General features: G+C 66.9%; 92 protein-coding genes. 57 read left to right on the forward strand and 35 right to left on the reverse strand.

Annotated elements, in window-relative coordinates; genetic code table 11:
- Both ACWETB_RS09140 and ACWETB_RS09145 read left to right on the forward strand, forming a co-directional pair.
- Positions 1–621, forward strand: a 621-nt coding sequence (locus tag ACWETB_RS09140) for a variant leucine-rich repeat-containing protein (protein WP_452210697.1), incomplete at its 5' end; no start/stop codon positions are given.
- Between the two features lie 37 nt (positions 622–658).
- Positions 659–1,663 carry an esterase/lipase family protein gene (locus ACWETB_RS09145; protein WP_452210699.1) on the forward strand — a complete coding sequence of 335 codons (1,005 nt, stop codon included), beginning with the start codon at positions 659–661 and terminating at the stop codon, positions 1,661–1,663.
- A gap of 20 nt (positions 1,664–1,683) precedes the next feature.
- On the opposite strand, the gene ACWETB_RS09150 is transcribed toward ACWETB_RS09145, so the two are convergent.
- The 5 genes from ACWETB_RS09150 to ACWETB_RS09170 form a co-directional block, all read right to left on the reverse strand.
- On the reverse strand, positions 1,684–2,301 hold the full coding sequence (locus ACWETB_RS09150; protein ID WP_452210701.1) for a TetR/AcrR family transcriptional regulator: 618 nt from the start codon (positions 2,299–2,301) through the stop codon (positions 1,684–1,686).
- A 51-nt stretch (positions 2,302–2,352) separates the two neighbouring features.
- On the reverse strand, positions 2,353–4,023 hold the full coding sequence (locus tag ACWETB_RS09155; protein ID WP_449741382.1) for a SulP family inorganic anion transporter: 1,671 nt from the start codon (positions 4,021–4,023) through the stop codon (positions 2,353–2,355).
- On the reverse strand, positions 4,020–4,394 hold the full coding sequence (locus tag ACWETB_RS09160) for an ArsR/SmtB family transcription factor (RefSeq protein ID WP_449741381.1): 375 nt from the start codon (positions 4,392–4,394) through the stop codon (positions 4,020–4,022). The genes ACWETB_RS09155 and ACWETB_RS09160 overlap by 4 nt, the downstream gene beginning before the upstream one ends.
- A 155-nt stretch (positions 4,395–4,549) precedes the next feature.
- Positions 4,550–5,014, reverse strand: coding sequence for a SixA phosphatase family protein (locus ACWETB_RS09165; RefSeq protein ID WP_449741869.1), 465 nt, complete (start codon positions 5,012–5,014; stop codon positions 4,550–4,552).
- A gap of 26 nt (positions 5,015–5,040) precedes the next feature.
- Positions 5,041–5,325, reverse strand: a complete 285-nt coding sequence (locus ACWETB_RS09170) for a hypothetical protein (protein ID WP_449741380.1) — start codon at positions 5,323–5,325, stop codon at positions 5,041–5,043.
- A gap of 83 nt (positions 5,326–5,408) precedes the next feature.
- Here ACWETB_RS09170 and ACWETB_RS09175 point away from each other — a divergent pair, with 83 nt between their 5' ends.
- The gene (locus ACWETB_RS09175; protein ID WP_452210704.1) at positions 5,409–6,323 is read left to right on the forward strand and encodes a DMT family transporter; all 915 of its coding nucleotides are present in this window, start codon (positions 5,409–5,411) and stop codon (positions 6,321–6,323) included.
- Here the strand turns inward: ACWETB_RS09175 and ACWETB_RS09180 are convergent.
- Positions 6,253–6,711 (reverse strand): flavodoxin family protein, encoded by a 459-nt coding sequence (locus ACWETB_RS09180; RefSeq protein WP_348806753.1) that lies wholly within the window; start codon positions 6,709–6,711, stop codon positions 6,253–6,255. The genes ACWETB_RS09175 and ACWETB_RS09180 overlap by 71 nt on opposite strands.
- A gap of 166 nt (positions 6,712–6,877) precedes the next feature.
- Here ACWETB_RS09180 and ACWETB_RS09185 point away from each other — a divergent pair, with 166 nt between their 5' ends.
- Genes ACWETB_RS09185 through mmsB form a run of 3 tightly spaced genes read left to right on the forward strand, consistent with a single transcriptional unit; the run spans position 6,878 to position 10,488 of the window.
- Positions 6,878–8,410: a CoA-acylating methylmalonate-semialdehyde dehydrogenase gene (locus ACWETB_RS09185; protein ID WP_452210706.1), complete on the forward strand. Its 1,533-nt coding sequence runs from the start codon at positions 6,878–6,880 to the stop codon at positions 8,408–8,410.
- 9 nt (positions 8,411–8,419) lie between these two features.
- Positions 8,420–9,583, forward strand: a complete 1,164-nt coding sequence (locus ACWETB_RS09190) for an acyl-CoA dehydrogenase family protein (protein ID WP_449741376.1) — start codon at positions 8,420–8,422, stop codon at positions 9,581–9,583.
- 35 nt (positions 9,584–9,618) lie between these two features.
- Positions 9,619–10,488: a 3-hydroxyisobutyrate dehydrogenase gene (gene mmsB / locus ACWETB_RS09195; protein ID WP_452210708.1), complete on the forward strand. Its 870-nt coding sequence runs from the start codon at positions 9,619–9,621 to the stop codon at positions 10,486–10,488.
- Positions 10,489–10,696: 208 nt separating this feature from the next.
- Here the strand turns inward: mmsB and ACWETB_RS09200 are convergent, their stop codons facing one another.
- Positions 10,697–11,200, reverse strand: coding sequence for a MarR family transcriptional regulator (locus ACWETB_RS09200; protein WP_449741375.1), 504 nt, complete (start codon positions 11,198–11,200; stop codon positions 10,697–10,699).
- Between the two features lie 5 nt (positions 11,201–11,205).
- Positions 11,206–11,790, reverse strand: a complete 585-nt coding sequence (locus tag ACWETB_RS09205; RefSeq protein WP_452210827.1) for a TetR/AcrR family transcriptional regulator — start codon at positions 11,788–11,790, stop codon at positions 11,206–11,208.
- Between the two features lie 76 nt (positions 11,791–11,866).
- Between ACWETB_RS09205 and ACWETB_RS09210 the strand changes: the two genes are divergently transcribed.
- Positions 11,867–12,331 (forward strand): DUF4188 domain-containing protein, encoded by a 465-nt coding sequence (locus tag ACWETB_RS09210; protein ID WP_452210711.1) that lies wholly within the window; start codon positions 11,867–11,869, stop codon positions 12,329–12,331.
- On the opposite strand, the gene ACWETB_RS09215 is transcribed toward ACWETB_RS09210, so the two are convergent.
- Positions 12,316–12,948: a TetR/AcrR family transcriptional regulator gene (locus ACWETB_RS09215; protein WP_452210713.1), complete on the reverse strand. Its 633-nt coding sequence runs from the start codon at positions 12,946–12,948 to the stop codon at positions 12,316–12,318. The two genes, ACWETB_RS09210 and ACWETB_RS09215, sit on opposite strands and share 16 nt — an antisense overlap.
- A 197-nt stretch (positions 12,949–13,145) precedes the next feature.
- Here ACWETB_RS09215 and ACWETB_RS09220 point away from each other — a divergent pair, with 197 nt between their 5' ends.
- From ACWETB_RS09220 to atzF, 5 genes are read left to right on the forward strand one after another with little or no spacing between them, the layout of a single operon-like run.
- Positions 13,146–14,687 (forward strand): amino acid permease, encoded by a 1,542-nt coding sequence (locus ACWETB_RS09220; protein ID WP_452210715.1) that lies wholly within the window; start codon positions 13,146–13,148, stop codon positions 14,685–14,687.
- A gap of 36 nt (positions 14,688–14,723) precedes the next feature.
- Positions 14,724–15,617, forward strand: a complete 894-nt coding sequence (locus tag ACWETB_RS09225) for an urea amidolyase associated protein UAAP1 (protein WP_452210717.1) — start codon at positions 14,724–14,726, stop codon at positions 15,615–15,617.
- Positions 15,618–15,644: 27 nt separating this feature from the next.
- Complete coding sequence (locus ACWETB_RS09230) at positions 15,645–16,319, forward strand: urea amidolyase associated protein UAAP2 (protein ID WP_348806762.1); 675 nt, start codon at positions 15,645–15,647, stop codon at positions 16,317–16,319.
- Complete coding sequence (locus ACWETB_RS09235) at positions 16,316–18,319, forward strand: 5-oxoprolinase/urea amidolyase family protein (protein WP_452210719.1); 2,004 nt, start codon at positions 16,316–16,318, stop codon at positions 18,317–18,319. Before ACWETB_RS09230 ends, ACWETB_RS09235 begins: the two co-directional genes overlap by 4 nt.
- Positions 18,316–19,977, forward strand: coding sequence for an allophanate hydrolase (gene atzF / locus ACWETB_RS09240; RefSeq protein ID WP_452210721.1), 1,662 nt, complete (start codon positions 18,316–18,318; stop codon positions 19,975–19,977). The genes ACWETB_RS09235 and atzF overlap by 4 nt, the downstream gene beginning before the upstream one ends.
- 7 nt (positions 19,978–19,984) lie before the next feature.
- On the opposite strand, the gene ACWETB_RS09245 is transcribed toward atzF, so the two are convergent.
- Positions 19,985–22,072 carry a DUF222 domain-containing protein gene (locus ACWETB_RS09245; protein WP_452210723.1) on the reverse strand — a complete coding sequence of 696 codons (2,088 nt, stop codon included), beginning with the start codon at positions 22,070–22,072 and terminating at the stop codon, positions 19,985–19,987.
- Positions 22,073–22,617: 545 nt separating this feature from the next.
- Between ACWETB_RS09245 and ACWETB_RS09250 the strand changes: the two genes are divergently transcribed.
- The 5 genes from ACWETB_RS09250 (at position 22,618) to ACWETB_RS09270 (ending at position 26,735) form a co-directional block, all read left to right on the forward strand.
- Complete coding sequence (locus ACWETB_RS09250; protein WP_452210725.1) at positions 22,618–23,868, forward strand: hypothetical protein; 1,251 nt, start codon at positions 22,618–22,620, stop codon at positions 23,866–23,868.
- Positions 23,869–24,027: 159 nt separating this feature from the next.
- Entirely contained in the window at positions 24,028–24,222 is a 195-nt protein-coding gene (locus ACWETB_RS09255; protein ID WP_348807897.1) for a hypothetical protein, read from the forward strand.
- 3 nt (positions 24,223–24,225) lie between these two features.
- Positions 24,226–25,137, forward strand: a complete 912-nt coding sequence (locus tag ACWETB_RS09260; protein ID WP_452210728.1) for a DUF3558 family protein — start codon at positions 24,226–24,228, stop codon at positions 25,135–25,137.
- On the forward strand, positions 25,134–25,724 hold the full coding sequence (locus ACWETB_RS09265) for a DUF3558 domain-containing protein (RefSeq protein ID WP_452210730.1): 591 nt from the start codon (positions 25,134–25,136) through the stop codon (positions 25,722–25,724). Before ACWETB_RS09260 ends, ACWETB_RS09265 begins: the two co-directional genes overlap by 4 nt.
- 39 nt (positions 25,725–25,763) lie before the next feature.
- On the forward strand, positions 25,764–26,735 hold the full coding sequence (locus tag ACWETB_RS09270; RefSeq protein ID WP_452210732.1) for an SMP-30/gluconolactonase/LRE family protein: 972 nt from the start codon (positions 25,764–25,766) through the stop codon (positions 26,733–26,735).
- Here the strand turns inward: ACWETB_RS09270 and ACWETB_RS09275 are convergent.
- Complete coding sequence (locus ACWETB_RS09275) at positions 26,710–27,552, reverse strand: acyl-[acyl-carrier-protein] thioesterase (protein ID WP_348807867.1); 843 nt, start codon at positions 27,550–27,552, stop codon at positions 26,710–26,712. The genes ACWETB_RS09270 and ACWETB_RS09275 overlap by 26 nt on opposite strands.
- Before the next feature lie 120 nt (positions 27,553–27,672).
- Between ACWETB_RS09275 and ACWETB_RS09280 the strand changes: the two genes are divergently transcribed.
- From ACWETB_RS09280 to ACWETB_RS09305, 6 genes are all read left to right on the forward strand, one after another.
- On the forward strand, positions 27,673–29,352 hold the full coding sequence (locus ACWETB_RS09280) for an FAD-dependent oxidoreductase (RefSeq protein WP_452210734.1): 1,680 nt from the start codon (positions 27,673–27,675) through the stop codon (positions 29,350–29,352).
- Positions 29,353–29,380: 28 nt separating this feature from the next.
- Positions 29,381–30,688: a glycosyltransferase family 4 protein gene (locus tag ACWETB_RS09285; protein WP_452210736.1), complete on the forward strand. Its 1,308-nt coding sequence runs from the start codon at positions 29,381–29,383 to the stop codon at positions 30,686–30,688.
- A complete protein-coding gene (locus ACWETB_RS09290; protein WP_452210738.1) occupies positions 30,682–31,395 on the forward strand; it encodes a class I SAM-dependent methyltransferase in 714 nt (237 codons plus the stop codon). Before ACWETB_RS09285 ends, ACWETB_RS09290 begins: the two co-directional genes overlap by 7 nt.
- On the forward strand, positions 31,392–32,429 hold the full coding sequence (locus ACWETB_RS09295) for a prenyltransferase (protein WP_452210740.1): 1,038 nt from the start codon (positions 31,392–31,394) through the stop codon (positions 32,427–32,429). The genes ACWETB_RS09290 and ACWETB_RS09295 overlap by 4 nt, the downstream gene beginning before the upstream one ends.
- A 328-nt stretch (positions 32,430–32,757) precedes the next feature.
- Positions 32,758–36,672, forward strand: a complete 3,915-nt coding sequence (locus ACWETB_RS09300) for an nSTAND1 domain-containing NTPase (protein WP_452210742.1) — start codon at positions 32,758–32,760, stop codon at positions 36,670–36,672.
- A gap of 69 nt (positions 36,673–36,741) precedes the next feature.
- Positions 36,742–37,599 (forward strand): LLM class F420-dependent oxidoreductase, encoded by an 858-nt coding sequence (locus ACWETB_RS09305; protein ID WP_452210744.1) that lies wholly within the window; start codon positions 36,742–36,744, stop codon positions 37,597–37,599.
- A gap of 39 nt (positions 37,600–37,638) precedes the next feature.
- On the opposite strand, the gene ACWETB_RS09310 is transcribed toward ACWETB_RS09305, so the two are convergent.
- Positions 37,639–38,241 (reverse strand): TetR/AcrR family transcriptional regulator, encoded by a 603-nt coding sequence (locus ACWETB_RS09310; RefSeq protein WP_449741360.1) that lies wholly within the window; start codon positions 38,239–38,241, stop codon positions 37,639–37,641.
- Positions 38,242–38,341: 100 nt separating this feature from the next.
- Between ACWETB_RS09310 and ACWETB_RS09315 the strand changes: the two genes are divergently transcribed.
- Genes ACWETB_RS09315 through ACWETB_RS09325 form a run of 3 tightly spaced genes read left to right on the forward strand, consistent with a single transcriptional unit; the run spans position 38,342 to position 41,420 of the window.
- Positions 38,342–39,733: a flavin-containing monooxygenase gene (locus ACWETB_RS09315; RefSeq protein WP_449741359.1), complete on the forward strand. Its 1,392-nt coding sequence runs from the start codon at positions 38,342–38,344 to the stop codon at positions 39,731–39,733.
- Complete coding sequence (locus ACWETB_RS09320; RefSeq protein ID WP_348806779.1) at positions 39,730–40,668, forward strand: alpha/beta hydrolase; 939 nt, start codon at positions 39,730–39,732, stop codon at positions 40,666–40,668. The genes ACWETB_RS09315 and ACWETB_RS09320 overlap by 4 nt, the downstream gene beginning before the upstream one ends.
- Complete coding sequence (locus tag ACWETB_RS09325) at positions 40,665–41,420, forward strand: SDR family NAD(P)-dependent oxidoreductase (RefSeq protein WP_449741358.1); 756 nt, start codon at positions 40,665–40,667, stop codon at positions 41,418–41,420. The genes ACWETB_RS09320 and ACWETB_RS09325 overlap by 4 nt, the downstream gene beginning before the upstream one ends.
- 138 nt (positions 41,421–41,558) lie before the next feature.
- Here ACWETB_RS09325 and ACWETB_RS09330 read toward each other — a convergent pair whose 3' ends face one another.
- The gene (locus tag ACWETB_RS09330; protein WP_449741357.1) at positions 41,559–42,257 is read right to left on the reverse strand and encodes a class I SAM-dependent methyltransferase; all 699 of its coding nucleotides are present in this window, start codon (positions 42,255–42,257) and stop codon (positions 41,559–41,561) included.
- 59 nt (positions 42,258–42,316) lie between these two features.
- Between ACWETB_RS09330 and ACWETB_RS09335 the strand changes: the two genes are divergently transcribed.
- Positions 42,317–43,285, forward strand: coding sequence for an NADPH:quinone oxidoreductase family protein (locus ACWETB_RS09335; protein ID WP_452210747.1), 969 nt, complete (start codon positions 42,317–42,319; stop codon positions 43,283–43,285).
- Between the two features lie 74 nt (positions 43,286–43,359).
- Positions 43,360–43,629 carry a DUF2277 domain-containing protein gene (locus ACWETB_RS09340; RefSeq protein WP_449741355.1) on the forward strand — a complete coding sequence of 90 codons (270 nt, stop codon included), beginning with the start codon at positions 43,360–43,362 and terminating at the stop codon, positions 43,627–43,629.
- Positions 43,630–44,147: 518 nt separating this feature from the next.
- On the opposite strand, the gene ACWETB_RS09345 is transcribed toward ACWETB_RS09340, so the two are convergent.
- The 3 genes from ACWETB_RS09345 to ACWETB_RS09355 are packed head-to-tail and all read right to left on the reverse strand — an operon-like array spanning position 44,148 to position 46,814.
- A complete protein-coding gene (locus tag ACWETB_RS09345; protein ID WP_452210750.1) occupies positions 44,148–45,083 on the reverse strand; it encodes an amidohydrolase family protein in 936 nt (311 codons plus the stop codon).
- A gap of 24 nt (positions 45,084–45,107) precedes the next feature.
- Positions 45,108–46,112, reverse strand: a complete 1,005-nt coding sequence (locus tag ACWETB_RS09350; RefSeq protein ID WP_449741353.1) for an alcohol dehydrogenase catalytic domain-containing protein — start codon at positions 46,110–46,112, stop codon at positions 45,108–45,110.
- A gap of 42 nt (positions 46,113–46,154) precedes the next feature.
- A complete protein-coding gene (locus ACWETB_RS09355) occupies positions 46,155–46,814 on the reverse strand; it encodes a PaaI family thioesterase (protein WP_449741352.1) in 660 nt (219 codons plus the stop codon).
- Between the two features lie 111 nt (positions 46,815–46,925).
- On the opposite strand from ACWETB_RS09355, the gene ACWETB_RS09360 reads away from it, so the two are divergent.
- The 4 genes from ACWETB_RS09360 to ACWETB_RS09375 are packed head-to-tail and all read left to right on the forward strand — an operon-like array spanning position 46,926 to position 51,947.
- Positions 46,926–47,699 (forward strand): lysophospholipid acyltransferase family protein, encoded by a 774-nt coding sequence (locus tag ACWETB_RS09360; protein WP_449741351.1) that lies wholly within the window; start codon positions 46,926–46,928, stop codon positions 47,697–47,699.
- A gap of 18 nt (positions 47,700–47,717) precedes the next feature.
- Positions 47,718–49,421, forward strand: a complete 1,704-nt coding sequence (locus ACWETB_RS09365; protein WP_452210753.1) for an AMP-binding protein — start codon at positions 47,718–47,720, stop codon at positions 49,419–49,421.
- Between the two features lie 4 nt (positions 49,422–49,425).
- On the forward strand, positions 49,426–50,829 hold the full coding sequence (locus ACWETB_RS09370; protein ID WP_452210755.1) for a wax ester/triacylglycerol synthase domain-containing protein: 1,404 nt from the start codon (positions 49,426–49,428) through the stop codon (positions 50,827–50,829).
- On the forward strand, positions 50,826–51,947 hold the full coding sequence (locus ACWETB_RS09375) for an alpha/beta hydrolase family protein (RefSeq protein ID WP_452210757.1): 1,122 nt from the start codon (positions 50,826–50,828) through the stop codon (positions 51,945–51,947). The genes ACWETB_RS09370 and ACWETB_RS09375 overlap by 4 nt, the downstream gene beginning before the upstream one ends.
- A 172-nt stretch (positions 51,948–52,119) precedes the next feature.
- Here the strand turns inward: ACWETB_RS09375 and ACWETB_RS09380 are convergent, their stop codons facing one another.
- From ACWETB_RS09380 to ACWETB_RS09405, 6 genes are all read right to left on the reverse strand, one after another.
- Positions 52,120–53,754 carry an HNH endonuclease gene (locus ACWETB_RS09380; RefSeq protein WP_452210759.1) on the reverse strand — a complete coding sequence of 545 codons (1,635 nt, stop codon included), beginning with the start codon at positions 53,752–53,754 and terminating at the stop codon, positions 52,120–52,122.
- A gap of 321 nt (positions 53,755–54,075) precedes the next feature.
- Entirely contained in the window at positions 54,076–55,458 is a 1,383-nt protein-coding gene (locus tag ACWETB_RS09385) for an alpha/beta hydrolase domain-containing protein (protein WP_452210761.1), read from the reverse strand.
- A gap of 23 nt (positions 55,459–55,481) precedes the next feature.
- Complete coding sequence (locus ACWETB_RS09390) at positions 55,482–55,898, reverse strand: carboxymuconolactone decarboxylase family protein (protein ID WP_449741345.1); 417 nt, start codon at positions 55,896–55,898, stop codon at positions 55,482–55,484.
- Positions 55,899–55,901: 3 nt separating this feature from the next.
- A complete protein-coding gene (locus tag ACWETB_RS09395; RefSeq protein WP_452210763.1) occupies positions 55,902–56,786 on the reverse strand; it encodes an NAD(P)-dependent oxidoreductase in 885 nt (294 codons plus the stop codon).
- Entirely contained in the window at positions 56,783–57,520 is a 738-nt protein-coding gene (locus ACWETB_RS09400; RefSeq protein ID WP_449741343.1) for an SDR family oxidoreductase, read from the reverse strand. The genes ACWETB_RS09395 and ACWETB_RS09400 overlap by 4 nt, the downstream gene beginning before the upstream one ends.
- A gap of 108 nt (positions 57,521–57,628) precedes the next feature.
- Positions 57,629–59,095 (reverse strand): aldehyde dehydrogenase, encoded by a 1,467-nt coding sequence (locus ACWETB_RS09405; protein ID WP_449741342.1) that lies wholly within the window; start codon positions 59,093–59,095, stop codon positions 57,629–57,631.
- A gap of 78 nt (positions 59,096–59,173) precedes the next feature.
- Between ACWETB_RS09405 and ACWETB_RS09410 the strand changes: the two genes are divergently transcribed.
- From ACWETB_RS09410 to ACWETB_RS09455, 10 genes are all read left to right on the forward strand, one after another.
- Positions 59,174–59,764, forward strand: a complete 591-nt coding sequence (locus ACWETB_RS09410) for a TetR/AcrR family transcriptional regulator (RefSeq protein WP_449741341.1) — start codon at positions 59,174–59,176, stop codon at positions 59,762–59,764.
- Positions 59,765–59,777: 13 nt separating this feature from the next.
- Positions 59,778–61,013, forward strand: coding sequence for a cytochrome P450 (locus tag ACWETB_RS09415; RefSeq protein ID WP_452210766.1), 1,236 nt, complete (start codon positions 59,778–59,780; stop codon positions 61,011–61,013).
- Positions 61,013–61,825 (forward strand): SDR family oxidoreductase, encoded by an 813-nt coding sequence (locus ACWETB_RS09420; protein WP_348806800.1) that lies wholly within the window; start codon positions 61,013–61,015, stop codon positions 61,823–61,825. The genes ACWETB_RS09415 and ACWETB_RS09420 overlap by 1 nt, the downstream gene beginning before the upstream one ends.
- Complete coding sequence (locus ACWETB_RS09425; RefSeq protein ID WP_449741339.1) at positions 61,822–63,180, forward strand: cytochrome P450; 1,359 nt, start codon at positions 61,822–61,824, stop codon at positions 63,178–63,180. The genes ACWETB_RS09420 and ACWETB_RS09425 overlap by 4 nt, the downstream gene beginning before the upstream one ends.
- Before the next feature lie 2 nt (positions 63,181–63,182).
- Complete coding sequence (locus tag ACWETB_RS09430; RefSeq protein ID WP_348806829.1) at positions 63,183–63,377, forward strand: ferredoxin; 195 nt, start codon at positions 63,183–63,185, stop codon at positions 63,375–63,377.
- A gap of 24 nt (positions 63,378–63,401) precedes the next feature.
- A complete protein-coding gene (locus ACWETB_RS09435; protein ID WP_449741338.1) occupies positions 63,402–63,944 on the forward strand; it encodes a nuclear transport factor 2 family protein in 543 nt (180 codons plus the stop codon).
- Between the two features lie 16 nt (positions 63,945–63,960).
- Positions 63,961–65,226, forward strand: coding sequence for a hypothetical protein (locus ACWETB_RS09440; protein WP_452210770.1), 1,266 nt, complete (start codon positions 63,961–63,963; stop codon positions 65,224–65,226).
- 14 nt (positions 65,227–65,240) lie between these two features.
- The gene (locus ACWETB_RS09445) at positions 65,241–66,119 is read left to right on the forward strand and encodes an SDR family NAD(P)-dependent oxidoreductase (RefSeq protein ID WP_449741336.1); all 879 of its coding nucleotides are present in this window, start codon (positions 65,241–65,243) and stop codon (positions 66,117–66,119) included.
- Between the two features lie 45 nt (positions 66,120–66,164).
- The gene (locus tag ACWETB_RS09450; protein ID WP_452210772.1) at positions 66,165–67,841 is read left to right on the forward strand and encodes a phospho-sugar mutase; all 1,677 of its coding nucleotides are present in this window, start codon (positions 66,165–66,167) and stop codon (positions 67,839–67,841) included.
- 252 nt (positions 67,842–68,093) lie between these two features.
- Entirely contained in the window at positions 68,094–69,698 is a 1,605-nt protein-coding gene (locus ACWETB_RS09455) for an HNH endonuclease (RefSeq protein ID WP_452210774.1), read from the forward strand.
- 90 nt (positions 69,699–69,788) lie between these two features.
- Here the strand turns inward: ACWETB_RS09455 and ACWETB_RS09460 are convergent, their stop codons facing one another.
- The 6 genes from ACWETB_RS09460 to ACWETB_RS09485 form a co-directional block, all read right to left on the reverse strand.
- Entirely contained in the window at positions 69,789–70,490 is a 702-nt protein-coding gene (locus ACWETB_RS09460) for a DUF6319 family protein (RefSeq protein WP_449741333.1), read from the reverse strand.
- A gap of 37 nt (positions 70,491–70,527) precedes the next feature.
- Positions 70,528–71,523, reverse strand: a complete 996-nt coding sequence (locus ACWETB_RS09465; protein ID WP_452210776.1) for an NAD-dependent epimerase/dehydratase family protein — start codon at positions 71,521–71,523, stop codon at positions 70,528–70,530.
- Positions 71,520–72,563, reverse strand: a complete 1,044-nt coding sequence (locus ACWETB_RS09470; RefSeq protein WP_449741331.1) for a phosphotransferase — start codon at positions 72,561–72,563, stop codon at positions 71,520–71,522. The genes ACWETB_RS09465 and ACWETB_RS09470 overlap by 4 nt, the downstream gene beginning before the upstream one ends.
- Entirely contained in the window at positions 72,560–73,696 is a 1,137-nt protein-coding gene (locus ACWETB_RS09475) for a TIGR03857 family LLM class F420-dependent oxidoreductase (RefSeq protein ID WP_452210778.1), read from the reverse strand. Before ACWETB_RS09475 ends, ACWETB_RS09470 begins: the two co-directional genes overlap by 4 nt.
- Positions 73,693–75,282, reverse strand: a complete 1,590-nt coding sequence (fadD1, locus tag ACWETB_RS09480; protein ID WP_452210780.1) for a fatty-acid--CoA ligase FadD1 — start codon at positions 75,280–75,282, stop codon at positions 73,693–73,695. The genes ACWETB_RS09475 and fadD1 overlap by 4 nt, the downstream gene beginning before the upstream one ends.
- Before the next feature lie 141 nt (positions 75,283–75,423).
- Positions 75,424–75,942, reverse strand: a complete 519-nt coding sequence (locus ACWETB_RS09485; RefSeq protein ID WP_452210782.1) for a hypothetical protein — start codon at positions 75,940–75,942, stop codon at positions 75,424–75,426.
- A gap of 310 nt (positions 75,943–76,252) precedes the next feature.
- Between ACWETB_RS09485 and ACWETB_RS09490 the strand changes: the two genes are divergently transcribed.
- From ACWETB_RS09490 to ACWETB_RS09535, 10 genes are all read left to right on the forward strand, one after another.
- On the forward strand, positions 76,253–77,164 hold the full coding sequence (locus ACWETB_RS09490) for a PaaI family thioesterase (RefSeq protein WP_452210784.1): 912 nt from the start codon (positions 76,253–76,255) through the stop codon (positions 77,162–77,164).
- Positions 77,165–77,257: 93 nt separating this feature from the next.
- Positions 77,258–78,067, forward strand: a complete 810-nt coding sequence (locus tag ACWETB_RS09495; protein ID WP_449741326.1) for a TIGR03084 family metal-binding protein — start codon at positions 77,258–77,260, stop codon at positions 78,065–78,067.
- Positions 78,068–79,819, forward strand: coding sequence for an acyclic terpene utilization AtuA family protein (locus ACWETB_RS09500; protein ID WP_452210786.1), 1,752 nt, complete (start codon positions 78,068–78,070; stop codon positions 79,817–79,819).
- A gap of 4 nt (positions 79,820–79,823) precedes the next feature.
- A complete protein-coding gene (locus tag ACWETB_RS09505; protein WP_452210788.1) occupies positions 79,824–80,984 on the forward strand; it encodes an acyl-CoA dehydrogenase family protein in 1,161 nt (386 codons plus the stop codon).
- Entirely contained in the window at positions 80,981–82,579 is a 1,599-nt protein-coding gene (locus ACWETB_RS09510) for an acyl-CoA carboxylase subunit beta (protein WP_452210790.1), read from the forward strand. The genes ACWETB_RS09505 and ACWETB_RS09510 overlap by 4 nt, the downstream gene beginning before the upstream one ends.
- Before the next feature lie 10 nt (positions 82,580–82,589).
- Positions 82,590–84,599, forward strand: a complete 2,010-nt coding sequence (locus tag ACWETB_RS09515) for an acetyl/propionyl/methylcrotonyl-CoA carboxylase subunit alpha (RefSeq protein WP_452210792.1) — start codon at positions 82,590–82,592, stop codon at positions 84,597–84,599.
- A 13-nt stretch (positions 84,600–84,612) separates the two neighbouring features.
- Entirely contained in the window at positions 84,613–85,779 is a 1,167-nt protein-coding gene (locus ACWETB_RS09520) for an acyl-CoA dehydrogenase family protein (protein ID WP_452210794.1), read from the forward strand.
- 20 nt (positions 85,780–85,799) lie between these two features.
- Positions 85,800–86,597 carry an enoyl-CoA hydratase family protein gene (locus tag ACWETB_RS09525; RefSeq protein WP_449741320.1) on the forward strand — a complete coding sequence of 266 codons (798 nt, stop codon included), beginning with the start codon at positions 85,800–85,802 and terminating at the stop codon, positions 86,595–86,597.
- Positions 86,594–87,214, forward strand: coding sequence for a TetR/AcrR family transcriptional regulator (locus ACWETB_RS09530; RefSeq protein WP_452210797.1), 621 nt, complete (start codon positions 86,594–86,596; stop codon positions 87,212–87,214). Before ACWETB_RS09525 ends, ACWETB_RS09530 begins: the two co-directional genes overlap by 4 nt.
- A gap of 343 nt (positions 87,215–87,557) precedes the next feature.
- Positions 87,558–88,604: a YdcF family protein gene (locus ACWETB_RS09535; RefSeq protein WP_449741318.1), complete on the forward strand. Its 1,047-nt coding sequence runs from the start codon at positions 87,558–87,560 to the stop codon at positions 88,602–88,604.
- 147 nt (positions 88,605–88,751) lie between these two features.
- On the opposite strand, the gene ACWETB_RS09540 is transcribed toward ACWETB_RS09535, so the two are convergent.
- The gene (locus tag ACWETB_RS09540) at positions 88,752–89,870 is read right to left on the reverse strand and encodes an NDMA-dependent alcohol dehydrogenase (protein WP_449741317.1); all 1,119 of its coding nucleotides are present in this window, start codon (positions 89,868–89,870) and stop codon (positions 88,752–88,754) included.
- Between the two features lie 40 nt (positions 89,871–89,910).
- Complete coding sequence (locus tag ACWETB_RS09545) at positions 89,911–91,404, reverse strand: aldehyde dehydrogenase family protein (protein WP_452210800.1); 1,494 nt, start codon at positions 91,402–91,404, stop codon at positions 89,911–89,913.
- 252 nt (positions 91,405–91,656) lie between these two features.
- Between ACWETB_RS09545 and ACWETB_RS09550 the strand changes: the two genes are divergently transcribed.
- Complete coding sequence (locus ACWETB_RS09550) at positions 91,657–92,763, forward strand: HPP family protein (RefSeq protein ID WP_452210802.1); 1,107 nt, start codon at positions 91,657–91,659, stop codon at positions 92,761–92,763.
- Between the two features lie 19 nt (positions 92,764–92,782).
- Here ACWETB_RS09550 and ACWETB_RS09555 read toward each other — a convergent pair whose 3' ends face one another.
- The gene (locus tag ACWETB_RS09555; protein WP_452210804.1) at positions 92,783–94,345 is read right to left on the reverse strand and encodes a helix-turn-helix domain-containing protein; all 1,563 of its coding nucleotides are present in this window, start codon (positions 94,343–94,345) and stop codon (positions 92,783–92,785) included.
- A gap of 310 nt (positions 94,346–94,655) precedes the next feature.
- Here ACWETB_RS09555 and ACWETB_RS09560 point away from each other — a divergent pair, with 310 nt between their 5' ends.
- The gene (locus ACWETB_RS09560; protein WP_452210806.1) at positions 94,656–95,690 is read left to right on the forward strand and encodes a linear amide C-N hydrolase; all 1,035 of its coding nucleotides are present in this window, start codon (positions 94,656–94,658) and stop codon (positions 95,688–95,690) included.
- 78 nt (positions 95,691–95,768) lie between these two features.
- Here ACWETB_RS09560 and ACWETB_RS09565 read toward each other — a convergent pair whose 3' ends face one another.
- Genes ACWETB_RS09565 through ACWETB_RS09575 form a run of 3 tightly spaced genes read right to left on the reverse strand, consistent with a single transcriptional unit; the run spans position 95,769 to position 98,797 of the window.
- Positions 95,769–96,290: an Rv2253 family sensor-like surface protein gene (locus ACWETB_RS09565; RefSeq protein ID WP_452210808.1), complete on the reverse strand. Its 522-nt coding sequence runs from the start codon at positions 96,288–96,290 to the stop codon at positions 95,769–95,771.
- Between the two features lie 55 nt (positions 96,291–96,345).
- Entirely contained in the window at positions 96,346–96,957 is a 612-nt protein-coding gene (locus tag ACWETB_RS09570; RefSeq protein WP_452210810.1) for a Pr6Pr family membrane protein, read from the reverse strand.
- A 43-nt stretch (positions 96,958–97,000) separates the two neighbouring features.
- A complete protein-coding gene (locus ACWETB_RS09575) occupies positions 97,001–98,797 on the reverse strand; it encodes a protein kinase domain-containing protein (RefSeq protein ID WP_449741310.1) in 1,797 nt (598 codons plus the stop codon).
- A 168-nt stretch (positions 98,798–98,965) separates the two neighbouring features.
- Between ACWETB_RS09575 and ACWETB_RS09580 the strand changes: the two genes are divergently transcribed.
- On the forward strand, positions 98,966–99,847 hold the full coding sequence (locus ACWETB_RS09580) for an exodeoxyribonuclease III (protein ID WP_449741309.1): 882 nt from the start codon (positions 98,966–98,968) through the stop codon (positions 99,845–99,847).
- A gap of 94 nt (positions 99,848–99,941) precedes the next feature.
- Positions 99,942–101,816, forward strand: a complete 1,875-nt coding sequence (locus ACWETB_RS09585) for a pyruvate kinase (RefSeq protein ID WP_452210813.1) — start codon at positions 99,942–99,944, stop codon at positions 101,814–101,816.
- Between the two features lie 122 nt (positions 101,817–101,938).
- Here the strand turns inward: ACWETB_RS09585 and ACWETB_RS09590 are convergent, their stop codons facing one another.
- Entirely contained in the window at positions 101,939–102,931 is a 993-nt protein-coding gene (locus tag ACWETB_RS09590) for an aldo/keto reductase (RefSeq protein ID WP_452210815.1), read from the reverse strand.
- Positions 102,932–103,137: 206 nt separating this feature from the next.
- On the opposite strand from ACWETB_RS09590, the gene ACWETB_RS09595 reads away from it, so the two are divergent.
- Positions 103,138–103,896 (forward strand): MFS transporter, encoded by a 759-nt coding sequence (locus ACWETB_RS09595; RefSeq protein WP_452210817.1) that lies wholly within the window; start codon positions 103,138–103,140, stop codon positions 103,894–103,896.
- Positions 103,897–103,920: the final 24 nt, after the last annotated feature.

A 103,920-nucleotide genomic window follows, 5' to 3' on the forward strand; every position in this document is an offset into this window, starting at 1 on the left:
GCACAACAGCCCGCACCATTCGGTCCCGCCCGGCCGGGACCGGGTTTCGGTGCCCAGGGCCCGAACATCGCCGGCGCGCCGGTCCGTGCCGCAGTGGGCGGTGGGATCATCGCGGTGCTCGCGGTGATCCTCATCTTCGTGTTCTGGCCGGTGGCGATCTTGCTGTTCATCGTGGCCGGCGTGTACGCCTTCTTCCTGGCCACCGGAATGCCGATGGCCGCGGGCCCGCAGACGACGATCGCCCACGCGGCATATGCGTGGCGCTCGGTGATCGCCCCGGCATTCGGCGGACGATCGACGCCGAACCCGGCGCATCCCGGACCGAACCCGGTATATCCCGGCCCGAACCCGATGACGCCCAACTCGATGGCATCCGACCCGATGTCCCCGAACCCGGTCGCGCCTGCGCCTGCGACGCCGGCGCATCCGTATACGGCCGCGCAGGCATCCAATCCGGGCACCGACCCGCAGGTCCTCTCGCAGATCGCGGCCGCCGCACCGGAGTTGCGGGTGCTGGTGGCCAACAATCCGGCGACCTACCCGGGGTTGCTGGACTGGCTCGACACCTACGGCGACGCGCAGGTCAAGGCGGCCGTCGCACAGCGTCGCGGCAGCTTCTGACTGCACACACCCCGCGACCAGGGAGTACCGTGCCGAGATGAGCATCCGACACCGGCGCCCGCGTGGCCTGCCGAGCGTGCTAACGGTGTGCGTGCTGACGGTGTGCGCGCTGACGGTGTGCGCGCTGCTCGCGCTCGGCACCGCCACCGCGTCGGCGCAACCGTCGCCATCGCAGCCCCTGCCGGTGACCTACGACTTCCTCTCCGGGATCTCCGCAGAGCTCGAGAACCCCGGTGGCTCGCTCCCCGGCACCAACGACTTCTCCTGCCGCCCGGCCGCGGCGCACCCGCGTCCGGTGATCCTGGTGCACGGCAGTGGTGGTGGGCGACAGACCAATTGGGCGACGATGGCGCCGGTGCTGGCCAACGCCGGCTACTGCGTGTTCGTCCCGACCTACGGCACGCTGGGCACCGTATGGCCGGCGTCGGCACTCGGTGGGCTCGGGCCGAAACCCGACAGTGCCTGGCAGCTCAAGGAATTCGTCGATCGGGTGCGTGCGGCCACCGGCAGCGATCAGGTCGACATCGTCGGTCACTCCCTCGGCACCGAGATCCCCACCTACTGGATGAAATACCTCGGCGGGCGCGGGCAGGTGGCGCACTATGTGTCGCTGGCCCCGTATTGGCGTCAGGGCCCCGACGACGATGACGCCCGCGGTGAGGCGATCGCGGAATTCCGTGCGCGCCTGGGCATTCCCGAACCGGTCCGGCCGTCGTGTCCGGAATGCTCACCGGCCCCGGCCGATCGGGATTTCAATCGTGCCGTGCGCGAGCCGACGCCATATCTGCCGGGCGTGCAGTACACCAACATCGTCACTCGCCACGACGAGATCGTCACACCCTATGACGTCGGGATACTCGACGGTCCCGCCGGTACGTCGGTCACCAACATCGTCGTACAGGACGGGTGCCCCGCCGATCATTCCGATCATCTGTCGATCGTGGCCAATCGGCGTTCGGCCGCACTCGTGCTGCGGGCGCTCGATCCGTCATCGGCCGTGCCGGTGCCCTGCGTGCCGGTGTCCCCGGTCACCGGCGGCTGATCGCCCCCGGCCAGGGCCGGCTAGGGCGCGGCGATATAGGTGGTCAGCACCCGAACGGCCGCGTCGACGGTGTGTTTCATCGCGGGTTCGTCGGCGGTCATGACGTATCCGAGCGTCATGCCGTCAGTGAGTGCGATGACCACCGGCGCGATCTCCTCCTCGGCGACCGCCCACCGGAATCTGCCCAGCCGTGCCCCCTCCCGCAGCATGCGCACCACCAATTGGGCGTAGCTGGTGTAGAGATATTGGGCGAGTGTTTCGAGTCCCGGGGTGCGACGGGCGTAGAGCCCCAACGAGATCAGCGCGTGTTCGCGGGTGGCGTTGCCGGCGACGTCCCCGGCGAACGCCTCGAACCCGGCACGCAACACCGCCTCCGCGGGCAACCCGGCCGGCGCGGACTCCGCCTCGAGCATCGTCACCCGCTCGGTGAGGGCCTCCAACTCCTGATTGATACCGAATTCCGCGACCGCGGCCAACAATTCATCGCGATTGTCGAAGGCATAGAACAGGCCCGACTGCGGGACACCCGCTTCGTCGGCAATGCGCCGCGTGGTGGCGCTCTCGACTCCTTCGCTTGCGATCACTCGCAACGTGGCCTCGATGGCGAGTCGGCGTCGCTCTGCGACACTCAACCGCATCTTTCTCCTCAGTTCTTCTCGGTGACGCGTGGACGCACGTCCAAAGCAATCCTAACTTTCACTGAGTGCTTCGTTTGGCGAGGTCGGCGTCGTTACATGCGTGCGGGCATGGGCCACCGCTTCGTCGAGGGTGGCCATGAGGTGGTTTTCGTGCCGCAATGAATCGATGACGCCCACGCCATTGAGCAGTCCCAGGTGTTCGGACTGGACGCCCTTGAGGATGACGGTGATTCCTCGCGATTCCAGATCGGTGACGATCTCGGCCAGTGTGTGGGCGCCGGTCGCATCGATCATCCCCAGATGCGACATGCGGATGATCACCACCGAGACCTTCGATCGGCCGGCTCCCTCGCTGATCGTCGAGGAGATCCGCTCGGCCGCACCGAAGAACATGGCACCGTCGAGGCGGAGCAGGGCGATGTGTTCATCGCCGGGCTGCGCCGGGCCGGGGAGTTCCTCGCGAGTGACGCTGGACCGGCGCGCGATTTGTCGCAGCGCGAAGAACGCGGCGACCACGATGCCGATCTGGACCGCCTCGATGAGGTCGAAACACACCGTGATCAGTGCGGTCACCACGAAGATGATGGCGTCGGACCGGGTGGAGCGCATGATCTTCCGGATCGTCGACGTCGAGATCATCCGGAAACAGGTGACCATCAACACGCCCGAGAGTGCGGCCAGCGGAATGGTCGCCACCGGGCCGGTGGCCAGGTACACCACGCCGAGCAGGAACAACGAGTGCACGATCGCCGACACCCGGGTGCGGGCACCGGAGCGCACGTTGACCGCGGTGCGGGCGATGGCGCCGGTGGCGGGCATGCCGCCGAAGAGACCCGACGCCACCGATGCCAGACCCTGCCCGGTCAGTTCGCGGTCGGGATCGTAGGGGCCCGTCGGCGACATCGTCGCGGCGACACGCGCCGATAGCAGCGATTCGATCGCGGCGAGCGCGGCGATGGCCAACGCCGCGCCGAAAAGTGATTGCAGCGCACCGGCATCGACGTGCGGCAGGGTCGGGGCCGGCAGATGGGAGGGCAGTTCGCCGATGGTGGCGACGTCGATGTGGGTGAACCGCACGACGAGGGTGACGACGATGATGGCGGTGAGCGATTCCGGGATCGCCCGGTGAACGCGGGGCAGTGCGACCATCAGCAGGGCGACGGCGGCCACCACCCCCAGGGTGCGGCCGGCGGCCGCCCAGTCGGCGTGCGCGGTGACCGTCCACGCCGCCGGCAGCGTTCGCTCACCCTTCGGTGGTGACGTCGCGAAGGCCGCCGGGATCTGCTGCAGGAAGATGATCACCGCGATACCGAGGGTGAAGCCCTCGATGACCGGCCACGGGATGAAGGTGACCGCCCGGCCGAGTCCGACGGCACCGGCGATCAGCACGATCAGCCCGGCGAGCACCGTCACCATCGCGATGCTCGCGAGACCGTGTTGGGCCACGATCGGCGCGAGGATCACCGCCATCGCTCCGGTGGGGCCGGACACCTGCACATGCGAACCGCCGAAGATCGCGGCCACCAGGCCGGCGACGACCGCGGTGATCAGCCCGGCCGCGGCGCCGACACCCGAGGAGATACCGAAGGCGAGTGCGAGGGGGAGTGCGACCACACCGACGGTGACACCGGAGACGATGTCGAGCTTCCACGACGAGCGCAGACCTGCGTAATCGCCGCGTCCCGGCAGCAGTCGCCGGACGCGGGAGATGAGCGGTGTCATGGCCGGCCGACGGGCGGCAGAGCGGAGATGGCGTCGAACTGATCGCGCTGGGCGCCGAGGGTGTCGTAGAGGAAGGTGCGGGCGATGAGCAGCAACTCGGAGATCTTGGGGTGGGCCAGCCGATAGAAGACGGCGTTGCCGGTGCGCGTCGAGGTCACCACGTGATGCCGTTTGAGCACGGCCAGATGCTGCGACATCGCGGTCGGCCCGATGTTGACGATCTTGAGCAGGTCACTGACCGCGGTGGGGTCGTCGCTGGCGCTGAGCACCTCGAGGACACGAATCCGGGCCGGGTGGGCGAGCGCCTTGAAGAGGTTGGCCTTGATCTCGTAAAGCGGCTGATCGGTTCCGGAGAAGCCGTTGGTGGTCATGAGGTCTCCTCGTGGCGGCGGATTCCGAAGCGAATACCGCGGACTTATGGATTACGCAAGTGCGAAATCCATCGTACGGCGGTTGGTGACAATCGCCAAACATGAGTGACGCGGATCGCGGCCGAACTCGCGGTGGAGTCCGAGTCGCGTGGGAGTCAGGAACGGGGCACGCGAACACCCACCAGGTGGGCGTCGGGATCGGGTGCCAGGCCGATCCCGGACCACGGCGAGCCCAGGGTCACGACCGCGTACGCCGACGTGGGGAATCGATCGATCTCGCCGTCGGGATCCAGGCTCAACGCCGTCGACGGCATACCCGGTTCGTGCCCGACGACGAGTACGGTCGCCGCGTCGGCCGGGACATGAATGCGGATCGCCTCGAAGATGTCGTCGGGAGTTCCGCCGTAGATCTCGTCGAGGAACTCCGTCGGGGCGTCGATACCGGTCCGTTGCAGGGTCTGGCGGGTGCGGGTGGCGCTCGAACACAGCACCGCATCGATGTGCAGGCCCTCGGTACGCATCCAGTCGCCGGCCAAGGCCGCCTCCAGGCGCCCACGGTCGGCCAGCGGCCGCTCATGATCACCGACGCCGGGCGGATATCCGGACTTGCCGTGCCGCATCAGGACCAGCGTGCGGGTGACCGAACTCACGCCACACCCCGCTCGGTGCGGCGCTCGCCGGAGCGGATTTCGGTCGACGCCGAACGCAACACCCGCGCGGTCGCACGCCACGCGGCCGCCTCCTGGCGATGGAAATCCGCGAGATCGTCGTCGCCGGCCGCCTGCGCCGCGTCCGCGAGGTCGTCGTACTCCCACGACTCGTCGAGGCAGTCGGTGATCACCGCGGGAATCAGCGTGTGATCGGCGCACACCGCGCCGATCGTGACGGCGTCGAGCGTCGCGAGGAGTTCCAATTCAGACCGCAACCGCATGACTCCAACCTACGAGCGACGCGCGCACGGATGCGGTAGCGACACCGCCCACCTCTCGGGAGACATGCCCTAGCCTGGTGGGCGTGCACTCCTGGCTCCCCGCGCTTCTCGCGGTTCTCGCGGCGCTGATGATCGCCGCCGGAACCGTGCTGCGTCAGCGCGCCTCCCGGGCGTCGGGGGCCATAACCAAGGGCTGGTGGCTGGGTGCGGGGATCGCGATCACCGGCTTCGCGCTGCAGGCCGGTGCGCTGGGCCTGGGGTCGATCCTGTTGGTGCAACCGCTGGTGGTGCTGGCGGTGCTCTTCGCGCTGCCGTTGGAGGCGTGGGCCGACCGACGGCATCCGGCACATCGCGAATGGGCGTGGGGTGGGGTGCTGGTGGCGTGCGTGGCCACGTTCCTGGTGATCGCGCGCCCGGAGCCGTCGATGCGCAGACCCCCAGATCTGGTGATCTGGGTGACCGTCGCCGCGGTGATCGGGGTGATCGTGGCCTGCGTGCTGTGTGCGGAACGCTCGACCCCGCACTACCGGGCCCTGTTCTACGGACTGGCCGCGGGCACCCTGTTCGGGGTGTCGGCGCTACTCATCAAGACGATCGTCTACCAGCTGTTTCATCACCCGGTGCACATGTTCACCCATCCGGAGATCTACCTGTTCGTGGTGGTCGCCGCGGGTGCGGTGATCGCTCAGCAGAAGGGCTTCGGGGCCGGCGATCTGCAGACCTCGTTCCCGGCGATGAACGTCATGGAGCCGGCGGTGGCGATGGTGCTCGGCGTGGTCCTGCTGGGGGAGAACCTCAAGGTGTCGACGACCACCGCACTGTTCCTCGGCGTCGTGCTCGCCGTGATGATCCGTGCGGTGGTCGAGTTGGCGAAGGAATCGGCGGTGCGTTGCGGGACCCTGCCGGACTCCGTCGGGGCGCCGTCGGTCAGGCGTTTACCGGAGCGATCACCGGAATCAGATCCTGGGCCCACTGGGCGGCCATCGCGCTCGGCTTGATCGCCGAGGAATTGTCGTGGCGGGCGTGCTCGCCGACCTGGGTGGCGCCGCGCGCGGTGAGTTTCTCGGCCATGATCTCGCCACCGCGGTTGAAGGTCTCGCCGTAGACGGTGTCGCCGAGTCCGAAGACGGCGAAACGTACACCGGTCAGGTCCGGGGCCACCTCGTCGAGTTCGGCCGCGAAGGGCTCGGCGCCGGTCGGCAGTTCGCCCTCGCCGTAGGTCGAGCAGATCACCACCAGAAAGTTCTCGGGATCGAGATCCTCGACCGCGAATTCGCTCATGTCGTAGATCGACGGGTCGTGGTCGGCGGCCAGGACGTCGGCGATGGCGTCGGCCACCAGTTCGCAGTTGCCGGTCTCGGTGCCGTAGAGGATGACGACGGACATGGTGACTCCTTCCGATGGATCGCGCGCAGGTCGCACAAACAGGGGCAAGGGTAGCCTCTTTTCCTGCCGAAATGCCATTGGACTTTGGTCACCCCTTGGCGCAATTACTTGGATGTCCTAGTATTGGTCGTGTCACGACCCCGATCAGAATTCAGGTGATCTCGCGGTGAGCGCATCCTCCACCACATCCATCCCGCACTACCTCAACGGCGCCAAGGTGGCCGCCGACGGCGGTCGCTTCGCCGACGTGTTCAATCCCAGCACCGGCCAGGTCGCCGCGCAGGTGCCCCTCGCCAGTACCGACGAGGTGGCCGCCGCCGTCGAGACCGCCAAGAAGGCGCAGAAGGAATGGGCGGCGTGGAACCCGCAGCGCCGCGCCCGGGTGCTGATGCGCTTCGTCGATCTGGTGAACAAGAACGCCGACGAGATCGCCACCACACTGTCCCTCGAGCACGGCAAGACCCACGCCGACGCCCTCGGCGACATCCAGCGGGGCATCGAGGTCATCGAGTTCGCCATTGGCATCCCGCACCTGATCAAGGGCGAGTTCACCGAGGGTGCCGGCACCGGCATCGACGTGCACTCGATTCGTCAGCCGCTCGGCGTCGTCGCCGGCATCACCCCGTTCAACTTCCCCGCCATGATCCCGCTGTGGAAGGCCGGACCGGCGCTGGCGTGTGGCAACGCCTTCATTCTCAAGCCCAGTGAGCGCGATCCGTCGGTGCCGGTGCGTCTGGCCGAATTGTTCACCGAGGCAGGACTTCCCGACGGCGTCTTTCAGGTCGTGCACGGCGACAAGGAGGCCGTCGACGCGCTGCTCACCCACCCCGACGTCAAGGCGCTGGGCTTCGTCGGCAGCTCCGACATCGCGCAGTACATCTACGAGACCTCGGCGGCTCACGGCAAGCGGTCGCAATGCTTCGGTGGCGCCAAGAACCACATGATCATCCTGCCCGACGCCAACCTTGATCAGGTCGTCGACGCGCTGATCGGCGCCGGTTACGGCAGTGCCGGCGAGCGCTGCATGGCCATCAGCGTTGCCGTTCCGGTGGGGGAGCAGACCGCAGAACGCCTGCGCACCAAGCTGATCGACAAGGTCAACGCGCTGCGCGTCGGGCATTCGCTCGATCCGAAGGCCGACTACGGCCCGCTGGTGACCGCCGCGGCGCTCGAGCGCGTGACCGGCTACATCGGCAAGGGCGTCGAGGAGGGCGCCGACCTCGTCATCGATGGTCGTGAGCGCACCAGCGATGAGCAGACCTACGGCGACGAGGACATCTCCAACGGCTTCTTCATCGGCCCGACCCTGTTCGACCATGTCACCAAGGACATGTCGATCTACACCGACGAGATCTTCGGCCCGGTGCTCGCGATCGTGCGTGCCGGTGACTACGAAGAGGCCCTCGCGCTGGCGTCGGATCACCAGTACGGCAATGGTGTTGCCATCTTCACCCAGGACGGCGACGCCGCCCGCGACTTCACCGCCCGCGTCGAGGTCGGCATGGTCGGCGTCAACGTGCCGATCCCGGTTCCGGTGGCCTACTACACCTTTGGTGGCTGGAAGCGCTCCGGCTTCGGTGACCTCAACCAGCACGGACCGGCGTCGATCCAGTTCTACACCAAGACCAAGACGGTCACCTCGCGCTGGCCGTCGGGCATCAAGGATGGCGCAGAGTTCGTCATCCCGACGATGGACTGAGGCCGTCACGTGACGACCTTCGCCGACGCGGGTCTCGACTCCGATGAACGGGTCATCGTCGAGACCGCGTCCGATTTCGCCGCCAAACGTCTTGCCCCCCATGCGCTTGCGTGGGACGCCGAGAATCACTTCCCGGTCGCCGAGTTGCGCGAGGCCGCGCAACTCGGCATGGGGGCCATCTACTGTTCCGAGGATGTCGGCGGTAGTGGCCTGCGCAGGCTGGACGGGGTGCGGATCTTCGAGCAGCTCGCCTACGCCGATCCGGCGGTGGCCGCGTTCCTGTCTATCCACAACATGTGCACCTGGATGGTCGACGCCTACGGCACCGACGAGCAACGCGCACAGTGGGTTCCGCGGTTGGCCGAGATGGACACGGTGGCCAGCTACTGCCTCACCGAGCCGGGTGCGGGGTCGGATGCGGCAGCGCTGGCGACCCGGGCCGAACGCGTCGGCGACGACTACGTCCTGACCGGGGTGAAGCAGTTCATCTCCGGGGCCGGCTCATCGGATCTGTATGTGATCATGGCCCGCACCGGTGACTCCGGACCCAAGGGGATCTCCACCTTCCTCGTCGAGAAGGATTCTGCGGGGCTGAGTTTCGGTGCGCAGGAGCACAAGATGGGCTGGCACGCCCAGCCCACCGCGCAGGTGATCCTCGACGAGGTGCGGGTACCCGCTGCCAACCTGCTCGGCGGCAAGGAGGGCATCGGTTTCGGTATCGCGATGAACGGCCTCAACGGTGGGCGGCTCAACATCGCGGCGTCGTCGCTCGGTGGTGCGCAGGCGGCCTTCGACAAGGCCGCCGAGTACGTCGCGTCGCGAAAGGCGTTCGGGTCCAACCTGATCGACGAACCCACCATTCGGTTCACGCTCGCCGACATGGCGACGTCGCTGCAGACGTCACGGCTGATGCTGTGGCATGCGGCCGGCGCACTCGATGCCGGGGCTGCCGACAAGGTGGAGCAGTGCGCGATGGCAAAACGCTATGTGACCGACGCGTGCTACACGGTCGCCGATCAGGCGCTGCAGTTGCACGGCGGCTACGGCTATCTGACCGAGTACGGAATCGAGAAAATCCTCCGGGATCTGCGTGTGCATCGCATTCTGGAGGGGACCAACGAGATCATGCGCGTTGTGGTGGGACGTTCCATCGCCGCGCGGCACGGCAACTGAATTCCTCGAGCAATCGACAAGGTGGAGATTCGACAATGACGACGATCGCTTTCCTCGGCCTCGGCAACATGGGTGGCCCGATGGCCGCCAACCTGGTCAAGGCCGGGCACACCGTGCACGGCTTCGACCCGGTGCCCGAAGCGGTGAAAACGGCGCAGGGCAACGGCATCGAGACCTTCCCGACCGCGGTCGAGGCGGTCGCCGTGGCGCAAGTGGTGATCACGATGCTGCCAAACGGCGGCATCGTCAAACAGCTCTATGACGAGATCCTGCCGGCAAGTGCCACCGGCACCCTGTTCATCGACAGTTCGACGATCTCGGTGGCCGACGCCCGGGAGATTCATCAGCGGGCCGCCGACGTCGGTTTCGCGCAGGTCGACGCGCCGGTCTCCGGTGGGGTCAAGGGTGCCACCGCAGGCACGCTGGCCTTCATGGTCGGTGGCACCGCAGAGGCCTTCGCCGAGTCGCGCACCATGCTGGACCCGATGGCGGGCAAGATCATTCACTGCGGTGACAGCGGTGCCGGTCAGGCGGCCAAGGTGTGCAACAACATGCTGCTGGCGGTGCAGCAGATCGCCGTCGGTGAGGCCTTCGTGCTGGCCGAGAAGCTGGGACTGAGCGATCAGGCGCTCTACGACGTCGTCACCGGCGCCACCGGAAACTGCTGGGCCATCGAGACCAACTGCCCGGTGCCCGGACCGCAACCCGGCTCGCCGGCCAACAACGAGTTCAAGCCGGGCTTCGCGACCGCCCTGATGAACAAGGACCTCGGCCTGGCGATGGACGCCATCGGCGACACCGGTGCCCGAGCCCCGTTGGGCACCCACGCCGCCCAGCTGTACAAGGCATTCGCCGAACAGCATGCCGGACTGGACTTCTCGGCGATCATCGAGACGCTCAAGTAACCCCGGATCACTGACAGCGCTCTCTCACGCGTTGACAGCGCTCGCCGACACGTTGATCGGCCGGTGGGGAGGGGCATTCACGTCGGTGGCCTGACACGCTTGCCCATTTCTAGACATTCCGCGAGTAGCGATTTGGCAAAATCCCAGGTCGCGGGGGTTGGTCTACCTGGCGAATGTCTAGAAATGGGCAAGCCCGCACTCTCCGTGCTCAGAAGTCCCCGGCCTGATGCCGCAATGACTGGATCGCCCCGACGAGGCCGGTGATCTGGCCGGGATCCATGCCGACGTTCGCGAACACCTCGCGATTGAGGGTGGCGGTGGCGTCCTCGACGGTGGAGCGGCCCAGGTCGGTGATCTCCACGAGGGTGGTGCGTCCGTCGGTGGGGTGGGGGAGTCGCCGCACCAGCTTGGCCTCCTCCAGTCGGCGGATGGCGTGGGTGACGCTGGTGACGTGGACCTGCAGACGGTCGCTCGCCTTGGTGATGGGCAGCGCACCCTGCTTCGAAAAGGCCAGCAGCCGAAGCAGTTCGAAGCGGGAGAAGGTCAAATCGTAGGGGCGCAGCGCGGTTTCGACGCGCGCCAGCAGGATCTGGTGGGCGCGCATCACCGAGGTCACCGCCACCATGCCGTCGGAGACGTCATCCCATCCGGCGGCGTCCCAGTTCGCCTTCGCCTCGGCGATGGGATCAAAACTCATGCTGCGCCCGGCCATGACGATCAGCCTAGGGCACGCCAGCCCGCGACCACCGCACTCCCGGCGGCGACGGGGTCGGCGTCGTCGGGAAATCGTCCGGCCAAGAGCAGCAATGACAGTCCGTGCACCTGCGCCCACAGCGACGCCGCGACGGTGGCCGGGTCGGCGGGCCGGAAGACGCCGGCGTCGATGGCCGCGGTCACGGCGTGCCGCAGCGGGGCCATCACCCGCGCCGACGCCGCCTCGGTCTCCTCGGACGGTTCGATGCCGACCGTGGACAATCCGAACATGAGCTCGTAGAGCCGCGGATTCTCCAGCGCCCACCCGACGTAGGCGATGCCCAGCGCGCTCACCGCGTCGTCCTCGCGCGTCGCAACCTCCTGGGCCGCCGCGAATTGCTCGAATGCGCGCACCAACACCGTCCGGGTCAATCCGTCCTTGCTGCCGAACAGCGAATAGACGGCGGTCGTCGACGTCCCGGCGGCCTGAGCGGCCGCGCGCACCGAGAGCCCGCCGACGCCGCTGTCGGCGACGATGCGGGTCGCCTCGTCGATCAGACGACTGCGCAGATCGTCGTCGTGCACCTTGGGTCTTGCCATGCGTCCCAGTGTTTCATAACATCGTTTCGTAACGACGTTACAGAACATGGGAGACGACATCATGGCCTGACCCGACGCCCGCCGGATGACCAGCACGATCCCGCCCGAGGGCACCACCCTCTTCCTCATCGGCATGAGCCTGCCGCGGCCGTGGCACCCACGCGCGTGGCTCGGCGTGTTCCTCGCGATGCCACGGATGCTGGTGTTCCTCAAGCGACATCCGGAGGCGGGTCTACTGTCGTCGCGCCTGTATGTCGGGTCGTCGATCATGGTGGTCTCGTACTGGCGCGGCGCCGAGGATGTCCGTCGCTTTGCCGCCGATCCCGACGCACCGCATCGCCCCGCGTGGCAGTGGTTCACCAAGCGCCACGCCGACACCAACGCCGTCGGGATATGGCATGAGACCTACGTGATCGGTGAGCACGAAACCATCTACGGCGGCATGCCGCCCCACGGACTCGCCGACGCGGTGGGTGCGCAACCGCTGGGCCCGGGCACGCGGACCTCGGCGCAGCGGGCGGAGCACAACCGGCGTTACGCGCTCGGCTGATGCTCGATGAGCATCTCGATCGCACCGACGATGGTGTCGATGAGGCCGGCGGCGGTGTGGTCGCCGAGTTCGCCGCGTTCCTCGTCGGAGCGCAGCATGATGATCGACTCGACGAGCCGGAACGGCAGCAGACACCGTTTGTCGGCCGGATCGCCGAGTACTTCGACGGTCAGCGACTCGTAGGCCTGCGCCAATTCTTCACGTGCGGAACGGAATTCGGCGTAGCGCTCGTCGGCGACCTCGGGCAGGAGGTACAGCGAGCCGAGGTTCCAGCGGGAGTCGACGAGTTGCCCGGCGTCATAGCGGGCGAGATCCAGCAGCCGGTCCATCGCCGGGTCGTCGCCGACGAGGAGTTCGCGGGCCCGTTCCAGTGACGGTACGACGGTGGCCTCGAGGAGGTCGGCGAGGATGTCGTCCTTGTTCTTGAAGTAGTGATACATCGAGGCCTGCCGGATGCCGACGGCCTCGGCGATCATCCGCGTCGACGTGCCGCTGTATCCGTGCCGGACGAAGAGTTCGGCGGAAGCGTCGAGAATCTCCTCGCGTGCCGTCGCCCCTCGCCTTTTCGGTTCGACGAGGCGCGGGCGCCCCGGACCGGCGCCGCGAGTGGATGACATGGCTCTACCCTAGGCCACGGCTGTAGGCCCACAGACGGACCGCAGGCGGTCCGCGCCCGGGGGCCGCCGCGTAACACGGATGTCACCGGGGTTTCCCGATTTGCAACATATCTATCATCTGATAGAAATAGCTCCACGGTTATCTATCAACCGACAGATAAAACGCTCAACGGGGAGCCCTCTCGAAGGACATCCACATGACCCTGGCCGCTTCCACACCATCCGCCACCCCCTCGCCCACCACCGGACACGACGCCGACGACCTGTCGGAATTCGGCTATGACCAGCAACTCCACCGATCCCTCGGCAAGTTCGCGTCGTTCGCCGCGGGCTTCTCGTTCGTCTCCATCCTGACCACCATCTTCCAGCTCTTCGGCCTCGGCTTCGGCTTCGGCGGACCGGCGTTCTTCTGGACCTGGCCGATCGTCTACGTCGGCCAACTCCTCGTCGCCCTCTGCTTCGCCGAGATCGCCGCCCGCTACCCACTGTCCGGGGCCATCTACCAGTGGTCCCGCCGCATGGGCGGGGAGGTGATCGGCTGGTTCGGTGGCTGGTTCATGATGATCGCGCAGATCGTCACCGCCTCCGCCGCCGCGATCGCCCTGCAGGTGGTGTTACCCAGTGTGTGGAGCGGTTTCCAGATCATCGGCGACGACCCGACGCTGACCAGCACCTCGGGCGCCGCGAACGCCGTGCTCCTCGGTTCGATCCTGCTCGTCATCGTGACCGCCATCAACTGCATCGGCGTCCGCTGGATGAGCCGTGTCAACAACATCGGCGTCACCTGCGAACTCGTCGGCGTCGTCGCCGTCATCCTCGCGCTGTTCACCCACGCCAAGCGCGGCCCCGACGTCGTCTTCGACACCGGCGTCCCCGGCCAGCAGCCCGGCTACATCTGGGCGTTCATCGTCTCCGGTCTGATGGCCGCCTACGTGATGGTCGGATTCGGCTCGGCCGGTGAACTCGCCGAGGAGACCCGCAACCCGCGTCGCGTCGCGCCCCGCACCATCCGGATGGCGCTGACCGTCTCCGCACTCGGCGGTGGCCTGATGCTGCTCGGTGCCCTGATGGCCGCGCCGACCCTCGGCGAGGAACTCGCCACCGGCGGTCTGCCCTACGTGCTCGACTCCGTGCTCGGCAGCTTCTGGGGCAAGGTCCTGCTGTGCGACGTCGCGGTGGCGATCTTCATCTGCACCCTGGCCATCCAGACCGCGTGCTCGCGGCTGATGTTCTCGATGGCCCGCGACAATCGGCTGCCGTTCTCCAAGACGCTTTCACATGTCAACTCGCGCACCGGAACCCCGATCGCGCCGGCCATCCTCATCGGCGTGCTGTGCATCGGGATCCTGGTCATCAACGTGGGCAACTCGGCCATCTTCGCGACGCTGGCCAGCGTGTGCATCATCCTGATCTACCTCGCCTACCTCGCGGTGACCGGACCGATGCTCTACCGCCGCTTCCAGGGTTGGCCGAAGGGCACCGTCGCCACCGACTCCGCCGGCAAGAAACTGTTCGGGCTCGGACGATTCGGCATCGTCATCAACATCCTCGCGGTGGCCTACGGCACGCTGATGGTGATCAACCTGGCCTGGCCGCGCGCCGAGGTCTTCGACCCGAGCGGCGAGATGCCGATCCTGCGCTGGGCCGGCCCGATCTGCATCGTGGCCACCGTCCTCGTCGGGATCGCCTGCTTCCCGCGCGGCAAGGAACATCCCAAGCCCGTCACCGTCGGCGCCTGACGCCGCAGAGCACAAGCACTACAAGGAGTTTCGATCATGACCACCACCGCAACCACAACCGGCGCAACCACAACCGGCGCAACCACAACCGGCGCAACCGCCACCGGTACCACCGCCGGCGCCCGGGAACACGCCCGCGCGCAGGCCGGCACCATCACCGATTCGATGCCGGTCGTCCCCGCCTCGCGCTGGCCTCACCCGCCGGCCGGCGTCGACGCCGCCGACCTCACCTGGGCCGAAACCGTCCCGGGCGGGCGCTACACCACCAAGGTGCTCGCCCGCGGAACCCGAATCCGCCTGCGCGACATCACCGGAAGCGCCTGCGCGCACATCCTGATGTGGCGGAGCGACGCACCGTGGGAACGACTCAACGTCGCCGACACCGTCAAGGTGCCGTGGCAGGCCTACCTCGCCACCGGGCATCCGCTGCTCAGTGACCAGGGGCGGGTGCTCGCGACCGTCGTCGCCGACGACAGTGCCCATCACGACGCGCTGTGCGGTACCAGCACGCTGACCGGCAACACCGCAAAATACGGTGCCGGGCAAGCCTATTCGGACACACCGGCCGGTCGGGAACTGCTCATGCTGGCGGCTGCGAAGAACGGCCTCACCGCCACCGACGTCGCACCGTCACTGTCCTTCTTTCACGGGATCGTCGTCGAGGAGGACGGCACGCTCACCTCGAAAGGATCGGCCGGACAGAACAAGTCGGTGGAGCTCGTGCTGCATCTCCCGGTCATCGTGGCGATCGCCAACACCGCGCACCCGCTCGATCCCGCACCGGAGTTCGCGACCGGCCCGCTCGAGGTTCTCGCGTGGCAGGCCTCGGCCGACCTCGATGACCTGATCGCCGGTGCCGCCGACCGCGACCCCGAGTATCAGCGCGCCGTCGCCAACAGTGAAGACGCCCACGCCGCACTGCACTTCTGATCACCCACTTTCTCGAGGACTCCCATCATGACCACCTTCCTGGACCCCACCCTGATCGACCCGACCACCGCCCCCGCCGCCGATGTGGCACTCGTGCCCGGGCAGGTGATCGCCGACGAGATCATCGCCGACCGCGCGCCCTGGTCGGGAATCGTTGCCGCGGGCGATGTCCTGACCATCGTCGACCTGCACGGCAATCAGGCCGTCGACACGCTGTTCTACGGCGCGCACGACCACGCCGTGCGGTACTCGGCGCAGGCCACGATCGCCGCGCAGGGCAACATCTTCCTGACCACCGGATCGGTGATCCGCGACCAGGAATCGGCCCCGATGATGACCATCGTCGGCGACGAGGTCGGCAACCACGACACCCTCGGCGGTGCCTGCTCGCAGGAATCGAACACCCTGCGTTACGGCCACCACACCAAACATCAGCACGCCTGCGTGGAGAACTTCCTCATCGGCGGTGCCCGCCACGGACTCGGCAAGCGTGATCTGGTCGGCAACGTCAACTTCTTCATGAACGTGCCCGTCGACCCCGACGGTTCGCTCGGCATCGTCGACGGACTGTCGGCACCGGGCCGTCGCCTCGCGCTGCGCGCCGAGGTGGACACCCTGGTGCTGGTGTCCAACTGCCCGCAGATCAACAACCCGTGCAACGGATTCGACCCGACCGCGGTGCGTGTGGTGGTGACCCGATGAGTACCGCCTCGCCCCACGCGACGATGGAGATCCTGCGCGCCGGTCCGCTCACGACGATTCAGGACTGGCCGGGCCGGGTGGGCTACTGGAAGGTCGGGGTGCCGCCGTCGGGACCGATGGACGACCTGTCGTTCCGCCTCGCGAATCTCGCGGTCGGCAACCCGGATTCGGCGGCCGGTCTCGAGGCCACCATGGCCGGCCCGCGGATCCGGTTCGACGATGCCACCGTCGTGGCCGTCACCGGCGCCCCGGTGCCGGTGACCGTCGACGGAAAGCCGATGCCGCAATGGGTTCCGCTGCATCTGGCCGCCGGGCAGGTGCTCGACGTCGGGATGGTCGGTGAGTTCGGCCTGCGCGCGTACATCGCGGTTGGTGGTGGACTCGACGCCGAGGAGTATCTCGGTAGCCGGTCCACATTCACCATGGGTCGCTTCGGTGGTCACGACGGCCGGACCCTCACCGACGGCGACATGCTCGCTGTGGGATCGGCCCCGACCGGGCTGGTCACCAGAATCCTCACCGAAGAGCAACCGGCACTGACCAATTCGTGGGAGCTGGCGGTCACCGTCGGTCCGCACTCGGCACCGGAGTTCTTCACCCCCGCCGACATCGATGATCTGATGTCGACGCCCTACGAGGTGCACTTCAACTCCGACCGCACCGGCGTTCGCCTCATCGGACCCAAACCGCGGTGGGCACGCACCGACGGCGGCGAGGCGGGACTGCACCCGTCCAACATCCACGACAATGCGTATTCGGTGGGGGCACTGGACTTCACCGGTGACACCCCGATCCTGCTGGGTCCCGACGGGCCGAGTCTGGGCGGCTTCGTGTGCCCGGTCACCGTGGTGGCGGCCGAACGGTGGAAGCTGGGGCAGCTGAAACCGGGTGACACGGTCCGCTTTGTGGCCGTGCGGGCCGAGCACGCGGCATCACCGGCCGAACTGGGACTGGGCCGCCGGGCGCACTTCGCGCATGTCATCTCTGCCGGCGGAGACGCCGACAACGGCATCCTGGGCCGCACCACCACCGCCGACGGCGCCACCGAGGTCACCTACCGGCGCAGCGGCGACGACAACATCCTCGTCGAGTACGGGGACATGCGCCTGGATCTGGCGCTCCGGGCGCGGGTTCACGCCCTGGCCGAACGGATCGCGGCGGAGTCGCCGACAGGACTCGTCGACCTGACACCGGGTATCCGGTCGTTGCAGGTCAAGGCCGATCCCGGGGTGTGGTCGCAGGCCGCCATGTTGGACTGGCTGACCGAATGTGAGTCGCAACTGCCGTCGGCCGGCGACCTCGTGGTGCCCAGTCGGGTCGTCGAATTGCCGCTGTCCTGGGACGATCCGGCCACCCGCGAGGCCATCGAACGTTACATGCTCGGCGTGCGATCGGACGCGCCGTGGTGCCCGTGGAACATCGAGTTCATCCGGCGCATGAACGGCCTGGACTCCGTCGACGACGTGTATCGCATCGTCTTCGACGCCGAGTACCTCGTTCTGGGTTTGGGCGATGTGTATCTCGGTGCGCCGGTGGCGGTTCCGCTCGATCCACGCCACCGATTGGTCACCACCAAGTACAACCCGGCCCGCACCTGGACTCCGGAGAACGCCGTCGGCATCGGCGGGGCGTACATGTGCATCTACGGGATGGAGGGGCCGGGTGGCTACCAGTTCGTCGGGCGCACCACACAGGTGTGGAACCACCGGCATCCGCAGACCGCGCCGGGTTTCGACGCCGAGCACCCGTGGTTGCTGCGGTTCTTCGACCGCATCCGCTGGTATCCGGTGAGCGCCGAGGAGTTGCTGGACATGCGTGCCGACGTGGCGGCGGGCCGCGGCGACAGCACCCGCATCACCGACGGCATCTTCTCGCTGGGCGCCCACCAGCAGTTCCTCGATGAGAACGCCGAGTCGATCGCCGCGACACGTGGTGTCATGGAGGAGGCACGCGCCGAGGAACGTCAACGTTGGTCGCAGAAGGGAGAGTTCGCCGCATGAGCCGCATCGACGAGATCTACGCGCGGATCGCGGCCACCGACCGTCCCGAGGTGTTCACTACGCTGCGTGCCCAGGCCGACGTTGCCGCCGAGCACGAGGTGGCGCTGGCCGCGGGTGGGTCGCTCGCCGGCATGGTGCTGGCCGTCAAGGACAACGTCGACGTCGCCGGAGTGCCGACCACCGCTGCGTGTCCGGGGTACGCCTACACGCCGGAGGTCGACGCGCCTGCGGTGGCCGCACTGCGGTCAGCCGGTGCGGTGGTGATCGGCAAGACCAATCTCGACCAGTTCGCCACCGGCCTGGTCGGAACGCGCAGTCCCTATGGGGCGGTGCGTGATTCGCGACGGTCCGACCGGATCTCCGGAGGTTCGAGTTCGGGATCCGCGGTGGCGGTCGCCCTGGGCTTCGCCGACATCGCGATCGGCACCGACACCGCGGGCTCGGGACGCGTACCAGCGGGGCTGCAGGGAATCGTCGGGGTGAAGCCGACCGTCGGTGTCGTCTCGACCGGCGGTGTGGTGCCCGCGTGTGCGGAGTTCGACGTGGTCACCATTTTCGCTGACAACGTCGACACCGCCGATCGTGCGATGGCGGCGATGGCACACGCATCGGGTCCGCGGCCGTTCGGTGCCGAGGTGACCTTCGCGGCACCCGCTGACGCGATCGTTGTGGTACCCGAACAACTTCCGGAGTTGTCGGAGGCATGGCGGCATGCGTTCTCCGAGGCGGTGTCACGGGTGGAGGCGGCCGGATTCCGCGTCAAGACCATCGATCTGAGCTCATTCCTGGCCGCGGCGAAACTGCTGTACGACGACGCGCTGGTGGCGCAGCGGTATGACGCGGTGGGGGAGTTCATCGACGGTGTCGGGTCGGCTGATGAGGCCGGGCTCGATCCGACGGTGGCTGCAATCATTTCGGCCGCCGACCGTTTCTCGGCGGTCGAGATGCTCCGTGCTCGACGGCAGTTGACCGAACTGCGGGACGAGGCGATGCGGCAGTGGGGCGAGGCCGCGGTGTTGATGGTGCCGACGGCGCCGATGCACCCGACGATCGCCGAGGTCGACGCCGATCCGGTCGGGGTGAACTCCCGGATGGGTACCTACACCAACTTCTGCAATCTCTTCGACCTGTGTGGGGTCGCCGTTCCGGCCGGGTCTGTCGCCGAATCCGGCGGCAGCACTGCACAATTCGGAGTGACGTTTCTGAGTCGCGGACACGAGGATGCCGTGGTCATGGATGTCGCCCGACGATTCGGTGGTGCCGAGGAATCGGCGCCGACGTGGGTCGAGAGTGTCGCGACGACGGTGGAACTCGCCGTGTTCGGGGCGCACATGGCCGGCGGCCCGTTGGTGCATGAGCTGGCCGACCGCGGTGCCCGATGGGCCGGCGATCTGATGACGTCCGCGGCGTATCGCCTGGTCGCCCTCGACACGACGCCGCCGAAGCCCGGTCTGATCCGTGATCCGGCCGCGGGGCGTGCGATTCACGGTGAACGGTGGATCGTGTCGACCGCGGCGCTCGGTGAGTTCCTTGCGACGCTGCCGGAACCCATGATGCTGGGCAGGGTCGAATTGTCCGACGGCCGGTGGATCGTCGGATTCGGTTGTGCCGCAGATGCCGCGGCCCAGGGGCAAGACCTGGACCGCGACCGCTGGTGACGCCACCTCAGAAGGGTGGTGGTGCGCCGTCGTCGGGCACGACGGGGTATCGCTTCTTGCGTCGTTTCGGGCGTGGCGGGGTGAGTGGGTCGACACCGTCGGCGATGCGGGCGCGGTTGCGTTCGCGTTCGCGGCGTCGCCGTTCGTATTTGGCGGCGAGCCGATCCCGCTTACTGGTCGGAATCACTCCCGGTTCTTGGGGTGTGGGTGGTTTGGCGGGTGGGTCGGCGAACCGGTAGCGGCGTAGCCCGCCGAAGAAGTCTTCGAGGGTTTCCGCCGGTCCGGGAATGTTCAAGCCTTCCGGGGTGGTGAAAATCGTGACCAGGCGTCCGTTCTCATCCCGATATTGGTCATCGAGCCAGCGGGAATGCGTTTTCTGCAGGTGGTGGCCGCGGCATTTTGCGTTCAGTTCGTCGGGGGTGGTGTGTCCGCCGAGGTCGGGATGTTCGTGGTCGTATTCGTGTACGTGGTCGCAGTCGGCGTCGAAGGCGCTACCCCGGCAGGCGGGGATGACGCATTCGCCGTGGCGGATGCGGATGAACTCATCCAATGCGGTTGACAGTCGGTACGGATCCGAGGGCAACGCCGACGGGAGTTCGACGTCTTCGGGATTGACGCCCTTGGGCACCAGGCGTCGGATCGTGGTGGGGTATCGGGTGATCAGATCGAGGATCTGTTCGGGGATGAGCGCGCCTTGGCCGATGAGGTAGCCGAGGTTGCCGCCGAGTGGGGTGTCGTCGGCCGAAACGGTGCTGCCAGCGCCTGATTTGGCGTCGACGGGTGCCGCGCCGGTGGCATCGTCGGGCGACGCATCGGGAGGTCCATCGTCGGCGGGTTCCGGCACGGGTTCACCTACCGGTTCTGCGGCGAGTTCCGATTTCGCGGTTTCACCGTCTCGGTCAGGACCGCCCTTGTCGAGTAGCGCCATGTGCACCGCACGCGTGCCGGTCTCGGCGCCCGGCCCGGGCTCGAGATCCGGTTCGGGCTCGAGATCAAGTTCCGGTCCATGCTCGGGCTTCGGTTCCGGACGACGTGACTGGCGCACCGATTCGGTTGCACCATCTCGGGATTCGCTGTCGGCGGCGGACCGCCTCCGCTGTTGCGCCTTCTCCTTCTCCTGCGCCTGTTCTTGTTCGTGTTGTTCTTGTTGCTGTTGGCGTTCCTCGATCGCGGCGGCGGTGGTCTCATCGGCAATCACGTGCAACACGATTTGCACATCGGGGATACAGCCCGGCTCCGGGATCACCGCGGGACACTCCTCACGCCCACACTCACACGTGAACAGGGTCCCCGACAACAATGAGTACATGGCATCGGCGTGGCGTTGCCGCCGGGTGCGCGGATCCTTACCGCAGGCACAATCAGCCAGCGCGGCGATCGTTTTCTCCGCGATCGTGATGTGTTCGGCGGCCATGGTGCCGGTGATCTCCCCGGTCCCATCGCCCTCGTAAAGGGTGAACACACCCCGCCCCTCCAGGTTCCGCTTCCGCGGTTCCCGCACCGCATCCGGAGCGTGCTGGAAGACGATCCTGTCGGCCATGTCCCGCAGACTCGTCGCCGGCCACTGCCCGGTCCGCTCGAACAACCGGTCCGCGATCGCCGCATCCACCAGCGCGGTGTTCGGGTGCATCTCGGGCCCCACATCGAGCAGGCTGGTACGCGAGATCAGGGTGCGGAACTGACTGTGACTGATCCGGCCCTCGCGTAACGCCCGCCCGGTCTTGGGTAGGCGGGTGGCCATCACGATCGCCTCATCCAGCATCCGTCGGGCGCTGACCATCGCCAGATTGCGGGTGCGGGAGATGTGGTCGGCCGCGATCTGCGCGTACTCCGCTGACGCGTCCAACCGATGATCGGTCAGACACCTCACCACATACGCGGTGAAAGACGAGTCCAGCCACGCCATATAGGAACGGCAGCGGTCCAACTCGGTCATCGCGACCAGCACCTCGTTGATCGAATGTTGATCCAGCCGATCCGGATCCACCCCGAACAGAAACGAGTTGGGTAGACCCGGCCACGGCGACGGCCCCTGCCGCAGCAACGCATCGCGTACATCCCCACGAATCCGTGCGCTCCATGGAATGCTGCTCACTCCTCGCCCCCTCGAACAAGATGACTATCGAATCTCTCTTCGATCTGACTATGATTGTAAAGACGGACACCGACAAAAAACTCTGACGAGCACGACCCCGGAATCTGTGGATCAACGGAGTTCTTGGATCGCGTGCGTCGGCAGGATTACTCGTGGTTTACTGTCTCAGCTTCTCTTAAGGAAACAGGAGACCACTGCATGAGCACCACCCCGTTGCGTCCGGAAACGGAACGCCCCGAACACCTTTCCGGGACTTCCCGCGGACCTCGACGACACACCCGGATCACGGCCGGGATGATCGCCATCCTCACCGTCCTGGCCGTCGGAGTCGGTGTGACCATGGGGGAGGGCAGGCGCGGGCCGCAACGTTGCCGACCTCGACGCCCAGTGCCACGGGAACCATCGGCGACATCATTGGTGCCCTCGCGAACAATGGCCAGTTGCAGACGCTCGCAGATCAGTGGCGTTTCAACCTGTGTTCATCAGACTCGGATGGTGGGCCGCGGAATGGTGGTGCCGACTGCACTGAATCCACAGGAGTCGGCGTGGCAGTCGTGCTTCCGTCGAAGATCGATCTTGTGCCGGGCGACGTGTATACGCCTGCCCAGAGCATCTTCAACGCCGCCTACGACGCCGGCCTCGACTGGAACGACGACGGCAAGATTCTCGGAATCACCGTCCCCGTACCCGACGCAGCCCTCCCCGAAGGTACCGCCAAGGTGGTCGGAGACGGCTTCCAGTTTGCGTTGGCGTCCGGAGGCGGCGAAGCAACCGCGATCTCCTACCTCCCGCTGAGCTTGGCAACCGCCGGAGCAAGCGATGGCCGAAAGGCGTACGCCTTTGCGATCATCGGCATGGCGAACGCATGGACGACCAGTGCGATTCCGGTCGAGATCTTCACCATTCCGACTGGCTTCGCCTTGCCGGCCATCCAGCATGTCAGTTGCTACGGTGTTCTGACCGCCGCGTACGCCGAGAAGGTGGGCGCATGCGCAAACGCACTCGGAACCTTCGACTTCAAACTCGATCAGCTGCAGGACATTCCGCAAGTGCAGTTCGCGCTCACCGATCCGTCCGCGATGCTCTTTGATCCGGCTGACACTCTCACCAAGGCGCTGCAAGGACTGTTCAACGGAACGGGATTCACCCTCAGCAAAGACTTTGTCCGACTGTCCCTCGGCGGCGATTCCCTCCTCGCACTGACGAGTGACTATGGACTGTCGGCGCCGGTCACGGTGAACTGGCTCGGGTCGACCATCACCATCTTCCCGACCACCACGATCAACGGCTCTGTCCGCCCCAACCGCCTGGCATTGCCGACGATCGCCCTCGGGGATCTCGACACCGACCAGATCATCCCGATTATCTCGATCCCGAAGAGCACGTTCCCGTTCGGTCTGCAGCCGCTGGGGCCGTACACGACCGGCTCGACGTCCACGTCATCGCTCGTCTCGGCGCGCACCCTGGCGTCGACATCCACAACCCCGAGTGCCGGCCTGCTGCGATCCGCGTCGATCTCGGAGACCGATGACGAGGATTCGGAAAGTGATTCGGACACAACCACAACCACTTCACCGTCGACCACCTCATCGTCGGCGACGGCGACATCCGGCTCTGCGGCGAGTTCGTCGAGTTCGTCGAGTTCGAGCAGCAAGACGTCGACCTCGACGAGTCGCTCGACAAACGTCACCGCGTCGACCGAGTCGACCGACGACACCGACCAGGCCGATGACTCCGACGACGATGACACGACGACCACCAACGGCTCGACCCCGACGGTGACCGGCGCCAACTGACGGTTCCGCCATGAGCTCGACAGAGCACACCGCCCCGCGATCGATTGCGACGCGGGGCGGTGTGCGTGTCCGAGCTTGCCCGACTCGTCGTCAGCGTTGGTTACAGTGGATGGGGCACCGGAGTAGCCGCATGGATGCCGACAAGGAGATCCCGATCCCATGGCCATCGACCCGAACAAGAGCAAAGCCGTCAGTCAGGTGGTGCGGCAGCATCCGGTGATGAGTGCGGTCGCGGTGTCGCCGGCCATCGCGATCTTCGCGGTGCTGTGGGTCCTCGGAGCCGAATGGCTCGCCATCATCTTCGCGATCGCGGCGATCGGGGGCGGCTACTACATGCTGACGCGGCAGAAGTAGCGGATGTCGTCCACGCGCGTCGACAGCTGGATCTGGGCAATCAGACTCACCAAGACCCGATCGGCGGCCGGCGCCGCCTGCCGCGGCGGACATGTCCGGGTCAATGGCGTCACCGCGAAACCCGCGCAACACGTGGCCGTCGGCGACCGCGTCGAGGTCCGCCTCAACGGCCGCGACCGCATCGTCGAGGTCACCAAACTCCTCAGCAAACGCGTCTCCGCCCAGCTGGCCGGCGAGTGCTACATCGACCACTCGCCGCCACCCCCGTCGCGGGAGATCATCGCCAGCCAGCCCCGACGCGACCGCGGTGCCGGACGGCCAACCAAGCGGGAACGCCGCGAACTCGACAGATTCCGCAGCGGGCCGGCCATGCTGGCCCTCACGGCAACCGTCGCCGTCGTCACCCTTCTGCTTTCCGGCTGCTCGTCGGGTTCCGACGACGACGCGCCGACCACCCACAATACTCCCGTGGCACCGGGTGTCGCCGGGGCCGGTCCGTTCTTCGGTGCCTGCGGCAACGTCACCACCGAAGAGGTCAATCGCATCACCGGATTCGGGAATCTGGCACTGGTCGTGAACAATCCGTCGGTATGTGAGTGGAGTTCCGGACCCAGTCCGACCGGTCCTGTCGCCTCGTTCAACTGGTACCGCGGATCACCGATCGGCCGCGAACGCGCCACCGAACAACTCTCCCGGGACAGCACCGAAGACATCGACATCAACGGGCACAAGGGTTTCATCGCCTCCGATGCCGGGATCTGTGAGATCGGGATCCAATTCGACGCCGACTTCTTCGAATGGTCGGTCAGTGCCGGTGTCACACGCTCCACCACGGCGACGCCGGTCCCCGACTCCGAGGCCGTGTGCAACGCGGCACGCGAACTGTCGATGATGTCGATCGAGCGTGCGCAATGACCGGCCGCACCGATTCCCGCACCCATTCCCGTCGTCGCCGAACCGCGCTGGTGATCATCCTCGCCGCACTGATCGTCGGCCTCCTCGCGTCGTGCACCCGCAGTGTCGACGGCGAGGCACTTTCGGTGGAGGAGGCACGTTCGTCCGGACAGCAGTCGGGCAACGTCGACACCGACCAATTCGACCAACTCACCCTGGAATGTCAGGTGCTGTCCACCGACCAGGTCGCCAAGGCTGTCGGCGGAAGTGCGGCCGAGGCCATCTTCTTCGGCGCCAACTGCCGATGGTTCGTCGCCGGAGCGGTCACCGCATACGTCACCTTCAACTGGTTCGAGTGGGGAAACCTCAACGTGGAGAAGGACACCGACAAAAAACTCGGCTACACCACCGAAAACATCAAGATCGCCAGCCAGACCGCCTTCACCGCGAGAGACCCCAAACGGCCCGCGGTGTGCGGGGTGACCACCAAGGCGCCGAGTCGTGGCATCTATACCTTCTGGGTCGAGCCCGTCGGTTCCGGCGCCTTCGACGATCCGTGCACCGCGCCGACAAAGCTGATTGAATTGCTGCTCAACGGCGGTCAATGAGGCCGCCACCCCGGTCAGACCGGCAGCGAGGAGAGCGTCATGGCCAGAACACTCCGGACGGCGATGGCCGTCGTCGTCGGCACCGTGATCGCCACCGCAGCAACGGGTCTGACGACAGTGACACCAGATCTGGCGACGGTGGCACGAGCGGACACACCGCAATGCCCCACGGTCTCCACGACAACCGTCATCGACAGCCCGGGACTCGACGGCTGGGCCGAGAATCTCGTCGTGACCGACGACGGTTCGCTGTGGGTGTCACGATCGTTCCGCAACGTCGTCGAACGGTATGACGCGTCGGGTCGGCGGACGGCGTCGGTGTCGCTGAATGCCCCGGGCTCCGTCCGGCAGGGTCAAGACGGCCAACTCTATGTCGCCGCCGGTGATTCGCCGACCGGCATGCTCCCCGGTGCGCCCCGCACCGGGACCGTGGTCCGATACGATCCCCGTGCGCCGCAACCGGTTCCGCAGGTCTTCGCGCGCGGACTCGGGATGCCCAACGGGCTGGCCGTCGGCGCGGACGGAGCGGTGTACGTCGCCGACGGCGCACTCGGCCTGCTGCGGCTGCGTCCCGACGGGCAAGTGGACGAGGCGTGGTCGCGCACCGCACCGCAGAATCTGTCACCGTCGACAACGGTCAACGGATCCGGGATCAACGGCGTGACCTTTCTCGGCGACGATCTCTACGTGACCATGACGGTCAGCGCCACCGGCCGCGTGCTCCGGGTGCCCGTCGACGATCCGGCCGCCACCGTCACGGCGGCCGATCTCACCGCACCGGCACCGGGATTCCTCGACGACCTCGTCGCGATCGACGACTCGACGCTGGCCGTCGCATCGACCACCGGACAGGTTCACCTGGTGAATATCGATACGGGACAAGCGTGTTCGATCACCGTCGGCGTACCCGTCACAGCTCTTGCCACCGACCCGGCACACCCCGGAACCCTTCTGGCCGCGAGCGAGACCGGTCAGATCATCCGGCTCAGTCCGCGTTCGGGCGGCGCGTGACCGACACCGACGCCGCGACCTGCAGATCGTCCGGTGCCGCGTCGCCGGACGGCGTCATCAACCACATCAGTAGCTGATCGGGTTCGCGCACCCGGCGCACGGTGATCGGGGTGCCGGGCACGATCGGTCGCAGGTACTCCACGATCAGGCGGTGCGGGCCGTCGATCAGGTCGCCGTGATCGAGCAACTCGTCCTCGACGGCGGCGAGGTAGGCCGCATTGTTCAGGTGTTTGAACGGATCGAAATCGGTGCTGCGCAACACGTGGACGCGATCGGGCAGTTCCAGCACCTCGGGGTTGGGGGCCTTCTCCGGATTCATGGACTTCCACCGCAGCCGATGCTCGTCGGTCATCGCGGACAGCATCTCGAAGGCGTTGTCGGTCAACCGGGACGGCATGCCCTGGTCGTTGACGTTGATCCAGAACGCCTCGGTCTCGATCAGCCCGGGCTCACGCGCGTCCGGGTTGAAGCGGTTGGTCTCGTGGTCGGCGGTGAGCCGGACCCGCATGTTGGTCCACCGCGTCGACAGGGCGCCGCACCAGCGCTGCGCGCTGACCGCGGCCGGCCAGGAGAACGGGCGGATGACGTCGATGATGGTGCGGCGCACGATCCAGAACGGGTCGGTGTCGCCGAAGTCGGTGGCCTCGATGTTGTCGTTGGCGACGTCCTGCAGGTAGCGGGCCACCGCGTCGAGTCGTACCCGCATGTCCTGATCGACGTCGCCGGTACGTACCCGGTAGTCGACCTCGAAGTACCGGGCACCGTCCTTGCGGTCGGAGAGGGGGGCCAGAATGTCCGGTTCCGAAACGGTGCTCACTCCACTCCTCGTGGCTCGCCTGTTGTGTGAGACTTAAGATACAGTCACTGGAAAAACTAGAACGCGTTCTAGGTCAAAACGAGAACATGTTCTAGTCGACTTGAGGCAAGGAAACCGCAGATGGCGCATGTGATCACTCGACCGTGTTGCAACGATGCATCGTGCGTGAGTGTGTGTCCGGTGAACTGCATTCACCCGACGCCGGACGAGCCGGAGTTCTTCACCGCCGAGATGCTCTTCATCGATCCCGAGACCTGCATCGACTGCGGGGCGTGCATCGACGAATGTCCGGTCGAGGCGATCATCCCGGACGATCAGCTCTCCGAACGCGACGAGCCGTACCTGCAGATCAACGCCGACTACTACAACGATCACGACGTCGAGGGCGGGCTGGTACCGCCCAAGAAGTCGCCGCAACTACCCGACAAGCCACTGCACGTGGCGATCGTCGGCGCCGGCCCGGCCGCGTTCTACGCCGCCGAGGGACTCGTCCGCAAACAGCAGGTCAGCGTCGACATGTTCGACCGGCTGCCCACGCCGTACGGTCTGGTCCGCGCGGGTGTCGCACCCGATCACGCGGCCACCAAGGGCGTCGAGGCGGGATTCGCCACCGTCGCCGCCAAGAAGAACTTCAGCTACTTCCTCAACGTCGAGGTCGGCAAACACATCACCCAGGACGAACTCGCCGAGCGCTATCACGCGGTCATCTACGCGGTCGGCGCGCCGACCGACAAACGACTCGGCGTCGAGGGGGAGGACCTGCCGAACTCGTTGCCCGCCACCGAGTTCGTGGCCTGGTACAACGGGCACCCCGACTACGTGAACCTGTCCGTCGACCTGTCGGCGGAGCGCGCGGTCGTCGTCGGCAACGGCAACGTCGCCCTGGACGTGGCGCGCATCCTCGTCAGTGATCCCGACGAGCTTGCCGGCACCGACATCGCCGACCACGCGCTGGCCGCGTTGCGGGACTCGAAGATCACCGAGGTCGTGCTGTTGGCCCGCCGCGGTGTCGCGCAGGCCGCGTACACCAACAGCGAGTTCCTGGCCCTCGGCGATGTGGACGGCGTCGACGTCGTCATCGATCCCGACGAACTCGTCCTCGACCCGGCCACCGAGTCCGCCTACGACGACGGCACCCTGGATTCGACGATCACCACCAAGATCCGGCTGGCCCGTGAGTTCGCCGAACGCCCGGCCACCCCCGGCAACCGGCGCATCGTGTTCCGCTTCCTCGCCTCACCGGTCGCGATCACCGGTAGCGGCGGCGTCGAGACACTGACGTGTGTGCGCAACACCTACGCCGACGCGACCGGGCCGAGTGTTGCGGTCACGCCGACCGGCGAGAGGTTCGACATCGACGCCGGGCTGGTCCTGCGGGCGATCGGATATCGTGGCGTACCGGTCACCGACCTGCCGTTCGACGAGGGGCGCGGGGTGGTCCCCAATGCCGCGGGCCGGGTGCAGGCCACCGCCGACGGCGACGTCATCAGCGGGTTGTACGTCGCCGGCTGGATCAAGCGCGGTGCCACCGGCGGCATCGGGCGCAACCGCCTGTGCGGTCAGGAAACGGCCGAGTCGGTGATCGCCGACTTCGTCGCCGGAACGCTGCCGGAGCCGACCGTCTCCCGCGATGGAGTCGCCGACCTGGTGGCCGACCGCGGTGCACACCGCATCGATCTCGACGGGTGGAAGCGCATCGACCAGGCAGAACGCACCGCCGGTAAGACCGGAGGCCGTCGACGTGTGAAGCTTGTGGATATCACTGCGCTGGAAGCAGCGGCGCAGTCCGAACCGGCCTGACGGCTCGAGAGAAACGGGGACCAGATCAGTGCGCGTCGCATTGTTGTCGTATCGCAGCAAGCCGCATTGCGGGGGCCAGGGAGTGTACGTCCGGCATCTGAGCCGTGAACTCGCGCTTCTCGGGCACGAGGTGGAGATCTTCTCCGGGCAGCCCTATCCCGAACTGGATCAGGTGGCGATCGACGCGGGCGTGACCCTCACCAAGGTGCCCAGCCTCGGTCTGTACGACGAGCCGGACCCGTTCCGGACGCCGCGACCCGGCGAGTACCGCGACTGGATCGACGCCCTCGAGGTCTCCTCGATGTGGACGGCCAGCTTCGGCGAGCCGCTCACCTTCTCCCTGCGGGTGGCGCGACTGCTCGCCGACCGCCGCGACGACTTCGACATCGTCCACGACAACCAGTGCCTCGGGTACGGGCTGTTGCAGATCCAGAAGGCCGGCTTCCCGCTGATCGCGACGATCCATCACCCCATCACCCGCGACCGCACCCTCGCGGTCAAGGCGGCCAAGGGCTGGCGCAAGATCACCGCGTGGCGGTGGCATTCGTTCCTGCGGATGCAGGGCCGGGTGTCGCGTCGGATTCCGGAGTTGCTGACCGTCTCACGCAGCAGCGAGGTCGACATCCGCAAGGCGTTCGACATCCCGTCCGGCCGCATCACCACCATTCCGCTGGGCGTCGACACCGAGGTGTTCCGTCCCGGCGCGGCCCGCGAGCCGGGCCGAATCGTGTGCGTGGCCAGCGCCGACGCCCCACTCAAGGGCGTGTCCTATCTGTTGGAGGCCGTCGCGAAGCTCGCCGCCGAACGGGACGTGCAGCTCACCCTGGTCTCCAAACTGGACCCGAACGGTCCGTCGGCACGACTCATCGACGAACTCGCGATCGGTGATCGCGTCGAACTGGTCTCGGGACTCTCCGATGAGGAGATGGCGCACCTGATGGCGTCGGCGGAGGTGGCCGCGGTGCCGTCGCTGTACGAAGGGTTCTCGTTGCCGGCCGTCGAGGCGATGGGCTGTGGCACCCCGCTGGTGGCCACCCGCGCCGGGGCGATCCCCGAGGTCGTCGGCACCGACGGTACCGCGGCCCGGCTGGTCCGGCCCCGCGACTCCGGCGCATTGGCGCAGGCCATCGCGACGTTGCTCGACGACGCCGACCTGCGTGCCCGGATGGGTGCGGCCGGGCGCGCCCGCGTGGAGGAACGCTACAGCTGGGCGGCCGTCGCCGCCCAGACCGCCGAGCATTACCGCACGGTCCTTGATCGTGTGGCACGAGAGAAGACGTCCGGGCAGACAACGACATCCGGGCAGGGAACGACAGAGGAGACGAGTGCGTGCTGACAGTTGACTTCGACCGGCTGGGTGTGGGTCCGCAGACCAAGGCGATCGACATCGGGGCGGGACAGGGCAGGCATTCGTTTGAGATGTTCCGGCGCGGAGCCGACGTCATCGCCTTTGACATGTCCGAGTCGGATATGTCCGACGTCGGCGAGATGTTCGACGCCATGATGGCCGAGGGACACGTGCCCGCCGAGGCGAAGGCGCGTGCCGAGGTCGGCGATGCGTTGCGGCTGCCGTACGCCGACAACACCTTCGACGTCGTGCTGATGTCGGAAATTCTCGAGCACATCCCGTCCGACGAGGCGGCCATCGCCGAGATGGTGCGGGTGCTTCGTCCGGGTGGGCTGGCCGCGGTCACCGTGCCGCGGTACTGGCCGGAGAAGGTGTGCTGGGCGCTCTCGGATGAGTACCACGAGGTCGAGGGCGGCCACGTCCGCATCTACAAGGCCTCCGAGCTCGCCGGCAAGCTGACCGCCGCCGGCCTCGAGGTCACCGGCACCGACCACGCGCACGCCCTGCACGCCCCGTACTGGTGGCTCAAGTGCGCCGTCGGCGTCGAGAACGACAACAACCCGCTGGTCAAGGGTTACCACCAGCTGCTGGTGTGGGACATGATGAGCAAGCCGTGGCTGACCCGGGTGGGTGAGCAGGTCCTCAATCCCGTCATCGGCAAGTCCGTCGCCCTGTATTTGCGCAAGCCGGAATGAGGCGCATACCTGCCATCGCAGGTGTGCTGACCGCCGAGCAGGTCGTCGCTACCGGCGCCGCCATCGTCGGCATGCAGGAGGATTCGGGGGCGTTGCCGTGGTTTCCCGGTGGCAAGACCGACCCATGGGATCACATCGAATCGGCGATGGCACTGACGGTCACCGGGTTCCACGCCGAGGCCGAGGCCGCCTACGACTGGTCGCGGCGACATCAGCGCCCCGACGGGTCGTGGCCGATCACCACGGTCAGCGGTGAGGTCACCGACCCGGGCATCGACTCCAACTTCTGCGCCTACATCGCGGTCGGGGTGTGGCATCACCACGTCATCACCGGCGACGATGCCTTCCTGGAACGCATGTGGCCGACGGTGTGGTCGGCGATCAACCTGGTGTGCAAGTTCCAGCGGCCCGACGGCGCGTTCCGGTGGGGTGGCGATCACCGCACCCACGCGATGTTCGACGAGGCGCTCCTCACCGGCAACGCCAGCATCTATCAGTCCCTCGACGCGGCGATCCGCATCGCCGCCGCCGTCGGGCAACCCGACGTGGAGTGGGTGGCCGCCTTCGACAAACTCGGTGACGCGTTCCGCAACCGCATCGAGGTCTTCGAGGACCCGTCGGAGCATTCGATGGACTGGTACTACCCGGTGCTCGGCGGCGCGATCCGCGGGCAGGCCGGCCAGGAGCTGATCGCCCGTCGGTGGGAGGAGTTCGTCGTCGACGGCCAGGGCTGCCGCTGCGTCGATCACCGGCCGTGGGTGACCGGAGCGGAAACCTCCGAACTCGCGCTGGCGCTCGACGCGCTCGGTGACACCGGCGACGCGATCGCGTTGATCGCGGCGATCCAGCATCTGCGCGACCCCGACGGTTCGTACTGGACGGGTCTGGTCTACGCCGACGGCAAACGGTGGCCGGTGGAGAAGAGTTGTTGGACATCGGCTGCGGTGGTCCTCGCCGCAGATGCGGTGAGCCGATGCTCGGCGGCCAACGGCATCTTCCGCGACGTCGGTGATCGGCTGCCCGCGCGGCGCTGATCGCTCTCAATGGCTGATTGCACCTATATGAATGCGCTCTCGCCGCCGTCCCCGCACGACGACGAGAGCGCATCCCCCGACACTCCGCCCGATGGCCGATCGCTTCCGGGGAGTGACTCAAGTCAACGCCACCGGCGGATGTCCGTGCCAATCCGGATCCGGAAATCGGGACATAGCCGCAGCTAGAGTGTCCGGACGAGTTTTCCGGACCGGAAAAAGTCACGTCTGGTGTGGAGTAGATGATCCACTCCGATTTGTCCCAGTGGAACACGGTTCGTACATTCGTGACCAGAAACGCGGTCGGGGGTCGCCGCGACGGGGAGGATTCATGACGACGCGCCGAGCGGATGCGCCTGCGGCCGATGCGCCCGCACGGTTCGGTGCGCATCTGCTCGCGTTGTTCGCCTCGGCCGGATCCCCAACGCTCGCGTCGACCGTCAGCGGTGCGGCGCGGCTGTCGCCGGGACGTGCCGAGGTGACGGTGCAACGCCTGTCCGACTGGCGTCGCGGACGCCATCTGCCGGCCAGTTTCGAAACCCTCGAGCCCGTACTCGCCTGGCTGATCCTGCAGGCGCAGTCGAAGGGTGCCGACGCCCCGGGGCTGGTTGAGTGGCAGCGGTGGTGGTCGGCCGCGCGCAGCACCCGCGCCACCGACCGGACGCCCCAACCGGCGCCCGATATCCCGACCCCGGTGCCCTATCGCGGTCTGGACGTCATGACTGCGGCCGACTCGGCGGTCTTCTTCGGACGCGAACGGGTACTCGACGAACTCGTCGGACTCGTCGACGCGGCCGCCGCCCACGCCGACCGGACCCCGGCGGTGGTCATCGTCACCGGGGTGTCCGGGGCGGGGAAATCGTCGCTGCTGCGCGCCGGCATCGCGCGGATCGCCGTGCGGCCGGAACACCGATGGTCGGTGCGGGTTCGCCTGGCGGTCGCCCTCACCGATGAAAACGACGAGACCGGACACTCCGACGCCGGTGCGGGCACCCCGGGTGGCGAGGAGACCGATACCGGGCACGCGGACGCGGATCGTCTGACGATCCACGTCGTCGATCAGATCGAACAGGTCCTCGTCGGCGAGTCCCGGCACAGCACGCGGGTGCAGCGACTCATCGACGCGCTCACCGAGCTGGCATCGACACCCGGGCACGTGGTCGTCGTGGGTGCGCGTGCCGACATGTACGAACGGTGTTCGACGATCGAGCCGCTCGCCACGGCGTGGCAACGGCGATCCATCGTGGTCCCGCCGCTGACCGACAAGGAACTCGAAGAGGTCATCGCCGGACCGGCCCGACTGTCGGGGATCCGCGTCGATAAGGGACTGGCGCCGACGATCCTGTCCGACCTCCGTGGCCTCGGTGGGCTCGGCGGTCAACGCGGACCTGTCGAGGACCGGGCCGGGCAGTTACCGCTGGTCGCACACGTGCTCGCGGAGATGTGGTCGGCCCGCGGCGGCGGCATGCTGACCGTCGCCGGATATCACGCCGCCGGTGGGGTAGCCTCGGCCATCTCCGACACCGCGGAGAATACGTGGCAGGCATTCGACCCCGCGCAACAGCGGATCGCCGAACGACTGCTGCGGTCGCTGATCCACATCTCCGACGGTGTCACCGCCCGCCGTCCCCGCACACTGGCCGAACTGACCGCGGGGGAGACCGACCGCGCGGCCACCGTCGCCGTCATCGAGGCACTCGCCGAGTCACGGCTGATCACCGTCTCCGACCAGCAGGTGCAGATCATCCACGATGTGGTGCTCACCGCGTGGCCACGGCTCGACGATCTCATCGAACGCACCCGGGAGATCGCGCCGGTCCTCGAGCGCGTCGACGCCGATGCGGCCGAATGGGACCGGCAGGGCCGTGAGACGTCGTTGCTCTACAACCCGAACCGCTATGCGTGGGCGTCGCCGGTGCTCGACGACCCGATCGCCCCGACGCTCACCCGCGACTACCTCGCGGCATCGCAACGCAACATCGACAGCCAGCGTCGACGCCGGCGATGGGGTATCGCCGCGGTCGCCCTGCTCGCGGTGATCTCGGTGGTCGCGGCGATCATCGCGATCGTCTCCAACGCCGCCCTGGCCCGGGAGAGCAAAGACGCGAAGTTCTCGGCGTTGCTGTCGACGGCCGGGCGCCTGGCACAGACCGACCCCGGCCTGGCCGCGCACCTCGCGGTCGGCGCGTGGCGGATCCGGCCCGACGATCCGCTCGCGCAGATGCGGGTGCTGCAGACCCAGCAGCTGCCACTGCCCTCGCCCGCACAGGCGGCACACGCCGGATCGATCTACGACATGATGGCCAATCCGTCGAAATCGTTGCTGGCCACGGCGAGTTACGACAAGACGGTCCGGCTGTGGGCGGCCGGCGATCCGAGCCGGGTCAGCGCCGCGTCACCGCCGATGGGCGGGTACAGCTCCTTCGTCACCTCGGTGGACTTCGCGCCCCAGGGTGATCGGCTCGCCTCCGCCGACGGTGACGGTCACATCACCGTGTGGGACATCGGCGACGTCGCGCGGCCGCGTCGGATCTCGGAGCTGGATTCGCCGTTCGGGTCGGGGACGTCCTACATCCTGCGATACAACCGGGCCGGCACGCTGCTCGCCACCACCCACGACAACGGGGTGGTGACCCTGTGGGACACCACCGCTCCCGGCGGGTATCGCGCGATCTCCGCGGTCCGCGGTTTCGACGGCCCGGTCCGGACGGTCGCGATCAGTGATGTCGCACCGATCATGGTCGTCGGGTCCGACGACGGCACCATCGGCGTCGTCGACATCAGCAACCCGAGCACCCCGGAGCTGATCGCACGGATCCGCGACGGGGTGGACAGCGGATGGCATTCGGTGGCGGTGTCTCCCGACGGTCGGCTCGTGGCCGCCGGGCGCGACGACGGTGAGGTGGCGATCTGGAGCATCGCCAACCCGCGCGCGCCGGCCGAATTGCGTCGGGTGCGTGCCCACGATGCCGCGATCTGGTCGGTGAGCTTCGCCGACGACGGACGATCACTGGTGTCGGCGGGCCTCGACGGTACCGCCAAACGCTGGGACGTCAGCACCGACGGCAACGCCGGATCGCCCAATCTGCTCACCGCCCTCGGCGTTCCGATGCGCACCACCGGCGGGGCGTTCTTCACCGCGCTGGAATTACGCCCGCACGTCGTGCTCACCGCGGGCGGTGCGGGAACCGTGCAGTCGTGGGACATCCCGTCCTCACCCACTCCTGCTCATACCCTGCCGATCACGCGGACCTCGGTCAGCGCCGACGGAAAGATCCTGGCCACCAGCGGCGCCGACCAGAAGGTGTTGCTCTGGGATCTGAGCACCGGCACCCCCACCGAACTGTCCCAGATCCGGCGACCACTGCGTCCCAGCGGCGGGTACGTCGCGGCCTTCAACCGGACCGGCACCGTCCTGGCGACCGCATTCACCAATGGTGGCGAGGTCGAGTTGTACGACATCTCCGACCCGCGAAGTCCGCAGCAGACCGCGACCCTGCGCCTGGACACCAGACACGCCTTCCCCCTGGCGTTCTCGCCGTCGACGGGCATGTTGGTGACCGGCAGCGATGACAACTCCCTGCAGCTGTGGGATGTGTCGAATCCGCGGGCACCCACCGAGATCGGGCCCCCCGTCGCCGCGGCGGAGGGCTTCGTCGAGGATGTCGACTTCAGTCCGGACGGTTCGAGTCTCGCCGTCGCCGACGCCCGCCACCGCATCACGCGCTGGGACGTCAGCGACCCCGACAATCCGACAGAGGTGCAGGTGGTCACGTCGCCGCGGGGTGCGGTGAACGCGGTCGAGTTCAGTCCGGACGGCAAGTACCTGTACGCCGGTGACGACGATCAGAAAATCTCGGTCATCGACGTCGGATCGAATTCGATGGCGCGTGTGTCGGTGCCGGCGGGCGTGCGGGTGAGTTCACTGTCGATCGCGAGTGACGGCAAGACCCTCGTGGTCGGCGGTACCCAGACCATCCAGCTGTGGAACATCAGCGATCCGGTCGCGCCGAGGCCGATCGCGCCCGATGAGTCGATCACCTCGGAATCGGTCTATGTGCGTGAGCCGACGATCGACCCGCAGAACACCATCTACGCCGGTGGCAGCTCCGACCTGCAATGGTGGACGATCGACGTGGAGGCCGTCGCCGACCGCGTGTGTACCGCCGAGGGCGGCATCGGCCGGCAGACATGGGATGCCTTCGCCGAGGGCGTCGACTACGTCGACGTGTGTCCCGGCAACTGACGGGACTCGACCGCGGAAAACTGCAACAGGTTCTAGACAGGTGTCCAGCAGGCTGTCTATCCTGAGCGCATGGAATTCGGGATCGTTCAGTTCACCAGTGACCGCGGACTTGCGCCGCAGGTCCTCGCCCCACTGATCGAGGAGGCCGGCTTCGCGTCGTACTTCGTGCCCGAGCACGGGCACATCCCGACCCGTCGAGACGCCGCGCATCCCCAGACCGGCGACGCGACGCTGCCTGACGACCGCTACATGCGCACCCTCGATCCGTGGACGACGCTGGCCGCCGCTGCCGCGGTGACCGAACGCATCCGGCTGGCCACCGCAGTCGCATTGCCGGTGCAATCCGACCCGATCACCCTGGCCAAGACGCTCGCCACCCTCGACCACATCTCCGGCGGCCGGGTCACCCTCGGCGTCGGTTTCGGGTGGAACCTCGACGAATTGGCCGATCACCACGTCCCGCCCAAGCGTCGCCGCACGATGCTGCGCGAGTACCTCGAGGCGATGCGCGCCCTGTGGACCGACGAAGAGGCCGAATACCACGGCGAATTCGTCGATTTCGGCCCCAGCTGGGCATGGCCAAAACCGCCCCAGGGGGCATTGCCCACGCTCGTCGGTGCCGCTGGCAACGAGAAGAACTTCACGTGGATCGCCCGCAGTGCCGACGGCTGGATCACCACCCCCGGCGAGGCCGACATCGAAGGCTCGGTGGCACTGCTGCACCAGATCTGGTCCGACGCCGGCCGCAGCGGCGATCCCGAGATTGTGGTCCTCGACTTCAAGCCGATCCCCGAGAAGCTGGAGAAGTGGCGCGAGATCGGAGTCACCACAGTGCTTTACGGCCTCCCCGACGACACCGTCGAACGCGCGTCCGGCTACCTGGCCAAGCTGGCCGGAAAGCTGGGATTGGCTCCGGCGCCGGTGTAACCCGGCTGCGCTGACAAGGTTGGGTCGACTGCTGGGAGCTCACAGTTCCGGCGCGACCCGCAGGCCGGGCATGACGAATCGGTCGATCTGGCGCCGCACCGATACGGGGTCGTCGGCGTCGACGGTGGCGCCGGGGGTGGTGCCGATGCTGATCAGGATGCGGGCGACCCATTCGGAGACCTCGTCGGGATCGTGGGCGGCGTGCACCTCCCGTCTTTCGATGGCGGCCTCCACAAACGGCTTCCAGAACAGGGCGAGGTCGGGGACGAGGGCGGTCACACCCGCTCCGGCGCAAGCGGCGAACTCGTCCGGCTCGTCGGTGCGCAGGCGCAGCAGCAGTGTCCCCGGGTCGTCGTAGGCGCCGCGCCCGATGCGGACCCCGGCGGTGAGTTGTCCGGCGAAGGTGCCCAGTTCGTCGAGTTCGGTTCGTGCGTCGGTCCAGAATGATTCGGTGAGCCGGACGATCGCGGCGCCCACCATCGCCTGCTTGTCCGCAAAGTGGCGGTACAGCCACGCCCGTGACACTCCGGCGAGGTCGGCGACCTGCTGCACCGTGGTCCCCCGGATTCCGCGTTCGGCGAGCATTTTCTCGGTCGCGTCGAGAAGCCGATCGGTGACCGAGGTCGTCGGGGCGGGAGTCATGCCACCAGACTCTAGTAGACAGTTCTGTGAAACTGTGTACTTCACCCACCCTGGTGCGGTAGACAGATCTGGAGATCTGTCAACAACCCTAGGGGGTCCCATGCGTGTTGCCACCCCACGCACTGCCATCATCGGCGCCGGAATCAGCGGACTGACCGCTGGAAAGATGCTGTCGGACTACGGCGTCGACTACACCTGCTTCGAATCGTCCGATCGGATCGGCGGGAACTGGGCATTCGGCAATCCCAACGGTCACTCCAGTGCCTACCGATCGCTGCACATCGACACGTCGAAACATCAACTCTCCTTCCGGGATTTCCCGATGCCTGCGGACTATCCGGACTTCCCGCACCACACCCAGATCAAGCAGTACCTCGACGACTACGCCGACGCATTCGGATTGCTGGACAACATCGAATTCGAGAACGGGATCACCCACGCGCGGCGGCTCGACGGAGGTGGATGGGAACTCCAGACGCAGAGCGGGACGACCCGCCCATTCGATCTGCTCGTCGTGGCGAACGGCCACCACTGGGATCCGCGCTACCCCGACTTCCCCGGCGAGTTCGCCGGGATCACCATGCACGCACATCACTACATCGATCCGCGGACCCCACATGACTTCTCCGGCAAGCGGATTCTGGTCGTCGGCCTGGGTAACAGCGCCGCCGACATCGCGGTGGAGTTGTCGTCGAAGGCCCTCGACAACGAGTTGACCTTGTCCACCCGCTCGGGTGCATGGATCGTACCCAAGTACTTTGCCGGGCAGCCTGCGGACAAGTACTACCGCATGAGTCCGCACATCCCTTCTTCGTGGCAACGCAAGTTCATGCAGGTGATGCAGCCACTGACCGCCGGGCATCCCGAGGACTACGGCTTGCCGACGCCGAACCACAAGTTCTTCGAGGCGCATCCCACGCAGTCGGTCGAGCTGCCGCTCCGACTCGGTTCCGGCGACATCACCGCCAAGCCCAACATCGATCGATTCGACGGCGACACAGTGTATTTCGAGGACGGGTCATCGCGCGACTTCGATATCATCATCTATGCCACGGGATACAACATCACCTTTCCGTTCTTCGATCGGGACTTCCTGAGCGCTCCGGACAACCGCATCGACCTGTACAAGCGGATGTTCGCGCCGGGTATCGACGATGCGGTCTTCATCGGCTTCGCGCAGGCCACACCGACGCTATTTCCGTTCGTGGAGTGTCAGACCCGGTTGCTCGGGGCGTACGCGGTCGGGCAGTACCGGCTGCCGCCGGAGGATGAGATGAGGCGGGTGATCGACGACGATACGCACTTCTATACCGGCCACATGCTCGACCGGCCGCGGCATACCCAGCAACTCGACCACTACCTGTACGAACACAACATGAGGACCAAGGAGATTCCGCAGGGCCGGGAGCGTGCACAACGCCGTGGTCCCCAGCGCTGGGCGAATGTGGCCGAGAGCGCCGCCCACGATGACGTCCTACAGGAGGCACGATGACGACGATCGACACCCGCCGCGACGTCGAGTTCATCTCGGACGGAACACGATGTGCCGCATGGCTCTTCCCGGCGCCGGAGACTTCGCCGTTCCGTACCGACTCAGGTGTTCCCGTCGTCGTGATGGCCCACGGATTCTGTGGCACCAAGGATTCCGGGCTCGAACCGTACGCCCGGGCGTTGGCCGATGCCGGCCTCGCGGTCTTCGCCTTCGACTACCGCCACTTCGGCTTGTCGGAAGGTCAACCACGCCAACGGGTGTCGATGTCCGGTCAGGTCGCCGACTATCACGCCGCGATCGACGCGGTCGCCACCCAGCCGGGGGTCGACGGCGGTCGGGTGATTCTGTGGGGACTGTCGCAATCCGGCGGGCACGTCCTCATCGTCGCCGCCGAACGCGCCCGCCGCGGCGATGACGATGTCGCAGCCGTGATCTCGATGGTTCCGATGGTCAGTGGTATCGCGGCCGGTGCTCACCACTACCCACAGGTGGGTGCGGCGTCGATGCTGCGAACGACCGGAGTCGGGATCGCAAGTGCGTTGGGCGCCAAGCTCGGTCGTGATCCGGTGATGATGCCGGTGGTCGGCAGGCCGGGGGAGCGGGCCGCGCTCACCTCCGACGGCTATCTCGAGGACTACCAGAGGATCGCCGGACCGTCGTGGCGTAACGAGGTCGACGCCTCCATCGGGCTGGAACTCGGCAACTACCGCGCCGACAAGCACGCCGCCGACGTCGCGGCTCCGGTGCTGATGCAGATCGCCGACTTCGACCGTGGCGCACCACCATACGCGGCGGCCAAGGCAGGATTCGCCGCGCGCGCCGAGCTCCGTCACTATCCCTGCGATCACTTCGGCATCTTCGCCGACGTGGACGACTCCTGGTTCGACACCGCGGTGACACACCAGATCGGCTTCCTGGAAAGGCATCTCGGATGAGCGCGGCGCTGGTCATCGGCGGGGCGTCAGGAATCGGGCGGGCCACCGCGACGCGCCTGCACGAGGTGGGGCATCGGGTGATCGTCGCCGACATCAACGGCGACGCCGCGCAGCTCGCCGCGGAGGAACTCGGTGGCGAGAGTACCGCCATCCGCCTCGACGTCTCCGACGAAGACTCTGTCGCAAAGGGTTTCGAGGATGCCGACGATCTCGCCGTGGTGGTGAACTGTGCCGGCCTGTCCATGCCCGGCGCACTCGTCGATCTGGAACTCGACCACTGGCGAACCACCGTCGACGTCTGTCTCACCGGAACCTTTCTGGTGCTCAAACACGCCGGCCGGAACATCGTCGACGGCGGCTCGATCATCTGCGTCGCCTCGCTCAACGGCCGCCAACCCGGCGCGGGAATGGGTGCCTACTGTGCGGCGAAGGCCGGGGTCTTGATGCTCATCGAGGTGGCCGCGCTGGAACTGGCCGAACGCGGGGTGCGCGTCAATGCCGTCTCCCCGGGTCTGGTGGACACACCGCTCACCGCCGGAATCGCCTACGTGCCCGGCCTCACTGAGGAGTACCTGGACAACACGCCGCTCGGGCGGGCCGGCACCCCCGACGACATCGCGCAGACCATCGCCTTCCTCGCCTCGGACGCGTCGACGTGGATGACCGGCGCCGCCGTCGATCTCAACGGCGGCGCACACCTCCAGCGCTACCCGGACGTGCTCGGCAAGGTGCGGGCGCTGGCGGAAGGTTGACCGAGGCCTGAGAGTCCGGCCCACCGCTGGTCGAGTAGGCCCGAGGGACGAGGGCCGTATCGAGGCCACCCCGGTGAAGCGGACAGCCCTGCCTCACCGAGACATCCGGGGTCCGCACTGTCGTGTCAGAGTGCCCGTCTATCCGCGGGGCAGGGGCTCCCCGACGACACCGGAGTCCCGACGCAGCACGCGTAGCGATCCCTCCACCCGCACCTCGGTGAACTGCCCGGTCGCCAAGGCCTGGCAATAGATCTCATACGGTGGCCGGCCGCCGTCGGCGGGATCGGGAAACACGTCGTGGATCAGCAGGGCCCCACCGACGCGCACCCAGGGCGCCCAGCCGTCGAGGTCGTTCTGTGCGGCCTCCATCGAGTGGCCGCCGTCGATGAAGACGAAGTCGACGGGCTTGCCCCACGCCCGGGCGGCGACGGTCGACGGCGCGAGCATCCCGATCACTGTCTGCTCGAGGCCCGCGTCGAACATCGTCCGGCGAAAGCGTGCGGAGGTGTCCAGCGTGCCCGCATGCGGGTCGACGAGCGACTCGTCGTGATACTCCCAGCCCGGCTGATGCTCCTCGGATCCGCGGTGATGGTCGACGGTGACGATGACCGCGCCGGCGGCTTCGGCGGCCGACCCCAGGAACACCGTCGACTTACCGCAGTAGGTGCCGATCTCCACCCCCACCTTGGTCGAATCAGACTGTGCCAGATACTCTCCGGCGATCTCGAACAATGTCTGCGCCTCGTCGAGCGGCATGAATCCGGGGGCCTCGTCGGCCACCCGGATGCGATCGGGCGAGGGGGCGGAAAGCGGCTGCGGGGCCGACGGTGCGGTCATGGCACTGATCGTAACCGTTCCCTACCGAGCGATTGTTCTCCCCGCGTAGTGTGGCTGCCATGAAAGCTCAGGTACTCACCGCAGAGAACGGTCCGTCAGCTCTCGAACTCACCGACGTCGCCGACCCGGCACCCGCCGATGGCCAGGTGCTCGTCGACATCAAATCGTGCGGGATCTGCTTCCCCGACCTGCTGATGAGCCAGGGCAAGTACCAGTTGCGCATACCCACCCCGTTCACCCCGGGCACCGAGGTCGCCGGAGTGGTGCGCAGTGCACCCGAGGAGTCGTCGGTGAAGGCCGGCGACAAGGTCCTCGTCGCGTCCGTCGTGGGTGGGTTCGCCGAACAGGTCGTCGCCGCTCCCGAGCAACTCCTGCCGCTGCCCGAGGGTCTGAGCTTCGATCAGGGTGCCGCGATGGGCATCAACTACCAGACCGCGCTCTTCGCGCTGAAGGTTCGCGCGCAGACCGCACCCGGCGAGGTGGTGGGCGTGCTCGGCGCCGCCGGTGGCGTCGGCACCGCGTCGATCATGGTGGCAAAGGCCATGGGCGCCAAGGTGATAGCCATCGTGCACCGCAAGGGAGCCGAGGAATTACTGCGGGGCGCCGGCGCCGACGAGATCGTGCAACTCGAGGAAGGCTGGGGTGCCAAGCTCAAGGAGATCGCACCCGAGGGCGTCGACGTGATGATCGATCCGTCCGGCGGCGATGTCTTCGACGAGGCGCTGCGCCAGGTCTCCCCCGACGGCCGGTACGTGGTGATCGGGTTCGCCGCCGGCGGCATCCCCACCGTCAAACTCAACCGCGTCCTCTTCCGCAACATCGCCGTCGTCGGCGCGGCGTGGGGCGAGTACGTCCGCACCCACCCCGGCGTCCCGGAACTACTGCACGACGAGCTCACTGAGATGATCGCGGCGGGTATGAGTCCGCAGGTCAACACCACCTACACCCTCGATCAACTCCCCGAGGCGTTGACGGATCTGGCGCAGGGGCGGATCCTGGGCAAAGCGGTCGTCCACATCGCCGACTGAGCCCGCTCTCCTCGCTGGTCCGAGTGGTCCACGAGCGAAGCGAGGAGACGTATCGAGACCCCCGAGGAGTGCCCATGTGCCGCAACATCACCGAATTGCGCGGGTTGGAACCACCGGCCACCCACGACGAGATCGAGGCGGCCGCGCGTCAGTACGTGCGCAAGGTCAGCGGCATCCGGGCTCCCTCGGCGGCGAATGCGGAGATCTTCGAGGCGACGGTGACCGCCGTCGCCGCGGCCACCCGGGAACTGCTCGCCGAACTACCCGAGCGGCGGCAGCCGCCGAAGACGGTGCCGCCGCTACGTCGTCCTGAGGTGCAGGCGCGGATCGCGGCGCGCGGCTGACGCGCGTCGACGACGAACCTCTGTGCGGACTTCGGAGCCGAGTCGACCGGCAGGCAACTGCTGATCAGGCGTCCGGCCATCACGTCGTCCAACGGCGTGCCGATAGGTCGCCGCGACTGCAACAGCACCGATTCGGCGAACGACCACGCGTTCCGCGGCGCGTCGTACCCCGGCGCGTCCCGCGCTTGCGAGGTCGAACCAATGGTCAGGGACGTTCTCGCCCGGCCGCAGCTCGCCCACGTCCAACAGATACTCCAAGGTGCGGTCCCGGCTGCGGGTGATCGTCTGAAATGCCTGCGGCACATCGTCATACGCCAGGCCGTTGGGCAATGGGTGCTTCTCATCCCACCAGGCATCCCGGCGGTACATGCTCGGCACCCGCCGTCGTAGCCGGTCCAGGGCGGAGTACTGAGATGGCGCGCGAGTGGCCATGTTTGTCGCTGGAGGAAGGTGACACGGGCCTCAGGCCGGCCGAACCCCGTCGTCAAGAATTGCGGAGCGAGGCGGGATCGGCCCCCTCACGCGCCGATCCCGAACACCTTCGCGGCGTTCTGGTAGAGCACCCCGCGCACCCATTCGTCGCCGAGGTCGAGTCGGATGACGGCCTCGAGGGCGTGGGTGTAGGTGTAGGGAATGTTCGGGAAGTCGCTGCCGAACAGAATCTTCGAGCCGATGTCACGCAGCCTGGGGCGCAGGTCCGGCGGGTACGGTGCATCTTCTTCGGAGAAGTCGGTGAACGACATCGTGGTGTCGAGCCGAACGTTCTCGTATTGCTCTGCCAGGTGCAGGAATTCGGGGTACTCCGGTGTCCCCATGTGGGCGACGATCAGTGGTAGCGACGGAAAGCGTTTCAGCAGAGCGGCAATGGGTTCCGGACCGGTGAATCGTCCTGGTGCCGGGCCACTTCCGCAGTGGATGATCACCGGCACCTGAGAGTCGGCCAGCTGCGACCACACTCCGTAGAGCAGTGGATCGAGGGCGGAGAAGTCGCCGACCTGGATGTGGCACTTGAACACTCGTGCGCCCGCGGCGATTGCCTTCGAGACATATCCGGTGGCCGACTCCTCGGGATAGAACGTCGCGGTGTGCAGGCAGTCGGGGTGATGGGTGGCGAAGTCGGCGGCCCACCCGTTGAGCCACTCCGCCATATTTGGTTTGTGCGGGTATACCAGCGACGAGTACGCACGCACCCCGAAGGACTGCAGCGTCGCCACCCGTACGTCCTCGTCGGCGCGGTAGGTGATCGGCCACTCCCGCCCGATGAGCGGTCCGGCGGAGTCGAAGTAGGCCCAGACCTTGTCCATCACCGATCGCGGCATGAAGTGGGTGTGGACGTCGATCAGGCCGGGCAGCCCCAATCCCTGCCAGACCGCGCGTATCTGTTCGATCTCGGAGTCGCTGAACGGTGCCGGAGGATCGGGGATCGGCCGATCGGGGTGAACGTCGCTGTCCATGAGTCGACGCTACCGCGCGTCGACTCAGGGCCGAATCAGAACCTTGCGTTCCTTCTTGGGTGCACTGAGCGTCGCAAAGATCTCGGTGAGGTCGTCGAGTCCCGCGGTGCGACTGACGAACAAACCCGGATCGATCGAACCATTCATGACCGACGTTGCAGCCGTGACGAATTCGTTCTTGGTGTAGTAGGAGACGAAGTGCATCGACACCTCTTTGACCACGGCCGCGACCGGCATAAACTCATCCGGCGTCAGGCACACCCCGGCGACGACGATCCGCCCGCCGGGTGCGACGTACTCCAGTGCGGTGGCGATGATGCCGGGCTTGCCGACACATTCGATCACCACGTCGAAGGGTTCGAACGCCGACACCGCGTCGGGAGTGGTGGTCGACGTGGCGCCGAGGTCGGAGGCGGCGACGAGACGTTCGGGTACCGGATCGCTGCAGACGATCTCGCCGGCACACGACCGCGACAACCAGGCCAACGCGGCCAAACCCACCGGTCCCGCGCCGATCACCAGCACCCGATCGCCGGGCGTGATGGATGCGCGGGTCACCGCATGCAAGCCGACCGCCAGTGGCTCGGTGAGCGCTGCATCGCCCAGGCCTGCTTCAACCCCCGCCACCTCGCGCGCCCCGGGCAGCCGATCCAGTCGTACGCTCTCGGCCGCCCCGACCAGCACGAACTCCGCCAAGGACCCGGCGAGGACGCCCAGACCGAGAGTTCGCGCCGCCGGGCACCGGGCGACGTCTCCGACGAGGCAGGCGCGGCAGGAGCGACAACCGATCACCGGCATCGACGCCACCGGAGCACCCAACCAGTCGGTCAGCCCCGGTCCGGTGGCCACCACCTCGCCCGCGAACTCGTGACCCATGATCGTGCCGTCGGGGAGAAACGGCGCCGTCGAGAGATCCGATCCGCAGATGCCGGTCGCGGCCACCCGGAGCACCAGTTCGCCGACACCCGGTTCCGGATCGGCGACGTCATCGACCTGGAAGGTTCCGTTGGAGATCACCGCGGCGCGCATCGTTCAGCTCTCCTTGTCCAAGATCACCGCGGCGCGCATCGTTCAGTGCCCCTCGTCGACGTACTTGTCGGCTCTTCGCGGCATCTGCCCCGACCAGTCCCGGGGTTCGATGAACACGCCCTCGGCCTCCACGGTCACGCCGTCGGCGTCGGAGAGAGTGCCGCGGACGATCTTCTTGCGGCCGTCACGGGCGACGATGGACGCGCATGCTGTCAGCGTGCCGAGGGGCGTGGGGCGCAGGTAGCGCACCGTGATGGTGCCGGTGTAGCAGGGCACGTTGTCGAGGCTGGCGCCCTCGCCGAGCACGTGATCGAGGATCATCGCGCACACACCGCCGTGAACGTGATGGTCCGGGCCCTCGTAGGCCGCGCCGAGGGCGAACTCCGCCGACACTTCGTTGTCATGGAACCGGGTGCGCAGCGGTGGCGCTATCGCGTTGCGGACACCGATGACGGCGTTACCCCACGGCATTCCGATGAAGTCGGGGGTGTAACGCACGCCGTACGGGCCGTCGATCTGTTCGGCCCGCAACATCGCCACGACCTCGTCGATCCGTCGACGCGCCTCGCCGATCACCTCGTCGGGAACCTCGGTGCGGATGGCGGCATCGATGAGTTCGCGGACCGACTCGGTCAACGGCTCGTAGACGCCGCGGCGGCGGGCGATCTCGGCATCGGAGATGTCCTCGAGGGTGAACTGCATGGGGCCGCTCCCGGAGGTGTGCGAGTGAGACGAACTGGCAAGATCGTCTAGAACGTGTTCTAATTTACATCTAGAACGTGTTCTAGTTCTGGGAAATGCAAGGAGGCGACCATGGAGTGGGATGAGACCTGGGTGCGCCACGCGATGCCCCTGCTGTCGCTGATCTCCAAGGGATACTTCCGGTCGGATGTCCAGGGGATGGAGAAGGTACCCGACGGTGGGGCGCTGCTGATCTCCAATCATTCGGGCGGCCTGCTGGCGTTCGATGTGCCGTTGATCACGGTGGCCTTCGCCGATCACTTCGGGCCCGCGCGGCCGCTCTACACCCTCGCCCACGACATCTTGTTCCAGGTCGGTGGCGGTGCGCTGCTGAGCAAGTTCGGCTTCCTGCGCGCCCATCCGCGCAACGCGGTCGCCGCACTGGAATCGGGTGCTGCGACGCTGGTCTTCCCCGGTGGTGACTGGGATGTGATGCGACCGAGTCGCGACGACGCCAAGATCGACTTCGGCGGCCGCACCGGCTACATCCGGACCGCTCTGCAGGCCGACGTGCCGATCGTCCCGATCGTCACCATCGGCGCGCAGGAGACCCAGTGGTTCCTCACCCGGGGCGAAGGGCTGGCCACACTGCTGCGCCTGGACAAACTGTTGCGCATCAAGGGCGCGCCGTTGTCGCTCGGCTTTCCCTTCGGACTCACCGCCGGACTACCGGCGAACGTCCCGCTGCCATCCAAGATGACCACACGCGTCCTCGACCCCATCGACATCCGCGCCGAGTTCGGGACCGACCCGGACATCGCCGAGGTCGATCAGATGATCCGCAAACACATGCAACACGCCCTCGACGACCTCGCCCGCAAGCGCCGATTTCCCGTGCTCGGCTGACTCTTCCTGGATACCACCATGACCGCGATCCTCGACCGTCTTCGTTCCCTAGTCTGGCTGATCGGGGTCCTGCTGCGCAGCGGGTTCCTGAGCCTCACCAGCCCCGACCGGTACGTCCGGATGGGCCTGAACCTGCGGAGGCACGGCGGTCCGTCGCCGGTCAGCGGCATCGGGCTGGCCGCCGCCCGCACCCCGGACCGGTTCGCCATCATCGACGAGGCGGGCTCACTCACCTGGGGCCAACTCGACCGACGCGCCGACGCACTGGCCGCCGGCTTGGGTGAGCTCATCGGGCCGCGTCGCCCAGACCGGCCTGCGCGGGTGGCCATCATGTGTCGCAACCACGCCGGTCTCGTCGAATCCCTCGCTGCCACATCGCGACTCGGCGCCGACGCCATTCTGCTCAATACGGGTTTCGCCGGACCCCAGTTCGCCGAGGTCCTGGAAAGGGAGGGCGCCGACCTGCTCATCGTCGACGACGAGTTCGGTGAACTCGTCGGTTCCGCCGCCGCCCGACTGCCACGGCTTCGCTGTCTGCGGGCCTGGGTCGACGACCCCGACGTCGAACCGATTCCGCAGGCCGTCGGCACCGTCGAATCGGTGATCGCCGATCATGCCGGGCGACGGGTGCCCGCACCGCCGCGCGCCGGCCGCGTCGTGCTGCTCACCTCGGGAACCACGGGCGCTCCCAAGGGGGCTCGTCGTGGCGGCAGCACCGACGTGGTCTCGCTCGCCGCGATCCTCGACCGCATCCCGTGGCGCGCAGGCGAACCCACCGTAATCGCCGCTCCCATATTCCACGCGTGGGGATTCGGGCAGGTCGCCATCGCGGCCACGCTGAGCGCCACCATGGTGATGCGCCGCCGCTTCGACCCGGAGGCCACCCTCGACCTCGTCGACCGTCACCGCGCCACCGGACTGGCCGTGGTGCCGGTGATGCTCGAACGGATCATGGACCTGCCCGACGAGGTGCTCGACCGATACACCGGGTCCTCCTTGCGTTTCGTCACCGCCAGCGGGTCACGGATGCGGCCGGATGCGTTGCTGGCCTTCATGAATCGCTTCGGCGACGTCGTCTACAACAGCTACAACGCCACCGAGGCCGGCCTGATCTCCACCGCCGTACCCGCCGACCTGCGCGCCGTACCCGACACCGCCGGGCGGCCCCTGGTCGGCACCGACGTCCGCATCCTCGACGACGCAGACCAGCAGGTCGCCATCGGTGAGATCGGGCGCATCGTCGTCGCCGGTGCCTCGGCCTTCGACGGTTACACCACCAACGACACCAAGGATTTCGCCGGGGCGCACATGGTGTCCGGCGACCTGGGCCGGATCGACGAGAACGGTCGATTGTTCGTGGTGGGACGTGACGACGAGATGATCGTCTCCGGCGGCGAGAACGTGTACCCGCTCGAGGTCGAGCAGGTCATCGCCGAATGTTCGGGCGTCGGTGAGGTCGCGGTGGTCGGCGTCGACGACGAACGTTTCGGACAACGCCTGGCCGCCTATGTGGTCCGCCGCGGCGGAGGTCTCGTCAGCGCGGACACGATGGTCACCGCCGACGATCTGCGGGCTCACGTGCGTGACCGCCTGGCCGGATTCAAGGTGCCGCGGGATGTGTATTTCATCTCCGAATTGCCGCGCAATGCCACCGGGAAAGTGGTGAAACGGTCTCTTGGCGAGATGGTTCCGGATTCCGCGGGCGAACGGAAGGTGGGTTGAGACGATGGAACGCTTCAGCGGGCCCGACGCCCTGATGTTCAACATGGAGACTCCGACCACCCCGATGCACACGCTGAAGGTGGCGATCCTGGATACGCGACGTCGCGGTCGGCCGGTGACGCTGGGCGAACTGATCGACGTCCTGCCCGACTACCTGGGCATGTTCCCGCGCGCCACCCAACGGGTGCAATGCGCACCCGGGCGTAAGGCTCGTCCATTCTGGGTCGCCGACGAGGACTTCGATGTGGCCGACCACCTCGACGAGACCTTCCTCCCCGCTCCGGGTGGGCCCGAACAACTCGACGCGGCGCTGTCGGAACTCGCTGTGCTCCAACTGGATCGATCGCGTGCACTGTGGGCGCTGACCCTGGTGCACGGTCTCGCCGGAGATCGTCAGGCTGTGGTCGTGCGGGTCCATCACGCCGTCGCCGACGGTCTGGCCGCCCTCAACACTCTGATGGCCGCGACGTCGGAGGAGGGTGGCGCCGTCGAGGTGGCCCCGGTGCGCCCTCCGCACGCCCTGCCGAGCCGAGCCGACCTCACCCGCAGTGCACGTCGGGAATCGCGGAGTCTGCTGGCCGCGATACCGCAGGTTCTCTCCACCTTCGCGCGTGCGGCCCGCACGGCCGCTGATACCGAGGCCGCCGAACATATTCCACGACCCCTGACCGTGCGGCGGACCAGTTTCAACACGCCGTCGGGCGGTGAACGCGTCTGTGCGAGTGGCGGAATCCCGCTGGCCGACGTCCAACGTGTCGCGGTTGCGCTGGGTACCACCGTCAACGGTGCCCTGCACGGCATCATCGCCGGCGCCATGCGGTCCGAACTGGCCGATCGCGGAGATGATCTGACGCACCGGTCGGTCACCGTGTTCGGGGTGTGCCGCGATCTCGCGTCGACACGGACCTGGGGCAATGAGATAGCCACTGCCGCAGCGTATATGCGCACCGACATCGCCGATCCGGTGGAGCGGATCACCGCCACCGCCGACAGTTGTGCCGCGGCGGTCGGTCGGCGCAAGAAGGTGGGCTTCGAGATGATCGACCGGATGTCGACGTACACCGGTCGCCTGGCACCGACCTTCCGGAACCTCGCCGCGCACCGGGCGCCACGCATCATGAACACCATCACGACGGCGAACATGCCTGGACCGCGTCGGACCCGATGGGTCGGCGACGTAGAGGTGATCAACTGGATCTCCTTTGCCCTCGCCATCGCACCCGCAGATGTCAACCTGACCACCTACAGTTACGCCGGTACGTTGTCGATGGGGCTGATCGCCACGCCGGAGTCGATGCCCGATCCACACCGGTTCCTGCGACGCGTCGCCGACTCCCTCGACGAGGTGCACACGGCCCTGTCCGATCGCGGTCTGCTCGGCGGCGATCTGGTTCGGGGCGATCGTTGATCGACTGGTCCACGGGGGCTGCACGTCTCGGTCTCTTCGCCGGGGTGTTGCCCCGCGCGATAGCGAGCACCCGTCACGCCGGCCGCGGTGATGTCACCGCGGGGGTTCCACCAACGTCGGCCGGGGCGCGGGCCATCGGTGAGACCGCGCTCGACGAGATCTTCATCGCCATCAACTCCGTGATCCGCGAGATCCCGTCCACGGAGACGATCGAGGGATACGTCGAGCGGTGTGCGGCGGTTGCGCCCGAACTGGCCGGGCTGGGCGTGGAAGGTATTCATCAGCGTCCGCGCGTTCCGCGGATCGCATCGCAGACCCGGAAGATGTTCGGGACCACCCGGTTTGATCATGTCGACTATCTGGTCGACGGCTTCCTGCCGGCCTCGGTTTCCGACGTCGATCCCTATGCGGGAACCTACAGTTCGGCGCGGGTGCTCAGCCGGAGTCGGAGTGGTGGTCGGTGGCTGATCTGGGTGCACGGTGCCGCGCAAGGTCGATCCGATGATCTCTACGCCTTCCGGGCCGCTCACCTGTACGGGCAGCTCGGCTACGACGTCGCGTTTCCGGTCCTCCCGGCGCACGGTGTCCGCCGACGTCGTTCCGTGGCGTATCCGGGCCTGGATCCGTTGGTCAATGTGCTGCTCACGGTTCGCGCGGTCACCGAGATCCGCGCCTTGATCCAATGGATCTCGCAGTGGGATCCGAGTGAGATCGTGCTGTCCGGTACATCATTGGGCGGACCGATCGCCGCGCTGGTGGCCTCGCTGGAGCCCCGCGTGTCGGGTGTCGTCGCCGTGGTGCCGATGCTCGACGTCCACGGCACCCTTGCCCATCACATGGAGCGGGCCGGTCCCCGCGGCCGCGACCTGGCGGCCCTGATGCGTTCGGACCCGGTGACCGCCGTCACTTCCGTCATCGACCCCCTGTCGGTGGACCCGTACCCCACGCCCGATCGTCGCCTGGTGATCGCGGCCCTCAACGACCGCGTCACCTCACTGGGCGCAGCACGACGCCTCCACGCCCACTGGGGCGGAAAAGTGCACTGGTACCACGGAAGTCACGTCGGCCATGCCATGTCCCGAGACATTCACCGTGCCGTCGACAGCTTCCTGACCTGAGCTCGCGGGTACCCGAAGGTTCTCTCCTGACGAGCCGCACCGTCTCGCCGTCGAGCGGTCACCCTCCCGCTGGTCGAGTGCCGACGAGCTTTGCGAGCCGGTGTATCGCGGCCACCTCCGCAACCTGGAGTCGGAAACCAACTGCAGCGCAGCATCACCTGACGGTAGTGGCCTACCGGGGATAGGTGGTGATGGTTTCCCCGGTGGCGGGGTCGCGCCAGATGACCGCCCGATCGGCGAGCATGGTGGGCAGCAACAATCCCATGTGTTTTCGTTGGTGGTCCGGCGTGCACAGCGGCATCAGGTTGAATTCCACCGTCCAGCCACCGGTGATCGGATCTTGGTGCACGAATTTCACCAGGTGATCGATCTGGCAGTCACTGGCCGGCCGACCGCACTGCGGGTATCGGCAGGTGCCGTCCAATTCGATGATCTTCTCCCGCAACCAGGCTGGTATCCGATATGTCAACGCACCCGGTGGTGGGAGGAGATGGCCGCCGTGTCCGGTGGGGTCGATCGGTGGCGCGGGGAACGGGTCGTCGAGACGACGCCACGCCGCCGGTATCCGATCCAGCGAGGTGGTGGTCCTGATGGTGGGTATGTCCAGGGTGGGAAACTCGGTGACGGTGACCAACTGTCCCGAATTGATCAGCGTTCGGGCGTGAGCTTCGTCAATCACGCCGAAGTATTCCAGCCGGGCTTCCCGCTGCCCGGACGGGTCGGTGATCAACGACAGCGACAACTGCGAATCACTGTCGGTGTCTGTGTCGGTGTCTGTGTCGGGTTGCGGCTCGACGGTATTTGTTGCCGCACAATCAGCGTCGTCACAGTCAGCGTCGCCGTCGGTGACCGTCTCGGGAGCGTCGGTCGTCTCGGGTTCGGTGATCTCATCAGCCTCACCACGCTCGGCGTCGACATCGTCAGACAGATCCGTCGCGTTGCCGTCTACATCGATGTCGAGGTCGGTCAGGCCACAGGGTTCTTCCGGCAACGGGATCGCCCGCGAGCAGACACCCCGACCGCACTCACACGACAGGTACGCGCCGGGTAGTCCTTGGATTTCGGCGAACGCCGCGACCTGCACCTGACCGCGGCGACGCCGATCCCGCGGGCAGATCCGCTCACTGATCATCTGTGCGATCCGCGCCGCCAGATGCGCACCCATCTCGCCTGGTGCGTAGACGGAGATGCTGCAATGCCCGTTGGTGTCCCGACGGACTCGCACGTTCTGATCGCGTGCGGCAGCTTCCTCGCGGCGGTCGGCGGCACCGTCGGGATCCAGCGCGATCACCATCTCGGCGACCTGATCCCGCAATGTCGTATCCGCCTGATTGCGCATCGCGAGTTGCAGTGCGCGGGTTTCGGCGAACGCGCGGACATCGTCATCGGATAGGACGACGATCTCGTCGGCGATGATGCGGATACGTTCCAGCGACTGGTCACCGGCCAGGAATGCTGCGGTCACCGTCGGGAGTGTCGACAGCAGGAAGCTCAGCGTCATCCACGCGGTGGCGTGCGGCACCGATACTCCCAGCGCGGTGGATACCTTGCCGGTGGCGGCTTTGTCGACGCCACCGGTGGTGTGCACGTTGGTCATGTGGCCCGAGAGCAGCATCTCGTCGTACACGGTGTGCCCGATCCGCGCCGCCGACAGCACCTTCCGGGCGATCAGTTGTCGTTCCTGGCGTTGCAACGATCGGGCCAGAGCGGTGGCCGTCTCGGCGGGGAGGTGATCGATCATGGCGGCGTCGGCGGCGGTCATCGACAGTTCCGGCGCGGTAGTCGTGCGAATTGTGGTGTCGGCCATGATGTTCACCCCCTCTGCTCGGTCGCTCCAACTGAACTGACTCAAGTGTAGCGACGACCACCGACAAGTTTCTTCGGCGCGGAATCGGTTGGGGATGAACGATGTCGGTATCGTCCGAGCTGTGTTCGGTTAATATCAGGCTGGTTTCGCTGTTGGGTTGCGGGCGTGGCCTCGACCTCGACAGGCTCGGCCCGGCGGATACACCGACTCGCAAGCTCGTCGGCACTCGGCCAGCGGGGGTTGCGTGTGTTCGACCGGCGAAGATTGCGTGCGCCCGACCGGCGGGGATGCGTGCACTCGATCAGCGCAAGGATCCCCCGCTCAGCGGAACGCTTCCGCGTCCACCACGAGATCGGTGCGGGCGTCGGCGAGCAGTTCGTCGCGATCGGCGGGCAGGATGAAGCCCGCTGCGATCGCTGCGTCCGCGGCCGCGGCGTACCGCTGCACGTAGTCGGTGTCACCGATGTACAACCCGGCGATCACGGTGGGTGGCAGGGGAGTGGTGATGCCGAAGAGGACACAGATCCGCGGCACGTCGGCGGTCACGACGCCACTGAGGATCTGCGTCGGCACGTCGACGCACGGTGTTCGCACACCGTCGCGTGCGTTGCCGATGGTGTCGAGTTCAAAGCGCATGCCGTCGCCGGAGTCGACGACGAGAAGTGGTGTGGCGACCGGAGGTTCGGACTCCTCGCTCAGCCATTCGCGCAGATGGTGCAGCGCTGCCCGTAACACAAAGCGTTGCTGGCCGCGGTTCACCGGCGCCGGACATCCCAGCATCGATTCGTACTCGCCGATCTGCGCGATATCGGCATGTGATGTGCCGGCGACCTCCCAGGCGCGGAAACGCGTCGAATCCGGCTGCCGCGCTTGCACATACTGGAAGTTCGTCAGGACGTCGGTCTCGGTCTGGACGACGAAGACCGGTACCTCGACATCAGCAGAGATCGGTACGGGAACACCGAGGTAGGCCTCGGTGATGTCCACCGGACCGCCCGCATCGCCCAGGGGCAACGTACCCAGCGAACGACTGTGGATCAGGATGCCGTGAAACACGTTGTGTCGATGCGCAAAGTGATTAGTATAGGTGGTCAAGGCCATCGCCGACTGGGATTCCCCGGCGGCAAGCAGCCGACGAACCGATAACCCGGTCAACGGATGTCCCTGCACGTCGGCATCGGCGAGTGCGGCGCCGATCGCGCCGAAGATGTCGTAGCTGTACCCGTCGCCCGGGTGATGCAGCGCGGCATAGCGTTCAGGAAACTTGTCGGCCAGGCGCTGCGGTGCCGATCCGTCGTCCATGCCCACCGATCCGGCACCGCCCTCGACACCGGCGTACTGCGCCGACACCCCCACCCAGGCATAGCCGGAACGGACGATCTCCGGTGCCAGGTAGGTGTATTCGGGTGCGGAGTCGGTTCCGCTGGACACGTTGAACCATTCGACGACGACGTGTCCGTTGAAGTCGGCATCGTGCTGCGGGCGACGCACCAGCACTCGTGTGGCGAACTGCGCGGTGTCCACCTCTCGGAGGTCACCGTCGTCGGCGACGAACCGTCGGGCCAGACCCGATGCGGAATACTCGGTTTCGGTGTAACCCGCTGCCGAAAGATCCGGGCCGGGATTGGCCGACAGGATGTTGTGGCCGCCTCCTCCGGTGAGCTCGGTGAAGGTGACCTGCGTCGGTGCGGACGTGGCAGTCATGTACTCGATCGTAACCGTCAGCCCTACTGATCGGCCGCGGCTTTCGCGGTGGCCTTGCGGTGCCGCTTGATCACCTCGCCGAACATCATGTTCATCTTGGTGCCGATCGGCCAACCGACGTAGTAGCAGAGGAACAGGGCGATCTCCTCGAGTTGCTCCGGGGTGAGTTCCTCGTTGCCGAGAGCGGCACCCGCCTGGATCTCCGCGACGTCGACCTGCCCGCCGGCTGCCAGCGCACCGAGCAGGATCAGCCGGCGGTCGCGGATGGACAGGCCCTCACGCGTCCACACCTCGGCGAACAGCTGATCGGCGGTATGCGCGAAATGCAGTCCCGGGCCGTCGGACATCTCCCAGCCGTACACCTGGGTCATCATGTCCAGGCCACGACGGCGCTGCTCGGTCTGTGTCGCTGTTGCCTGCGGGCTGTCGGTGCTGGTCATGACTCACTCTCCTTCGTGATGTGGCACGCCGAGACCGCGTGCCAGATCCTGATAGGCCTGCGTTCCGAGAGGCAGCTCGACACCGAGTTCTGCGCCGAGGGCCAATGCCAGGGACAGGTCCTTCTCTCCCAACGTTCGCACGTGAGTGAAGACGTCGTACCAGAAATCGTCGGGTTCGATCTCGGCGGTCGTGTCGCGCAACATGATCGCGCCGGCCCCTCCGGTGATGGCATCGGTGTGGCGCACCACCTTTCCGAGTTTGGCGATGTCGATACCCGCGGCCTCGGTCAACCGGGATGCCTCGGTGGTCGCGGTGAACGAGATGAAGTGCAACAGATTCCGGGCCAGCTTCATCTTCGTGCCGGCGCCGACCTGCTCACCGGCGTGCACGATCATGTCCGCGGTGAGGGAGAACGGTTCCTTGATTGCGGTGTAGGCGTCGCGTGGTCCGCCCACCATGATGGCGAGGCGTCCCTGTTCGGCGCCGGGCGCGCCACCGGAGATCGGGGCGTCGAGAAGTGTGACCCCCTGGGCGGCGCACACTTCGGCCAGCTCCACAGCGGTATCCGGGCCGATCGTCGAATGCACGGTGATGATGGAGCCGGGGGCCGCCGCCGACAGCAGGCCGCCGTCGCCGGCCACCACCGTGCGTACCTGGTCGTCGGTGACGACGCAGATGCCGATGATGTCGGAGGTCTCGGCCAGTGCGGCAAGCGAATCCGCTGCCTGCGCCCCCTGATCAACCAGCTTGCCGACCGCGTCTGCGGAGAGATCGAACACAGTGAGGCCCCCCGGGGCCTTCGCCAGGCGAGCGGCCATCGGGGCACCGATATTGCCCAGCCCCACATATCCGATGCGCGGTGCATCGGGGAGTTGTGCAGCGCTCACGACCGGATGACCTGTCCGCCGTCGACATTGAAGATCTGGCCGGTGATCCAGCTCGCCTCATCGCTCAACAGGAACAGGCACATCCCCACCAGGTCTTCGGGGGTACCGAACCGCTTGAGCGGCAGTCGGTTCACGATGTCGTCGACCATCTCCTTGGGAGTGGTGGTCCGCGTGGCCTCGGTGTCGATCGGGCCGGGTGCGATGGCGTTGACGCGGATGTTCTGCCCGCCGAGTTCGGTGGCCAGTTGCTGCGTCAGACCGTTGACGCCGACCTTCGCCAGGCCGTAGAAACCGCTGTAGAGCCATGCGGCGGTGGAGGATTGGTTGACGATCGCGCTGCCGTTCGTCATGTGCGGATACACCTCGCGGGTGACGTTCAGCGCGCCGTCGAGATTGATGCTCATGAACTTCTTGTAATAGTCCCACGGCACGGTGATGAGGAAGTCGAGCTTCATACCGCCGTAGATGGCGGCGTTGTTGACCAGACCGTCGATGCTGCCGTAGGCGTCGACGGTGCTCTGCGCCAGCGCTTTCGCCGACTCCGGGTCGGAGACGTCGGTGTGCACATAGCGGCCACCGATGTCGGCGGCCACCTTCTCGCCGGCCTCGTCATTGAGGTCGGCGACGACGACGTTGGCGCCCTCGCCGGCCAAGGCGCGGGCGTAGGCTTCGCCGATGCCGCCGGCGGCGCCGGTCACGATCATGGTCTTGTCGGTGAAACGGGAGGAGGTCATGGGTTCTCTTTCTGGGTGGGGTGATCTCGATACACCGACTCGCGAGCTCGTCGGCGCTCGATCAGCGGGGAAGCGGTTCTCGATCAGCGGGGGTCTCGGAGACCGGACTCACGCCGGCCGGGCGACGGCCTTCGTCTCGAGGTACTCCTCGAAGCCGGCGACACCCATCTCGCGACCGATGCCGGAGGCCTTGTAGCCGCCGAAGGGGACGTCGGCGGAATACCAGATACCGCCGTTGACGCCCATGGTGCCGGTGCGAACTCCGTTGACCACCTTGTTGATCCGGTCCTCGTCTGTGCCGTACACCATGCCCGAGAGGCCGTAGGGTGAGTCATTGGCGATGCGGATCGCGTCGTCGTCATCGTCGAACGGGATGATCACCAGCACCGGCCCGAAGATCTCTTCCCGGGCGACGCGTGCGGAGTTGTCCAGGCCGGAGATGAGGGTGGGTTCGACGAAGAACCCCTTCTCCTGGGCGGCGGGACGCCCGCCGCCGATCTCGATGGTGCCGCCCTCCTCGCGGGCCAGCGCGATGTAGGACTCGACGCGCTCGCGTTGCCGCGCGGAGATCAGCGGGCCACAGATGGTTCCGGGATCGGACGGGTCGGCGGCGGGCAGACCGGCCATCGCGTCGCGGGTGGCGGCGATCGCCTCGTCGAGTTGCGTGCGGGGTACCAGCAGACGGGTGGTGATCGCGCAGCCCTGACCGGCGTGGGTGACGACGGCGAAAGCGGCCATCGCGCAGGCACTCTTGAGGTCGGCGTCGTCGAGGACGATGAATGCCGACTTGCCGCCGAGTTCGAGGAACACCTTCTTCAGGGTCGCCGACGCCGCCTCCATCACCTTCTTGCCGGTCGCGGTGGAACCGGTGAAGGACACGAGGTCGACGCGCGGATCGGTGGCGAGTTGTGCTCCGAGGCCGTGATCCGATGAGGTGACGATGTTGATGACGCCGGGCGGGAAGTCGGTCTCCTCGGCGATCACCTTGCCGACCAGTGCCGCCGCCCATGGTGTGTCGGGTGCGGGTTTGAGGACCACGGTGCACCCGGCGGCCAGTGCCGGCCCGATCTTGGCGAAGTTGATCTGGTGCGGGAAGTTCCACGGGGTGATCGCTCCGACGACACCGACCGCCTCACTGCGCACCTCCCGGTGATTCTTCAGTCCCATCGGCGTGGCCTCGCCGAGGTCGCGTGTCCACTGATAGGTCTCCGCAAGGTCGGCGAAGTAGCCGAGGTCGGTGGCCGGTCCCTCGAACTGGGGGCCGCCGGTGAGGAAGGCGGGTGCGCCGACCTCCGCGGTGGTGAGGGCCTTGAACTCGTCGGCGTGGCCGAGCAGGGCATCGCGGAGTTGTCGGAGGCAGCGTGCGCGGAGCGCGTGATCGCGTGACCACTCGGTGGTGTCGAAGGCGCGGCGAGCGGCAGCGATGGCCGCGTCCATGTCGTCGGCGGTGGCGTCGGCGGCCGCGCCGATCACCTCCTCGGTGGCCGGGTTGACGACGTCGAAAACGCCTCTGCCGCCGGGAATGAGCTTGCCGTCGACGAGGAGGTCGGACGCGGACTCGGGTCTGAGAGTCATGAACTGGGCTCCAATGACTGGAAGGGCATCTGGACAGGTGTCTGGACTCACGTTCAAACCTAGTGTAGCGTCGGTCACATGTCCAGCCCCGTGTCTCAGGAATCCACCCGACGACGGTTGACCACCCAGCAGGCCGAGACGGTTGCCCGACTGACCGACGCGGCCGTCGAGGTGCTCAACGAGGAGGGCTTCGACGGGCTGACGGTGCGGGCGGTCGCCAAACGTGCCGGTGTTGCGCCGGCGACCGCCTACACCTACTTTTCGTCGAAGAGTCACCTGGTGGCCGAGGTGTTCTGGCGCCGCCTGGCGCAGGGAGTTGCCGAGCCGGACCCGGCCGTTGCGCCGAAAGACCGCGTGGCACAGGTCCTTCGCGACGTCTCGCTGGTGGTCGCGGGGGAGGGGCAACTCGGCGGGGCGGTCACTGTCGCACTGCTCGGCACCGATCCCGACGTCGAGCACCTGCGGCTGCGCATCGGTGGCTTCATCCGCCAACGCCTCGCCGCCGCCCTCGAGGTGGACCCGGAGAATCCCGGGCCGGTCGTCGACGCCCTCGAAATGCTCTACGCCGGTGGCCTCGTCCACGCCGGGATGGGACACCTCAGCTACGAACAGACCTCCGATCGCCTTGTCGCCGCAGCCCACCTACTGATGGAGAATCAGCCGCAATGATGGAGCACATCCGATGACCGACCTCGCCGTCGCCGGCATGGAGCAGCGAATCCCTTTCGATCCGTATGCCTACGACTTCCACGAAGATCCGTATCCGACCTATGCGCGGCTGCGCGCCGACGCGCCGGTGTACTACAACGAGACGCAGGATTTCTGGGCGCTCGCCAGGCATGCCGACGTGCGCAGCGCCTTTCGCGACTCGGTGAATCTGTCCAACGCGTGGGGTGTGTCGATGGACCCCTCGTCCTACGGCCCAGATGCGCACAAGTCGATGTCCTTCCTCGCCATGGACGATCCCAAGCACATGCGTATCCGCAAACTGGTCAGCAAGGGATTCACCCCGCGGCGCGTCAACGACCTGTCCGAACGGATCACCGCGCTGACCGACGCGCACTGGGAAAAGTGCTTGGAGTCCGGCGAATTCGACTACGTCGCCGACTTCGCCGGACTTCTCCCGATGGACGTCGTCTCCGAACTCCTCGGCGTACCCGAGAGCGACCGGGCCTTCCTGCGGCAGCAGTCGGATCTGTTGCTGCACCGCGAAGAGGGCGTCCTCGACATCCCCGAGGCCGCCGTCTACGCCTACATCGAATTGCACAAGTACTACACCGCGCTCATCGCCGAACGCCGGACCAAACTCGGCGACGACCTCGTCTCCGCGCTCATCACCGCCGAGATCGACGACGACGAGACCGGTGAGAAGACCAGCCTGTCCGAGGACGAGATCGTCGGGTTCATGGTGCTGATGGTGGTCGCCGGCAACGAGACCACCACCAAACTCCTTGCCAACGCCCTGTATTGGGCATGGCGGAACCCGGGCGAACTCGCCAAGGTGATCGGCGACGCCGACCTCGTTCCGGACTGGACCGAGGAGACCCTGCGGTATGACAACTCCACCCAGATGGTGCTGCGACGGGTGGCCGCCGACGTCACCTACGGCGACCACACGATCCCCGCGGGACAGCGGATTCTGCTGCTCGTCGGCTCGGCCAATCGCGACGTCGACGTCTTCGACGACGCGGCGAGTTACCGGATCGGCCGGGATTGCAGCCAGGCGCTGATGAGTTTCGGTATGGGAACGCACTTCTGCCTCGGTGCGCATCTGGCCCGGCTGGAGGCCAACATCGGACTCGCGGCAGTCGCCCGCTCGATCACCTCCGTCGACATCGACATCGACAAGGCGGTCCGCGTGCACTCGGTCAACGTCCGCGGCTTCGCCGAACTCCCCGTGAAAGTGACGGTGCGCTGATGGCCTTCATTCCTCATCCCGCCCGGCGTCCGGTCCTGGTGGCCGGTGCGTCCTCCGGAATCGGAGCTGCGACCGCCGAATGGCTCGCCGCCGCAGGATATCCCGTGGCCCTGGCCGCACGCCGTGTCGAGAAGCTGCAGGAACTCGCAGAGAAGATCACCGCTGCCGGCGGTGAGGCCGTCGCCGTACCGCTCGACGTCACCGACGACGGCGCTGTCCTCGACTGCATCGCCAAAGCGCAAGCAGCACTGGGGGATCTGGAGATCGCGGTGCTCGGCGCAGGTGATCTGGCCGTCGGGCTGTCACATCAGATTACCCCCGAGGACTTCGCCGATCAGATCAACATCCACCTCAACGGGGCCTACCGCGTCTTTCGGGCCGTCGTCGGCGGCATGATCGACCGCACCCGCGGCGACATCGTGTTCATCGGATCCGACGTCGCGATCCACCCGCGGCCATGGTCGTCGGCGTATGTCGCGGCCAAGTCCGGCATCGACGGCCTGGTGGCGACCATCCAACTCGAACTCGAGGGCACCGGAGTGCGGGCCGGAGTCGTCCGGCCCGGCCAGACCCTCACCGGCATGGGCATGAACCTCGACCCGAAGACCACCGAGGACATGCTCAACGACTGGATCAAGCACGGCCTCGCCCGGCACGGCAATTTCCTTTCCCCCGAGCACATCGCGCAGGCCGTCGCCGCCATGGTCACCATGCCGCGGGGGGCGCACATGCGCTCGGTGGAGGTGGAGGCCGAGGGGGCGGTGCCCAAGACCAAACTCAGCAGCCCACAATCGGAAGGACCCGACCAATGACCACGGTGACCACACCCAAGCGGGTGTCCGGTGGCGACGGTGAACACGGCCACCTCGATGAACTCGCCACCGATCCGATCGGCCTGTTCTGGCGGGTCCGTGAGGAATGCGGTGACGTCGGGCAGTTCCAGCTCGCCGACCGTGAGGTGGTCCTCGTCTCCGGCGCCGCCGCCAACGAGGAGTTCTTCCGGGCACCGGAGGAGGATCTCGATCAGGCCGCCGCCTACCCCTTCATGACGCCGGTGTTCGGTGAGGGCGTCGTCTTCGACGCCAGCCCCGAGGAACGGTCGAAGGCGATCCACAATTCGGCGCTCAAGGGCGCGCACATGAAGCAGCACGCGGTCACCATCCCCAACGAGGCGGAACGGATGATCGCGAACTGGGGCGAGGACGGCGAGATCGACCTCCTCGAGTTCTTCGGGGAACTGACGCTGTACACGTCGTCGGCCTGCCTGATCGGGCGGAAGTTCCGTGAGCAACTCACCAAACACGTGTCGGAGTTGTTCCACGACCTGGAGAAGGGCACCGACCCGATCGCCTACGTCGACATGCACGCCGACATCGAGAGCTTCCGCCGCCGCGACGCCGCGCGTGCCGAACTCGTCGAGTTCATCCAGGGCGTGATGAACGACCGGATCGCCAACCCCACCGAGAACAAAGAGGATCGGGACCTGATGGACGTGCTCGTCCAGGTGGGTTTCGACGCCAACACCATCACCGGCATGTTCATCTCGATGATGTTCGCCGGGCACCACACCACGCAGGGCACCGCCGCGTGGACACTCATCGAACTGCTGCGCAACCCGGAGTACATGGCGCAGGTATACGCCGAGCTCGACGAGATCTACGGTGACACGCCCGCCGGTGAACGCCCCGAGTACACCTTCGCCCACACCCGGCAGATGCCGAAGCTGGAGGACGCCCTCAAGGAGACGCTGCGGCTACATCCGCCACTCATCATCTTGATGCGGTTGGTGCAGAACGATTTTCACATCGAGGAGTTCGAGGTCACCAAGGGGCAGATGATCGCGGTCAGTCCCGCGGTCTCCAATCGGATCCCCGAGGACTTCCCGGATGCGGATCGGTTCGATCCGGACCGGTACGAGAAGCCACGTCAGGAGGATCTGGTCAACCGATGGACCTGGATTCCGTTCGGTGCGGGCCGGCACCGTTGTGTGGGAGCACAATTCGCGATCATGCAGTTGAAGGCGATCTTCTCGGTGCTGTTCCAGAACTACGAGTTCGAGATGGCCCAGCCGCCGGAGTCCTACCACAACGACCACTCCAAGATGGTCGTGCAGTTGGCGCAACCCTGCCGGGTGCGCTACCGCAGGCGCGACCGGACAGGTGCGTGATGATGCGCATCGAGGTGGATCTCGACCTGTGCCAGGGGCATGGGATGTGTGAGCTGGAGGCCCCGAAGGTCTTCGCGGCACAGATGGATCACGTGGAGATCCTCGATGCGCATCCCGGTGAGGACCAGCGTGCCGAGGTGGAGGCCGCCGTCATGTATTGCCCCACGCAAGCTTTGCGGATCGTCGAAGACGACTGAACGACAGAATTGAGGACCGAGAACATGGCTTTTGATCGTGCCGAACTGGAAGAGATGAAGCAACGCTGGCTCGACGCCAACGTCGTGGCGGAGAAGGCCGGCGACTGGAAACCCCTCGCGGAGTTCTACACCGAGGACGCCACCTACGGATGGAACTACGGACCGGACAAGGACTTCATGGCCGTCGGACGCGACGAGATCCGGGAGATCGCGCTCGGCCAGGAGATGGAAGGTCTCGAGGGCTGGGAGTATCCCTACCAGGAGTGGGTGATCGACGATCGGACCGGATCGATGATCGGCCTGTGGAAGCAGGTGTACGAGGGCACCCGCGACGACGGTAGGCAGTACGCCCTCGAAGGGATTCAGGGTAGCTGGTTCCGCTACGCCGGGAACTTCCAATTCTCCTGGCAGCGTGACTTCTTCGACTACGGCAACGTGTCGGCGCTGTTCATCGAGATGCTGAAGAACAACGCTATGAGCGACGGCATGCTCAAGCGCATCGAGAAGGCCACCGGAGATCAGCCGGGCTGGTATCCGTTCGGCAAGGCCCCGGTCCCGTTCTGGTGAGACGAGCACACTGAAGATGAGCGAATCAGCCCACTCGTATTCAGATCTCAGCGGCGACCAGCTCGCCGGACTCGTCCCGGAACTGTTGCTGTCGGGGCAGTTGATCGACCGCAGCGGGATGGCGCACCTGATCAGTGCCTTCGGACGCGAGACGATGACGAAGGTGGCCATCGAGGAATGGATGGCCGCCAGTCCCGTCTACACCCACCGGATGCGGACCGCGCTCGGCATCGACGGTGACGGCGTCGAGGACATGTTCAAGTGCCTGCAACTCGACATCGGTGCCCCACCACAGTTCATGGACTTTCGGTACGAGATCACCGACAAGTACCACGGATCGTTCGTCCTCGACCATTGTGGCGCACTGATGGATGTGGAACCCCTCGGCGACGAATACGTCACCGCGATGTGCCACGACATCGAGGACCCGACGTTCGACGCCACCGCGATCGCCACCAATCGACGCGCCCGGATTCGGCCTATTCACCGGCCGCCGCGTCGGCCCATCGATCGAAATCCGCACTGCGCGTGGACCGTCACGATTGAACCCGATCGCGAGGAGCTCCCCCTCCCGGTGGATGCGGAGCAGATGTTCACCACCAACGCCGCGCAGCTCGAACTCAGTCCGATCGACGCGACCGCCGACGGTCTCGTCGATTATCGCGGCGTCCTGGTCGAGGATCTGCAGTTCGCCGAATGGTCGCATTCGGCGCTGGTGCGCATCGCCGAAGAGGTTGCGCTGCAACACCAACTGCTGGCGCTCGGCTTCCTGATCAGTCTGCGGCGATACGCCGAATCGGCCGAGCAGGTCACCGAGATCTACCGCAAACAGTTCACCGGTATCGCAGGGTTGTCGGCGGACCGGCTGCGGTCGGCGCTGCGGCTGGGGTCGGATGCCCAGGCCCTCGCCGAGGTCATCCGCCTGGTGCCGGTCCTCGGGCCGCGGCAGTACACCGGTGTCACGGCAACGATCGACGGCGACGACGTCATCGTTGACATCCCGTCGGATTCACCCGCGACGCACGACGGCGGATGGTGCACGCTGCTCACCGTCGATCACTGTGAGCCATTGCAGGCCATCGGTGTTGCGGTGGAACCACATTGGACGATCAGCGCGACGGAGACCACCGACGACGGTCTGCGGGTGCGATACACCGTCGGTGGTGACGCGCAGAAGGAATCCGGTGAGGTGGCGATCGCGCGGTTCAGTTCCGGCGCCGACTTCTCGTTCACCGACCGGGGCCGGTCTATTCCGATCACCCCGGTCGCCAGCGGCGTCTGATGGTGGGGGTGGGCATGGCCGGACAGGTCGCCGTGATCGCTGGTGCGACACGGGGAATCGGTCTCGCGGTGGCGTATGCGCTGGCCGGTCGAGGGGTGTCGCTGGTCGTCAACGGGCGTGACGAGGAGGCGGTGGCCGCCACCGTCGACGAGATCACCGGAGGCGGTGGCTACGCGGTCGGGGTGTGCGGTTCCGCGGGGCAATCGGGTGTCGCGGAGAAGATGGTCGACGCGGCGTTGTCGGGGTTCGGCGCACTCGACATCGCCATCAATTGCGCCGGCATCGCCGAACCCGCCGGGTCGACGGTCCTCACCATCTCGGCCGACGAGTTTCGGGAGCAGATAGACGCCCACCTGATGAGCGCCTTCCACATCTGTCAGGCCGCGGGAAAGGTGTTCGCCGAACAACATTCGGGGTCCATCGTGCTCACGGGATCGGCCGCGTCGCTGGGGACCTTCGGTGGCAGCGGCTACCCGGCGGCGAAAGGCGGGGTCAACGCTCTGGGGCTGGCAGCCGCGGGTGACCTGCAACCGCTCGGGGTGCGGATCAATGTGGTGATGCCGGGCGCGAAGTCGCGGCTGTCCAGCGGCGATGACTACGTCCGTCACATCGAGAGTCTGCACGATCGGGGCATCCTCGACGATTTCACCCGCGATGCGGCCCTCGATCCGGCTCCTCCGGAATATGTTGCGCCGCTATACACCTTCCTCGCCAGTCCGGCCGCCGCGGGAATCACCGGGCAGATCTTCACCGCGTCCGGCGGTTTCATCGGCCGCTACGATCCGCAGCAGCCGACCTTCATCGCCTACCGTGACCACACGGAGAGCGAGCCATACAGCATGGCCGAGTTGGCCGAGTTGCTGGCCGCGGAGGCGATCTCTTCACAGGGATGACGGGCCGCATCCGAGGCAGCGCGTCACCGTGGAACAATCCATGTAATGAGCGCGCTGATCGATCGGGCCCGGGAATGGGTCGAGCACGACCCGGATGCGGCCACCCGCACGGAGCTGACCACTCTGATCATGGCCGCGCAGGCCGGTGATGACGCGGCGCTCGCAGACCTGACGTCACGTTTCGAGGGACCGTTGGAGTTCGGTACCGCCGGACTCCGTGCTGCGGTGGGGGCCGGTGAGTCCCGGATGAACGTCGCCGTGGTCATCCGGGCGACCGCCGGGTTGGCGCGCTACCTGATGGACACGGTGGGTGACGACATCACCGTGGTGGTGGGTTGCGATGCCCGCGAGGGCTCTTCGGACTTCATGGATGCCGCGTTGGAGGTTCTGTCGGGTGCCGGGTTCCGAGCACTTGCGTTGCCGAAACGACTGCCGACCCCGGTTACGGCATTCACCGTCCGTGGGGCGGGCGCCGAAGCGGGGATCATGATCACCGCATCGCACAATCCGCCGGGCGACAACGGTTACAAGGTGTACCTGGGAGGGCGTGCCACGGATGCCGACGGAGCCGGGGTGCAGATCGTGCCGCCCGCCGACGCGGAGATCGCCGCGCGCATTGCGACGGTACCACCCGCCGATGAGGTGACACGCAGCACCGAAGGCATCGTTCCTCTCGATCCGAACGCAGTGGGTTCGTACGTCACGTTGAACGCCATGGCCCGGCGGTCGACGGAGCCGTCGTCGGTGCGCGTGGTGACGACGGCCATGCACGGCGTCGGCGGTGCCACACTCATGCGGGTCTTCGATCATGCCGGCATCACCGACGTCCATCCGGTGCCGGCGCAGCTCGAACCCGATCCGACCTTCCCGACCGTGGCGTTCCCCAACCCCGAGGAGCCCGGTGCACTGGACCTGGCGCTCGCGCTGGCCGTCGAGGTGTCCGCCGACGTGGTGATCGCCCTCGACCCGGACGCCGACCGATGCTCGGTGGCCATCCCACAACGCGATGGGAGTTGGCGGCAGCTCACCGGCGATGAGCTCGGTGCGCTGTTGGGGGAGCAGGCTGCCCAGGATTCGTCGCGGTCCGGGGACGTGTTGGCCTGTTCGATCGTCTCGAGCCGGATGCTCGGTCGAATCGCCGACGCCCATGGACTGCGGTGGGCGCAAACCCTCACCGGATTCAAGTGGATCGCCCGGACCCCCGGCCTGCGGTTCGGGTATGAGGAGGCCATCGGCTACTGCACCGACCCGAAGGCGGTTCGTGACAAGGACGGGATCGGTGCCGCCGTCCGCGTCGTGACACTCATCGAAGAGCTTGCCGCAGAGGGAAAGACACTCGAGGATCAACTCGATCACCTGGCCCGGTTGTACGGGTTGTACGCCACCGGTCAGCTCAGTATCCGCGTCGCCGATGTAATGCTGATAGCCGACGCCATGGCCCGGCTGAGGGCGAACGGCATTGTGTCGCTGGCCGGTTCGCCCGTGGTGCAGTACACGGACCTCGCGTTGGGTGACGCGGGATTGCCGCCGACGGATGGGCTGCTCTACCGGACGGCTGCCGACGACCGCGTCATCATCCGCCCATCGGGCACCGAACCAAAACTCAAGTGCTACATCGAAGTGGTCCTCGCTGTCGACGAGGCCGGCGACATCCCGCGAGTTGACGCAGCACAGCGGATCGATACGATCAACGCGGAACTCGCTACGCTGCTGCAGCTTTAGCTCGACCGTCGGGTGCGCCGAGCGACCCGGTCCACCCGCTGGTCGAGTGCGCCGCGCGGGCGATGCGAGCTCGTTGCGCATCGAGGCCACTTCCGTACGACGGCAGCGAAACCAGACCAGCGACAACCGAAGCCAACGCTGTGGGAACCGACAGCGTTCACCCCCACCAGATTCCGCGCGGAGCAGTTTGTCGGTGCCCCTCGATATACTTGTCACAGTTCAGTTGAAGGGATCGCAGAGGGGGTGAATATCATGGCCGACACCAGAATTCGCACGACTATCGCGCCGGAGTTGTCGATGACCGCCGACGACGCCGCCATGATCGATCACCTCCCCGCCGAGGCGGCGACCGCTCTGGCCCGATCGTTGCAACGCCAGGAACGGCAAATGATCGTCCGGAAGGTGCTGTCGGCGGCGCGGGTCGGGCATGCCGTGTACGACGAGATGCTGCTGTCGGGTCACATGACCAACGTGTACACCACCGGTGGCGTCGACAAAGCCGCCACCGGCACGGTGTCGACCGCGCTGGGTGTGTCGGTGCCGCAAGCCACGGCGTGGATGACGTTGAGTTTCTTGCTGTCGACGCTCCCGACGGTGACCGCGGCGTTCTTGGCCGGTGACCAGTCGTTGGAGCGTATCCGCATCATCGCCGACGAGATCGTCGTGCTGTCCGATGACGATGTGCGCGCGTTCGCCGAAACCCGCGCACTGCAACTCGCTGGACGTAATCAGGCGGATACGACATTGCGGGATCAGGTCGCCGAGATGGTGATCGCCCTGGATCCCGACGGTGCCGCCGACCGCCGCGAGGAAGCTGCCGCACGCGATCAGAACGTGCGGGTCCGTCGGGACACCAACGGGCATTGCAGCATCTCGGTGTACGCGCCGGGTGAGGTGGGTGCGCATCTGGCGGCGCGGATCGCACAGATGATCAGTGAGCGGATCTGCCCGCGTGATCGGCGTCGTCGGGGTCAGGTGCAGGTTGCGGCGTTCGCCGAGATCCAGGGCCTGCCGGGTGCGTACCTGACGTGTGGATGCGGGCGGGGTGTCTGCTCGCGGGCGGTGCCGTTGCCGGAGGAACCCAGTGGTCTGACCGACCTCGACATCGATGTTGATGCGGCTGATCTGTCTGACGATGTCGAAGCGGACGCCGCCGATGTGACCGTCGATCCCGGGACGATCACCGACGGCGACGCTGACTGTGACGACGCTGATTGTGCGGCAACAAATACCGTCGAGGCGCACCCCGACACCCACCCCGCCACCGATACCGTCAGTGATTCGCAGTTGTCGCTGTCGTTGATCACCGATCCGTCCGGGCAGCGGGAAGCCCGGTTGGAATACTTCGGCGTGGTGGACGAAGCGCATGCCAGAGCGTTGATCAGTTCGGGACAGTTGGTGACCGTCACCGAGTTTGCGACCCTGGACATACCCACGATCAGCACCGCCACCTCGCTGGATCGGATACCGGCGGCGTGGCGTCGTCTCGACGATCCGTTCCCCGCAACCCCGGTCGACCCGACCGGGCACGGCGGATATCTCCTCCCACCGCCGGGTGCGTTGACGTATCGGATACCGGCCTGGTTGCGGGAGAAAATCATCGAATTGGATGGCACCTGCCGGTATCCGCAGTGCGGACGCCCGGCCGGTGACTGCCAGATCGACCACCTGGTGAAATTCGTGCACCAGGATCCGATCACCGGTGGCTGGACGGTGGAATTCAACCTGATGCCGCTGTGTACCCCGGACCACCAACGCAAACACATGGGCTTGTTGATCCCCACCATGCTCGCCGATCGGGCGGTCATCTGGCGCGACCCGGTCACTGGGGAGACCATCACCACCTATCCGCGGTAGGCGGCCGGCTTCGGCCTGCTCCCGGGTGGTGGCGCTGCAACCGGTTTCCGGAATCAGGTTGCGAAAGTGGTCTCGAGCTCGCATCGAAGACTACTCTGCCGCCGGAGTCTGACCGTCGAGGTGCGCCAGAACTGCTCGTGCGGATTCGAGTTCGCGGCTGAGGTCGTCGATGCGCTGTTGTGCCGCCGCTCGCGCCGATTCGATCACGCCGTCTACGGCGGTGATCGCCGTGGGATCTCCGAGTTCGCGCATCGCTTTCGCCACTCGCTCCGCGGGCACTTCCGTTGGCCTGCCCTGCTTCTTGCTTCCGTGGGACACCGACACCGTCCAGGTCGTGTCGCTCGCCGACGTGACGGTGACGGTGACCGCTCCGGATGGGGCCTTGGGTCGCCTCGGAGCTTTCACCGAGGCGGGCTTCGGTGGAGGTGCAGGTGCCGGCACCGGCGCTGGTGTCTGCCGCCGGACCGTCTCCCGCAGGACCGGTTCGGCAATAGGCTCCGGCCGGGGCGTGGATCGTCGAGGCGTTGACGTCGCCGCGCCCGCGGTAGGTCGGGTCTTGAGCAGTTCGTCGGCGTCGAACGGCAACTGATCCTCGACACCCTTCGGGCTGATGATCACGGTGGACCCATCGATGGAGATCACGCGCGCCGATACGCCTGCCGCGAGATCCAGTGACGGCATGGGGTCTCGAAGGTAGACGGTGACCCGCTTACCCGCGGCGAGTCCCGCCGACAAGGATTCCAGGTCCTCGGTGCTCAGGCCGGTCTGTCGTCGCGATGCCATGCGCTCCATGTTCGCACATGCGTACGAATCACGTCACGCTGACCCGCTATCGCGATCGTCTCCGCTGCACCCAATACCGGGCCGCGGCGCGGACGGACTCCTCAACGGGACGCGGATGCCAATCCAGATCTCTGGTCGTGGCCGAGTGATCCATCGGTGACATGACGTGCATCAACCGCACAGTGTCGACCGAAAGCTGTTGCTGGGTATGGGTGATCCGTGAGCGGAGGTCGCCTGCGACACCGAGGGCATACATCGCCGGGCGGGGGAGTGTCGGTCGCGGGGGCGCCACACCCGCCTCGTCGGCGGCGATCGCGATGATGTCACCGAGGTCGAGGAACTCGGCGCTGACGATGTAGCGCCTGCCGATCGTGCCCTTCTGCGACGCGCGTACGAGGGCATCGGCCGCGTCGTCGACGCCGACGGTCTCCGCTCGCATCCCCCGGACACCGAACGGAAGCCTGCCGAGTGCGGCTCCGGCGACGAAGGCACCGTGCGGTGTCGGCTTGTGATCGCCCGCGCCGTAGGTGTTGGAGACGCACATCGCCATCGCGGGCACGCCACGATCCGTCGCCGCCAGCGCGACGCGCTCACCCTCGACCCGCGAGCGGACATAGGTATTGGCGTGCGACTCCCAATTGAAGGCATCGTCGGGGGTGGCGCGACGCCCGCGGACCCGACCGATCGTGCACATGCTCGACGTGTAGACGAAACGATGCAGGTCGGCCCGGGCCGCAACGTCGAGAACGGCATCCAGTACCTCGACATTGCTGTGCCACAATGACTTCGGATCACGAATCCATGCCCGGGTATCGACCGCGCAGTAGATGGCGGCCTCGGCGCCGTCGAGGGCACGGCCGACCGCATCCCCGTCGCCGAGCTCACCGACGACCCGGTCGACGTCGAGATCGTCGAGATCGCGGGTGTCGGAGGTGGGCCGCACCATCACCCGGACTTCTCGACCCGAGTCGAGAAGCCGACGGACCACGTGAGAGCCCAGAAAACCGTTGGCGCCGAACACCGTCGTCACCCCGGAACTCATGGCATGAGGTCCGGCGAGTGATCGGTGATCGCCACCGTGGCGCGACGCAGCATCGTCGCGAACATGGCGTCGCCGCGTTCGGTGGGCGTCGCCGCCCCGGCACCGAACACCACGATCAGCGGCGCCTGCAGGAGATCGGCGACGTAGTCATCCCAACACTGCTCCGCGGAGTACCCGTCGATGCCCGCGGCGAGCAGTGCCTGACGATAGGCCTCGACGATGGCGCGTTCATGGCGGCGTCGGTCGTCCACCTCGAGGCTTGAGGCCAGCAGGAAGGCGAGGTCGCGCATCGGCGAACCAGTGGTGATGGTCTGCCAGTCGATCACGGTGACCGCACCGTCGGAACCGAACAGGACGTTGTCGATCCGCATGTCGCCGTGGATCAGTGCGGTGTGCCCGCGCGCGGCGATCAGCCAGTCACCGGCGGTGGCGACGAGCCAATCGAGGACCTCGGATTCCGCGGCGTCCGGCGTGAACCGTTCGCGGAACGCGTCGGTCATCGGGGCGAGTACCGACTCCATCAACTCCCGGTCATCGGCGGTCGGCAGCGGAAAGCGTTGCAGCAGCGCGGGATCATCCCACGTCGGCGCGTGCAGACCGGCCGCGGCGACGGCGACGGACCGTGCCTGCTCCGGGGTGCAGCCGGCGATCTGGTCACCCTGAACGGCGTCGCCCATGTCCTGCAACAACAGGACGAACTCGGTGCCGTCCACCGATATGGCCGACGCGTAGCACTCGGGTAGCGGAACATGCAGCCGCGCCGCGAAATCCGAGTAGAAATCCACCTCGTTGCGGAATGCGCCGGAGGCGAACTGACGTTGCGGCAGGTCACCGGTTGCCAGCTTCGCGATCATCGTCGTCGGCACGTCACCGGCAGCCAGGTCCAGCCGCAGGCGATACGACCCGGCCATCTGCCCGGTACCCACCGCGGTGTAGGTGACGCCCCGCACGTCGGCGGGGAGACCCGCATCGACGAGCAGCGCGGTGAGGACATCCGGGGTGAGCTGATCCGGCGAGATGGGAATGATGGCGGCGCTCACGCGGGCACCACTCGTCCCGGATTCACGGGCAACGCCGCCGACGGTCGAACCCCCAGGCCCCGGTAGCTCCCGACGATCTCGGTGACCTCCGTCGGAGCCACACCATGCAGAATCACCGAGTCCACACCCAGATCAAACTGGGCGGCGACGGCCCGCGCGCACTCGTCCGCCGAGCCGGTGGCACAGTCGGCGACCCAACCGGCCGGTATCGCCGCGGCGAGTTCGTCGAGTTCCGCCGCGGTGGCCGTCGCGTCAAGGGGACCGCGTGCTGCGCTGAAGGCCGACGTGGCGCGGATCCGCTCGAGATCGTCGGTGCTCCAGCGATTGGCGGCCATCAGCACGTCGGGATAACCCTGCAGGTAGGTGGCGAGACGCCCATACAGCCGGCGTGTGCAGTCGGTCTCCTCGAGGTGATCGGGAACCGTGGCGAGGACCGACCAGATCCGCACCGACGCCGGATCGCGCCCGGCGCGCTGCGCACTGTCGCGGACACGGGCGACAGCGCTACGCGTCGTCTCGGCGTCGAGAAAGGTGTGCAGCACAACGCCATCGGCGATGCGTCCGGCGAGTTCCAGTGTCTTCGGTGACATCGTCACCACCATCACCGCCGGTGGCGGTGTGACCGAAATCCCCAGGGTGAGAAGTGGATAGGTTCCTTCCGGGCCGTCGTGCCCGATGATCATCTCGCCGTTCCACAGTCGCCGCAGGATCGAGATCATGTCCTCGATCCCGGCGCCGGTGATCACCGGCAGCCCGAGAATCTGCCACTGGGCGGTGATCCCGCGTCCGAGTCCGAGTGCGAACCGGTGATCGGAGAGTTCGGCCAACGTGGCACCCATCGTCGCGGTGACGATCGGATGGCGCGTGGTGTGATTGGTGGCGGCGGTGGCGATGCCCAATCGGGTGGTGGCGGCGGCAAGCGCGCCGGACAGTACGGCGGCGTCCTTGACGTTGAAGCGTTCGGAGACGAATGCTGTTCCGAGGCCGATGGTTTCGGCGTGACGTGCCTCATCGACCAGCTCCGACGGATGGACCGGATGCCGCGACAGCGCGTAATAGCCGAGTTCGGTCAGAGTGTCCGGAACCGCCGTGGATGTCGGGGACGCCGTGATTGTGGTGGACGCCGGCGTCACGCCGGGACCTGCGTGGCGATGCGGTAGGTCCGGGTGCGGGGCTCCCGGACCCACAGCACGCCGTCGCCCGCGGTGGCGCCCTCGGCCTTGAGGGTCCGCTTGACGATCTTGTTGGTGGCGGTGGTCGGTAGGGACTCGGCGATCCGCACGAAACCGGGCCACGCCTTGGGGGAGAGGTCGGGTTGATCGGCGAGCGCGGCGGTGAACTCGTCGGGGGAGAGCGCCGCGTCGTCGTCGAGGACGATCGCGGCCATCACCGCGTCGCCCACCTGATCGTCGGGAACCGGATAGACGGCCACCTGATTGACGCCCGGAATGCGTTGCAGGATACGTTCGATGGGCCCGGCGGTCATGTTCTCGCCGTCCACCCGCATCCAGTCCCCGGAGCGTCCGGCGAGGTAGATCCAGCCGTCGGCGTCGCGGTAGGCGAGATCGCCCGACCAGTACATGCCCTCGCGCAGCCGGTCGGCCGTGGTGGCCTCGTCGTTGTAATAGCCGCTGAAAAGCCCCGCGCCGGAGGTGTTCACGAGTTCGCCGACGGCCTCGTCGGCATTGGTCAGGGCGCCGTTCTCGTCGAACTCGGCGACGGCGCATTCGGTGACGGTGGCCGGGTGGTACACGGCCACACCGGGAAAGCCCTTCCCGATCGAGCCGGTCGGGGTGCCGGGCTCGCGGGTGACGATGATCGCCAGTTCGCTGGATCCGTAGCCGTCCCACACTTTGCAGTCGAAGCGTCGCGCGAAGTCGTCGATGTCGTGGTCGGTGGCCTCGTTGCCGAAGGCGGCACGCAGCGGGTTGTCGGCGTCGTCGGGCTGTTCCGGCGTCGCGAGGATGTAGGCGAGGGGTTTGCCGACGTAGTTCATGTACGTCGCGCCGTGCCGACGGATGTCGTCGAGGAAGGTCGACGCGGAGAATCGGGCGGGCACGATGGATGCGCCGCTCGCCGCGGCGACGCAATAGCCGCCCAGCAGCGCCGCGGAATGGAACAACGGCATCGACAGGTAGCAGACGTCGTCGGCGGTGATCCCGAACTTCTCCACCAGTGGCGGTCCGGCGAACGGAATCAGCATGTGCGCAAGCCGAACCGGCTTGGGATTGCCGCTGGTGCCGGAGGTGAAGATCAACATGAAGGGGTCCATCGGCCCCGGCTCGGAATGCGGAACCAGCTCGCCGGCGTCGGCGAGCAGCGATGTCCACTCGGGGCTGGACGTCTCGAACACCGTCACCCCGGGAAGCTCGAGGCCGTCGAGGAGCCCGCGGTGTTCGGCGTCGGTGAGCAGGATCTGACAATCGGCGCGGAGGATGTCGCCGGCCAGTGCCTCGCCGCGGCGGGTGTTGTTGATGCCGGCGGTCACGTACCCGCCGAGCGCGCCCGCAGCGATGGCGGTGAGCATGGTCGGGGTATTCCCGAGCAGCGTGCCGATGTGCATGGGCCGCTGCGGGTCGGCGGCGGCGAGGACGACCGACGCCATCTGGCGTGCGTCATCGAGATGCTCGCGCCAGGTCCGTTTGCTGCCCTGGTAGGTGATCGCGACGTGATCGTCGTCGGCGCGTTCGAGGAGGAGCTGGGTCACGGTGTCGGCCATGACCCAAATCTAGAACCTGTTCCAGAATTGCGTATACAGATTTCTGAAATTGTCTACTCTGCTCGATGGCGGCACAGACGACGATCGCCGACGGCCCCGGGTGGGGAGTCCATCGGCGATCGTGTGGTGTGAAGGAGAAACTCAGCGGTGCAGCGTCGCGGTGCCCGGCGTGAGGGTGAACGTATCGCCGCCCTTGCCGAGCACGGTGACCGTCAATTTCAGTGTGCCGGAACCGGTTTCCAGCGCCGGGCTCAGAGCGGGCTTGCCGTCCTGGCAGGCCGCGAAGGTCGTGTCGGCGGTCCGGTGAGTCGATGTGTTGGTCCAGGTGACCGCGACCATCGCATCACTCAGCGTGGTGGCGCAGGCGTCCTTGGGCATCGGCTCGAGCCAGATGACCGTGGCGTCGTCGGCGACCGCCGCGGCGGCCAGTGGCGCGACGAAACCGCCGGCGATCATCGCTCCCGAACGGCTCAGTCCGACGGTCGGGGTCTGCTGCGAAGCGTCGAGCGTCTTGGCGGCGGGGGTGGTCCGGGTGGTCTCCGGCGCGGTGGTCTCCGGCGCGGCGAATGCGACGCCCGCTGCCAGTGGTGTGGCCAGTGCTCCCGCGGCCAGTCCGGCGGCGAGCATCATGCGTCGACCCGCGATTCGTTTCTGCAACATTGGTAACATCAGCCCCTTCCGTCTCACGACGCTAGCAGCCGGAGGTGCCCCGGTTCAACGTGGAGACGCTGTTCGTTATCGACGCGAAGCATGCGTCGGGGGTAAAGCTACCGCGCCCGAACGGGGTGCTCACCCGGTCGCGACCTGAATCACACAGTCGCGACCCGAATCACACAGTCGCGACCTGAATCACACATGGGCGTGCGTGGTGCTGCCCGCCCCGGCGGTCGGTGATAGGACTGCACAGGTGAGTGACGTGGTGGCGCGGACGGTGACAACAGAGGATTCGGCCAGGGCAGGGGAGCGGACCATGACAGGCGACAACACGGCCGGACGGAATCCAATGTCGGTGTTCCATATCGGTAACCTGACGGTCTCGGGAACCGCGGCCCGTGCGCAGCAGCAGCTGTGTGCGCAGTTCGTCGACCATCGTGGCCGCATCGACATGCCGGCCTACGGTGTGCTGTTCGACGATGTCGGCGGCATTCCGTTTCATCTCGCCGGCAAGGAGTCGGGGGCGTTGTCGATGCAGGCACGGCTGACCATGTCGGCTATGGGGTACGTGGCCCCCGACGACCGGCTAACCGCCGCGGCCGACGTCGAGATGTCCGACGAGCACACCGGCGTGACACCGGTGCGGATCACCACCGGCACCGGGCATCTGTGCTGCGTCGGGACCGCGCGCAACATGCGCGTCGGACGTGCCACCGCCGACGGGACCGAAGAGTCGCAGGCGGCAGTGGAGCTGCCCGACTGCGCCGACACCCACGGTGTGCGGCTCCCCGAACCGATACCCGCGGCCCTCGAGGGACGTGACGTGGTGGCGCAGATCGCGGCGCGGGTGCGGGAGGCGGGCCCCCTCGCCGACCTTCTCAACGGGCGCATCGAGATCCCCGATGCGTCGGCCGGGTTGCGGTTCGTCGTCGACACCGAACCGTGGATGGGCAACGTCTTCGGAACGATGCACGGCGGGGTGATCGCCACGATCGTCGGCCAGGCGTTCTCCTTCGCCGGCCAGGCCCATGCGGGCGCGGGACGCGACTACCACCTGGCCGACATGTCGCTCGGCTTCTTCCGGTCGCCCGCGGTGCACAGCACCCAGGTGATCGTCGACGTCGAGCAGGTCAAGGTGGGGCGTCGCATCGCGTCCTTCTCGGCGCGGATGATCGGCCACGACGGGACGCTGCTCAGCGAGGGCGTGGCCGACGTGCACTATCGCTGACGCCGCCCTGTCCGGGCCATGACCGGCAGGCGTTCGGAACAAAAACAATCATGCGTGCTTGATTCTTTTGATCGATTGTGTGACGCTGATCGCATGTCGATCGTGCACCAGGTCGTCGCCGACCTCGCCGCCACATCCGCCGAACTCGACGACCTCGTCGCCGGCCTCGCCGACGAACAGTGGGTCACACCCACACCTGCCGCCGGGTGGACCATCGCCCATCAGATCGCGCACCTCGCGTGGACCGACGAGGTGGCGGCGATCGCGGCCACCGATCCCGAGCGATTCGCCGAGATCACCAGGGAGGCGATGACCGATCCGTCCGGGTTCGTCGACGCCGCCGCGGAGGCGGGAGCGGGGCAACCACCGCGGCAACTCCTCGATCACTGGCGGGCGGTGCGGGCATCCCTGGAACGCGCACTCCTCGACGTCCCCGATGGCGCCAAGATCCCGTGGTTCGGCCCGCCGATGTCCGCGTCGTCGATGGCCACCGCCCGACTGATGGAGACGTGGGCGCACGGCCTCGACGTCGCCGACGCGCTCGGCGTGCGCCTGCCGGTCACCGACCGCATCAAGGCGGTCGTCCACATCGGGGTCCGCACAAGGGATTTCGCGTACGCCGTCAACGGGAAGACGCCGCCGGGCGCACCGTTTCGCTTCGAGATCACCGCACCGTCGGGCCAGGTGTGGACGTGGGGACCCGCCGACGCCACCGACGTGGTGGCCGGTCCGGCACTCGACTTCTGCGAACTGGTCACCCAGCGGCGCGCACTCGCCGACCTCGACCTGCAGATCGTCGGTGACGATGCGCGTGAATGGGCAACGATCGCACAATGTTTCGCCGGTCCCCCGGGCTCGGGGCGAGCGCCGAGCGGAACCGAGCACGCCGGGAAGGACAGCTAGATGACCGCCACAGTGGTGCGGATCGGCAATGCGTCGGGGTTCTACGGGGATCGCTTCGCGGCGATGCGGGAGATGCTCGAGGGGGGTGAACTGGACTACCTCACCGGCGACTACCTCGCCGAACTCACCATGCTGATCCTGGGCAAGGACCGCCTGAAGGACCCGACGACCGGATACGCCAAGACGTTCCTGCGGCAGATGGAGGAGTGCCTCGGACTCGCCGTCGACAAGGGCGTGCGCATCGTCGCCAACGCCGGCGGGCTGAATCCGCACGGACTGGCGGTGGCATTGCGTGAACTCGCCGAGCGGGTGGGCGTCGATGTCGGTGTGGCATTTGTCGACGGTGACGATCTACTCGACCGCGCCGACGAACTCGGGCTCGGAAAACCGTTGACCGCCAACGCCTATCTCGGTGCCTTCGGTATCAAGGCCGCGCTCGACTCCGGTGCCGGCATCGTCGTCACCGGACGCGTCACCGACGCCTCCCTCACCGTCGGGCCCGCCGCGAGCGCGTTCGACTGGAACTACGACGACCTCGATGCGCTGGCCGGCGCGGTGGTCGCCGGTCACGTCGTCGAATGCGGTACCCAGGCCACCGGCGGCAACTATGCCTTCTTCACCGAACTCGACCTGACGAGCACGCCCGCCGCCGGGCATCTCGGATTCCCGATCGCCGAGATCGCCGCCGACGGATCATCGGTGATCACCAAACACGCCGGAACCGGCGGGGCGGTGACCGTGGGAACCGTGACCGCGCAACTGCTCTACGAGGTCGGGGGCCCCCGATACCTCGGACCCGATGTGACCACCCGCCTCGACACCATCGCCCTGGCGTCGGACGGACCGGATCGCGTGTCGATCAGCGGAGTGAAGGGTGAAGCGCCGCCGGAGACCACCAAGGTGTCACTGAATCACCTTGCCGGAGTGCGCAATGAGATCACCATGATCCTCACCGGACTCGACATCGAGAAGAAGGCCGAACTGTTCCGGTCACAGTTCCGCGCCGCACTGCCGAGCGAACCCGAACAACTCACCTGGGAACTGTCCCGGCTCGACCGCCCCGACGCGACCACCGAAGAGCAGGCCTCGGCACTGCTGCGGTGCGTGGCCCGCGACCCCGACGGCACCAAGGTCGGCCGCGCATTCTCTTCCACCGCAGTCGAACTGGCCCTGGCCAGCTACCCCGGCTTCAGCATGACCGCACCCCCCGGACCGGGATCGCCCTACGGGGTCTTCGAACCCGGGTACGTCGACGCCGCGGCCGTCGAGCACCGCGTCGCGTTCGCCGACGGCGTGGTCGAACGCATCGAACCGTCGCCCCTGCGGGCAGCGGTGCCCGCCGACGAGGTCGACCATCGCGCCGCGGGCGGTGCGGCCGCCGATCCCGAACCCACCGCCGTGCTGCCGCTGGGCACCATCGCCGGTGCCCGCAGCGGAGACAAGGGCGGAAGCGCCAATATCGGTGTGTGGGTGCGTGATCCGAACCACTTCCAGTGGCTCGACGCCACCCTGGACACCAACCTGCTGACCGAACTGCTGCCGGAGATCGACGGATTGACGGTCCGTCGCTACCGGCTGCCCAACCTGCTTGCGGTCAACTTCGTCATCGAGGGAGTGCTCGGACGCGGCGTCGCCGACAACGTCCGCTTCGACCCGCAGGCCAAGGGCATGGGGGAGTGGTTGCGCTCGCGGCCGGTACCCATCCCGCTGCGTTTCATCGAGAAAGTCACCGTCGCCGACGACAAGGACTGAGCCCGTGCCCATCACCAGTCCCATCTGGGACAGCCCCGAACGACTAGCCCTCCGCGAGACCGTACGCGGTTTCGTGAACCGACACATCCTGCCGCACGCGGCGGACTGGGAACGCGACGGGGAGATCCCGCGCGCTGTCCACCGGGAGGCCGCCAAACTCGGTCTCTTCGGACTCGGCATCCCCGAGGAGATCGGTGGATCGGGTGGCGACCTCGTCGACGCGTCGATCCTCGGCGAGGAACTGCATTACGCCGGCGCCCCCGGTGGGGTGTTCGCGTCACTGTTCACCCACGGCATCGCGCTACCGCACCTGATCGCCGCCGGCGACCCCGCACAGATCGACCGCTGGGTACGTCCCACCCTGGCCGGCGAGATGATCGGCAGCCTGGCCATCACCGAACCCGGCGGCGGTAGCGACGTCGGGCACCTGACCACGCGCGCCGACCGCGACGGGGACGAATTCGTCGTCAACGGCGCCAAGACCTACATCACCTCCGCGGTGCGCGCCGACTTCGTGGTGACCGCGGTGCGCACCGGCGGACCGGGTGCCTCCGGCGTGTCCCTGCTGGTAATCGAGAAGGGCACACCGGGTTTCACCGTCACCCGCAAACTCGACAAGATGGGATGGCGCAGTTCCGACACCGCCGAACTGTCCTTCGTCGACGTCCGGGTACCCGTCGCGAACCTCGTCGGCCGGGAGAACTCCGGATTCGCCCAGATCGCGGCGGCCTTCGTGACCGAACGGTCATCGCTCGCGGTCCAGGCGTACGCCAGTGCCCAGCGGTGCCTGGACCTCACGCTGGAGTGGGCGCGGCAGCGCGAGACCTTCGGCAAACCGCTCATCGCACGACAGTCGGTGCAGGACACGCTCACCGAGATGGCCCGGCGCATCGACCTCGCCCGCACCTACACCCGCGCGGTGGTCGAACGGAAGATCACCTCCGACGACGACCTCATCGCCGAAGTGTGCTTCGCCAAGAATACCGCGGTGGAAACCGGAGAATGGGTGGCCGACAAGGCCGTTCAACTCTTCGGTGGTCTCGGCTACATGACCGGCACCGAAGTGGAACGTCAGTACCGCGACATGCGCATCATCGGCATCGGCGGGGGAACCACCGAGATCCTCACCGGTCTCGCGGCAAAACGATTGGGGTATCAGCAGTGACGGCAATCCGCTCCACCCTCGACGCGAACGACGAGCAGTTCGTGGGCAACCGCGAGGTGATGCTCGCCAAACTCGACGAACTGAACACCGAACTCGACAAGGCACTCGCCGGCGGTGGCGAGAAGTACGTAGCGCGGCACCGTAAGCGCGGCAAGATGACCGCCCGGGAGCGGATCGAACTGCTCGTCGACGAGGACTCCGCCTTTCTCGAACTGTGTCCGCTGGCCGCCTATGGTTCCGACTTTACCGTCGGGGCGTCGGTGGTGACGGGCATCGGGGTGGTCGAGGGTGTCGAATGCGTGATCGTCGCCAACGATCCCACCGTCAAAGGTGGCACCTCCAATCCCTGGACCCTCCGGAAGATCCTGCGCACCAACGACATCGCTTTGGCGAATCGGTTGCCGGTGATCTCGCTGGTGGAGTCCGGTGGTGCCGACCTGCCGAGTCAGAAGGAGGTCTTCATCCCGGGTGGGCGGATGTTCCGGGATCTGACGCGATTGTCCGCGGCCGGCATCCCGACCATCGCGCTGGTGTTCGGCAACTCCACCGCCGGCGGCGCCTACGTCCCGGGGATGAGCGATCACGTCGTCATGATCGAGGGCGCCTCCAAGGTGTTCCTCGGTGGACCGCCGCTGGTGAAGATGGCCACCGGTGAGGAGAGCGACGACGAATCCCTCGGCGGCGCACAACTGCACGCCCGCCAGTCGGGACTGGCCGACTACTACGCCGCCGACGAGCAGGATGCGGTGCGCATCGGCAGGCGGATCGTCGCGCGCCTCAACTGGCGCAAGCGGGGGCCGGCGCCGTCGGTCGACGTCGTCGAACCCCGCTACGACACCGAAGAACTGCTCGGCATCGTGCCCGGCGACCTGAAGATCCCGTTCGATCCGCGGGAGGTCATCGCCCGCATCGTCGACGGCAGTGACTTCGACGAGTTCAAACCCGAGTACGGCAATTCGCTGTGCACCGGGTGGGCGAACATCCACGGCTATCCGGTGGGCATCCTGGCCAATGCCCAGGGTGTGCTGTTCAGCGCCGAGGCCCAGAAGGCGGCGCAGTTCATCCAACTCGCCAACCGCTCGGATACGCCACTGCTGTTCCTGCACAACACCACCGGCTACATGGTCGGCAAGGAATACGAACGCGGTGGGATCATCAAGCACGGTTCGATGATGATCAATGCCGTCTCGAATTCGACCGTGCCGCACATCTCGGTGCTGATGGGTGCAAGTTACGGGGCCGGTCACTACGGGATGTGCGGGCGGGCCTACGACCCGCGATTCCTGTTCGCCTGGCCCAGTGCGAAATCCGCGGTGATGGGTGCGGCGCAACTCGCGGGCGTCATCTCCATCGTGTCGCGCGCGGCCACCGAGGCGCGCGGCGGAGTTGTCGACGAGGCCGCCGACGCCGCCATGCGGCAGATGATCGAAGGACAGATCGAAGCCGAGTCGGTACCGGCTTTCCTGTCCGGGATGCTCTACGACGACGGGGTGATCGATCCCCGGGACACCCGCACGATCCTGGGTCTGACCCTGTCGGCGATCCACAGTGCGCCGGTCGAGGGGACGTCGAACTTCGGCGTCTTCCGGATGTGAGGGGAACACCGTGACCAACCTGATCACCAGAGTCCTCGTCGCCAACCGCGGCGAGATCGCCGCCCGGGTCTTCGCGACCTGCCGCCGGATGGGAATCGGCACCGTCGCAGTGTATTCCGACCCCGACGCCGGATCGCCACATGTGTCCGCCGCCGACGTCGCGGTACGTCTGCCCGGTTCGACGTCCGCCGACACCTACCTGCGGGGCGAACAGATCATCGCCGCCGCGCAGTCCGCGGGCGCCGATGCGATTCACCCCGGATACGGATTCCTGTCCGAGAACGCCGAATTCGCGCAGGCCGTGATCGACGCCGGACTGACCTGGGTCGGTCCGCCGCCGGCGGCGATCACCGCGATGGGCTCCAAGGTCAACGCCAAGAAGCTGATGGCCGACGCGGACGTACCGGTGCTGGGCGACATCGACCCGGCCGCGGTGACCGACGCCGATCTGCCATTGCTGATCAAGGCGTCGGCCGGTGGTGGCGGCCGCGGTATGCGGATCGTGCGCGACCTCGCCGAACTCACCGACCAGGTGGATGCGGCCCGCCGGGAGGCCCAGGCGGCGTTCGGCGACCCGACGGTGTTCTGCGAACCGTATGTGGAGCGTGGGCATCACATCGAGGTGCAGGTGATGGCGGATGTGCACGGAGCGATCTGGGCCGTCGGCGAACGCGAATGTTCCATCCAGCGTCGACACCAGAAGGTCGTCGAGGAGGCGCCCGCGCCCCTGGTGGAACGCACCGGTCAGCAGATGCGTGAAAAACTCTACGCCGCAGCGCGATCGGCGGTCGAGGCAATCGGCTACACCGGCGCCGGAACGGTGGAGTTCCTGGCCGACGAGAGCGGGCGATTCTACTTCCTGGAAACGAATACCCGTCTCCAGGTGGAGCATCCGGTGACCGAACTGACCACCGGCACCGACCTCGTCGAATGGCAGTTGCGGGTGGCGATGGGCGAGCACCTCGACGTGTCGGCACCGACGACGAACGGCGCGGCCATCGAGGTCCGGCTCTACGCCGAGGACCCGGCCGCCGACTGGCAACCGCAGTCGGGCACCGTCCACGCCATCGACATCCCCGCGGCAACACATTTCGACGGTCTGAGCCGGCCCGGGGTGCGTGTCGACTCGTCGATCGCCGACGGTTCGGAGATCTCCACGTTCTACGATCCGATGCTGGCCAAGGTCATCTCGTGGGCACCCACGCGGGACCGGGCGGCAGCCATGCTGGCGCAGGCCTTGGCGGATGCAACCCTGCACGGTCCGGTCACCAACCGGGGCATGTTGGTGAACATTCTGCGGGAGAAGACCTTCCGCGCGGGGGAGACCGACACCGGATACCTCGACGAGGTCGGACTGGACACCCTTGCGGCGCCGCTCGCCGACGGCGAGGCGATCACCCTCGCGGGCATCGCCGCGGCGCTGTCGGATGCGGCGGTCAACCGGTCGCGTGCGCGGGTGCAGTCGACCCTGGCGCCGGGTTGGCGGAACATGGCGTCGGCTGCGCAGTCCAAGGGCTATCTGCTGCCCGATGACACCGAGGTGACGGTGCGTTACCGGCACACCCGCGACGGTATCGGTCTGCCAGATTCGCCGGAGCTGTCGGTCATCTCGGCTTCCGACGGCGAGGTGGTCGTGGTCGGCGCCGACGGGGTACGCCGACGCCTACGGGTCGCACGGTACGGCGGCGACGACATCTACGTGGACGGCCCGGGCTGGTCGTTGCATCTGCGTCGCAAGCCACGTTTCGTCGATCCGACCGCCGTCGCCCGACCGGGGTCGCTGCTGGCGCCGATGCCGGGGGCGGTGATCCGGGTGGCCGTCGCCGAAGGCGACCGGGTAACCGCGGGGCAGCCGCTGATCTGGTTGGAGGCGATGAAGATGGAACACACCATCTCGACGCCCGCCGACGGCATCGTCACCACGCTCGCCGTCGAGGCCGGCCGGCAGCTGGCGGTCGGCGACGTCCTGGCCGTCATCAGTGATCCCGATTCCGACACATCCGACGCACGACCCGAGTGAGACAGGACATCCCATGACCGAGAATCCTTTTGTCGAGACACCCGAACGGGCCGAACTGCGTGCCGCGGTCGCCGGTCTGGCGGCCAAGTATGGGCAGGATTACTTCCGCGAATGCGCCCGCGAGGGCCGCAAGACCGACGAATTGTGGGAGGAGGCAGGAAAACTCGGCTTCATCGGGGTGAACCTGCCCGAGGAGTTCGGTGGCGGTGGCGCCGGCATGTACGAACTGTCCATCGTGATGGAGGAACTCGCCGCCGCCGGGACGAGCCTGCTGATGTTGGTGGTGTCGCCGGCGATTTGCGGAAACGTGATCGCCCGGTTCGGCACCGACGATCAGAAGCAGCGGTGGCTGCCCGGCCTGGCCGACGGGTCGATCACCATGGCGTTCGGGATCACCGAGCCCGACGCGGGTTCGAACTCGCACAACATCACCACCACCGCCAAGCGTGACGGTGACGAGTGGGTGCTCAATGGTCGCAAGATCTACATCTCCGGGGTCGACCAGGCGCAGGCGGTACTGATCGTGGCCCGCACCGAGGATGCGAAGACGGGGCGGCTCAAGCCGACGTTGTTCATCGTGCCCACCGACACACCGAATTTCGAGTACCGCCAGATCGAGATGGAACTGCAGAACCCGGAGAAGCAGTTCCTGCTGTTCTTCGACGACGTCCGGCTACCGGCCGATGCGTTGGTGGGTTTGGAGGATGCGGCGATCAGTCAACTGTTCGCCGGCCTCAACCCGGAGCGCATCATGGGTGCGGCGTCGGCGATCGGGATGGGCCGGTTCGCGCTGTCGCGGGCCGTCGAGTACGTCAACGACCGCACGGTCTGGAAGACGCCGATCGGCGCACATCAGGCGATCGCGCATCCGTTGGCGCAGGGCAAGATCGAACTCGAGATGGCCAAGCTGATGATGCAGAAGGCCGCCACACTGTATGACGCCGGCGATGATTGGGGTGCAGCCGAGCCGGCGAATATGGCGAAGTACGCCGCTGCGGAGGCGTGCGTCAAGATCGTCGATCAGGCCGTTCACTCACTCGGCGGCAACGGGTTGACGTCCGAGTACGGTTTGGCGCCGATGCTGTCCCTGGCGCGGATCGCGCGGATCGCGCCGGTCAGTCGTGAGATGATTCTGAATTTCGTGGCTCAGACGAGTCTCGGGTTGCCCAAGTCGTACTGAGACGAGAGGTGGGGTGCATCATGGCCGACGGAACCGTTGAGGTTGTCCATTCGTCGACCGTCGACGGCATCACGACGTTGACGCTGGATTCACCGAAGAACCGGAATGCGTTGAGCACGAGCCTGGTGACGCAGTTGCTCGACGGGTTGGTCTCTGCAGCAGACGATCCCGAGGTGCGGGCAGTGGTGCTGACACATTCGGGTAACACGTTCTGTGCGGGGGCCGACCTGAGCGAGGCGTTGGCTCGTGGTGCGAGCGTCGAGGAGGCATCGGCGGCCGGGACGGAGGCGATGCTCGGACTCATTCGCTCGATCCTCGAATCGCCGAAGCCGGTGATCGCGCGGATCGACGGTCATGTTCGGGCAGGCGGACTCGGTCTGATCGGCGCATGCGACATGGTGTTCGCCGGTCCCGCATGCACGTTCGCGCTCACCGAGGCGCGGCTGGGATTGGCGCCGTCGGTGATCTCGTTGGTCTTGTTGCCCAAGATGTCCGCACGATCGTCGGGGCGGTACTACCTGACCGGTGAGACGTTCGACGCCGAGACCGCCGAACGGGTCGGGCTGGTGACGCAATCCGCTGGTGGTGTCGCAGATCTCGACGATTGCCTGGCGAGCGCGTTGACTGGAATCCGGAAGGCGTCGCCGCAGGGTTTGGCGGCCTCGAAGGCTCTCACCACGACGGCGGTCCTCGCAGCATTCGAGACGTATGGCCGTCGGCGTGCCGAGGAATCGGCAGCGTTGTTCGGTAGCGATGAGGCTCGGGAGGGGATGACGGCGTTCCTGTCGAAGCGTCGGCCGTCGTGGGATCTGGCATGACCACCGCACGACCGAGTGCCCCGCGCGAGCCGCAGCAGGAGCGATCCCGACTGACGCGAGAACGGTTGCTGCGGGCGACAATCGACACCTTGGCACGCGACGGTTGGGCCGCGGCGACGGTGTCCATCGTGGCGGAGCGGGCCGGTGTGTCGCGTGGGGCGGCGCAGCATCACTTCCCGACGCGGGAAGCCCTGATCACGGCCGCGCTCGAGCAGGTCTTCGAGGACATGACGGCGTCTGCGTCGACGGTGCAGGATGAGATGCCCGACGGTGACGATCGGGTGGCCGCAGCGATCGACCGGGCCGTCGCCCTCTACACGGGGGTGACGTTCAAGGCGGCACTGCAGGTGTGGGCGGCCGCAGCATCCGATCCCGCACTGCGCGAACTGATCTTGCCGCTCGAGGCGAAGTTCGCCCGCGCCGCACATCAGGTGACGGTGGCGATGCTCGATCCGTCGGGCGCGAACCCGAAGGTTCACCGGATCGCGCAGATCACCCTCGACCTCGCGCGTGGACTCGGCCTGGCCGACACACTGTCCGACGATTCGCACCGACGAGAACAGGTGGTGGCGTCGTGGACGGAGATGGTGTCGGACGCGCTGCGTACCGATCTCTGACGAGACGGCCGTCGAACGTGACGACACCGGGTGTCGGCGTTGATGTTTCACTGTGGAGGTTCCAGGGAAAACTCCCGCTGGTCGAGCAGCCCGACAAGCTCGGCCCCGGCGGACTCGGACTTCGCTGGCGCTCCGTCCGGCTCGACCGGCGTGATGGGCCGACTCGACCGTAATCCCTGCGCTGTCAACGAGATGGAGGGCGTTGTCAACGGGATGGAGCGCTGTCGGTGAAATGCGGAGCGCTGTTACAGAGCGCGAGGTGCTGTCGGCGGCCCCGGGCGCGGTGGGCCGAGCGCGTTCGGGAAGAAGTGGGTGCCGGCACAGTGCTGGCACACTGGTCGACGTGGATGTCCTTGCGGTGGTGTGTGTTCTCTTGCTGGTGATCGGCGGCTATCTCGCGTGGCGCGAACCCCGTCGACTGCTGCCCGCGGTGTTTCTGGCCACTGCCGTTTCGGTTCTGGTGGCGGATGTGAGTCTCGCACTGGTATCGGGAACCTCGCAATTGACTGCTGCGTGGCTTCTGCTCGGCGCCGGGATGGTGGCGCTGCTTGCTGTCGCCACACTCGGCGTTGCGTTGATCATCAACGGAATCAAGCTGATCGGCCGGGAGGGCTTCGGCGTGACGATGTCGCTGTCGGCTGCCCTGGGGACTGTTCTGGTCGTGTACGCGGTTTCGGTTGTCGTCGGCGTCGTCGTCGGATGGAGCGACTCCTCCGCGAGCAACACGATTCTGCTGATCCTGCTGGCCCTGGCCTTACCGGCCGGCTACCTCGGCTTCGTGTTCGCCATCGTCGTCGGCTGGTCATATGCCTACGTACGGTGGGGTGCGATCCGTGCGCGGCGGGAGCCGGTTGACGCCATCGTGGTCCTGGGTGCCGGACTGAAGAACGGCACCACCGTCGGACCACTGTTGGGCGCGCGACTGGACCGCGCGCTCGAGGTGGCGCGGCGCTCACGCGAGTTCGGCGCCGACCCCGTTATCGTCAGTTCCGGTGGACGTGGCTCGGATGAGGCGCGCTCCGAGGCGTCGGCGATGACTGAGTACCTGGCCCGGCGGGGCATGCCCACCGACAGGCTGCTGAGCGAGGACCGTTCGACCGATACTGCTGAGAATCTGCGCTTCTCGGCACAGATGCTGGCCGACAAAAACATCCGGGGAACCGCTGCGGTGGTGACGAATGACTACCACGTATTCCGTGCGGCAACCATGATGAGAGAGGCCGGTATACGTGGCTTCGGCACCGGTGCACCGACGGCACCCTACTTCATGCCGAATGCCGAGATCCGCGAGTACGTTGCGATCCTGCGTGATCACCGGTGGGTGACCGCGGGCGCCCTGGTGCTCCTCTCGATGCCGTTGGTGCTCGTGCTCGTTGGGCTGATCGCCTGAACGGAAACTTGAGCGCTGTCAACGGAAACTTGAGCGCTGTCAACGAGCAACCGGGCGCTGTCACTGTGCGCATGGAACGGCCCGGGAACGACGGCGGGGCGGCGCGTCGTACCCGGGCCGGGTCTGGAACCGATCAGCGGCTGCCGATCAGCTGTCGTGGATGATTACGCCGCGAATGTTCTTGCCGTCGCGGAGATCCTGGTAACCGTCGTTGACCTGGTCGAGCGTGTAGGTCTGGGTGATCAGTTCATCGAGCTTGAGCTGTCCGGCGTCGTAGAGGCGCAGCAGTTTGACGATGTCGTACTGCGGGTTGGCCGAGCCGAACAGCGATCCCTTGATGGTCTTCTGGTTCAGCGTGAGATCGGTTCCCGAGACATGCACGGTGAGCTTGGTCGGGTCGGCGAGACCGGTGATGACGACGGTGCCGCCCTTCCCGACCACCGCGGTTGCGCTCTGCACCACCTGCTCGTCGACGGTGCCGACGAGAATCAAGGCCTGATCGGCACCCTGACCCCAGGTGAGCTCGTTCACCTTGGCGGCGGCCTCGTCGGCATCGGCGAAGGCGTGGGTGGCGCCGAACTTGATCGCGGTATCCCGCTTGAGGGCAATCGGATCGACGACCACGACGTACTTGGCGCCGGCCGATACCGCGCCCTGCACGGCGTTGATGCCCAGGCCGCCGATGCCGTAGATCACCACGGTGTCACCGGCGCGCACACCGCCGGCGTAGACCGAGGTGCCCCATCCGGACGGCACACCGCAACCGACCAGCACTGCCTTGTCCAACGGCAGCCAGTCGTCGACCTTCACCACCGAATGCTGGCTGATGGTGGCCCGCTCGGAGAATGTGCCGAGCATGCACATCGCGCCGAAATCGTCGCCACCGGAATGGAATCGGAACGAGCCGTCGGGCATCGAGCCTTCCAGGATGGTGGCGCCCATGTCGCAGAGGTTCTGGCGGCCGGTCGAGCAGTATCGGCAGGTGCCGCAGTTCGGGATGAAGCTGCAGACGACGTGATCACCGACCTTGACCTTGGTGACGCCGGGCCCGATGGCCTCGATGATGCCGGAACCCTCATGTCCGCCGACGATGGGATAGCGCGGCGGGAGGTCACCGTCGGTGAGGTGCAGGTCGGAATGGCAGAGACCGGCCGCGGTGTACTTGATCAGGACCTCGCCTTCGCGGGGCTCGTCGAGATCGAGTTCGACGAGTTCGAACGGCTTGCCGGGTCCGGTGAGGACGGCGGCCTTGGTGGTGAGCGTCATGGATGACTCCTTCGGTGCAGAGTGATATCGAAAAGAACTGTCAGAGTGCGATGTTGACGGCCTTGGTCTGGGTGTAGAGGTCGATCGCGGACGAACCGAGTTCGCGTCCCCACCCGGACTGCTTGTAGCCGCCGAACGGCATCGCGGTGTCGAAGCCGTTGTACTGGTTGACCCACACCGAGCCGGCCTTGATCTGCCGTGCCGTCTTGTGGGCCTTCGACAAATCCTGGGTCCAGATGCCCGCGGCGAGACCGTAGATCGAGTCGTTGGCCGCGGCGGCCACACCGGTGTCGGCGTCGAACGGCATCGCTGCGACGACCGGACCGAAGATCTCCTCCTCGACGATCGAGAAATGGGGTTCGACGTCGACGAAGACGGTCGGTTCGATGAAGAAACCCTCATCGCCCCAACGCTTTCCGCCGGTCAGGGCGCGGGCGCCGTCGGCCAGGCCGGCCGAGAGGTAGCCGGACACTCGGTCGAACTGTTCCTGGCTGACCAGCGGTCCGAGTTCGGTGGAGGGGTCGAGTCCGGGTCCGATCTTCGCCTGCGAGGCGGCCTCGGCGACGGCGGCGGTGAAGTCGTCGAAGATGGGACGTTCGACGAACAGCCGGGTGCCGGCCACACAGCACTGCCCGTGGTTGAACATCCAGGCGGCGACGGATCCGGCGACGGCCTTCTCGAAGTCGGCGTCGGCGAACACGATGTTGGGGCTCTTGCCGCCGAGTTCCAGCGACACCTTCTTGAGGTTGCCCTTGGCGGCGTCGACGATCTTCTTGCCGACCTCGGTCGATCCGGTGAAGGCGATCTTGTCGACGTCGTCGTGCGCCGACAGTGCGGCTCCGGCGTCGCCGAATCCGGTCACGATGTTGACGACCCCGGGCGGGAATCCGGCCTCCTGGAAGACCTCGCCGAGCAGCAGTGCCGTGAGTGGGGTCTGCTCGGCCGGCTTGAGGATGACGGTGTTGCCCGCAGCGAGCGCCGGAGCCAGCTTGAACGCGGCCATCAACAGTGGGAAGTTCCACGGCACGATCAGGCCGCACACGCCGACCGGCTCACGCAGGGTGTACGCGTGGAACTCGCCACCGGGGACGAAGGGCATCGACACGTCGACGGTGGAACCGGTGATCTTGGTGGCCAGGCCGGCGTTGTAGCGGAAGATGTCGGCCGACCAGGCGGTGTCGACGGCGGTGGCGATGGTCGCGGCCTTGCCGTTGTCGAGGGCCTCGAGCTGACCGAATTCCGCGGCCCGTTCGGTGAGGATGTCACCGACGCGCCACAGCAGCCGCTCGCGTTCGTTGGGCTTCATCCGCGACCACGGTCCGTCGAACGCCTCGCGCGCCGCGCGGACCGCACGGTCGACGTCCGCGGATCCGCCGTGGGCGACCGAGGTGGTGGTGCGGCCGTTGGCCGGATCGATCGTCTCGAAGGTCTGCCCCGACTCGGCCCACACCCATTCACCCCCGATCAGCATCTGCCGGTCGGTGGAAATGAAGTCCCGAACGCGGGGGAGAAGTTCGGTGGCGACGGCGGTCATGTGGCCTCCTGCTCGAATCGGACGATCAGTGATATGGGTCATAGATGCGGACCCGCTTCTATTTCTGCCATCGCATGAGTCCGACGGCGTGTGCAGAAACTGAACACCCCTGGTGAACAGCACGTCGGTCAATCCCCGTCGCTGACACCTCCCGTGCGGGCGCCGACGGCCGCCTCGTTAGCGTGAGACAGCCCCGAACCGCACACGCGAGGAGATCTCATGTCTCGAACGACTCGACGGGATGAGCGATTCATGAATCGCGTGCTGCGCGGATTGGGGCCCGCCAGCACGGCCGGATCGGTGCGGGAGGCACTGCGAGCCGGAGTGGGCGCCGTGCTCGGCCTCACCGTCGCCGGCGCCGTACTGGTGACATCCGGCGTCTCCCCGACACTCGGGTTCTTTCTGATCGCACCCTTCGGTGCGACGACCGTGCTGGTCTTCGCGGCACCGAACAGCCCGCTCGCGCAACCGTGGCCGACGGTGGTGGGCAGCTCACTGTCGGCGCTGGTCGGGGTGGCGATCACCCTGCTGGTCGACCCGGTGGTGCCGAGGGTGGCGCTGGCGGTGGGCCTGGCCATCGCGGTGATGATCGTCTGCCGCGCGGTCCATCCGCCGGCCGGGGCGGTGGCGATGAGCGCGGCCCTCGCGCCGGACACGATCCACCAGATCGGATACGAATTCGCCCTGGCGCCGGTGGCTCTCGGCTGTGGCCTGCTGGTGGTGGTCGCCGCGGTCTACGGCCGGCTGACGGGCCGTCCCTATCCGTTCCACCAGTTCGATCCGGTCCACGAATCCGACGAACGCGTCGGCCTCGACGAAGGCGATCTCACCGAGATCCTCGAGCGCTACCAGCAGTCGTTGAACCTCAGCGTCGCCGATCTGGCCCGACTCGTCGGGGCGGCCGAACAGCGGGCCGCCGGACATCTAGCCGAACCGGTGCATGCCGCCGACGTGATGTCGCGCGACCTGGTGACCGTCGCACCGGAGTCGCCGCACTCCGAACTCGCCGAACTGTTCCGCACGCACCGGTTCACCTCGCTGCCGGTGGTGCGCGCAGACGGCACTTTCGCCGGTGTCGTCTTCCAGATCGACCTCATCGAGTCCGTCGGTCTCGACCCGCGCCGGACCGGATCACCGTTGCGCCCGCGCCGACGCGGTGGTCCCGTCACCGCTGCCGACGTCATGACGGCCCACCTCCCGGTGGTCACCGCCGACACGCCGATCGCCGCGCTGCTGCCGCAGTTGTCCGATCACGGGGCGGATGCGGTCCCGGTCGTCGACGGTGACGAGATCGTCGGCATTGTGACCCAGACCGATCTGATCTCGGTGCTCGCCCGCCAGGCGATCGGCAACGGGTGAGGCGACTTCCGGGACGCGCTCAGATCCCGAGCGAGCGCATCCGGGCGTAGAGGGTGGTGCGGCTGATCCCGAGTTCCTTTGCCGCTCTGACCTTGTTGTGCTTGCACCGTTCCAGTGCCGCGATGATCGCCTGGCGTTCGGCCTGTTCCAATCCGGCCAGATGGGAAGCGCGGCTGATGGTTCGGTATCCGCGCGGCAGGTCGTTCTGTTCGACGGTGCGTGCCGACCGGGCGTGGCAGGCGGCCACCGCCTCGCCGAGGACGGTCACCAGTTCGGTCAGGTTGCCGGGCCACTCCTGACACAGCAGCGCGTCGGTGGCGGCGCTGGATAGTGTGGTCCCCGGCGCGAGATCGGTGACCATCCCCGAGGCGAGGGAGCCGAGTTCGGCGGTGCGTTGCCGCAGCGGTGGCAGCTCGATCCGTCGTGGACATTGGCCGAGCAATGCCGCCGCACCCGCGCCGATCTGCGAGGCGGGCCCGGTCACCACGACGACCGGCGTGAGTGCCCGCCCGGCGGCGTGGCGTAGCAGCGACAACGAGCGGTCATCGAGCAACTCTGCACCATCGATGACCAGCGCGGTCCGACGTTCTCGTGCGCGGGCCAGCAGAACCGTGACATCGGGTGCCGCCCCCTCGATGAGTGACTCGGCGATATCGACGACGACCGGTGCGGACGAACCGCCGCCGAGTTCGGTTGCCACCGCGACCGCCTCGGTGCTGCGCCCCGTGCCGGGTTCCCCGGTGACCGCGACGGCGCCGCTCGTGTGCGGGCGGGTGTGCGTGACCCGGGTGGGCGCGTCACCGGCGAGATGCGGCCGCAGGAAGAACAGGGCCGCGCCGCGGGTTCCGGGCACCGGTTCGACCAGGATGTCGACGGCGGTACCGGCACTCAACGTCAGCGCCAGGCTCGTCTCGTGCAGCGCCGGATCGGCCAGAACCGCCCGCAACGCGCCGATGTCGGCGGCCGAGAGCAGCTCGGCGGCAAGGGTGTTGGTGAGTTGCAGGTCGTCGCCGAGGGCCGCGACAGCGATGTCGCGGCGCGGCGCGGCGCGCTGAAAGGCATCGAGCACCCGGCGCTGGTGGGCGCGGGACCGGTCCAGCAGGCGGTCGGCGATATCGGCGACGATGCCGGTCACGAACGGAACGGCGAGCGGGTTGGCCTTCTCGTTGACCTCGGTCATGCACAGGCTGCCGACGAGGCGTCGGGTCGCCGGATGGATGATCGGCTGGCCGAAACAGCTGAGCCGTTTGAACTTCTCCAGATAGTGCTCGGAGCCGTTGATCATCACGCCGCGGCGTATCTCGGCGGGGGTGCCGAGTGCGGTGGTGCCGACCGATGATTCGGCGAACGGCACCCCGTGGGCCGCACCGGCATCGTCGAGCACCCGCTCGATCGTCGAGCCGGCGGTGACCCGGGAGATCATCCGGCACTCGTGGTCGACGAGCAACAGCGACATCTCGCTACCGGCGATCCGTCCCGCGGCCTCGTCGAGCACCGGTCGGGCCGCGTCGAGCAGCGGATCGGCCGAGGAGATGTCGACCGGGTCGGGAAGTGCATCGTTGTCGGGACGGATCCCGGACATGGCCGAACGGCGCCACGATGCGGCGATGACCTGGCGGCGGGGGGCGTGCGTGGACCCGGTTGATGTGTTGATGGTCACACGATGGCACAGATCCGGTGGTCGGCGAAAGTCTGCAGCCGGACTCGCCTGACCACGTGACATTCCGCGGTGCCGTGCGAAGCCGAGGCCATTCTTGTGCCGACATGTCGCGAACCTGTGCCCAGTTCTCGGCGAGTGACACGCGCTCGGCCGGACATCCGGTGGAATTGAATACGGCGTCCGCTCGGTCGGACACGAGATACCAAGAAAGAACGACGATGGGAGCATGCGGATGTGCACAGGAATCAGGGTTACCGCCACGAACGGGGACATCTTCTTCGGGCGGACGATGGATCTGGACATCCCGATGTTCGGCACGCCGGCCGGGATGCCCGCCGAGCTCGACAATCTGGTCACCATCTCGACCTTCCCGGCCAACATCGAGATGCAGAGCCCGCTGACGTCGTGGACCAGCAAGTACGCCACCATGGGGACGGGTGTCAAAGGCACAACCGTCCTCTTCGACGGCATCAACGAGAAGGGACTCGCCGGTGACCTCCAGGTCCTGATGGAGTGCACCAAGGGATCGGCCGACGACATCGCGGCGCGCGGGCAGACCGCAGTCCTCGGCGAGGAGTTCGTCAGCTACATCCTCTCCCAGTTCGCCTCCGTCGCGGAGATCCGGGACAAGTACGCCACGTTCGCGCTCGTTGATCAGCCTTTCGAAGCCCTTGGTCAGAAGATCGCCTTCCCGCTACATTTCAGCTTCGTCGACACCACCGGTGACGGCATCGTGCTCGAGCCGGTCGACGACGGAGCATTGAAGATCTACGACTACGCGGGCGTCATGACCAACAGCCCCGAATACGACTGGCACCTGATCAACATCCGCAACTACCTCGGCCTGTCGAACGTCGACCCCACGGCCGCCACCACACTGCCCACCGGCTACGAACTGCAGCTCATCGAAGGCGGTACGGGTTTCGGGATGTTCGGTCTGCCCGGCGATTACACCTCACCGTCGCGGATGGTGCGCGCCTTGAACCTCGCCGCCTACCTCAAACCATTCGGCCGGGAGAAGGGAATCTCCCAGCTATATGCCGCCTTCCGCACCGTGATCATCCCGCCCGGACTCGAGCACAAGGGCGACATCAACACGTGGAGCGACTTCTCGCGGTACTGGTCCGGCTATGACCTCACCGAGCGAACCGTGTTCGTCCAGACCGGGGAGGGCCTGGCCATCACGTCCAAGAAACTGGATACCTCGGTGACCAGCCCCACCTATGACGCCATCGATACCTCGGATTACGTTCACACCGTGAACTGAGTCCGGCGCACGTTGTCGCACAGGCAATCACCAGCGCCGGCGGAGCGCTGGTGATTTCGCGTTGACGCCGGTGATCGGTCAGCTGATCTTCACGGCGGTCATGTTCCAGGCGACCGTCCCATTGCACGGTCCGCCGCTGATCGTGGTCGTCCACCGGCCGGTCATGCTGGTGCCCGATTGTGGGGTGAAGTACTGCGTGGAACGTGCGGGCTTCCACACCTTGGCGGCACCGGGCTGGTAGCAGTCCCACTGCCAGGAGAAGTCGCGTTGCCAGCGGGAGCCGGTCCACCGGTACGACGGCGGCCAGGGCACCGTCGGATTGGACGATACGGGCCCGCCGGTGACGGTCGCGGTGCACCCGAACCACGAACATGACGTCGAGAAGGTGTAGGTGGCCGAGAAGTCGGGTTCGGCCTGACGGGCTGCGAGGCTGGTCCCCGTCTTGCCGGACGCCAGCGAGGTGATCTTCCAGGTCCCGGTCCAGCGCGGTGTCGCGGCGTCGGCGGCCGTGGGTGGTACCGCGAGGGCGAGGATCATCGCGGCCGCGATACCGACGAGGACGGACAGGGCTCCGCGATGAGTCCGAATCGAGATAGACATGTGACGAGTATCACACTTTATGAACCGCAATACTCGATTTTGTGACGGGTTGCCCTCACCAGGGAGATCGCCGGGTGCCCAGCCAGAACACCGCGAACGACAATCCGGCCATACCCACGAAGACGATCACGATCGAAACGGTCATCGAGAGATATCCCTGCGAGCGCGGGTCGATGAACGGGTACGGATACCAGTCGACAAAGGGGCCGCGAGTCAAGGTGTACACGCCGTAGACGAGTGGGATCAGCAGCCACGTCCACCAGCTGTGACCGGGAAGGCGACGCGGCCGGATCACCGCCCAGTCGAGGAGGAGAAGTACCGGTAGTAGCCGGTGCGGGACGTCGTTGATCCACTCGGTGTTGACGTTGACATCGATGTTGGACAACAGCAGCGCGTACACGATCCCGGTGATCGCCATGCAGGTGGTCACCGCACCCCGAATCCATTGCCATGCCGGCGAATCCGGTGCCGCGAGGGCACCGACGGCCAGGACTGCGACGGCCGCGACATTCGACAGCACCGTGAAATAGCTGAAGTAGTTGGCGAGGGTGAAACCGGGCACGTCGGCCTGCTCGAACGGCAGGATGATGAGCGCGGCGGCGCCGAGCCCGGCGGCGGCCAGACGCAGTAGGCGAACCCACCAGAGTTGTTCGGAGACACGGGACATGGCGTCGATCCTGCCATGGGTGGGAGCCGGGATCCGTGTCGCCTCAGCGTCGCGCGCCGTGCCGCGACGAGCGCCGCATCACCCCGGCCGCAATCGCCGCGAGGGCCGCGACCCCGGCCGCGCCGCCGACGATCCACAGTCCGGGTCCGACGGTCGTGGTGTCCAGCCACTGCGAATACGGCGCGATGTCCGGATCGGTCGAGGCGACCGCGGCCCACGGGTCGCCGACCGCCCGTGCGGTGACGAAGCCCGCCACCGCTGCGGCGACCACGCTCGCGATGGAGCCGAACAGGGAGATCGGCCGCACGCAGATCATCACCGCGGTCACGACCAGTACGGCCCCGCAGATGGCGGTGATCATGCCGGGTGCGGCGTAGTTGGCGGTGGCCAGCTCGTCGAGGCTGCCCGCGCTGTCGCCGACGGTCGCCGCGCCGTGTCCGGAGATCGCGTAGCTGCGGCGTAGCCCGGCTTGGTCGGTGAAGGCGACGCTCACCCACACGAGCCGACTCGCGACGATCATCGCCACACCGGCCAGCGCGACGATCGCCGCGAACACGATCGCGGCGACCGAAGAGCGCGCCGACGACGGGTTGGTCGGGGCCGGTGCATCGGGGACGGCGGGGGTCGGAGCGCTCGGGTTGCTCGACGCGGCGACGGTGTGGGCGTGCGCCGGGTCGCGGCGTGCGTCGGTGAGGGCGCTGTAGGCCTGCGAGGGGCCCGACCCCGGACCGGTGCCGAAGGCGTGTGCGGTGCGTTGGGGCGGAACGGGAGTCACCGGTCGGGACGGGCGCACCGGAGGTCGCGGTGGACCGCCCGCCGCCCGCCGGGTGGGGTCGGTGGTCGGCGGGGGCTCGGCGAACCCGGGCGCGCCGGTGACCGGAAAGGACTCCGGGTGCTGCGGCGCGCGGGACCAAAACTGTCCCGGGATCGGTTGTGTGCGTGACCGATTCGCCGCTGTGACCGGGTTTGTCGGTGGGGTGGGTGCCAGTGCCGTCGCCGCGGTATGCGGGTCGGGAACGGCGAGCACCGAGATGAATTCGTCCGCGAGAGTTCGGCAATCGGGATAGCGGCCGACAGGGGCCTTGGCCAGCGCGGTGGCGAACACCTGGTCGAAGGCGGCGAGTTCCGGACGTGTGTCGGCGATGCGTGGAATGGGTCGGCTCACATGGGCGAGCATCAGCGCCGGGATCGATCCGGCCGTGAATGGTGGTGTCCCGGTGAGGAGTTGGTAGGCGGTGCACGCGAGGGAGTACTGGTCGGAGCGGTCGGTCGCGGGAGCGCCCTCGATGATCTCCGGCGCGCAATAGGACAGCGTGCCCACCACCGCATTCGATGCGGTCAGCGAGGTTCCCGGCGAATTCGCCAGTTTCGCGATGCCGAAGTCGAGGACGACGACCCGGTCGATGACGCCGTCGGCGGTGCGGGTGAGCATGATGTTGGCGGGTTTGATGTCGCGGTGGACCACCCCGTGACCGTGCGCGTAGTCCAAGGCGTCGGCCACCCGGGAGACCACCTCGCCGACCTCCGGCGGGGTCAGATCCGCGGTGGTCAGATCGTCGCCGTCGATGTAGCTCATCGAGAACCACGGGGTGTCCTCGGCGATGCCGAAATCGTGGATGGTGATGATGGCCGGATGCTCGAGTGTCGCGGTGGTGCGGGCCTCGTTGGTGAATCGGCGGGCGAATTCCTCGTTGCCGGCTCCGGCCAGCGAGATCACCTTGAGGGCCTGCCGGCGCAGCAGATGCGGGTGTTCGACGAGGTACACCTGCCCCATTCCGCCCGCACCCAACGTGGAGATGACGGTGTATCCGGCGAAGGTCGATCCGGCCCGCAGTGTCATGGCCACGCCCCTGGCTGTTCGGTGATGGCGGCGTCGGTGTTGGTGGCGTCGGTGTTGGTGGCTTCTGGCCAACCATGGCACATCGCCGATGGCGATGCCATCGACATTCATCTGTTTGACACCCACTGGCGGAATGGCTCGGCGACACGCCCTACTACCGTGGTGCCCATGCGTGTGGCCACCTGGAACGTCAACTCGGTCAAGCAACGGATCCCGCGACTGCTGCCGTGGCTCGACGAACGCGCACCCGACGTGGTGTGCCTGCAGGAGACGAAGCTCTCCGACGACGTCTTCGATACCGTCCTCGGACCCGAATTCACCGACCGAGGTTACGAATTCGCGCACGTCGGACAGGGGCAGTGGAACGGCGTGGCGATCCTGTCGCGGGTCGGCCTCGAGGATGTGCGTCGCGGTTTCGACGGTGCCCCCGGCTATCCGGAACCCGACTCGGCGCCGGAGGCGCGCGCGGTGTCGGCTGTCTGCGGGGGAGTGCGCATCTATTCCCTCTACGTGCCCAACGGCCGCGAGCCCGATTCCGATCACTATCACTACAAGCTCGCGTGGCTGGCCCGGCTGCGGGAGGTTGTCCGACCGGAGGCGGCCGGATCGGTGCTGTGCGGCGATATCAACATCGCCCCCGCCGACGCCGACGTCTACGACCCGCGGGCGTATGAGGGCCACACCCACGTCACCGTGCCGGAGCGGTCGGCGCTGGCCGATCTCGAGGCGGTCGGCCTCACCGACGTGGTCCGCGCGCGCTGGCCGCACGACCGCGTCTTCAGCTACTGGGATTACCGCGCCGGGATGTTCCACAAGGACCTCGGCATGCGGATCGACCTCATCCTCGCCGGCGCCGACACCGCCGACCGGGTGGCGGCGGCCTGGGTCGATCGCGCAGCGCGTAAGGGCACCAAACCCAGCGACCACGCGCCGGTCATCGTCGATCTCGATGACGCGCCCGACGGGGACATCGGTCCGATGGTGCCGCCGCCGTCGAATCCGGCGAAGCGGGGCGCGTCGAAGGTGAAGCTGCCGCAGTCGAAGGACTGACGATCTCCCACGAAAGACCATCGTCGACGAGGTCGCACCAAGAGTTCATCGTCGTCGGATGGCCGGGTTCTCCGCTGGTCAGTACCCTCGCGGCATGACGGTGCGTGAGGGCGGCGAGACGACGCCGGACGTCGATTCCGACGGCGGGGCGCGGCGGCGCGAGTTGGCCCGGCTGCGTGATCGGCTCACCGCGCTTCACCACGACGCGAAAGCCGCCGAAGCGGCTGCATCCGAAGCGATTTCGGCGGTACATCCGTCCCATCGGGAGAGTGCGGCCAACATCGTGCACTACTGCGCGCTGCGGGCCCACGATCTGCGCGATCTGCAGATGGATCTGTCGGCCCAGGGCCTGTCGTCGCTGGGCCGGATGGAGGAGGGGGTGCTACGCAACCTGGATGCGGTCATCCGCATCCTCGACGACGCACTGGGTGATTCGGGTCCGGCCGCCGGCGACGTCGAGCCGGGTGGCCACCATCCGCTCGCCGAGAACGCGGTGACCCTGCTGGGCCCGTCACCGGCCGGCCGGCCGACGCGCATCATGGTGACGATGCCGTCGGAGGCCGCGGCCGACGTCGACATCGCGGCGCGGTGCGCGACCGCCGGAATGGACCTGGCCCGCATCAACTGCGCCCACGACGATCCGGCCGACTGGCGGTCGATGGCCGCCCACGTGCGCGCCGCGCGCGCCGACATCCGGGTGGCGATGGACCTGGCCGGACCCAAGCTGCGCACCGGGCCCATCGCCGCGGGACCGCAGGTGCTCAAGGTGCGTCCGACGCGCAATCTGCTCGGCGAGGTCCTGGTACCGGCCCGGGTGTGGGTCGGCGACGCGCCCATCCGGTCGGAGGTCCGTGACGCGGTCCCGATCGGTGATCCGGCCTGGCTGGCGGCGCGGTCGGTCGATGACGAGGTGCGACTCATCGACGCCCGCGGCCGGCGCCGGGTGCTGCGGGTCGCCGAGATCACCTCGAGCGGCGTGCTGCTGGGCACCGATCGCACCATGTACCTGACCCCGGGACTGAGACTGTGGTCCGGCGACGGACCGACCACACAGATCGGGGCGTTGCCCCCGGTGCCGCAGGCCCTGCGCGTCTTCGCCGGCGACACCATCACGCTGACCGCCGATCTGACCCCGGTGTCGCCCACCGACGACGGACACCACCGAATCGGCTGCACGTTGCCGGAGGTGTTCGCCTCGGTGTGTGAGGGGGATCGCATCTTTTTCGACGACGGCAAGATCGGCGGCCTCGTCTCGTCGACGTCGGATGCCTCGTCGAAATCTGGTGCCTTCCGGCCGGGGGAGGCCGCCGAGATCGTCGTCGAGCTGACGCGAGCCGGATTGAGCGGAACCAAACTGCGCGAGGCCAAGGGGATCAACCTGCCCGACACCGAACTGCCGACCACAGCCCTGACCACCGACGATCTCGACGCGCTGACCACGGTCGTCGACATCGCGGATCTGGTGAATCTGTCCTTCGTGCGCAGCGCCGACGACGTCGCCGACATGCAGACGCATCTGGCCGAGCTCGACGCCGACGATCTCGGGCTGGTGGTCAAGATCGAGACGATGGCGTGCGTGAAGGCCCTGCCGTCGGTGTTGCTGCAACTGTTGCGTACCCGGCGGGTGGGCGTGATGATCGCGCGCGGCGATCTGGCGGTGGAGGCCGGTTTCGAGCGGCTCGCGGAGGTGCAGGAGGAGATCCTCTGGTTGTGTGAGGCCGCGCATGTGCCGGTCATCTGGGCCACCGAGGTGCTCGATCATCTCGCCGACACCGGATTGCCCACCCGCGCCGAGATCACCGACGCCGCCACCGGTAATCGGGCCGAATGCGTGATGCTCAACAAGGGGCCGCACATCGTCGAGGCGATCGGATCGCTGGACCGGATTCTGTCCCGGATGACCCGGCACATCGACAAGAAGCGACCGCTGCTCGGGCGGATGTCGGCGTGGGCGCCGCGGGTCGACTGAACGTCGCTTCTCCTACGATTCCGCCGATACCGAAGCCACCGACGCAGCTTGCGAGTGGGCGGTTGCCGACCGCGGATAATCGATCGATGAGGCGAGAGTGAAACCGACTGGGCAAGAACCGATCAGGCACCTGCCTTGGCATCGGCCGCGGTTGAGCTCGCTGTGTCGAGAGCTGTTCTCAATGCGTCATCGAGTGTGATCGTATCGGCCTGACAGAGCCGGACCAGCTTCTCCGGAGAGCTGGTGCCCACCACCACCGCACCAACGTGGGGTCGGTCGAGGAGCCAGGCGATCGACAGCACCGCAGGGTCCAACGAATACTCGCAGGCGATATCGGTGATCCGCTCGCCCAGCGATCGTTGGGTGGCGGTGAATCCGGAACCGCCCCAGCGTGATTCACCGGCGTACTCGGCCGTCATCGCCGCCCGCCCGGCCAAGAGACCCCCGGCCAGCGGAGAGTACGCGACCAGTGATCCCGAAAGTTGGTCGGCGGCGCTGCAGACCCCATTGGTCTCGACACCACGTGCGGCCAGGCTGTATCGCACCTGATTGCACATCGGCCGATGATGGGCGGCAGACGCCGCCGAGGTCCACTGTTGTCCGGAGTGATTGGAGACGGCCCACTCCCTGATGAGACCTTCGCGGACCAGATCATCGAAGGCCCCGGCGGTCTCGTCGACGGGCGTTCCCGGATCGGGATGGTGGGCATAGTACAGATCGATCCGGTCGGTCTGCAGTCGGCGCAGACTCTCGGTGAGCTGGGCACGGATGTGCGCCGGGCTCAGATTCGTGGTGAACGGTCCGCGGGCGCGTTGCTCGCCGAGGGGTTCACCCACCTTGCTGGCGATGCACACGCTGTCTCTGACCCCGTGCAGTGCGCGGCCGAGGATCTCCTCGGCCGAGGACCTCTCGAGGTGACCGGCGACCCCCGGGCGATCAAACTCGCGTTGGTTGCCGTAGGAATCGGCGGTATCGAAGACGGTGATGCCGAGATCGAGCGCGCGAGAGACCAGGGCGGTGGCAGCCTCGGCGGTCGGAGAGATTCCGAAAGTTGCGGTACCCAGGTGGATCCGGGAGGTCTCCTCGCCGAGAACGACCCCCGTGGTCTTGTGCATATGTGGTGTTCCTTCTGCCGACGATGTCGAGGTATGCGCCGAGAATAGCCTCAGCCCAACATATTTCGCGATGCGGCAAGCAGGCTTGGGCCAAAGATACCCACAATGAGGGATTGGTGGGCCGGTGCGCGCGATGATGAACTCGCATAGTGACGAACGAAACGATGGCGGCATGAATCCACCGTCGTCATGAATCCACTGTCGTCATGAATCTTCCGTCGGCCGGTGGCCGTTCCGCTGCATCTGTGGCCGTGCTCTGCGGTGCGGGGCTGGTGCCCTCCCTGCTGGCCACCGCCCCCATTCCGGTCCTGGCCGAGCTCGCCGCCGTGCTCGGCAGCGACAGTGACTCGGCCTCTTGGATTTTGACGGCCATGTTTGTCTCGGCCGCGGTGACCACTCCCATCGCCGGTCGTGCCGCCGACCTTTACGGGGGGCGCCGTGTACTGCTGGTCACCACGGCGCTGGTCACTCTCGGGTCGGTGATCTGTGCCGTTGCCGATGCCCTGCCGATGATGGCCGTCGGCCGGGCCATGACCGGTGCGGGTGCCGGCGCCATTCCGGTGGGTATCGGACTGATGCGGGTGGTGGTGGGCCCCGCGGCACTACGAATGGGAACGGCCGCCATGTCGGTCACGGTGGGCGTCGGTGGCGCCTTGGCGTTGCCGGTCTCGGCGGTACTTGCCCGATGTGGTGGACCGCAGCTGATCTTCTGGGTCGCGGCCGGGGTGGGGCTGTGTCTGTTCTGCGGAATTGTCGGCTTGATCCCAGTTGATCCGCCCCGCCCGGTTCGCCGGCAGCGATTCGATGTCGCGGGTGCCCTCGGACTGGTGGTCACGCTGCCGCTCCTTCTGGTGGTGCCGGCACGGCTGCCCTACTGGGGAGTGCTCACGGTGCCTGATCCACCCCGGCTTTTCCGGAGAGCTCAGGTTGTGAGTGCCCCCTCCGGATTGAGGGTGCGCATGTGATCGTAATGGAGTCGCTCAGCGTGG

The sequence above is a fragment of the Gordonia sp. NPDC003950 genome (genome assembly GCF_053605205.1).

Coding starts and splice junctions, on each gene's coding strand:
- ACWETB_RS09350 (WP_449741353.1), bottom strand. CDS start 46,112: ATGCGCGCCGCGGTGATCTCCAACGGAACCTTCCAGGTCGATGACGTC.
- ACWETB_RS09355 (WP_449741352.1), bottom strand. CDS start 46,814: ATGCAGTTCACCCTCGAGGACATCTCCGATGCCGAGATCGCCCGCCGC.
- ACWETB_RS09390 (WP_449741345.1), bottom strand. CDS start 55,898: ATGACCAGCACCGACAGCCCGCAGGCAACAGCGACACAGACCGAGCAG.
- ACWETB_RS09575 (WP_449741310.1), bottom strand. CDS start 98,797: ATGACACTGCGGGCCGGATCGACCTTCGCCGGATACACCGTCATCTCC.
- ACWETB_RS09345 (WP_452210750.1), bottom strand. CDS start 45,083: ATGGACAGCGACGTTCACCCCGATCGGCCGATCCCCGATCCTCCGGCA.
- ACWETB_RS09405 (WP_449741342.1), bottom strand. CDS start 59,095: ATGACTCTCAGACCCGAGTCCGCGTCCGACCTCCTCGTCGACGGCAAG.
- mmsB (WP_452210708.1), top strand. CDS start 9,619: ATGACGACGATCGCTTTCCTCGGCCTCGGCAACATGGGTGGCCCGATG.
- ACWETB_RS09580 (WP_449741309.1), top strand. CDS start 98,966: ATGCGTGTGGCCACCTGGAACGTCAACTCGGTCAAGCAACGGATCCCG.
- ACWETB_RS09425 (WP_449741339.1), top strand. CDS start 61,822: ATGACCACGGTGACCACACCCAAGCGGGTGTCCGGTGGCGACGGTGAA.
- ACWETB_RS09305 (WP_452210744.1), top strand. CDS start 36,742: ATGGAATTCGGGATCGTTCAGTTCACCAGTGACCGCGGACTTGCGCCG.
- ACWETB_RS09500 (WP_452210786.1), top strand. CDS start 78,068: ATGACCGCCACAGTGGTGCGGATCGGCAATGCGTCGGGGTTCTACGGG.
- ACWETB_RS09340 (WP_449741355.1), top strand. CDS start 43,360: ATGTGCCGCAACATCACCGAATTGCGCGGGTTGGAACCACCGGCCACC.
- ACWETB_RS09450 (WP_452210772.1), top strand. CDS start 66,165: ATGAGCGCGCTGATCGATCGGGCCCGGGAATGGGTCGAGCACGACCCG.
- ACWETB_RS09315 (WP_449741359.1), top strand. CDS start 38,342: ATGCGTGTTGCCACCCCACGCACTGCCATCATCGGCGCCGGAATCAGC.
- ACWETB_RS09400 (WP_449741343.1), bottom strand. CDS start 57,520: ATGACCTCCTCCCGTTTCACCGACAAGACCATGATCGTGACCGGCGCC.
- ACWETB_RS09265 (WP_452210730.1), top strand. CDS start 25,134: ATGACCGGCCGCACCGATTCCCGCACCCATTCCCGTCGTCGCCGAACC.
- ACWETB_RS09210 (WP_452210711.1), top strand. CDS start 11,867: ATGACCAGCACGATCCCGCCCGAGGGCACCACCCTCTTCCTCATCGGC.
- ACWETB_RS09230 (WP_348806762.1), top strand. CDS start 15,645: ATGACCACCTTCCTGGACCCCACCCTGATCGACCCGACCACCGCCCCC.
- ACWETB_RS09565 (WP_452210808.1), bottom strand. CDS start 96,290: ATGTCTATCTCGATTCGGACTCATCGCGGAGCCCTGTCCGTCCTCGTC.
- ACWETB_RS09335 (WP_452210747.1), top strand. CDS start 42,317: ATGAAAGCTCAGGTACTCACCGCAGAGAACGGTCCGTCAGCTCTCGAA.
- ACWETB_RS09550 (WP_452210802.1), top strand. CDS start 91,657: ATGAATCGCGTGCTGCGCGGATTGGGGCCCGCCAGCACGGCCGGATCG.
- ACWETB_RS09225 (WP_452210717.1), top strand. CDS start 14,724: ATGACCACCACCGCAACCACAACCGGCGCAACCACAACCGGCGCAACC.
- ACWETB_RS09255 (WP_348807897.1), top strand. CDS start 24,028: ATGGCCATCGACCCGAACAAGAGCAAAGCCGTCAGTCAGGTGGTGCGG.
- ACWETB_RS09435 (WP_449741338.1), top strand. CDS start 63,402: ATGGCTTTTGATCGTGCCGAACTGGAAGAGATGAAGCAACGCTGGCTC.
- ACWETB_RS09570 (WP_452210810.1), bottom strand. CDS start 96,957: ATGTCCCGTGTCTCCGAACAACTCTGGTGGGTTCGCCTACTGCGTCTG.
- ACWETB_RS09365 (WP_452210753.1), top strand. CDS start 47,718: ATGACCGCGATCCTCGACCGTCTTCGTTCCCTAGTCTGGCTGATCGGG.
- ACWETB_RS09145 (WP_452210699.1), top strand. CDS start 659: ATGAGCATCCGACACCGGCGCCCGCGTGGCCTGCCGAGCGTGCTAACG.
- ACWETB_RS09495 (WP_449741326.1), top strand. CDS start 77,258: ATGTCGATCGTGCACCAGGTCGTCGCCGACCTCGCCGCCACATCCGCC.
- ACWETB_RS09585 (WP_452210813.1), top strand. CDS start 99,942: ATGACGGTGCGTGAGGGCGGCGAGACGACGCCGGACGTCGATTCCGAC.
- ACWETB_RS09160 (WP_449741381.1), bottom strand. CDS start 4,394: ATGACCACCAACGGCTTCTCCGGAACCGATCAGCCGCTTTACGAGATC.
- ACWETB_RS09525 (WP_449741320.1), top strand. CDS start 85,800: ATGGCCGACGGAACCGTTGAGGTTGTCCATTCGTCGACCGTCGACGGC.
- ACWETB_RS09420 (WP_348806800.1), top strand. CDS start 61,013: ATGGCCTTCATTCCTCATCCCGCCCGGCGTCCGGTCCTGGTGGCCGGT.
- ACWETB_RS09325 (WP_449741358.1), top strand. CDS start 40,665: ATGAGCGCGGCGCTGGTCATCGGCGGGGCGTCAGGAATCGGGCGGGCC.
- ACWETB_RS09215 (WP_452210713.1), bottom strand. CDS start 12,948: ATGTCATCCACTCGCGGCGCCGGTCCGGGGCGCCCGCGCCTCGTCGAA.
- ACWETB_RS09155 (WP_449741382.1), bottom strand. CDS start 4,023: ATGACACCGCTCATCTCCCGCGTCCGGCGACTGCTGCCGGGACGCGGC.
- ACWETB_RS09560 (WP_452210806.1), top strand. CDS start 94,656: ATGTGCACAGGAATCAGGGTTACCGCCACGAACGGGGACATCTTCTTC.
- fadD1 (WP_452210780.1), bottom strand. CDS start 75,282: ATGGCCGACACCGTGACCCAGCTCCTCCTCGAACGCGCCGACGACGAT.
- ACWETB_RS09520 (WP_452210794.1), top strand. CDS start 84,613: ATGACCGAGAATCCTTTTGTCGAGACACCCGAACGGGCCGAACTGCGT.
- ACWETB_RS09165 (WP_449741869.1), bottom strand. CDS start 5,014: ATGCGGCACGGCAAGTCCGGATATCCGCCCGGCGTCGGTGATCATGAG.
- ACWETB_RS09490 (WP_452210784.1), top strand. CDS start 76,253: ATGACAGGCGACAACACGGCCGGACGGAATCCAATGTCGGTGTTCCAT.
- ACWETB_RS09440 (WP_452210770.1), top strand. CDS start 63,961: ATGAGCGAATCAGCCCACTCGTATTCAGATCTCAGCGGCGACCAGCTC.
- ACWETB_RS09380 (WP_452210759.1), bottom strand. CDS start 53,754: ATGGCCGACACCACAATTCGCACGACTACCGCGCCGGAACTGTCGATG.
- ACWETB_RS09360 (WP_449741351.1), top strand. CDS start 46,926: ATGGAGTGGGATGAGACCTGGGTGCGCCACGCGATGCCCCTGCTGTCG.
- ACWETB_RS09170 (WP_449741380.1), bottom strand. CDS start 5,325: ATGCGGTTGCGGTCTGAATTGGAACTCCTCGCGACGCTCGACGCCGTC.
- ACWETB_RS09430 (WP_348806829.1), top strand. CDS start 63,183: ATGCGCATCGAGGTGGATCTCGACCTGTGCCAGGGGCATGGGATGTGT.
- ACWETB_RS09465 (WP_452210776.1), bottom strand. CDS start 71,523: ATGAGTTCCGGGGTGACGACGGTGTTCGGCGCCAACGGTTTTCTGGGC.
- ACWETB_RS09590 (WP_452210815.1), bottom strand. CDS start 102,931: ATGCACAAGACCACGGGGGTCGTTCTCGGCGAGGAGACCTCCCGGATC.
- ACWETB_RS09310 (WP_449741360.1), bottom strand. CDS start 38,241: ATGACTCCCGCCCCGACGACCTCGGTCACCGATCGGCTTCTCGACGCG.
- ACWETB_RS09300 (WP_452210742.1), top strand. CDS start 32,758: ATGACGACGCGCCGAGCGGATGCGCCTGCGGCCGATGCGCCCGCACGG.
- ACWETB_RS09595 (WP_452210817.1), top strand. CDS start 103,138: ATGAATCTTCCGTCGGCCGGTGGCCGTTCCGCTGCATCTGTGGCCGTG.
- ACWETB_RS09385 (WP_452210761.1), bottom strand. CDS start 55,458: ATGACTGCCACGTCCGCACCGACGCAGGTCACCTTCACCGAGCTCACC.
- ACWETB_RS09540 (WP_449741317.1), bottom strand. CDS start 89,870: ATGACGCTCACCACCAAGGCCGCCGTCCTCACCGGACCCGGCAAGCCG.
- ACWETB_RS09295 (WP_452210740.1), top strand. CDS start 31,392: ATGAGGCGCATACCTGCCATCGCAGGTGTGCTGACCGCCGAGCAGGTC.
- ACWETB_RS09370 (WP_452210755.1), top strand. CDS start 49,426: ATGGAACGCTTCAGCGGGCCCGACGCCCTGATGTTCAACATGGAGACT.
- ACWETB_RS09270 (WP_452210732.1), top strand. CDS start 25,764: ATGGCCAGAACACTCCGGACGGCGATGGCCGTCGTCGTCGGCACCGTG.
- ACWETB_RS09220 (WP_452210715.1), top strand. CDS start 13,146: ATGACCCTGGCCGCTTCCACACCATCCGCCACCCCCTCGCCCACCACC.
- ACWETB_RS09180 (WP_348806753.1), bottom strand. CDS start 6,711: ATGTCCGTCGTCATCCTCTACGGCACCGAGACCGGCAACTGCGAACTG.
- atzF (WP_452210721.1), top strand. CDS start 18,316: ATGAGCCGCATCGACGAGATCTACGCGCGGATCGCGGCCACCGACCGT.
- ACWETB_RS09260 (WP_452210728.1), top strand. CDS start 24,226: ATGTCGTCCACGCGCGTCGACAGCTGGATCTGGGCAATCAGACTCACC.
- ACWETB_RS09545 (WP_452210800.1), bottom strand. CDS start 91,404: ATGACCGCCGTCGCCACCGAACTTCTCCCCCGCGTTCGGGACTTCATT.
- ACWETB_RS09485 (WP_452210782.1), bottom strand. CDS start 75,942: ATGTTGCAGAAACGAATCGCGGGTCGACGCATGATGCTCGCCGCCGGA.
- ACWETB_RS09530 (WP_452210797.1), top strand. CDS start 86,594: ATGACCACCGCACGACCGAGTGCCCCGCGCGAGCCGCAGCAGGAGCGA.
- ACWETB_RS09200 (WP_449741375.1), bottom strand. CDS start 11,200: ATGGCCGGGCGCAGCATGAGTTTTGATCCCATCGCCGAGGCGAAGGCG.
- ACWETB_RS09555 (WP_452210804.1), bottom strand. CDS start 94,345: ATGTCCGGGATCCGTCCCGACAACGATGCACTTCCCGACCCGGTCGAC.
- ACWETB_RS09150 (WP_452210701.1), bottom strand. CDS start 2,301: ATGCGGTTGAGTGTCGCAGAGCGACGCCGACTCGCCATCGAGGCCACG.
- ACWETB_RS09455 (WP_452210774.1), top strand. CDS start 68,094: ATGGCCGACACCAGAATTCGCACGACTATCGCGCCGGAGTTGTCGATG.
- ACWETB_RS09280 (WP_452210734.1), top strand. CDS start 27,673: ATGGCGCATGTGATCACTCGACCGTGTTGCAACGATGCATCGTGCGTG.
- ACWETB_RS09445 (WP_449741336.1), top strand. CDS start 65,241: ATGGCCGGACAGGTCGCCGTGATCGCTGGTGCGACACGGGGAATCGGT.
- ACWETB_RS09330 (WP_449741357.1), bottom strand. CDS start 42,257: ATGACCGCACCGTCGGCCCCGCAGCCGCTTTCCGCCCCCTCGCCCGAT.
- ACWETB_RS09460 (WP_449741333.1), bottom strand. CDS start 70,490: ATGGAGCGCATGGCATCGCGACGACAGACCGGCCTGAGCACCGAGGAC.
- ACWETB_RS09235 (WP_452210719.1), top strand. CDS start 16,316: ATGAGTACCGCCTCGCCCCACGCGACGATGGAGATCCTGCGCGCCGGT.
- ACWETB_RS09415 (WP_452210766.1), top strand. CDS start 59,778: ATGACCGACCTCGCCGTCGCCGGCATGGAGCAGCGAATCCCTTTCGAT.
- ACWETB_RS09320 (WP_348806779.1), top strand. CDS start 39,730: ATGACGACGATCGACACCCGCCGCGACGTCGAGTTCATCTCGGACGGA.
- ACWETB_RS09410 (WP_449741341.1), top strand. CDS start 59,174: ATGTCCAGCCCCGTGTCTCAGGAATCCACCCGACGACGGTTGACCACC.